The sequence below is a fragment of the Streptomyces sp. NPDC033131 genome (assembly GCF_055578365.1).
Map to the genome: position 1 here is coordinate 307,037 of NZ_JBVIPA010000001.1, position 115,343 is coordinate 422,379.

At 69.6% G+C, this 115,343-nt stretch carries 97 protein-coding genes and 5 pseudogenes (2 of these 102 running past the window's edge); 62 read left to right on the plus strand and 40 right to left on the minus strand.

Going from position 1 to position 115,343, the window contains the following annotated elements:
• Positions 1-20, minus strand: the 5' portion of a protein-coding gene (locus ACZ5XS_RS01340) for a sigma factor-like helix-turn-helix DNA-binding protein (RefSeq protein ID WP_468647159.1). The gene continues 484 nt to the left of window position 1, outside the view; 20 of the gene's 504 nt are visible here — the first part of the coding sequence; its start codon is at positions 18-20; the stop codon falls past the left edge of the window.
• Between the two features lie 195 nt (positions 21-215).
• Positions 216-722: a MarR family winged helix-turn-helix transcriptional regulator gene (locus ACZ5XS_RS01345; protein ID WP_468647506.1), complete on the minus strand. Its 507-nt coding sequence runs from the start codon at positions 720-722 to the stop codon at positions 216-218.
• A gap of 162 nt (positions 723-884) precedes the next feature.
• Here ACZ5XS_RS01345 and ilvA point away from each other — a divergent pair, with 162 nt between their 5' ends.
• The 3 genes from ilvA (at position 885) to ACZ5XS_RS01360 (ending at position 4,097) form a co-directional block, all read left to right on the plus strand.
• The gene (gene ilvA, locus ACZ5XS_RS01350) at positions 885-2,114 is read left to right on the plus strand and encodes a threonine ammonia-lyase (RefSeq protein ID WP_468647160.1); all 1,230 of its coding nucleotides are present in this window, start codon (positions 885-887) and stop codon (positions 2,112-2,114) included.
• A gap of 127 nt (positions 2,115-2,241) precedes the next feature.
• Positions 2,242-3,294 (plus strand): ATP-binding cassette domain-containing protein, encoded by a 1,053-nt coding sequence (locus ACZ5XS_RS01355; protein WP_468647161.1) that lies wholly within the window; start codon positions 2,242-2,244, stop codon positions 3,292-3,294.
• Positions 3,291-4,097, plus strand: a complete 807-nt coding sequence (locus ACZ5XS_RS01360) for an ABC transporter permease (protein WP_468647162.1) — start codon at positions 3,291-3,293, stop codon at positions 4,095-4,097. The genes ACZ5XS_RS01355 and ACZ5XS_RS01360 overlap by 4 nt, the downstream gene beginning before the upstream one ends.
• A 177-nt stretch (positions 4,098-4,274) precedes the next feature.
• Here ACZ5XS_RS01360 and ACZ5XS_RS01365 read toward each other — a convergent pair.
• Positions 4,275-5,230 (minus strand): annotated as a pseudogene (locus tag ACZ5XS_RS01365) (IS701 family transposase); the annotation flags it as partial.
• 138 nt (positions 5,231-5,368) lie between these two features.
• On the opposite strand from ACZ5XS_RS01365, the gene ACZ5XS_RS01370 reads away from it, so the two are divergent.
• The 3 genes from ACZ5XS_RS01370 to ACZ5XS_RS01380 are packed head-to-tail and all read left to right on the plus strand — an operon-like array spanning position 5,369 to position 7,310.
• Positions 5,369-6,343, plus strand: coding sequence for a recombinase zinc ribbon domain-containing protein (locus ACZ5XS_RS01370; protein WP_468647163.1), 975 nt, complete (start codon positions 5,369-5,371; stop codon positions 6,341-6,343).
• Positions 6,232-6,657, plus strand: coding sequence for a transposase (locus ACZ5XS_RS01375; RefSeq protein WP_468647164.1), 426 nt, complete (start codon positions 6,232-6,234; stop codon positions 6,655-6,657). The genes ACZ5XS_RS01370 and ACZ5XS_RS01375 overlap by 112 nt, the downstream gene beginning before the upstream one ends.
• Positions 6,594-7,310 (plus strand): ABC transporter permease, encoded by a 717-nt coding sequence (locus tag ACZ5XS_RS01380; protein WP_468647165.1) that lies wholly within the window; start codon positions 6,594-6,596, stop codon positions 7,308-7,310. Before ACZ5XS_RS01375 ends, ACZ5XS_RS01380 begins: the two co-directional genes overlap by 64 nt.
• A gap of 80 nt (positions 7,311-7,390) precedes the next feature.
• On the opposite strand, the gene greA is transcribed toward ACZ5XS_RS01380, so the two are convergent.
• On the minus strand, positions 7,391-7,891 hold the full coding sequence (gene greA / locus ACZ5XS_RS01385) for a transcription elongation factor GreA (RefSeq protein ID WP_468647166.1): 501 nt from the start codon (positions 7,889-7,891) through the stop codon (positions 7,391-7,393).
• A 167-nt stretch (positions 7,892-8,058) separates the two neighbouring features.
• Positions 8,059-8,457 carry a DUF4307 domain-containing protein gene (locus ACZ5XS_RS01390; protein ID WP_468647167.1) on the minus strand — a complete coding sequence of 133 codons (399 nt, stop codon included), beginning with the start codon at positions 8,455-8,457 and terminating at the stop codon, positions 8,059-8,061.
• 123 nt (positions 8,458-8,580) lie between these two features.
• Between ACZ5XS_RS01390 and mca the strand changes: the two genes are divergently transcribed.
• A complete protein-coding gene (mca, locus tag ACZ5XS_RS01395; RefSeq protein ID WP_468647168.1) occupies positions 8,581-9,462 on the plus strand; it encodes a mycothiol conjugate amidase Mca in 882 nt (293 codons plus the stop codon).
• The gene (locus ACZ5XS_RS01400) at positions 9,455-9,733 is read left to right on the plus strand and encodes a hypothetical protein (protein WP_468647169.1); all 279 of its coding nucleotides are present in this window, start codon (positions 9,455-9,457) and stop codon (positions 9,731-9,733) included. The genes mca and ACZ5XS_RS01400 overlap by 8 nt, the downstream gene beginning before the upstream one ends.
• A 23-nt stretch (positions 9,734-9,756) precedes the next feature.
• On the opposite strand, the gene ACZ5XS_RS01405 is transcribed toward ACZ5XS_RS01400, so the two are convergent.
• From ACZ5XS_RS01405 to ACZ5XS_RS01420, 4 genes are read right to left on the minus strand one after another with little or no spacing between them, the layout of a single operon-like run.
• Positions 9,757-10,752 carry a hypothetical protein gene (locus ACZ5XS_RS01405; protein ID WP_468647170.1) on the minus strand — a complete coding sequence of 332 codons (996 nt, stop codon included), beginning with the start codon at positions 10,750-10,752 and terminating at the stop codon, positions 9,757-9,759.
• A complete protein-coding gene (locus ACZ5XS_RS01410; protein WP_468647171.1) occupies positions 10,749-12,047 on the minus strand; it encodes a CHAT domain-containing protein in 1,299 nt (432 codons plus the stop codon). Before ACZ5XS_RS01410 ends, ACZ5XS_RS01405 begins: the two co-directional genes overlap by 4 nt.
• Positions 12,048-12,049: 2 nt before the next feature.
• Positions 12,050-14,665 carry a hypothetical protein gene (locus tag ACZ5XS_RS01415; protein ID WP_468647172.1) on the minus strand — a complete coding sequence of 872 codons (2,616 nt, stop codon included), beginning with the start codon at positions 14,663-14,665 and terminating at the stop codon, positions 12,050-12,052.
• Between the two features lie 38 nt (positions 14,666-14,703).
• Positions 14,704-17,904 (minus strand): tetratricopeptide repeat protein, encoded by a 3,201-nt coding sequence (locus ACZ5XS_RS01420; RefSeq protein ID WP_468647173.1) that lies wholly within the window; start codon positions 17,902-17,904, stop codon positions 14,704-14,706.
• Positions 17,905-18,091: 187 nt separating this feature from the next.
• Between ACZ5XS_RS01420 and ACZ5XS_RS01425 the strand changes: the two genes are divergently transcribed.
• From ACZ5XS_RS01425 to ACZ5XS_RS01450, 6 genes are all read left to right on the plus strand, one after another.
• On the plus strand, positions 18,092-18,739 hold the full coding sequence (locus ACZ5XS_RS01425; RefSeq protein ID WP_468647174.1) for a hypothetical protein: 648 nt from the start codon (positions 18,092-18,094) through the stop codon (positions 18,737-18,739).
• A gap of 30 nt (positions 18,740-18,769) precedes the next feature.
• Positions 18,770-20,800: a thioredoxin domain-containing protein gene (locus ACZ5XS_RS01430; RefSeq protein ID WP_468647175.1), complete on the plus strand. Its 2,031-nt coding sequence runs from the start codon at positions 18,770-18,772 to the stop codon at positions 20,798-20,800.
• Between the two features lie 201 nt (positions 20,801-21,001).
• Positions 21,002-22,270: a glycosyltransferase gene (locus ACZ5XS_RS01435; RefSeq protein ID WP_468647176.1), complete on the plus strand. Its 1,269-nt coding sequence runs from the start codon at positions 21,002-21,004 to the stop codon at positions 22,268-22,270.
• Complete coding sequence (locus ACZ5XS_RS01440) at positions 22,267-23,925, plus strand: ArnT family glycosyltransferase (RefSeq protein WP_468647177.1); 1,659 nt, start codon at positions 22,267-22,269, stop codon at positions 23,923-23,925. The genes ACZ5XS_RS01435 and ACZ5XS_RS01440 overlap by 4 nt, the downstream gene beginning before the upstream one ends.
• Positions 23,922-25,124, plus strand: a complete 1,203-nt coding sequence (locus ACZ5XS_RS01445; RefSeq protein ID WP_468647178.1) for a glycosyltransferase — start codon at positions 23,922-23,924, stop codon at positions 25,122-25,124. Before ACZ5XS_RS01440 ends, ACZ5XS_RS01445 begins: the two co-directional genes overlap by 4 nt.
• Positions 25,121-27,529, plus strand: coding sequence for a galactose oxidase-like domain-containing protein (locus tag ACZ5XS_RS01450; RefSeq protein WP_468647179.1), 2,409 nt, complete (start codon positions 25,121-25,123; stop codon positions 27,527-27,529). Before ACZ5XS_RS01445 ends, ACZ5XS_RS01450 begins: the two co-directional genes overlap by 4 nt.
• Here ACZ5XS_RS01450 and ACZ5XS_RS01455 read toward each other — a convergent pair.
• The 4 genes from ACZ5XS_RS01455 to ACZ5XS_RS01470 are packed head-to-tail and all read right to left on the minus strand — an operon-like array spanning position 27,526 to position 29,533.
• On the minus strand, positions 27,526-28,260 hold the full coding sequence (locus ACZ5XS_RS01455; RefSeq protein ID WP_468647180.1) for a Mut7-C RNAse domain-containing protein: 735 nt from the start codon (positions 28,258-28,260) through the stop codon (positions 27,526-27,528). The genes ACZ5XS_RS01450 and ACZ5XS_RS01455 overlap by 4 nt on opposite strands.
• A 44-nt stretch (positions 28,261-28,304) precedes the next feature.
• Positions 28,305-28,583: a type II toxin-antitoxin system RelE family toxin gene (locus tag ACZ5XS_RS01460; protein WP_468647181.1), complete on the minus strand. Its 279-nt coding sequence runs from the start codon at positions 28,581-28,583 to the stop codon at positions 28,305-28,307.
• A 5-nt stretch (positions 28,584-28,588) separates the two neighbouring features.
• On the minus strand, positions 28,589-28,870 hold the full coding sequence (locus tag ACZ5XS_RS01465; RefSeq protein WP_468647182.1) for a type II toxin-antitoxin system Phd/YefM family antitoxin: 282 nt from the start codon (positions 28,868-28,870) through the stop codon (positions 28,589-28,591).
• Positions 28,871-28,909: 39 nt separating this feature from the next.
• The gene (locus ACZ5XS_RS01470; RefSeq protein ID WP_468647183.1) at positions 28,910-29,533 is read right to left on the minus strand and encodes a TetR/AcrR family transcriptional regulator; all 624 of its coding nucleotides are present in this window, start codon (positions 29,531-29,533) and stop codon (positions 28,910-28,912) included.
• A 184-nt stretch (positions 29,534-29,717) separates the two neighbouring features.
• On the opposite strand from ACZ5XS_RS01470, the gene ACZ5XS_RS01475 reads away from it, so the two are divergent.
• Positions 29,718-30,293 (plus strand): IS607 family transposase, encoded by a 576-nt coding sequence (locus tag ACZ5XS_RS01475; protein WP_468647184.1) that lies wholly within the window; start codon positions 29,718-29,720, stop codon positions 30,291-30,293.
• Complete coding sequence (gene tnpB, locus ACZ5XS_RS01480; RefSeq protein WP_468647185.1) at positions 30,290-31,744, plus strand: IS607 family element RNA-guided endonuclease TnpB; 1,455 nt, start codon at positions 30,290-30,292, stop codon at positions 31,742-31,744. The genes ACZ5XS_RS01475 and tnpB overlap by 4 nt, the downstream gene beginning before the upstream one ends.
• Positions 31,745-31,808: 64 nt before the next feature.
• Here tnpB and trhA read toward each other — a convergent pair whose 3' ends face one another.
• Entirely contained in the window at positions 31,809-32,522 is a 714-nt protein-coding gene (trhA, locus tag ACZ5XS_RS01485) for a PAQR family membrane homeostasis protein TrhA (RefSeq protein ID WP_468647186.1), read from the minus strand.
• Between the two features lie 355 nt (positions 32,523-32,877).
• Here trhA and ACZ5XS_RS01490 point away from each other — a divergent pair, with 355 nt between their 5' ends.
• A complete protein-coding gene (locus ACZ5XS_RS01490; RefSeq protein WP_468647187.1) occupies positions 32,878-34,701 on the plus strand; it encodes a phosphoenolpyruvate carboxykinase (GTP) in 1,824 nt (607 codons plus the stop codon).
• 193 nt (positions 34,702-34,894) lie between these two features.
• Here the strand turns inward: ACZ5XS_RS01490 and ACZ5XS_RS01495 are convergent, their stop codons facing one another.
• From ACZ5XS_RS01495 to ACZ5XS_RS01520, 6 genes are all read right to left on the minus strand, one after another.
• On the minus strand, positions 34,895-35,497 hold the full coding sequence (locus tag ACZ5XS_RS01495; protein ID WP_468647188.1) for a hypothetical protein: 603 nt from the start codon (positions 35,495-35,497) through the stop codon (positions 34,895-34,897).
• Positions 35,484-37,016 (minus strand): substrate-binding and vWA domain-containing protein, encoded by a 1,533-nt coding sequence (locus ACZ5XS_RS01500; protein WP_468647189.1) that lies wholly within the window; start codon positions 37,014-37,016, stop codon positions 35,484-35,486. Before ACZ5XS_RS01500 ends, ACZ5XS_RS01495 begins: the two co-directional genes overlap by 14 nt.
• Positions 37,013-38,182 carry a toxic anion resistance protein gene (locus ACZ5XS_RS01505; protein ID WP_468647190.1) on the minus strand — a complete coding sequence of 390 codons (1,170 nt, stop codon included), beginning with the start codon at positions 38,180-38,182 and terminating at the stop codon, positions 37,013-37,015. The genes ACZ5XS_RS01500 and ACZ5XS_RS01505 overlap by 4 nt, the downstream gene beginning before the upstream one ends.
• The gene (locus ACZ5XS_RS01510) at positions 38,179-39,267 is read right to left on the minus strand and encodes a substrate-binding domain-containing protein (protein ID WP_468647191.1); all 1,089 of its coding nucleotides are present in this window, start codon (positions 39,265-39,267) and stop codon (positions 38,179-38,181) included. The genes ACZ5XS_RS01505 and ACZ5XS_RS01510 overlap by 4 nt, the downstream gene beginning before the upstream one ends.
• Before the next feature lie 505 nt (positions 39,268-39,772).
• On the minus strand, positions 39,773-40,195 hold the full coding sequence (locus ACZ5XS_RS01515; protein ID WP_468647192.1) for an SCO4983 family protein: 423 nt from the start codon (positions 40,193-40,195) through the stop codon (positions 39,773-39,775).
• A 77-nt stretch (positions 40,196-40,272) separates the two neighbouring features.
• A complete protein-coding gene (locus tag ACZ5XS_RS01520) occupies positions 40,273-41,484 on the minus strand; it encodes a pyridoxal phosphate-dependent aminotransferase (protein ID WP_468647193.1) in 1,212 nt (403 codons plus the stop codon).
• A 126-nt stretch (positions 41,485-41,610) separates the two neighbouring features.
• Here ACZ5XS_RS01520 and ACZ5XS_RS01525 point away from each other — a divergent pair, with 126 nt between their 5' ends.
• Together ACZ5XS_RS01525 and ACZ5XS_RS01530 are read left to right on the plus strand one after the other, a co-directional pair.
• Positions 41,611-42,351: a hypothetical protein gene (locus tag ACZ5XS_RS01525; RefSeq protein ID WP_468647194.1), complete on the plus strand. Its 741-nt coding sequence runs from the start codon at positions 41,611-41,613 to the stop codon at positions 42,349-42,351.
• A gap of 150 nt (positions 42,352-42,501) precedes the next feature.
• Positions 42,502-43,371, plus strand: coding sequence for a trypsin-like serine peptidase (locus ACZ5XS_RS01530; protein WP_468647195.1), 870 nt, complete (start codon positions 42,502-42,504; stop codon positions 43,369-43,371).
• 6 nt (positions 43,372-43,377) lie between these two features.
• On the opposite strand, the gene ACZ5XS_RS01535 is transcribed toward ACZ5XS_RS01530, so the two are convergent.
• Together ACZ5XS_RS01535 and ACZ5XS_RS01540 are read right to left on the minus strand one after the other, a co-directional pair.
• A complete protein-coding gene (locus ACZ5XS_RS01535) occupies positions 43,378-45,000 on the minus strand; it encodes an N-acyl-D-amino-acid deacylase family protein (RefSeq protein WP_468647196.1) in 1,623 nt (540 codons plus the stop codon).
• Positions 45,001-45,010: 10 nt separating this feature from the next.
• Complete coding sequence (locus ACZ5XS_RS01540; RefSeq protein WP_468647197.1) at positions 45,011-46,276, minus strand: amino acid deaminase; 1,266 nt, start codon at positions 46,274-46,276, stop codon at positions 45,011-45,013.
• 146 nt (positions 46,277-46,422) lie between these two features.
• Between ACZ5XS_RS01540 and ACZ5XS_RS01545 the strand changes: the two genes are divergently transcribed.
• From ACZ5XS_RS01545 to ACZ5XS_RS01565, 5 genes are all read left to right on the plus strand, one after another.
• On the plus strand, positions 46,423-47,577 hold the full coding sequence (locus tag ACZ5XS_RS01545) for a sugar kinase (RefSeq protein ID WP_468647198.1): 1,155 nt from the start codon (positions 46,423-46,425) through the stop codon (positions 47,575-47,577).
• Entirely contained in the window at positions 47,574-48,338 is a 765-nt protein-coding gene (locus ACZ5XS_RS01550) for an IclR family transcriptional regulator (protein ID WP_468647199.1), read from the plus strand. Before ACZ5XS_RS01545 ends, ACZ5XS_RS01550 begins: the two co-directional genes overlap by 4 nt.
• On the plus strand, positions 48,335-48,745 hold the full coding sequence (locus ACZ5XS_RS01555) for a RidA family protein (protein ID WP_217241283.1): 411 nt from the start codon (positions 48,335-48,337) through the stop codon (positions 48,743-48,745). The genes ACZ5XS_RS01550 and ACZ5XS_RS01555 overlap by 4 nt, the downstream gene beginning before the upstream one ends.
• Before the next feature lie 123 nt (positions 48,746-48,868).
• Positions 48,869-50,347: a GntP family permease gene (locus ACZ5XS_RS01560; RefSeq protein ID WP_468647200.1), complete on the plus strand. Its 1,479-nt coding sequence runs from the start codon at positions 48,869-48,871 to the stop codon at positions 50,345-50,347.
• A gap of 65 nt (positions 50,348-50,412) precedes the next feature.
• Complete coding sequence (locus tag ACZ5XS_RS01565) at positions 50,413-50,982, plus strand: hypothetical protein (RefSeq protein ID WP_468647201.1); 570 nt, start codon at positions 50,413-50,415, stop codon at positions 50,980-50,982.
• A gap of 19 nt (positions 50,983-51,001) precedes the next feature.
• On the opposite strand, the gene ACZ5XS_RS01570 is transcribed toward ACZ5XS_RS01565, so the two are convergent.
• Positions 51,002-52,351 carry a M14 family metallopeptidase gene (locus ACZ5XS_RS01570; protein WP_468647202.1) on the minus strand — a complete coding sequence of 450 codons (1,350 nt, stop codon included), beginning with the start codon at positions 52,349-52,351 and terminating at the stop codon, positions 51,002-51,004.
• A gap of 334 nt (positions 52,352-52,685) precedes the next feature.
• On the opposite strand from ACZ5XS_RS01570, the gene ACZ5XS_RS01575 reads away from it, so the two are divergent.
• From ACZ5XS_RS01575 to ACZ5XS_RS01590, 4 genes are all read left to right on the plus strand, one after another.
• The gene (locus ACZ5XS_RS01575; RefSeq protein ID WP_468647203.1) at positions 52,686-55,019 is read left to right on the plus strand and encodes an ATP-binding protein; all 2,334 of its coding nucleotides are present in this window, start codon (positions 52,686-52,688) and stop codon (positions 55,017-55,019) included.
• 505 nt (positions 55,020-55,524) lie between these two features.
• Positions 55,525-56,433, plus strand: a complete 909-nt coding sequence (locus ACZ5XS_RS01580) for an anti-sigma factor RsbA family regulatory protein (protein ID WP_468647204.1) — start codon at positions 55,525-55,527, stop codon at positions 56,431-56,433.
• Positions 56,434-56,535: 102 nt separating this feature from the next.
• Entirely contained in the window at positions 56,536-57,018 is a 483-nt protein-coding gene (locus ACZ5XS_RS01585) for an ATP-binding protein (protein ID WP_468647205.1), read from the plus strand.
• Positions 57,019-57,128: 110 nt separating this feature from the next.
• Positions 57,129-58,442: an Nramp family divalent metal transporter gene (locus ACZ5XS_RS01590; protein ID WP_468647206.1), complete on the plus strand. Its 1,314-nt coding sequence runs from the start codon at positions 57,129-57,131 to the stop codon at positions 58,440-58,442.
• A 13-nt stretch (positions 58,443-58,455) separates the two neighbouring features.
• On the opposite strand, the gene ACZ5XS_RS01595 is transcribed toward ACZ5XS_RS01590, so the two are convergent.
• Complete coding sequence (locus ACZ5XS_RS01595; protein ID WP_468647207.1) at positions 58,456-59,724, minus strand: hypothetical protein; 1,269 nt, start codon at positions 59,722-59,724, stop codon at positions 58,456-58,458.
• Between the two features lie 60 nt (positions 59,725-59,784).
• Complete coding sequence (locus ACZ5XS_RS01600; protein ID WP_468647208.1) at positions 59,785-60,294, minus strand: SigE family RNA polymerase sigma factor; 510 nt, start codon at positions 60,292-60,294, stop codon at positions 59,785-59,787.
• 167 nt (positions 60,295-60,461) lie between these two features.
• Here ACZ5XS_RS01600 and ACZ5XS_RS01605 point away from each other — a divergent pair, with 167 nt between their 5' ends.
• The gene (locus tag ACZ5XS_RS01605; RefSeq protein WP_468647209.1) at positions 60,462-60,869 is read left to right on the plus strand and encodes a hypothetical protein; all 408 of its coding nucleotides are present in this window, start codon (positions 60,462-60,464) and stop codon (positions 60,867-60,869) included.
• Between the two features lie 140 nt (positions 60,870-61,009).
• On the opposite strand, the gene ACZ5XS_RS01610 is transcribed toward ACZ5XS_RS01605, so the two are convergent.
• From ACZ5XS_RS01610 to ACZ5XS_RS01630, 5 genes are all read right to left on the minus strand, one after another.
• A complete protein-coding gene (locus tag ACZ5XS_RS01610; RefSeq protein ID WP_468647210.1) occupies positions 61,010-61,531 on the minus strand; it encodes a hypothetical protein in 522 nt (173 codons plus the stop codon).
• Position 61,532: 1 nt separating this feature from the next.
• Positions 61,533-61,886, minus strand: a complete 354-nt coding sequence (locus tag ACZ5XS_RS01615) for a hypothetical protein (protein ID WP_468647211.1) — start codon at positions 61,884-61,886, stop codon at positions 61,533-61,535.
• 31 nt (positions 61,887-61,917) lie between these two features.
• Positions 61,918-68,547: a polymorphic toxin-type HINT domain-containing protein gene (locus ACZ5XS_RS01620; RefSeq protein ID WP_468647212.1), complete on the minus strand. Its 6,630-nt coding sequence runs from the start codon at positions 68,545-68,547 to the stop codon at positions 61,918-61,920.
• 518 nt (positions 68,548-69,065) lie between these two features.
• A complete protein-coding gene (locus tag ACZ5XS_RS01625) occupies positions 69,066-70,319 on the minus strand; it encodes a DUF1266 domain-containing protein (protein WP_468647213.1) in 1,254 nt (417 codons plus the stop codon).
• Between the two features lie 9 nt (positions 70,320-70,328).
• On the minus strand, positions 70,329-70,820 hold the full coding sequence (locus tag ACZ5XS_RS01630; protein ID WP_468647214.1) for an LppU/SCO3897 family protein: 492 nt from the start codon (positions 70,818-70,820) through the stop codon (positions 70,329-70,331).
• A 431-nt stretch (positions 70,821-71,251) separates the two neighbouring features.
• Between ACZ5XS_RS01630 and ACZ5XS_RS01635 the strand changes: the two genes are divergently transcribed.
• The 5 genes from ACZ5XS_RS01635 (at position 71,252) to ACZ5XS_RS01655 (ending at position 78,066) form a co-directional block, all read left to right on the plus strand.
• Positions 71,252-71,776, plus strand: a complete 525-nt coding sequence (locus tag ACZ5XS_RS01635) for a hypothetical protein (RefSeq protein WP_468647507.1) — start codon at positions 71,252-71,254, stop codon at positions 71,774-71,776.
• Positions 71,773-72,387: a hypothetical protein gene (locus ACZ5XS_RS01640; RefSeq protein WP_468647215.1), complete on the plus strand. Its 615-nt coding sequence runs from the start codon at positions 71,773-71,775 to the stop codon at positions 72,385-72,387. Before ACZ5XS_RS01635 ends, ACZ5XS_RS01640 begins: the two co-directional genes overlap by 4 nt.
• Positions 72,387-76,937, plus strand: coding sequence for a putative T7SS-secreted protein (locus tag ACZ5XS_RS01645; RefSeq protein ID WP_468647216.1), 4,551 nt, complete (start codon positions 72,387-72,389; stop codon positions 76,935-76,937). Before ACZ5XS_RS01640 ends, ACZ5XS_RS01645 begins: the two co-directional genes overlap by 1 nt.
• Before the next feature lie 303 nt (positions 76,938-77,240).
• Positions 77,241-77,552, plus strand: coding sequence for a hypothetical protein (locus tag ACZ5XS_RS01650; RefSeq protein ID WP_468647217.1), 312 nt, complete (start codon positions 77,241-77,243; stop codon positions 77,550-77,552).
• A gap of 148 nt (positions 77,553-77,700) precedes the next feature.
• The gene (locus tag ACZ5XS_RS01655) at positions 77,701-78,066 is read left to right on the plus strand and encodes a hypothetical protein (protein ID WP_468647218.1); all 366 of its coding nucleotides are present in this window, start codon (positions 77,701-77,703) and stop codon (positions 78,064-78,066) included.
• 222 nt (positions 78,067-78,288) lie between these two features.
• Here ACZ5XS_RS01655 and ACZ5XS_RS01660 read toward each other — a convergent pair.
• Positions 78,289-78,735 (minus strand): annotated as a pseudogene (locus ACZ5XS_RS01660) (chitinase); the annotation flags it as partial.
• Here ACZ5XS_RS01660 and ACZ5XS_RS01665 point away from each other — a divergent pair.
• Together ACZ5XS_RS01665 and ACZ5XS_RS01670 are read left to right on the plus strand one after the other, a co-directional pair.
• A pseudogene (locus ACZ5XS_RS01665) lies at positions 78,713-79,039 on the plus strand (DUF4037 domain-containing protein); the annotation flags it as partial. The pseudogenes ACZ5XS_RS01660 and ACZ5XS_RS01665 sit on opposite strands and share 23 nt — an antisense overlap.
• A gap of 55 nt (positions 79,040-79,094) precedes the next feature.
• On the plus strand, positions 79,095-79,742 hold the full coding sequence (locus tag ACZ5XS_RS01670; RefSeq protein WP_468647219.1) for a cytochrome P450: 648 nt from the start codon (positions 79,095-79,097) through the stop codon (positions 79,740-79,742).
• A gap of 96 nt (positions 79,743-79,838) precedes the next feature.
• Here ACZ5XS_RS01670 and ACZ5XS_RS01675 read toward each other — a convergent pair whose 3' ends face one another.
• From ACZ5XS_RS01675 to ACZ5XS_RS01685, 3 genes are all read right to left on the minus strand, one after another.
• Positions 79,839-80,846, minus strand: coding sequence for a LacI family DNA-binding transcriptional regulator (locus ACZ5XS_RS01675; RefSeq protein WP_468647220.1), 1,008 nt, complete (start codon positions 80,844-80,846; stop codon positions 79,839-79,841).
• A 327-nt stretch (positions 80,847-81,173) separates the two neighbouring features.
• Positions 81,174-83,612, minus strand: coding sequence for an alpha-L-arabinofuranosidase C-terminal domain-containing protein (locus ACZ5XS_RS01680; protein ID WP_468647221.1), 2,439 nt, complete (start codon positions 83,610-83,612; stop codon positions 81,174-81,176).
• A 48-nt stretch (positions 83,613-83,660) separates the two neighbouring features.
• Entirely contained in the window at positions 83,661-85,178 is a 1,518-nt protein-coding gene (locus tag ACZ5XS_RS01685; RefSeq protein ID WP_468647222.1) for an alpha-N-arabinofuranosidase, read from the minus strand.
• A 572-nt stretch (positions 85,179-85,750) separates the two neighbouring features.
• On the opposite strand from ACZ5XS_RS01685, the gene ACZ5XS_RS01690 reads away from it, so the two are divergent.
• The 4 genes from ACZ5XS_RS01690 (at position 85,751) to ACZ5XS_RS01705 (ending at position 91,004) form a co-directional block, all read left to right on the plus strand.
• Positions 85,751-87,103 carry an extracellular solute-binding protein gene (locus ACZ5XS_RS01690; protein ID WP_468647223.1) on the plus strand — a complete coding sequence of 451 codons (1,353 nt, stop codon included), beginning with the start codon at positions 85,751-85,753 and terminating at the stop codon, positions 87,101-87,103.
• Positions 87,100-88,128, plus strand: a complete 1,029-nt coding sequence (locus ACZ5XS_RS01695) for a carbohydrate ABC transporter permease (RefSeq protein ID WP_468647224.1) — start codon at positions 87,100-87,102, stop codon at positions 88,126-88,128. Before ACZ5XS_RS01690 ends, ACZ5XS_RS01695 begins: the two co-directional genes overlap by 4 nt.
• Positions 88,128-88,949: a carbohydrate ABC transporter permease gene (locus ACZ5XS_RS01700; RefSeq protein WP_468647225.1), complete on the plus strand. Its 822-nt coding sequence runs from the start codon at positions 88,128-88,130 to the stop codon at positions 88,947-88,949. Before ACZ5XS_RS01695 ends, ACZ5XS_RS01700 begins: the two co-directional genes overlap by 1 nt.
• Positions 88,950-89,432: 483 nt before the next feature.
• Positions 89,433-91,004, plus strand: a complete 1,572-nt coding sequence (locus ACZ5XS_RS01705) for an RICIN domain-containing protein (RefSeq protein ID WP_468647226.1) — start codon at positions 89,433-89,435, stop codon at positions 91,002-91,004.
• Positions 91,005-91,403: 399 nt separating this feature from the next.
• Here ACZ5XS_RS01705 and ACZ5XS_RS01710 read toward each other — a convergent pair.
• A pseudogene (locus ACZ5XS_RS01710) lies at positions 91,404-92,666 on the minus strand (carbohydrate binding domain-containing protein); the annotation flags it as partial.
• A gap of 329 nt (positions 92,667-92,995) precedes the next feature.
• Here ACZ5XS_RS01710 and ACZ5XS_RS01715 point away from each other — a divergent pair.
• The 16 genes and pseudogenes from ACZ5XS_RS01715 to ACZ5XS_RS01790 all read left to right on the plus strand — a co-directional run bounded on the left by ACZ5XS_RS01715 (position 92,996) and on the right by ACZ5XS_RS01790 (position 105,325).
• On the plus strand, positions 92,996-93,868 hold the full coding sequence (locus ACZ5XS_RS01715) for a hypothetical protein (protein ID WP_468647227.1): 873 nt from the start codon (positions 92,996-92,998) through the stop codon (positions 93,866-93,868).
• Between the two features lie 67 nt (positions 93,869-93,935).
• Positions 93,936-94,643 carry a Flp pilus assembly protein CpaB gene (gene cpaB, locus ACZ5XS_RS01720; RefSeq protein WP_468647228.1) on the plus strand — a complete coding sequence of 236 codons (708 nt, stop codon included), beginning with the start codon at positions 93,936-93,938 and terminating at the stop codon, positions 94,641-94,643.
• Between the two features lie 9 nt (positions 94,644-94,652).
• A complete protein-coding gene (locus ACZ5XS_RS01725; protein WP_468647229.1) occupies positions 94,653-95,912 on the plus strand; it encodes an AAA family ATPase in 1,260 nt (419 codons plus the stop codon).
• Positions 95,913-95,914: 2 nt separating this feature from the next.
• Positions 95,915-96,322 (plus strand): TadE/TadG family type IV pilus assembly protein, encoded by a 408-nt coding sequence (locus ACZ5XS_RS01730; RefSeq protein ID WP_468647230.1) that lies wholly within the window; start codon positions 95,915-95,917, stop codon positions 96,320-96,322.
• A gap of 301 nt (positions 96,323-96,623) precedes the next feature.
• A pseudogene (locus tag ACZ5XS_RS01735) lies at positions 96,624-96,968 on the plus strand (TadE/TadG family type IV pilus assembly protein); the annotation flags it as partial.
• A gap of 10 nt (positions 96,969-96,978) precedes the next feature.
• The gene (locus tag ACZ5XS_RS01740; RefSeq protein WP_468647231.1) at positions 96,979-98,316 is read left to right on the plus strand and encodes a CpaF family protein; all 1,338 of its coding nucleotides are present in this window, start codon (positions 96,979-96,981) and stop codon (positions 98,314-98,316) included.
• 11 nt (positions 98,317-98,327) lie between these two features.
• On the plus strand, positions 98,328-99,272 hold the full coding sequence (locus tag ACZ5XS_RS01745) for a type II secretion system F family protein (RefSeq protein ID WP_468647232.1): 945 nt from the start codon (positions 98,328-98,330) through the stop codon (positions 99,270-99,272).
• Positions 99,273-99,289: 17 nt separating this feature from the next.
• Positions 99,290-100,177, plus strand: coding sequence for a DUF5936 domain-containing protein (locus ACZ5XS_RS01750; RefSeq protein ID WP_468647233.1), 888 nt, complete (start codon positions 99,290-99,292; stop codon positions 100,175-100,177).
• Between the two features lie 5 nt (positions 100,178-100,182).
• On the plus strand, positions 100,183-101,580 hold the full coding sequence (locus tag ACZ5XS_RS01755) for a sensor histidine kinase (protein ID WP_468647234.1): 1,398 nt from the start codon (positions 100,183-100,185) through the stop codon (positions 101,578-101,580).
• A 14-nt stretch (positions 101,581-101,594) separates the two neighbouring features.
• Complete coding sequence (locus ACZ5XS_RS01760; protein ID WP_468647235.1) at positions 101,595-102,368, plus strand: response regulator; 774 nt, start codon at positions 101,595-101,597, stop codon at positions 102,366-102,368.
• 100 nt (positions 102,369-102,468) lie between these two features.
• On the plus strand, positions 102,469-102,675 hold the full coding sequence (locus ACZ5XS_RS01765) for a hypothetical protein (protein ID WP_468647236.1): 207 nt from the start codon (positions 102,469-102,471) through the stop codon (positions 102,673-102,675).
• Positions 102,672-103,262, plus strand: coding sequence for a pilus assembly protein TadG-related protein (locus tag ACZ5XS_RS01770; RefSeq protein ID WP_468647237.1), 591 nt, complete (start codon positions 102,672-102,674; stop codon positions 103,260-103,262). The genes ACZ5XS_RS01765 and ACZ5XS_RS01770 overlap by 4 nt, the downstream gene beginning before the upstream one ends.
• A 34-nt stretch (positions 103,263-103,296) precedes the next feature.
• Complete coding sequence (locus tag ACZ5XS_RS01775) at positions 103,297-103,872, plus strand: hypothetical protein (RefSeq protein WP_468647238.1); 576 nt, start codon at positions 103,297-103,299, stop codon at positions 103,870-103,872.
• Between the two features lie 7 nt (positions 103,873-103,879).
• Positions 103,880-104,512, plus strand: a complete 633-nt coding sequence (locus ACZ5XS_RS01780) for an OmpA family protein (RefSeq protein ID WP_468647239.1) — start codon at positions 103,880-103,882, stop codon at positions 104,510-104,512.
• Positions 104,513-104,560: 48 nt separating this feature from the next.
• Positions 104,561-104,677: an Arc family DNA-binding protein gene (locus tag ACZ5XS_RS01785; RefSeq protein WP_468647240.1), complete on the plus strand. Its 117-nt coding sequence runs from the start codon at positions 104,561-104,563 to the stop codon at positions 104,675-104,677.
• Between the two features lie 378 nt (positions 104,678-105,055).
• Positions 105,056-105,325 carry a helix-turn-helix domain-containing protein gene (locus ACZ5XS_RS01790; RefSeq protein ID WP_468647241.1) on the plus strand — a complete coding sequence of 90 codons (270 nt, stop codon included), beginning with the start codon at positions 105,056-105,058 and terminating at the stop codon, positions 105,323-105,325.
• A gap of 99 nt (positions 105,326-105,424) precedes the next feature.
• Here the strand turns inward: ACZ5XS_RS01790 and ACZ5XS_RS01795 are convergent, their stop codons facing one another.
• Positions 105,425-105,613 (minus strand): hypothetical protein, encoded by a 189-nt coding sequence (locus ACZ5XS_RS01795; RefSeq protein ID WP_468647242.1) that lies wholly within the window; start codon positions 105,611-105,613, stop codon positions 105,425-105,427.
• A gap of 12 nt (positions 105,614-105,625) precedes the next feature.
• Positions 105,626-106,480, minus strand: coding sequence for a helix-turn-helix domain-containing protein (locus ACZ5XS_RS01800; RefSeq protein ID WP_468647243.1), 855 nt, complete (start codon positions 106,478-106,480; stop codon positions 105,626-105,628).
• A gap of 276 nt (positions 106,481-106,756) precedes the next feature.
• Here ACZ5XS_RS01800 and ACZ5XS_RS01805 point away from each other — a divergent pair, with 276 nt between their 5' ends.
• The 4 genes from ACZ5XS_RS01805 (at position 106,757) to ACZ5XS_RS01820 (ending at position 110,974) form a co-directional block, all read left to right on the plus strand.
• Positions 106,757-107,251 carry an ATP-binding protein gene (locus ACZ5XS_RS01805; protein WP_468647244.1) on the plus strand — a complete coding sequence of 165 codons (495 nt, stop codon included), beginning with the start codon at positions 106,757-106,759 and terminating at the stop codon, positions 107,249-107,251.
• Positions 107,252-107,364: 113 nt separating this feature from the next.
• Positions 107,365-109,458: a CdiA C-terminal domain-containing protein gene (locus ACZ5XS_RS01810; RefSeq protein WP_468647245.1), complete on the plus strand. Its 2,094-nt coding sequence runs from the start codon at positions 107,365-107,367 to the stop codon at positions 109,456-109,458.
• Positions 109,459-109,467: 9 nt separating this feature from the next.
• On the plus strand, positions 109,468-109,833 hold the full coding sequence (locus tag ACZ5XS_RS01815; protein ID WP_468647246.1) for a hypothetical protein: 366 nt from the start codon (positions 109,468-109,470) through the stop codon (positions 109,831-109,833).
• Between the two features lie 142 nt (positions 109,834-109,975).
• Positions 109,976-110,974 (plus strand): alpha/beta fold hydrolase, encoded by a 999-nt coding sequence (locus ACZ5XS_RS01820; RefSeq protein ID WP_468647247.1) that lies wholly within the window; start codon positions 109,976-109,978, stop codon positions 110,972-110,974.
• A gap of 50 nt (positions 110,975-111,024) precedes the next feature.
• Here ACZ5XS_RS01820 and ACZ5XS_RS01825 read toward each other — a convergent pair whose 3' ends face one another.
• Together ACZ5XS_RS01825 and ACZ5XS_RS01830 are read right to left on the minus strand one after the other, a co-directional pair.
• A complete protein-coding gene (locus tag ACZ5XS_RS01825) occupies positions 111,025-111,390 on the minus strand; it encodes a DUF192 domain-containing protein (protein ID WP_468647248.1) in 366 nt (121 codons plus the stop codon).
• A 78-nt stretch (positions 111,391-111,468) separates the two neighbouring features.
• Positions 111,469-112,002 carry a DinB family protein gene (locus ACZ5XS_RS01830; RefSeq protein WP_468647249.1) on the minus strand — a complete coding sequence of 178 codons (534 nt, stop codon included), beginning with the start codon at positions 112,000-112,002 and terminating at the stop codon, positions 111,469-111,471.
• 50 nt (positions 112,003-112,052) lie between these two features.
• On the opposite strand from ACZ5XS_RS01830, the gene ACZ5XS_RS01835 reads away from it, so the two are divergent.
• Entirely contained in the window at positions 112,053-112,877 is an 825-nt protein-coding gene (locus ACZ5XS_RS01835; RefSeq protein ID WP_468647250.1) for a class I SAM-dependent methyltransferase, read from the plus strand.
• 27 nt (positions 112,878-112,904) lie between these two features.
• Here ACZ5XS_RS01835 and ACZ5XS_RS01840 read toward each other — a convergent pair whose 3' ends face one another.
• Positions 112,905-114,056 (minus strand): winged helix DNA-binding domain-containing protein, encoded by a 1,152-nt coding sequence (locus ACZ5XS_RS01840; protein WP_468647251.1) that lies wholly within the window; start codon positions 114,054-114,056, stop codon positions 112,905-112,907.
• 683 nt (positions 114,057-114,739) lie between these two features.
• Between ACZ5XS_RS01840 and ACZ5XS_RS01845 the strand changes: the two genes are divergently transcribed.
• Positions 114,740-115,343, plus strand: partial view of an isoprenyl transferase gene (locus ACZ5XS_RS01845; protein WP_468647252.1) — the 5' portion only. The gene runs 170 nt beyond the window's last position; only the first 604 of its 774 coding nucleotides appear in the window; it begins with the start codon at positions 114,740-114,742; its stop codon lies off the right edge, out of view.

Below are 115,343 nucleotides of genomic sequence, written 5' to 3' on the forward strand. Positions count from 1 at the left end.
GCCGCCTGCCGTTGCCGCACCGCACCTCCCGCCTGAGGGCGATCCTGAGAGAACGGGTCCGGCCCCGTACGGCATGCGCATCGGTGTACGACGGGGACCCGGTCTCATATGAGGCCAGACGCGGCCCGTTGGTCAAGAGCCGCGCAGAGCCGAGAACTCCGCGGTCAAGAGCCGCGCAGCCGCGAACTCCGCGCCGGTGCGCGGGGAGCCGGCCGTCAGGAGGCGGACGGCGCGTCGGCCCCCGGTACGTCGTGTGCCGCCATCCGGGCGGAGAGGGCGGTGTTGAAGCGCGTGAGGAGCGTGCAGAACGCCTCGCGCTCCTCCGGCGCCCAGTCGTGCGTCAGCTCGGCCATCAACTGACGCCGCGACGAGCGCACTTCCTCGAGGCGGGACAGCCCGCGCGGGGACAGCTGGAGCACCACCGCCCGCCCGTCCTCGGGGTGCGAGGTCCGCTTGACGAGCCCGGTGTCGACGAGCGGAGCGACCTGACGGGTGACCGTCGACGAGTCGATCCCCATGCTCGCGGCGAGCGCCTTGACGCCCATCGGGCCTTCCTTGTCGAGCCGGTTCAGCAGCAGGTACGCGGCGCGGTCCATGGAGTTGCGCACCTGCCCCACCCCGCCGAGCCGGGTCTGTTCGGCACGTCGGGCGAACACCGCCACCTCGTGCTGCAGCGTGTCGAGGAGACCGCTGTCACCGACGGTCGTCATGTCCATCGACATTTCAGGTGTTGTGGGCATGGCCGGAGGCTCACTTCGTGAAGGGGTGCTGGATTGGGGGACAGGGTACGCGGCCCGGAGGCGGGCCGTACCAGGGCTGTGCAAACCGGTCTCGGAGGTTGGTCACGCAGGGGGCCCGCGCGCGTGAACTGGGAGACTTGAGTCATGAACTACCGCGAGGTCCCTTCCGTGCCGCCGGTGACGCTCGACGACGTGCGTGGTGCCCAGAAGATGCTCTCGGGCGTGGCGAGGACGACCGCGATGGAGGGCAGCCGGCATCTGACCCGGCTGGTCGGCGCGCCGGTCCACTTCAAGTGCGAGAACCTCCAGCGGACGGGCTCCTTCAAGCTGCGCGGCGCGTACGTCCGTATCGCCGGGCTGCTGCCCGAGGAGCGGGCCGCGGGGGTCGTCGCGGCCAGCGCGGGCAACCACGCGCAGGGCGTGGCCCTGGCGTCGTCGCTGCTCGGCGTGCGCTCCACGGTGTACATGCCGAAGGGCGCCCCGCTGCCGAAGATCAGCGCCACCCGGCACTACGGCGCCGAGGTGCGCCTGCACGGGCAGGTGGTCGACGAGACGCTGGCCGCCGCGCAGGAGTACGCGGAGGCGACCGGCGCGGTGTTCATCCACCCGTTCGACCACCCTGACATCATCGCAGGCCAGGGCACGGTCGGCCTGGAGATCCTGGAGCAGTGCCCCGAGGTGCGCACGATCGTCGTCGGCATCGGCGGCGGCGGGCTGGCGGCCGGCATCGCGGTCGCGGTGAAGGCGCTCAGGCCGGACGTGAGGATCGTAGGCGTCCAGGCGGCGGGCGCGGCCGCGTACCCGCCCTCGCTGGCGGCCGGGCGACCCGTGGTGATCGAGAACCCGGCGACCATGGCCGACGGCATCAAGGTCGGACGGCCCGGCGACGTGCCGTTCGGGATCATCGGCGAGCTGGTCGACGAGGTGCGCACGGTGACGGAGGACGAGCTGTCCACCGGGTTGCTGCTGTGCCTGGAGCGGGCCAAGCTGGTCGTCGAGCCGGCCGGGGCGAGCCCGGTCGCCGCCCTGCTGAGCGACCCCGGCTCCTTCGAGGGGCCGGTCGTGGCGGTGCTGTCCGGCGGGAACGTCGATCCGCTGCTGATGCAGCGCGTGCTGACCCACGGACTGGCCGCACAGGGCCGCTACCTGGCCGTGCGCCTCCGGCTGACGGACCGGCCCGGCGCTCTCGCGACGCTTCTCGGGGTGTTGTCAGTGGTGGACGCTAACGTCCTCGACGTGGGCCACGTACGGACCGATCCACGGCTCGGGCTCACGGAGGCGGAGGTGGAGCTGCACCTGGAGACGAAGGGACCGGCGCACTGCGCCGAGGTCGGCCAGGCCCTGCGCGACGCGGGCTACACGGTCATCGGCTGAGGTCAGGCGCCTCTTTGTCACCCGATCGGGTAAGTCCATTGAGAGACGCGATACATCGCGTTACGGTGTGTCGTGTGCCACCCGTAACCAGACTCTCAGAAGATCCCCCAACGACGTGGAGACTTTTATGCCAGGCGCCATCTATGCCGAAGGCCTGGTCAAGACCTTCGGTGACGTAAGGGCTCTGGACGGCGTCGATCTCGATGTCCCCGAGGGCACCGTGCTGGGCCTGCTCGGGCCGAACGGCGCGGGCAAGACGACCACCGTCCGCTGCCTGACGACGCTGCTGCGCCCCGACAGCGGCAGGGCGGTCGTCGCCGGCCTCGACGTGCTGAAGCAGCCCAACGAGGTGCGGCGCTCGATCGGCCTGTCCGGCCAGTTCGCCGCGGTCGACGAATACCTGACCGGCCGCGAGAACATCGAGATGGTCGGCCAGCTCTACCAGATGAAGGCCAAGGCCGCGAAGGCCCGGGCCGCGGAGCTGCTGGAGCAGTTCAACCTGGCGGACGCGGCCGACCGCCCCGCGAAGACCTACTCCGGCGGCATGCGCCGCCGCCTCGACCTGGCCGCGGCGCTCGTCGTGTCCCCGCCCGTGATGTTCATGGACGAGCCGACGACCGGCCTCGACCCGCGCAACCGCCAGCAGCTGTGGGAGGTCATCAAACAACTGGTCTCCGGCGGCACGACCCTGCTGCTGACCACCCAGTACCTGGAAGAGGCCGACCACCTCGCCCACGACATCGCCGTGGTCGACCACGGCCGTGTCATCGCCCGCGGCACCTCCGACCAGCTCAAGGCCCGCACCGGCGGCGAGCGCGTCGAGGTCGTGGTGCACGAGCGGGAGCACATCCCGACCGCCCGCGAGGTGCTGGGCGGCTTCGGCAAGGGCGACACCACCCTGGAGGAGCACACCCGCAAGCTCACCGTGCCCGTCACCGGCGGCGCGAAGCTCCTCGCCGAGGTCATCCGTGAACTGGACGCCCGCGGCATCGAGATAGACGACATCGGCCTGCGCCGCCCGACCCTGGACGACGTCTTCCTCTCCCTGACCGGCCACGTGGCCGAGACCAAGGACGAGGAGAACGGCACGGGCACCAAGACCGCCGCAGATGCCGAAGACGCCAAGGACGCCAAAGACCGTCGGCACAAGAAGAGCGCAGGGAAGGAGCAGGCGAAGTGAGTGCAGTGAGCGACTCCATCGTCATCGCCCGCCGGAATCTGATTCGCATGAGCCGAATTCCCGAAATGATTATTTTTGGGCTCATTCAGCCGGTGATGTTCGTCGTCCTGTTCACGTACGTCTTCGGCGGCTCGATGAGCATCGGCGGCTCCACCGACCCGGACGTCTACAAGAACTTCCTGATGGCGGGGATCTTCGCGCAGACCGTCACCTTCGCCACGGCCGGAGCCGGCGCGGGCATTGCCGATGATATGCACAAGGGTCTCATCGACCGCTTTCGTTCCCTGCCCATGGCCCGCGGGGCGGTCCTCACTGGCCGCACCATTGCCGACCTGGTGCAGACGTCGCTGACCCTGGTCGTCCTGGCCGGCGTGGCTCTCCTGGTGGGATGGCGTCCCGGCTACGCGGAGCCCACCAACTTCGGCAAGATCATGGGCGCCTTCGGCCTGCTGCTGCTCCTTGGCTACGCGTTCACCTGGATCGGCGCCCTGATCGGCCTGAGTGTGCGCACCCCGGAGGCGGCCACCTCTGGCGGCCTGATCTGGCTCTTCCCGGTGACCTTCATTTCCAACGCGTTCGTGGACTCTTCACAGATGGCGTCCTGGCTGCAACCGATCGCCGAGTGGAACCCGTTCAGCGCCACCGTCCAGGCGTGCCGCACGCTCTTCGGTGACCCGGGCGTCTCGCCGTCCGACGCGTGGCCGATGGCCCACCCCGTCTGGGCCTCGCTCATCTACTCGATCCTGATCGTCGCGATCTTCCGCACGCTCGCGGTCCGGAAGTACCGTCGGGCAGCCGGTTGATGGCTCATTTCCCCAAGTCTTGTGACTCAGTCTCGACAATGGGAAGCGACGTTTGATGAACGGTGCTGAGGTCGCTCGTGCTAGTACTGCAGTCGTGCTTCTCCATTTGGCCTGGTCAAGAGGCTCTTGAGGAGTCTATCGAGCTGACTTGCCGTCAGGGTGGCGGTGGTTCGTGACTCACCCGTTCGGGGTTGGTGCGTCGTTGGTAATGGCAGTGGCGGGCGACGGCCTGGTGGCGGCGGCGCCAGTAGGACCAGCGGAGCCGACGGGTGGGCGGCTGGTGCCGGACTGCGGGAGGATGGGCAAGGTCCAAGAGCCGTCGGATTTCTGCCACGGTGAGGGGAACGACGCTGCTCGAACCGTTTCTGCGCCCCCCTTTCGAGTGCGTGGGCGGTCATCACCGAGAGAAAGGCGTGCGCGAGCATGGCCAGGGTGATGTGGCGGTACCAGCCGACGTAACGGCGGACTTCGTACTGGTCCAGGCCGCACTCGTTCTTCGCGGCCTGGAAGCACTCCTCGATGGCCCACCGGGTGCCGGCCACCCTCGCCAGCTCGGTGACGGTGGCCTGCGTCGGGGCGAAGGCGAGGTAGTAGGCGATCTCCTCGGGACGCGCCAGGCTGCGGCGGGCCAGCACCCAGCGGTAGTGGGTGGGAGCCGTGCCGTCGATGGTGGGCAGCTTGGCGGCTGCCCAGTCGTAGACCCTCGGCCCCTTCGCGCCGTCCCCGCAGGAGATCCGCTCCCAGGCATCGACCGGAGCGCCGGTCAGGACGTGGTCGATGCGCCAGCTCCCCACGGGGGATTTGACCTGCTGCGACTTGGGCACCGCCAGGACGTAACCGACACCGGCCTCCTCCAGCATCCGCCGGAAGTGCCACTCCTGCCCGTAGGCCGCATCGGCGGTGACCCAGGCGATCGGCAGCACGGAGTCCAGCGCCCGCCGGACCATGGCGCGTGCAAGCTCCGGCTTGGTCGCGAAGGACCTGTCCTCCGGGATTCGGGCGGCACGACAGCGTTCCGGATCTTCGGTCCAGGACCTGGGCAGATACAGTTCGCGGCCCACCAGAGCCCGGCCCTTGGCGGAGGCGTAGGCAGCGAAGACCCCGATCTGGCAATTCTCCGTCCGTCCGCGAGTCTGCTCGTGGACCTCGGCTACTCGCGGGATGAGGCTGCCGATCACCTGAACAATGTTGGTTCCCGCACTCGCAAAGGTCTGCTTTGGACCGGTACGAACCTTGCTAAGCGCCTCAACTCCACAGCCCTTGACGGATACGTGGAGTTCCGCATCGAGCGCACGACTGAGGAAGATGACGAGGAGACCTTTGAGGTCTTCCGGATCGAGGTTCCCCGACCGATCAGCGATCCGAAGCGCGTGGAAGCCCTTCGGAAGGCCCTCAATCGGCGGTCCTTCCAGAAGAAGAACCTCAATCACTACCTGTTCACCGGCCGTCTGTACGCGTTGTGCGGTGGTCACTACACAGGAGGAAAGTCCGCAGAAGCTCCCATCGGCTACTACCGGTGCATGGGGAAGCGGCTGGAGTTGACGTGCGAGTGTGTGGATCTCCCTGCGCCCGACGTTGAAAGGGCTGTCTGGGATGAGATCGAGGCTCTGCTCTCGGACGTGGGAAAGTTCAGAGCACTTGCCGCCAATTGGTTAGGTGCGATTCCGGCGCGCGCCGAGACGTATCGGAACCGCCTGGCGGAGCTGGACGCGCAGATTGAGAAGAAGAGGGCCCACAAGGGGCTGCTCCTCGCAAAGCTCACTCAGCTCATTGAGGACGAGTTGGGCGACGGTGCCGGAGACGGCATCGACGAGGAGACCATCCTGGAAGTGAAGCAAGCCCTCCAGGCGAAGGAAGACGGACTGACCGCCGAGCGTGACCGCATGGCTCGATGGCTCGGGGAAGCCGAAGGGCAGCTAAAACGGGCGGACGAGATCCTTGCCTTGGTGGAAGAGCACGTGACCGAGATGGACTCCTTCACTCCTGCCCAACGTCGGGACCTGCTTGACCTGCTGGACGTCCGCGTACAGGTGATCGGCAAGGGGCAACCGCACCGCAAGGGGATCGCCGAGCCGCTCACCGAATGGCACCGGGAGACGGGCACTCTGGTTCCTCTGAAGATCAGCGATGAGAAGTGGGCGACGGTGGGCTCCTTCCCGACCCGCGCCAGAACCGGACACCCAAGCGCGAGATTTTCGACGCGATCACGTGGAAGCTGCGGACTGCTGCCCGCTGGAGCGATGTGAAGGTCTCCGGGAACTCCTGGAGCGCGGTAAGGCGGCGCGCCGAGGCCTGGCGTGTCTCGGGTGCCCAGGCTGCCATGGAGGCTCTGAACGGCTCCGGCGGGGTGCCCGTGCCGCCGCTCATGGTCCTGCCGCCCATGGAGGTTACCGGCAGCATCGATCCGAAGTTCGCGGCGCTGATGCTGGAGGATGGACGCGGACAGTGCGATCACGAGCACCGTGCGGAGTCAGGTGACTGCCAGCACGGAAGCAATTGCAACCAGAACCGCACCGACGCACAGTCTTCCTGTTCAGCTATGTCTTCGGCGGCTCGATGAACATCGGCGGCACCACCGACCCCGGTGTCTACCGCGAGTTCCTGATGGCGGGCATCTTCGCGCAGACGGTGACCTTCGCCACCGCGGGCGCCGGAGCGGGCATCGCCGACGACATGCACAAGGGGCTCATCGACCGTTTCCGCTCGCTGCCCATGGCGCGCGGCGCGGTGCTGACCGGACGGACGCTCGCCGACCTGGTGCAGACCGCGCTCACCCTGTTCGTGCTGGCCGTCGTCGCCCTGCTGGTCGGATGGCGGACCCACACCAGCGTGGGTGAGGTGCTCGGCGCCTTCGGGCTGCTGCTCCTGACGGGATACGCGTTCACCTGGATCGGCGCGGTGATCGGTCTGTCCGTGCGGACACCGGAAGCGGCCACCTCGGGCGGGCTGATCTGGCTCTTCCCCGTGACGTTCGTCTCCAACGCGTTCGTGGACTCCAGCCAGATGACGCCCTGGCTGCGCCACGTCGCCGACTGGAACCCGTTCAGCGCCACCGTCCAGGCCTGCCGCGAGCTGTTCGGCAACCCGGGGGTCTCGACCTCGGACGCCTGGCCGATGCAGCACTCTGTGTGGGCCTCGATGATCTACTCGGTCCTGATCATCGCCCTGTTCAGAACCCTCGCGGTGCGGAAGTACCGCTCGGCGACGGCCTGAGGCGCCCGACGGCGGCATGACGAGGCCCCCGGCGTCAGCGGGCGCCGGGGGCTCGGCAAGGGCATGCTGGGGGGGCCGGGTCAGCCGCTGTAGGGCTCGGCCTTGAGGATCGTCACCGAGGCCTTCTTGCCGTTCGGCAGCTCGTACTGCGCGTTCTCGCCGACCTTGTGGCCGATCACGCCGGAGCCCAGCGGGGACTGCGGGGAGTACGTCTCGACGTCGGCACTCGCGTACTCGCGCGACGCCAGCAGGAAGGTCATCGTGTCGTCCTCGTCACCGTCGAAGGCGATCGTCACGACCATGCCGGGCGCCACCGCACCGTCGGCGGAGGCCGGGGCCTCACCGACCTTGGCGTTGTCCAGGAGCTGGGTCAGCTGGCGCACCCGGAGCTCCTGCTTGCCCTGCTCCTCCTTGGCCGCGTGGTACCCGCCGTTCTCGCGCAGGTCGCCCTCCTCGCGCGCGGCCGCGATCTTGGCGGCGATATCCGTGCGCGCAGGACCAGACAGGTACTCCAGCTCGGCCTTGAGCTGGTTGTACGCCTCCTGGGTCAGCCAGGTGACGTTCTCGCTGGTCTGGGTCACAGGTGCTCCTCGTAGGTACTGGGAATACAAAGCATCGCCCTACCCAGAAGAATGTTCCTTCACGGATGGGCGAAACCACGAGCCTAACAATTCAGCGGCGCAAGGGGGAGGACATAAGCCTCAGAATCCCGTCGCCGCAGGTCAGGGCTTACCCCTCGCGGAGTACCTCAGTCGGCGTGACAGCCGAGCAGCTCGGCCGTGGTGCCCGGTGCCGTGGTGCGCAGCGTGAGGACCTTGTCGATGCGGGTGGCGTCCCCGTCGAAGCGGAAGTCGGCCCGGCCCACCTCGGCGCCGCTCTCCGCCTGGGAGCGCAGGGTGCAGTAGCCGTTCGCACCGGAGTCCTTGCGGACCTCCAGGTGGATCCGCACCGCGTCCTTCCCCGGCTCGAAGGTGATCACCTCGGCGCTGATCTTGTTCTGGCCGACGTAGTGGTACGCGAAGTACCCCATGAGGGCGAGAAGAAGAGCGGCGAGGACGGCGCCGGCGATCTTGAGTCTGTGGTCGGCACGCTCGTCCGAGGCGCGGCCGTAGCGGCCCTCGGGCAGTCGCGTGCTCGCCGTGCTCATGATCGTCCCTCCCGGCAGGGCCTCCGAAGCGTGGGACCCGGAATTATTGGCCCCTCGATTCGGTCACTATAGAAGCGCCGATCGCACCCGTTCACATCGGGCGCCGACTACGAGGATTGAGTCTTGACTGACCAGCTGCGACTGATGGCCGTGCACGCCCACCCCGACGACGAGTCGAGCAAGGGCGCGGCCACCATGGCGAAGTACGTGTCCGAGGGGGTGGACGTGCTGGTCGTGACCTGCACGGGCGGGGAGCGCGGTTCCATCCTCAATCCCAAGCTGCAGGGCGACAAGTACATCGAGGAGCACATCCACGAGGTACGCAAGAAGGAGATGGACGAGGCCCGCGAGATCCTCGGCGTCGGGCAGGAGTGGCTCGGTTTCGTCGACTCCGGCCTGCCCGAGGGCGACCCGCTGCCGCCGCTGCCCGAGGGCTGCTTCGCCCTGGAGGACGTCGACAAGGCGGCCGGCGAGCTGGTGAAGAAGATCCGTTCGTTCCGCCCGCAGGTCATCACGACGTACGACGAGAACGGCGGCTACCCGCACCCCGACCACATCATGACCCACAAGATCTCGATGGTGGCGTTCGAGGGCGCGGCGGACACCGCGAAGTACCCGGAGGAGGAGTTCGGCCCGGCGTACCAGCCGCTGAAGCTGTACTACAACCAGGGCTTCAACCGCCCGCGCACCGAGGCGCTGCACCAGGCGATGCTGGACCGGGGCCTGGAGTCGCCGTACGGGGACTGGCTCAAGCGCTGGGACGAGATCCAGCGTGAGGAGCGGACCCTGACCACGCACGTTCCGTGCGCCGACTTCTACGAGATCCGCGACAAGGCCCTGATCGCGCACGCCACGCAGATCGACCCCGACGGCGGCTGGTTCCGGGTGCCGATGGACGTCCAGAAGGAGGTCTGGCCGACGGAGGAGTACGAGCTGGCGAAGTCCCTCGTCGATACCTCCCTCCCCGAGGACGACCTCTTTGCGGGCATCCGCGACAATGCCTGACATGAGCGCAAGCGCAAGCCTGGCAATGACGCACCTCGCGACCCTCGCAAAGGAGGTCGACGAGGACAAGGTCACTCCCGGCGTCCTCGGCTTCATCGTCTTCGCGGCGATGGCCCTGGCCGTGTGGGCCCTGATGAAGTCGATGAGCAAGCACATGGGCAAGGTCGACTTCAAGGAGACCTCGGACCCCGCGAAGGCGGACCCCGCGAAGGCGGACCCCGCGGACACCTCCGCCTCCGCCTCGGCCGAACCCGGGGCGAAGCAGGGCTGACGGCCGCCCACCGGTTGTGTCCCTCACCGGCTGTGGTCGGCCAGGGACAGCAGCAGGTGGGCGGACTCCGGCCGCAGATGGTCCGAGTGGGCGCCCGCGGGACCGCGCCCGCGCACGAAGACGTCGCTCGCGTCGACACTGACGAAGCGGTGATCGAGCGCGGCGATCGGGTACGGCTCACCGGGCGGCAGCATCCGGATCGCGGACACCGGGGCCGGTGCGGTGCCGATACCGGCGTACCCGATGCCCGCCCGTTTCTCGGCCCGCAGATGCCAGAAGCCGGTGGCCCGGTCGTGCTGCGAGTACGTCGCGACGACCGGCCCGCGCAGGGGGGCTTCGCCGAGTGCGGTGAAGGTCGCGGCGAAGGCGTCGCGGGGCGCGGCCATCTGGAACAGCAGCAGGGAGTCGACGGTGAAGGGCCGGCCCGGCGCGGACGGCATGCTCCAGCCGAGCGTCGGGGCCGTACCGCCGGCCGCCCACTGCACCGCCTCGCACAGCAGTCGGCAGCCGAAGGAGTGGCCCGCCAGGTGCAGGTACTGACCGGTCCGGGTGCGCAGGAGCGGCGCCGGGTCGCCGCGGTGGGCGTCCAGGCTGCCGAGCAGTTGACCGATGACGCGGGCCGCGTGGCCTCGCGTGGACATGGTGTGCGCCCGCTCGCGGATCCTCCGGTAGCCCGCGAGCGAGGGGAGCGACCGCGAGGGCCAGCGCACCAGCACCGGCCACGGGGCGAACCGTCGTCCGTCCGCCGACAGCCCGGGATACAACGTCTGCCGCTCGGCCAGTTGCCGCTCGACGAGAGCGAGCAGATCCCGCAGCGCGGTGAGAGAGGATTCCGGCGAGGTCTGCCACCCGTGCACGTAGACGACGATGTCGGTGGCCCAGGAGGGGGGCGTCAGATGCTCCGCGAAATGGGAGTCCAGTCGGGCGGCCGGGACCGGCACGGGGCCGTGCGCGCCGGCCCGCGTCAGCCAGCCGTTCTCGTCCAGGTCCACGGTCCGCACGGTGTCGGGCCCCGTCACGTGGTCCGCTCCAGCCTGCGGTCCATACCGCAGTGCAGGGCGTAGGTGAAGCCCAGCGGGTTGCGGTACGTGTCCGCGAAATGCCGCGCCAGGCCGTGCGCGATCTCGCCCGCCGTCGGAGTGCCGGAAAGATAGCGGGTGACGAAGGCGTACGCGTACTCGGCGGCGAACATCTGCGGGATCTCGATCTGCGGCCCGAGCACTCCACCCGCGCCGGCCCGGATCAGGGCCCCGCCGAGGTGGGTCAGATCGGCGGAACCGGGCAGTCCCGCGTAGCAGGCGTTGAGCAGCACCACGGGCCGGTACGGGAACAGAGGGCCCGACGCCGTCGCCCGCCGGGCCAGCAGGGTGTGTGCGTCGATGTCCCGGTGGTCGCTCAGCTGGACGACGAACAGGGGCGGCCCGGACTCCTCGGTGGAGCGGAAGTGGCCGTGGCACCAGAAGTACACCAACTGCTCGTCCAGCCGCTCCGATCTGAGGGCTGTGAGGAGTTCGGGGCGCCGGGTGCGCTCGATGCGGACGGTGCCGTCGGCGAGTGCCGCGGCGACCTCGGCCGCCCGGGTCCGGCCCTCGGGGTCGATGCCCTGGTCGTGGTTGAGGCTCACCACCGGCATCGGGGGCAGCGGCGCCGCATCGTCCTCGTCGGGGAAGGCCGGATGGTGGCCGCCGGTCTGCTCGATCTGGTGGCGATAGCCGAGGAAGCGGGCCAGGAGCCCTTCGGGGCCCTCCTTGCCCCGGGGGTCGAGCTCGGCGGGCAGGCAGAGCATCGGCCAGGGCAGAAACACGTTGGAGTCCACCCGGATCCGTAAGGGGCCGGGTCCGGCCAACGCGCCGAGTACCACCTTGCGCAGCCGCTCGGCCCCCTGTCCGCCCGCTCCGAGGAGTTCCTCGCACAGCAGGTAGCTGCCCTGTTCGACGAGTTCGTCGAGGATGTCGTGCAGCTCGTCCTCGGGCTCGGCGGTGAGGTCCGGGCGGGCCGCGTACGGCAGGCGCGGACGGCCGGGCAGGGGGATGCCCCTGTCGTCGACGGGTTCGTACGCCACCAGTTCGCGCTTCCACAGTGCGCGCAGTCGGGCCGCCGAGGCGCGCAGGGCGGCGGGCGCGACCTCCAGCTTCGCCGTGTACTCGGCGAACGCGGCGGGCACCGCGCCGCCGTACACCCGGGCCCGGACGTGGTCGTCCGCGTAGGCGTCCAGGACCAGCACCAGGTCCGGGTGGCGGACGGTGTGGTCCGGTCGGCGGGTGAAGCCCCGGCCGGGGTCCTGCGTGATGTGGACGGGCAGGTCTCGGGACACGGTCACCTCCCGCGCGGCGGTGCGGTCAGCGGCGCGGCGGCCGAGGGCGCCCGGACCCGGGTGTCGGCGACGTCGATCTCCGTCTCGACCTCCTGCAACACGGTGCCGGTGTCGTGGTGCTCCACCACGAAGCGGATGCGGTGGCGCCCCGGTCTCCTCGGCGTGAACCGGAACTCGGCCCCCGCATCCGGATCGTCGGCGGCGGAGGGCCGGATGGTGACGGCGTGCTCGGGCTGGACGTCGGCGGAGGTGAGGGGGATCGCCCGGGTCGACAGCCACGGCAGGCCGGGCCCGGTGGCGGAGGCCCAGGGATGGTGCACGCCCGGGACCAGATGAAGGGCGATACGTGCCGCGTCGTCCACGCCGGGAGCGTCGTCGAGCAGGGTGAGGCGGATGCGCGACTCGGTGGTCGGGAAGCGGACGACGCCGTCGTAGCGCGGCTCGGGGATGGTGTGGCGGGCGGCGCGGGGGATGCGGAACCGGCCGTGTTCCTCCGGCCATTCGATGGTGGAGAGCAGATGCGGCGAGTAGCGGCGCGAAAGCTCCCACAGCGCTCCGCGCGGAGGGTTCTCGCCGTCGAGGACCGCCTGAGCGAGGTCGGTCCAGGCTTTGCCCGCCTCGTCGCCGATGGAGTCGAACAGGGCCCGCGCGCGGGCCAGGGAGTGGCGGCCCGGGCCGCGCCGGGGCTGCCGGATGCCGAGTTCCAGGGCGGTCCAGGCCTGGCCGTGCGGGCAGCCCGAGTCGGCGAAGACGGTCGCGGCCACCGCCAGATATCTCGTACCGTCCTCCTCCCGGATCCCCAGGTGGTGTGTGGCCCAGGCCTCACCGAGGGCGTCCGTAGCGTGGTCGAGCCGCCAGAAGGCGTCGAAGGCGCTGTCGGGCGCCGCGGGGGACTCTGCCGTGAGCAGCGCGGTGTACAGCGCGCGCCAGGCCTCGGTCCGAGTGCGGGCCAGAGGCCGAGAGCGGCCGGGCGGCCGTCGCACGTCGTCGATCGGCCGACCGTTCTCGAGCGACACGGCGGAGAGCCGGAGGAGTTCGATGTCGGCCCAGTTCTCCCCATGGGTGTCCTTGATGTCGAGGAACATCACGCGCGCGGCACTGAGCCGCTTGACGGCGTCCTCGAAGTCCCCGCGCAGCAGGCACCAGCGCCCGTACTCCAGTACGGCCCAGGCCTCGCCCCGGAGGTCTCCCGCGACCTGGTGCGCCTCGATCGCGCGCCGCAGCAGTGGCCCCACCCCGCGCAGGTCCCCGCGGTCGCAGGCGACGGCGGCCTTGGTGTGCAGCACCCAGCCGTCGGCGCCGCGGCCGACCGAAAGACCGGCGAGGTGCCGCTCGGCGTCGTGCAGGCGGCCCAGGTCACGCTCCAGAAGAGCGAGTTGCAGCAGCCCGGCCGGTTCCAGGCTGCCGCGTGAGAGCACGTCCCGTGCCACATCCGGTTCCTCGCGCCGCCGCAGGGCCAGGGCCAGCGGCGCCGCGAAGCCGTCGTCCTCCCCGGGCGTGCTCCGTACGCACTGACGCAGTGCGAGAACCTCGAACGGTTTCCCCTGGTGGGCCAGTTCCTCCGCCAGGCAGGCGCCGAAGCTCCGCATCTCGGTGTTCTCGGTGTGCAGTACCCGGGTGAGCAGCAGCAGGTAGGTCGGGGAGTGGTCGGCGACGAGAGCGGGGGAACGGCGGGCCTCCCGCAGCAGCGGCAGGGTCGCGGCGACCGTCCCGTCGAGGATCCGCTCCGGTGACCACTGTGCGGTGATCTGCTCGGCGACCGCCTGGTGCAGCCGTACGCCCGCCCGGTCGCGCTCCAACAACTCCAGTTCGCGGAGCGGGGCCAAGGCGCTGCGTGCGCGGCGGTCGTCCGAGGAGCCGGCGCCCGGCAGAAGGTGCGCGACCAGTTCATCGGGCAACCACAGACCGCCCTCGGCGGTCAACGCCGCCAGGGCGTCGCACAGGTGTGCCGCGTCCCCGTGCAGCCGCTGCCGAGCTCGGGCGACCAGTTCGGGCAGGGTGTCCGGGAGTGCGTCGGCTCGGTGGCCGGCACCGACCAGCGCCGCGCCGATGCGCAGCGCGAGCGGAGTCGGTGTGGCCTCGGGTCGCGCCGTCCGGGGCCCGGCCGCGTGATCGCCGAGCTGCTGGGCCGCCGCCGGTGAAAGGTCACCCAGCTCGCAGGTGTACGCGGCGGGCGGGATGTCACCCCGCTCGGCGATGGCGAGTACCTGACAGTTGGAGCCGCCGACCAGCGCTTGCAGCGCGTCGAGGAGCGGCCCGCGCGCGCCGTCCACGACGAGTACGGGCCAGATCCGGTCGGCCAGTTCCTGCCGACAGATCTCGAGCACCGGTTCGAGCATGCCGTCGGCCGGTGCGCCGATCGCGGCCGTCAGCCGTCCGGGCCGCGCCCCCAGGGTCTCCAGCAGCCGCAGCAGCGTCACCTCCGGCCGTTCCCGGGCGCCGATGTCCTCGACCCGGAACACCCGAGGCGAAGTCGATCCCCTCGGCGCGACCCGTCGCGCCAGCGCGGACTTCCCGCTGCCGGGCGGCCCCGTGAGCACGACCATCCGGCGGGGCGCGAGTGCCTCGCGCAGCTCCCGCAGCTCTTCCTCGCGCCCCACGAACGGCACACTGCTCAACCCGGACACCCCCTTGTACGCGAAGCCCTACGACGCCGCTACGCCTGCGAGGCCACCGCCACCCCCATGACCTCCCGAGCATGCCTCCCCGGCACCATCCCCAACCGCCAAGCCTGCCAGCCGGCTTCGAGGTTCACTCCGCGTTCCAGCAGCAGCTGGTACGCCTCCACGTAGTCGTCCAGCTTCTCGTCCCGGGCCGGATGGCCCGCCCGCCCCAGCTGGGCCAGCTCCTCCTGTGCCACGGCGGTACCGATCTCCACGCCGCCCGGGGCGGCGTACGGCAGCAGCGTGCAGCGCAGGAAGCGGGCCCAGTCCTCGCCCCGTCGGTCTCCGTACGAGGTGAACAGGCCCACCGCCTCGTCGCACAGGGCGAGGGCCTGCGGGGTGCGGGCGTTGCCCGCGTCCACGACCGCGAGTTCCAGGCACGTCCACGCCTCGCCGTGGGCGACGCCGATGCGCTGGAAGTCGGCGCGGGCGTCGACCAGGAGCTGGCGGGCGAAGCCCGAGTTCCGCAACGAACCCGTCTGCGCGGCGCGTTGGTCGCGGGTCGCCCGGGCCGAGTGGTGCCGGGCGCAGGCCAGGCCGTAGACGTCCCGCATCCGCGAGAACATCGTGCGCGAGCGTTCCAGCTCGCGGACGGCGAGGGTGAGGTTGCCGGTCTCCTCCAGGGCCTGGCCCAGGTAGTACACCGTCCACGCCTCGCCGCGGGCGTCCTCGTTGTCGCGGTGCCGGGACGCCGCCTGGCGCAGGCCGTCGACCGCCGCCGACGCGTCGCCGGCGACCAGGCGGGCGCGGGCGAGCTGGGTCAGGGCCCACGCCTCGCCGCGGGCGTCGCGGGTGCGGCCGTACAGGTCGAGGGCGGTGCGCAGCTCCTGTTCCGCGCGCGGTACGTCGCCCATGCGCAGGCCGAGCTGGCCGAGCTGGAAGTGGGCCCAGGCCTCGCCGTGCACCGACTCGCCGGCGCGGTGCAGGAGCAGCGACTGGGTCAGCAGCTCCATCGCCTCCGCCAGCCGGGCCCGGTCACGTTCCACCGCGGCCAGCGCGTGCATCGTCCACGCCCGGTCCGTGGCCAGGTCGGGCGGCGCCTGGAGGTCCAGCGCCTCCCGGAGCTTGGACGCCGCCTCGGTCAGGTTGCCCTGGTGGTGGAGGGTGATGCCGAGCGAGCACAGGGCCCGGGCCGCGCCCGCGTCGTGATGGGCCTCCATATAGAGGTCCACCACCGACGTCAGCGTCGTGCGCGCCTTGTCCAGCTCGCCCAGCTGCCGTGCCGCGATGCCCGTACGCCACTGCACCGAGCGGACCAGCAGTCCCTGGTCGACGGCCTGCGCCAACTCGCTGATCTCGCCCAGCCGGTAGAGGTCGCCGCGCAGCAGGCAGTAGTCGCACAGGGCGCCCAGCAGGTTGAGTACGGCCGCCTGGTTCACGCCCTCCGCGTGTCTCAGCGCCGCCGTGATGAAGCTCGACTCGTCGTCGAGCCAGCGCAGGGCCTCGTCGAGGGAGTGGAAGCCGTGCGGGCTGAAGCGGTCCGAGCGGGTCGACATGTTGCCGTCGACCAGGCGCAGCACCGAGTCCGCGAGGTCGGCGTAGTTCACGATCAGGCGTTCTTGTGCCGCCGTCCGTTCCGCGGGCTCCTCCTCGTCGAGGAGGCGGGCGTGGGCGAAGGCGCGGACCACGTCGTGGACGCGGTAGCGGCTGCCGCGGACGTGGTCGATGAGGCCGGCCCGGGCCAGCGCGACCAGGTGGCGGCTCGCCTCCGTCTCGTCCGTGGCCAGCAGGGCGGCGGCCGCGGCGGCGCCGAGGGAGGCGCGGCCGGCCAGGGCGAGGCGGCGCAGCAGCCGGCGGGCCGTGTCCGTCTGGTCGGTGTAGCGCAGCCACAGGACTCTCTCGGCGGGTTCGACCGGGCCGTACGCGTCGAGATCGGTGGCGAGCCGGCGTGGTGAGCGCGGGCCGAGCGAGGAGCCGGCGATGCGCAGGGCGAGCGGCAGGCCGCCGCACAGCCGGCTGATGCGCTCGGAGGACTCGGCGTCGTAGGGGCCGGTGCTGTCCTGCGCGGCCGCCGTCAGCAGTTCCTCCGCGCCGGGCCCGTCCAGGGTCTCGACGGGCAGGTGGTGCACCCGGGCGGCGAGGCCGGCGGGCAGGTCGAGGGGCTGCCGGGCGGTGACCAGGACGAGGCTGTCGGAGCGCTCGGGGATGAGCGTGCGGACCTGCTCGGGGTCCGAGGCGTCGTCCAGGACGATGGTGACGGGCAGGCCGGTCAGATGCTGGTGGTACAGCTCGCTCAGCCGCTTGACCTGCTGGTCCGCGGAGGAACGCTCACGGAACAGCAGCTGTTCGCGGGGGGCGCCGAGTCGGTTCAGCAGGTGCAGCAGCGCGTCCCGGGTCGACAGTGGCGCCTCCTCCGGGCTGTCGCCGCGCAGGTCGACCACGCAGGCGCCGCGGAAGTAGTCCTTCAGGTCGTGGGCGGCGCGCACCGCGAGTGTCGTACGACCGCTGCCCTGCGCCCCGTGCAGCACGACGACCGTGGGCCGGGTCTCGGTGCTCGCGCGGGCCGCCTGCACCCACTGCCGGATCCGGCCCGTCTCCTGCCGTCGGCCCGCGAAGGTGCCCACCGGCTCGGGGAGCTGACCGAACGACTGCTCCAGCACGTTCCGTGCGCGGGCCGCCGCGCTCTTGTCGGCGCCCTTCAGCCGCGGCCCCGTCTGCTTCGGGCCGGTGGAGGCGTTGCGTACCCGCTGCTGGTCGAGGTAGGGGCGGATGCCGCGTACCTCGAGAGCCGTCAGCCACTGCAACCGCAGCTGCTCGGGGCCGCCGGGCTGGCCGAGCGCGCCCGCGCGGTGGTGTGCGGCGGGCAGATGCGAACCGGCCACCTTCACGACCGTCGCCGCCGCGCCCACCACGCCCACGGTCACCCCGGCGCCGAGCGCGGTGCTCGCGCCGGTGCCGAACGCCAGGTCGGCGACGGTGGCCGCGACCGCCGCGACGCCCGCCACCAGCAGGGGAGTGCCGCCGCCCTCGCGCGCGTACCGCTGCCCGAAGGTGAGCTGACCGGCCTCCGACTCCTCCAGGGCGTGTGTGTACGCCTCGTACTCCTCGGCGGCCGTCTGCGCCATCGTGTCCAGCGCGGCGCGGGCCCGGGACAGCAGCACGGTCCCGTCGGTGCGCCCGCCGGACCGCCGCACCTCCTCCTCCACGGCCCGTGCCAGCAACCGCTCGGCCTCCGCGCGATGACTGTCCCGCATGTCACGTCCCCCTCCGGCGGCAACGGCTCTTCCTGGTGGTCCTTCGGTGGTTCCTTGGTCAAGTGTGCTGCCGACGGCGCATCGGGGCGAGGGTGCGACGGTCTCCGATCACCGTGCGGGACAAGCGCGTTGATGCGTGGGGGCAGCAGCGTGGCTATCGTGATCACAGGTGTTGAAGGGGGACGACATGAGCAGCGATCACCATGCGCCGACGGGTGCGCCGACCGGTCCGCCGCACGGAAACCAGCAGCCACGCTGGGCCTGGTGGGTCGTCGGGATCGTCGTCCCGCTGGTGGGCGTGCTCATCACGATCCTTCTGACCCGGTCGGACTCGTCCGAGGACGACGGGAAGGCGGACGCGTCCGCCGTGACGGAGCAGCCGGCGTCGTCCCAGCCCGGCGCCCCGGAGCAGCCCGCCGCGTCCCCCACGAAGAGTGCCGCGGCGGATCGGGTGCTGTGGGGGCCCGATGTCGTCGAGGCCGAAACGACCGACAACGGGTCGTACATCGAGCTGGACACGTCCGGACCGATCGTGCAGAGCACCTCCAAGGGCGCGGACGTCATTTTCTGGGCGCCCATCGGTGACCCGGGGCTGTTCGTGCCGGATTCCCCCTCCCACCTGGCCCTCCTGCCCGCCTCCGGTCCCGCCCCGACGGCCGAGGACTGTGTCGGGAGCGTGGAACGCAACGGCTCCTACTCGGCGGACGTGAAGCGGGGTGACCGCTTCTGCCTGATGACCGATGAGGGCCGGGTCGCCTACCTGAAGGTCCTCAGCGCGCCGGACCGGGGCACGGGAGAACTCGAGGTCACCGTCTGGGAGACGCCTGCCGCGTGACGGGACGGGTACTGCGGCAGGATGGACACCATGCCGAACCGACTGGCCCATGAGACGTCCCCCTACCTCCTCCAGCACGCCGAGAACCCCGTCGACTGGTGGCCGTGGTCGGCCGGGGCCTTCGAGGAGGCCCGGAAACGGAACGTGCCGGTCCTGCTCAGCGTCGGATACAGCAGCTGTCACTGGTGCCACGTCATGGCGCACGAGTCCTTCGAGGACCAGGAGACCGCCGACTACCTCAACGCCCACTTCGTCAGCGTCAAGGTCGACCGCGAGGAACGCCCCGACGTGGACGCCGTCTACATGGAGGCCGTCCAGGCGGCCACCGGGCAGGGCGGCTGGCCCATGACGGTGTTCCTGACACCGGACGCCGAGCCCTTCTACTTCGGCACCTACTTCCCGCCCGCCCCGCGCCAGGGCATGCCCGCGTTCCGGCAGGTCCTGCAGGGCGTGCACAGCGCCTGGGCGGACCGGCGGGACGAGGTCGCCGAGGTGGCCGGGAAGATCGTGCGGGACCTGGCGGGGCGGGAGATCTCCTACGGCGACAGCCAGGCGCCCGGTGAGGAGCAGCTGGCCGCGGCCCTCCTCGGGCTCACCCGGGAGTACGACGCGCAGCGCGGCGGGTTCGGCGGGGCGCCCAAGTTCCCGCCGTCCATGGCCGTCGAGTTCCTGCTGCGGCACCACGCGCGGACCGGGGCCGAGGGCGCCCTGCAGATGGCCCGGGACACCTGTGAGCGGATGGCCCGCGGCGGTATCTACGACCAGCTCGGCGGCGGGTTCGCCCGCTACTCCGTCGACCGGGACTGGGTCGTGCCGCACTTCGAGAAGATGCTGTACGACAACGCCCTGCTGTGCCGCGTCTACGCCCACCTGTGGCGGTCCACCGGCTCCGAGCTCGCCCGCCGGGTCGCGCTGGAGACCGCCGACTTCATGGTGCGGGAACTGCGCACGAACGAAGGCGGGTTCTCCTCCGCGCTCGACGCCGACAGCGACGACGGGACCGGGAAGCACGTCGAGGGTGCCTACTACGTGTGGACGCCCGCGCAGCTGCGCGAGGTGCTCGGGGACGAGGACGCCGAGCTCGCCGTCCGGTACTTCGGCGTCACCGAGGAGGGGACCTTCGAGCACGGCTCGTCCGTCCTCCAACTCCCGCAGCAGGACGAGTTCTTCGACGCCGACCGGATCGCGTCCGTCAAGGAACGCCTCCTGCGCAAGCGGAGCGACCGCCCCGCACCCGGCCGTGACGACAAGGTCGTCGCCGCCTGGAACGGGCTCGCGATCGCCGCGCTCGCCGAGACCGGTGCCTACTTCGACCGTCCCGACCTGATCGAGGCCGCGCTCGGCGCCGCCGACCTCCTCGTGCGGCTGCACCTGGACGAGCAGGCCCGCCTCTCGCGGACCAGCAAGGACGGGCATCTCGGCGCGAACGCCGGGGTGCTGGAGGACTATGCCGACGTGGCGGAGGGCTTCCTCGCGCTGGCCTCCGTGACCGGCGAGGGTGTGTGGCTGGAGTTCGCCGGGTTCCTCCTCGACCACGTCCTCACGCGGTTCGCCGACGACTCCGGCAGCCTCTACGACACGGCCGCCGACGCCGAGAAGCTGATCCGCCGCCCGCAGGACCCCACCGACAACGCCACCCCTTCCGGCTGGACCGCCGCCGCCGGAGCCCTGGTCGGCTACGCCGCGCAGACCGGCGCCGAGCCGCACCGCGCCGCCGCCGAGAAGGCACTCGGCGTCGTCAAGGCGCTCGGCCCGCGCGTCCCCCGCTTCATCGGCTGGGGGCTCGCCGTCGCCGAGGCGCTGCTCGACGGGCCGCGCGAGGTGGCGATCGTCGGCCCGGCGCTCGACGACCCGGGCACAAAGGCCCTGCACCGCACGGCACTTCTGGGCACCGCCCCCGGTGCCGTGGTCGCCGTGGGGACCCCGGGCAGCGACGAGTTCCCGCTGCTCGCCGACCGTCCGCTGAGCAACGGTGAACCGACCGCGTTTGTCTGTCGTAACTTCACATGTGACGCCCCGACGACCGATCCGGACCGGCTTCGCTCGCAACTGAGCGGCTGAACCGGAAGCGGAGGTGTCTCTTTCGCGTGCCAAAATTGCGCATGTGTTCGGATACATCCCGCTACCAGCGTCACCGTTCCGAAACACGCTATTTATCGGAACAGCTCCCACGCTTCACAGTTCCCCCCTAATCTCTGCACAGTGACGCGACGGATGTGGTCATCCGTCGCGACTGGGGGTTTTGGGATCTGGGGGGATCTGTTGCTGACGTCTGTCTTCATCGCTGCCGTCTCGCTTGCCTTGTTCTGGATGGCGGCGTTCACCTTGTGGTGGCAGATGCACGCGTGGCGTACGCCCGAAGTGCTCGCCTCCACCCGCTTTCACAGACCCGACGGCGGGGAGAGCCTGTCGTTCTCGCTGCTGCTTCCGGCGCGGCACGAACAGGCCGTGCTCGACCACACCATCCAGCGGCTGCTGGAGTCGAGCCACACCGACTTCGAGATCATCGTGATCGTGGGGCACGACGACCCGGAGACCACGGCGGTCGCCTGCGACGCCGCGGATCGTGACCCGCGGGTGCGGGTCGTGGTCGACACCCACGAGAAGAAGAACAAGCCCAAGGCCATGAACACGGCGCTGCCGCACTGCCGCGGCGACGTCGTCGGGGTCTTCGACGCCGAGGACCAGGTCCACCCGGAGCTGCTCGCCCACGTCGACCACGCGTTCCGCACGACCGGCGCCGACGTCGTCCAGGGCGGTGTCCAGCTGATCAACTTCCACTCCAGCTGGTACAGCCTGCGCAACTGCCTGGAGTACTTCTTCTGGTTCCGCTCCCGGCTGCACCTGCACGCGCAGAAAGGGTTCATCCCGCTCGGCGGCAACACCGTCTTCGTGAAGACGGACGTGCTGCGGGAGGCCGACGGCTGGGACCCCGACTGCCTCGCCGAGGACTGCGACCTGGGCGTGCGCCTGTCCAGCGTCGGCAAGAAGGTCGTCGTCGCCTACGACTCCGACATGGTGACCAAGGAGGAGACCCCCGGTTCGCTGATGTCGCTGCTGAAGCAGCGCACCCGCTGGAACCAGGGGTTCCTCCAGGTGTACCGCAAGAAGGACTGGAAGCAACTGCCGGGATTCGGGCAGCGGTTGCTGGCCCGCTACACCCTCATGACGCCGTTCATGCAGGCCTTCACCGGCGTCATCATCCCGCTCAACGTGGCCATCGCGCTCTTCCTCGACGTGCCCGTGAGCATCGCGTTCATCACCTTCCTGCCGGCCGTGACCGCCCTGGTCACCTTCGTCTTCGAGCTCGTCGGGCTGCACGACTTCGGCAAGCAGTACGGACTTCGCGTCCGCTTCGGCCACTACGTCAAGCTCGTCGTGGGCGGCCCTTTCTACCAGGTGCTCCTCGCCGGGGCCGCCGTCCGCGCCGTCTGGCGTGAGCAGCGCGGCCGCAACGACTGGGAGTTGACCACTCATGTCGGCGCGCACCTCACCCCGTCCGAAGTGACCCGAGAGGACGTCCCTGCGTGACCTCCACCCTTCCCGCGGTGACCACTCCCAAGGTCCCCGCGCAGCGGCAGCCTGCGCCCGAACCCGGTCCGGCCGGCCGGGCGGCTCCACCGAGCCGCCTGCGTTCGTCCCGCTCCGACCTTCTGCTGTGCGGTCTGCTCCTCGTGGCGATCCTGGTCGTGCAGGGCTGGAACATCGCCGACTACCCGACGCTCAGCGACGACGAGGGCACCTACCTGGCCCAGGCCTGGGCCGTCCAGGAGGGCAGGGGCCTCGCGCACTACACCTACTGGTACGACCACCCGCCGCTCGGCTGGATCCAGTTGGCCCTGCTGACCTGGATACCCGCGATGATCAGCCCCGAGTCGATGACCGTCGGCTCGATGCGCGCGGTGATGCTGGTGATCAGCGGTATCAGCGCGGTGCTGGTCTACGTCCTGGGCCGCCGGCTCTCCCTGCCCCGCTGGGCCGCCGGGCTCGGCATGGTCCTCTTCGGGCTCTCGCCGCTGTCCGTCGTCCTCCAGCGCGAGATCTTCCTCGACAACCTCGCGGTGATGTGGACGCTCGTGGCGTTCACCCTCGCCGCCTCCCCGAGCCGTCACCTCTGGCACCACTTCGGGGCGGGGATCGCGGCCGCCACGGCCGTCCTCACCAAGGAGACGATGCTCGTCATCCTGCCCGCGCTCCTGGTCACCATGTGGCGGCACAGCCACCGCGACACCCGGAAGTTCGCGGTCACCGGCGCCATCACGGCCTGCACGCTGATCGGCTTCTCGTACCCCCTGTTCGCCCTCCTCAAGGGCGAGTTGCTGCCCGGCGGCGGGCACGTCTCCCTCTGGGACGGCGTCAAGTACCAGATGACCAGGCCGGGTTCGGGCTTCATACTCGACCAGGGCTCCGGTTCCCACGGCGTCTTCGAGTCCTGGCTCTACTACGACCGTGTCCTGCCCCTGGGCGGCCTCGCCGGCGCCCTCCTGCTGCTGGCCACCTGGCGCTGGTCGGTCACCGCCCGCGCCCTGGCCGGACCGGCCCTGACGGTGGCGATCCTCGCCGCGCTGGCCCTGCGTCCCAACGGCTACCTGCCCGCGATGTACGTCATCCAGGCGCTGCCCTTCCTCGCTCTCGTCCTCGCCGGAGGCACCGCCTCCGTCGCCCACGCCGTGCTGCGCAGATGGCGCACCGAGGGGGAGAAACGATTGCTCACCGGTGGGCGGTACGCCCTCGCGGCGGTCCTCGCCGTCGCCGCCGGCGCCTACGTCGTACCGAAGTGGTACGACGGCGCCCGCACCGCCGTCACCGTCGACGCCAACGCCCCCTACCAGGCCGCCTCGAAGTGGCTCGCCACCGAGGTGGAGGACCCCGGGGACACCCGGGTGCTCGTCGACGACGCGATGTGGCTGGACCTGGTGCACGCCGGGTACCGGCCCGGGCTCGGCGTCATCTGGTTCTACAAGGCCGACCTCGACCCGGCGGTGACCAAGACGATGCCGCGCGGCTGGAAGGACATCGACTACGTCGTGGCCTCCCCGACGGTACGGCGTGACGCGGTCGACCTGCCCAACGTCAAGGCGGCCATCCAGCACTCGAAACCGGTCGCCGTCTTCGGCACCGGTGCGGACCGGATCGAGATCCGGCAGATCCAGACCACCGGCACCGCCGCGGGAGGCGTCCGATGACCCAGGAATCCATCGTCCCCGGAGAACTGGGCGATCCGGCCGTACGGGCCGTCGAGGTGCCCGAACCGGGCGCCGTCACCATCGTCGTCCCCACGTTCAACGAGTCCGCGAACGTACGGCAGCTGCTGCGCCAGATCAGCGAGTCGGTGCCGTCCAGGCTGCCCTGCGAGGTCGTCTTCGTGGACGACTCCACCGACGACACCCCCCAGGTCATCCACGAGGCCGCGAAGGACTGCCCCTTCCCGGTGACCGTCCTGCACCGGGACAAGCCGGTCGGCGGGCTCGGCGGCGCGGTCGTCGAGGGCATGAAGGCGGCCGGGTCGGACTGGATCGTCGTGATGGACGGCGACTGCCAGCATCCGCCGTCGCTGGTACCGGAGTTGGTCGCCACCGGCGAGCGGGCCAACGCCGGTCTCGTCGTCGCCTCCCGCTACATCAAGGGCGGCAGCCGCGCCGGACTCGCGGGCAACTACCGGGTCGCCGTCTCACGCGCGGCGACCTGGCTGACCAAGTCCCTCTTCCCGCGCAAGCTGCACGGCATCAGCGACCCGATGAGCGGCTTCTTCGCCATCCGGCGCAGCGCCGTCACCGCCGACGTGCTCCAGCCCCTCGGCTACAAGATCCTCCTCGAACTCGCCGTGCGCAGCCGTCCGCGCGGGGTGACCGAGGTCCCGTTCGTGTTCCAGGACCGGTTCGCGGGCGAGTCCAAGTCCAGTGCCCAGGAGGGCTTCCGCTTCCTGCGTCACCTGGCCGGTCTGCGCACCGCCTCGCCGGTCGCCCGCATGGTCGGCTTCGGCCTGATCGGCGCGACGGGGTTCGTGCCCAACCTGCTCGGCCTGTGGGTGCTGACCCTGCTCGGCATGCACTACCTGCCGGCGGAGATCCTCGCCAACCAGCTCGGCGTCGCCTGGAACTTCCTGCTCATCGAGCACCTGCTGTTCCGCGACCGCCGCCGGCACCGGCAGGTCTGGGACCGCGTCGGCCGGTTCGCGCTGCTCGCCAACGCGGACCTGGTGCTGCGCATCCCGCTGATCGCCCTGTTCGTCCACCGGTTTGACATGAGCGCGCTGTCCGCGACCGCTCTCGCCCTGGTGACGACCTTCGTCCTGCGCTTCGTGGGGACAGAAGCGCTGGTCTATCTGCCGCGAAGGGGCCGCGGGGGCCTCGACAGCGGCCGTACCGCAAGGAGAGCCGAGTGAACAGACACCGTAGGAGATCCGCCCTCCTGGCCGTGGCAGGCCTGACGGGGGGCCTTCTTCTCACCTCACCCCAGCCAGCCTCCGCCGCCAACCTCGTCAAGAACCCCGGCTTCGAGACCGCCGGCACCGACGGGATGCCCTACTGCTGGGAGAAGTCCGGCTGGGGCGACAACGACTTCAGCTTCACCACCACCTCCGACGCCCACTCCGGCTCCAAGGCCATGAAGGTCGAACTGACCCGCCGGGCCGAGGGCGACCGCAAGGCGCTGATCACCGAGTCGGCTGAGTGCGCGCCGGTCGTGACCGCGGGCAAGCAGTACGACCTGGGGCTCTGGTACAAGTCGACCACCCCGGACACCTCCGTCACCCTCTTCCGGCACGACGCGACGGCGGGCTGGCAGTACTGGACCGACCTCAAGACGCTGGCCATGGCGGGCAGCTGGACCGAGGCGTCGGTCCGCACCCCGGAGGTACCGGCCGGTACCGACCGCATCACGTTCGGCGTCTCCGTCTACGGCACCGGCTCGGTCACCACCGACGACTACACGATGGACCAGGTCGCCGACCCGGTCCCGGACCCGGTGTGCACGGGCACGCCCGCGGAGTGCGCCAACGGCAGGTGGGACGTGCTGCCCACCCAGAACCCGGTCCGCTCCATGCACTCCGTCGTCCTCCACAACGGCAAGGTGCTGCTGATCGCGGGCTCCGGCAACAGCGAGGAGCAGTTCAACGCGGGCACCTTCACCTCCGCGGTGTACAACCCGGCCACCGGCACCTACAAGGTCGTCCCCACGCCGAAGGACATGTTCTGCTCCGGGCACGTCCAGCTCCAGGACGGGCGCGTGCTGGTGATGAGCGGCAACAAGGGCTATCCGTCCGCCGACGGCACGATCGGCTACCAGGGCTACAAGGACTCGTACATCTTCGACCCGGTCACCGAGACGTACAGCAAGACCAACAACATGAACGACGGCCACTGGTACCCGTCGGCGACCGCCCTCGGCAACGGTGACGTCATCTCCTTCGGCGGGCTGAAAGAGGACTCGACCGGCTCGGTGACCGCCGAGCTGTGGTCCGACGCCGAGCAGCAGTGGCTGCCGACCTGGAAGGTCAACCAGACCTGGTCGTACTGGGGTCTGTACCCGTCGATGATCCTGATGCAGGACGGCCGCCTCTTCTACTCGGGCAGCCACACCTTCGGCAACAACATCCCCGGCACCGGATCGGCGATCTACGACTACGACGCCAACACGATCACACAGGTCCCGGGCCTGCAGAACAAGGACGAGCGCGACCAGTCGGCGAGCGTGCTGCTGCCCCCGGCGCAGGACCAGAAGGTCCTCACCCTCGGCGGCGGCAACATCGACTCCAACCCGGACGGCAACCGGCTCACCGACGTCATCGACCTCAAGGACGCCAACCCGGCGTACGTCGCCGGGCCGCCGATCCCGCAGGGCACGGTCGACATGGGCAACGGTCCGGTCCCGCAGACCGGCAACCAGGGCAAGATGTACGTCTCCGCCGTGCTCCTGCCCGACGGCAAGGTCCTGGAGACGGGCGGCGCCCTGCACAACCGGGCCGACCCCGTCTACGAGACGTCGATCTACGACCCGGCGACCAACACCTTCGACCCGGTGGCCGCCGACCCCGAGGCCCGCGGCTACCACTCGTCCGCGTTCCTGCTGCCCGACGGCCGGGTGATGACCACCGGCGACAACCCGGGCAACGGCACCTGGAACCACAACGTGTCGATCTACACCCCGCCCTATCTCCTCAAGGGCGCGCGTCCGACGATCACTTCGGTGATCGACACCGAGTGGAACTACGGCGACACCCAGCGGATCACCGTCGACCGGCCCATCGCCAAGGCCGAGCTGATCCGCCCGGCCGCGGTCACCCACTCCTCGGACCCGAACCAGCGGTTCGTGGACCTGCCGCTGTCGGTGGACGGCAACAACATCGACCTGAACGTGACCAGCAACCCCGACATGGCCCCGCCCGGCTGGTACATGCTCTTCGCCGTCGACGCGAACGGCGTGCCGTCGGTCGCCAAGTGGGTGCACCTGCAAGGACCGTCGGCCCTGAGCGCCACCGACGCCTCCGCGCACGTCCACTCCTTCGCCGACTCCCTGGAGGGCACGGTCCAGACACCCGGCAAGAAGAAGACCTCGCAGAAGGTCAGCCCCACCGTCTCCGGCTGCGACCGGCACTACGGCTCCATCAACGTCTGCGTGCCGACCGCCTTCCCCGACGAGGTGAAGAACACGACGGCCGCCCGCTGTGCCTGGCTGAAGACGAACGACTACGGCCGTCTGAAGGTCAACGGCAAGGACGACCCGCTCAGGCTCGACCGGAACAGGGACGGGATCGCCTGCGGAAAGGGTGACGTGAAGAAGAAGAGCTAGCGGTCGCCCGCGAACTCCTCCAGGGCGCGCTCCACGATGGCCTCCAGCTGCTCGTGGTGCGCGCCCTTCCAGTACGCCCGCCCGCACGACACGCACTGCGCGAACACGTCGTACGACCGCTGCGTCCCGCCCTCCAGCTGGCCCGCCACCTCGTCCTTGGTGGCCTCGCGCAGCAGCCCGTTGCAGGCGATGCACCGGGTCCACGGCCGCAGCTCGGGGCGGAAGCGGTCCAGGACGTCCTGGAGTTGGTCCTCGGGGCGGGTGCTGTAGACGAACGCCCCCGCCCACAGCTCGCGGCGGCGCAGCAGGCCCCGGTCCCGGCTGAGCATGACCCGGTGTTCGGCCGCCGAGCGGGCGGCGAGGGCCGGATCGCCGATGTCCAGCGACTCGTACGCCGTGTCCACGCCGAGCAGGCGCAGGCGGCGGGCGAGGGTGCCGAGGTGGACGTCGAGGAGGAAGCGAAGGGGAGCGCCGGGGACCTGCTGGGGCCGCTCGACGGCCCCGACCCGGACGGATTCGCCCGCCGCCGGGAGGTGCGAGACGGGCGCCTGGCGGCCGTCCACGACGAGGGAGCCGACCTCGGTCAGCGGGACGCCGAGGGACTCCACGACATGGCCGAGGGTGGAGACGCCGTCGATGACGACCGGGGTGGCGCCGGCCCGCCGACCGTGCCGGACGAACAGGGCCAGCTCGGGGGCGAATTCCACCTGGATCTCCGCTACTGCGCTCACCGGGTCAGGATGTCACGGCCGCGCGAGCGCACGTGGAGCGATGTTCACAGCTCGCGGTACACCTCGCGTCGATGGGCGGCCGCGAGCACCCATACGAGGAGGCGGCCGTCCTCGACGGTGTAGACGACTCGGTAGTCCCCGACCCGCAGGCGCCAGCGGGCGTTGTGCCCTTGGAGCGCCTTGATGTCGAAGGCGGCCGTGTCCTTGGCGTCCAGCGCCCTCTGGAGCTCGGTGAGCCGGTAGAGGATGCGCACGGCGTCGGGGCGGGGGATCTTGAGCATGTCCCGCTGGGCGTGCGGTGTGAACCGCGTGACGTATCCCATCGGGATCAGGGACGGTCACCGCGGAGCGCGGCGGCCATCTCCTCGAGGGAGACCGATCCCTCGAGCCCCTCGGACTCCGCCTCGTCGGCCAACCGGTTCAGCCACGCGTCCTCGGCCTGTTCCGCGAGCTCACGCAGACGGCGGTACTCGTCGATGTCGAGGACGACGGCCTCCTGCCTGCCCCGCCGCGTGATGATCGTGGGGGTCTCGTCCCTGTGGGCGCGGTCTATGACATCCGCCAGGTGCCTGCGGACGTCGGCCATGGGTGCGATCACCGGCTCGGTCATGTCATCAATGTATCAGGTGTACATCTGTGGCTCTTCGGGCTACTCCCGGGTGAGGCCGTATTCGATGACGTCCAGGGCGCGGTCGACGAGCTCGCGCAGGTCGTCCCGGAAGTCGTTCTCGGCCCAGTACAGGGAGATCTCCGCGAGGCCGCCGATCAGGGACATCGTGTAGACCCGCACCTCCAGGCTGTCCTCCGCGAGGCCGGTGCGGGCGGCGACGGCCGAGGCGAGCAGCCTGCCGGTGACCGCCATGCTCTCCACCATCCGGGAGCGCACCGCGGGCACCTGGACCATCAGGTGCGACCGCAGCCGGGTGATCTCGGGCTCCTCGGCCGCTCCGACACCGATGGCCTTGCGCATGACGTACCGCAGGGAGTCCGTCCACGGCTCGTCCGCCGGCCGGGCCCGCAGTTCCTCCAGGAGGACCGCGTCGTACTCGTCCGTGAGGACGATGTCCTCCTTCGTGGGGAAGTAGCGGAAGACCGTGGACGGCGACACCTCGGCGCGCTCGGCGATCTGCTCGATCGTCGTGGCGTCGTACCCCTGCTCCTCGATCAGCGCGTACGTCGCGTCGCGGATCGCCGTCCGGGTCTTGATCTTCTTCCGCTCGCGAAGGCCCAGTTGGGGACCGTCGGTGGGGGAAGAGGTGCGTGCGGGCGTCATGAGGGTCATTGTCGGGCATCGGCCTGCGCGGCAGCCTCCGATGCCGTGGAGGTACGCGCTGCAAAAAGCGGCCACGGCTGACGAGCCGTGGCCGCTGTCTGCGGTGGGAGGGGGTGAAAGCTGCTACGGATTTTCTAGTCATTCATAGTCATCCTTAGTCGTGTGTCTCACGTAACTTGGTCTCGTGAAGCTTTCGGAGTGGGCCCGTCAGCAGGGCGTGAGCTATCAGACCGCCTGGCGGTGGGTGAAGGACGGGAAGATGCCCGTCCCCGTTCGCCAGGCGCCGTCCGGGACGTGGTTGGTCGACGAGGTCGCTGTCCAGCCGTCCGGGCGTGTGGTGGCGTACTGCCGCGTGTCGTCCGTTGACCAGAAAGCCGATCTTGAGCGGCAGGCCGCCCGGGTCGTGTCCGGCGCGAACGGGCTGGGCCTGGCCGTCGCTGAGGTCGTCACCGAGGTGGGATCCGGGTTGAACGGGCGGCGCCGCAAGCTGCACCGGCTGCTGTCCGACCCGCAGACGGCGGTGATCGTGGTCGAGCACCGCGACCGGCTGGCCCGGTTCGGCGTCGAGCACCTGGAGGCCGCGCTGTCGGCGTCCGGGCGGCGCCTGGTCGTCCTCGACCCCACCGAGACCGCCGATGGCCTGGTACGTGACATCACCGAGGTGCTCACCTCCATGTGCGCCCGCCTGTATGGGCGGCAGGCAGCGAAGAACCGGGCCGCCCGGGCGGTGGCCGTAGCGACCGGCGAGGCCGCCGAGTGAGGAAGTTCCAGCCGCAGCCCGGGTTCGTGGTGCAGGCGTACCGCTTCGCACTGGACCCGAACGCCACCCAGGAGCATGCCCTGCGCTCGCACTGCGGCGCGGCGCGTGCCGCCTACAACTGGGCCGTCCGCTGGGTGACCGCCTCCTGGTGGCAGCGCCGCGCGGAGGAGTCCTACGGCATCGGCGAGGCCGGGCTGACCAAGTGGCGGCCGTGGTCGCTGCCCGCGCTGCGGAAGGCGTTCAACGAGGCCAAGCACACCGATCCGAGGTTCGCCGCCTGGTGGGAGGAGAACTCCAAGGAGGCGTACTCCACCGGCCTGGCGAACGCGTCAGCCGCGTTCGACAACTACGCGAAGTCCAAGAACGGCAAGCGGCGCGGCAAGCGGATGGGTGCGCCGCGGTTCAAGTCGAAGCGCAAGGCGCGCCTTGCCTGCCGGTTCACCACCGGCGTGATCCGCGTGGACGCTGACGGCCGTCACGTCACCCTGCCCCGGCTGGGCACGATCCGCACCAACGAGCCCACGGTGAAGCTCCTCGCCCGCGTCCGGGCCGGGACGGCCCGGATCCTGTCCGCGACCGTGCGGCACGAACGCGGACGCTGGTTCGTCTCGCTCCAGGCCGAGGTCAAGCGGGACCTCGAACGCGTGGCGCGGCCGGACGTGGCGGTCGGGATCGACCTGGGGGTGAAGACCCTCGCGGTCATGGCCGACAGCACCGGCGAGATCCGCACCATCGCTAATCCCGGGCACTACGACCGGGCACGCAAGCAGCTGCGCCGCGCCTCCCGCGTCGTCTCCCGACGGCAGGGCCCCGACCGGCGGACCGGGCAGAAGCCGTCGAAGCGGTGGGAGAAGGCCAATGCCGCCCGCAACAAGGTGCATCACCGGGTGGCCAACCTCCGCGCGGACGTGCTGCACAAGCTCACCACCGCCGTGGCGGCCGAGTACGGCACGGTCGTGGTCGAAGACTTCAACGTCGCCGGGATGCTCCGCAACCGGCGTCTCGCGCGAAGAATCGCCGACGCCGGGTTCGGGGAGATCCGCCGCCAGCTCACCTACAAGACCCGCCAGCGCCACGCCACCCGCACCATCGCGGCGGACCGCTGGTACCCCTCCTCGAAGACCTGTTCCGGGTGCGGCGCGGTGAGAGCCAAACTGCCGCTGCACGTGAGGACCTACCAGTGCGACGCCTGCGGTCTGGTCATCGACCGGGACGACAACGCCGCACTCAACCTCGCCGCGCTCGCGGCAGCCGCAACAACTGGTACCGGAGTGGCCGGAGACCAGGACGCCCAAGCGGTGTCGAAGCCTCGTGGAGCCGACCAGAAGACCCGCACCACCCGCCCCCGCCGCAAGGCGGAGGCGGGGCGGGCAGGTGGCGCAAACCTGCCGCACCAACGGCAGACGGAAGCGAGAGACCGTACTCAAGCCGAAGCCCTCACGCTCTGGTGACGAGACGGACCTTCCGGGCGGAAACATCCGGAATGCTGAGACCTGACTACGATCTCGGCAACGGCTACGCGTGCTGGTACGCCACCATCGAGATCCCGACGTAGTGCGCGATGAAGGCCGCCAGGGTCAGGGAGTGGAACACCTCGTGGAAGCCGAACCAGCGCGGTGAGGGGTTCGGCTTCTGGATGCCGTAGATCACGCCGCCCGCGCTGTAGAGCAGGCCGCCCACGATCACCAGCACGAGGACGGTGACGCCGCCACTGTGCATGAAGTCCGGCAGGAAGAAGACGGCCGCCCAGCCCATCGCGATGTAGCAGGGCGTGTAGAGCCAGCGCGGGGCGCCGACCCAGAAGACACGGAAGGCGATGCCCGCCACGGCCGCCGCCCAGATGCTCCACAGGAGCCACTGGCCCTTGGCGCCGGGCAGGAGCAGCATCGTCAGCGGGGTGTAGGTGCCGGCGATGATCAGGAAGATGTTGGCGTGATCCAGCCGTCGCAGGATCCCGTCCATGCGAGGGCTCCAGTCGCCCCGGTGGTACAGCGCGCTCACGCCGAACAGGAGGCAGGCGGTCAGGGCGAAGATTCCGCAGGCGAGGCGGCCTCTGGGGGAGTCGGCGAGGGCGGTGAGCACCAGGCCCGCGATGAGTACGGCCGGAAACATACCCAGGTGCAGCCAACCGCGGAGTTTGGGCTTGACCGGGTGCGGCAGGGAAGTCGCGACGGGACCGCGGCCTGCGGCCGGGATGTCCGAGGTCGCGTCGGGGACGGACGCAGTCATACGAGGCATCGTACCTACGGAACCGTAAGTTGCGGGTTCGGGTGACCCGTTGGTCGACGAAGAGTGGTCATCGTCTCACGGAGGCCCCGCGTGAGTCGCGCCGATGTGCTTTGGCGGGGGACCGTCAAGAGACCTTCAGCTGAATCCCAAGTGGACGCAAAACGCGAATTTTACACGTGGCGATCCTCACTCCGCTCATCTGTACGTCCCTCTGGACAGATGGGCGAACTCGTCGGATGATCAAATGAGTGCGGTCGACACCGGATGAGCGCCAGAGGGAATCGACGCTGCGAAGCATCCGGGTCGCGGCCCCCACGGGGCAACTAAGGACAAAATCCCTCATTTAGGAGCAATCGTGGCGCGCGACATCGCGGCTCCCCCCGTCATCCCCACCACCCACAAGGAACTCGTCGCGTGGGTGAACGAGATCGCAGAACTGACCCAGCCGGACAACGTGGTCTGGTGTGACGGATCCGAGGCCGAGTACGAGCGCCTGTGCGAGGAGCTCGTCGCGAAGGGCACCTTCAAGAAACTCGACCCGATCAAGCGCCCCAACTCGTACTACGCCGCCTCCGACCCGACCGACGTCGCCCGCGTCGAGGACCGGACCTTCATCTGCTCCGAGCAGGAGAAGGACGCCGGCCCCACGAACCACTGGAAGGCCCCCGCCGAGATGCGGGAGATCTTCGCGGGCGAGAAGGGCGTCTTCCACGGCTCCATGAAGGGCCGGACGATGTACGTCGTCCCGTTCTGCATGGGCCCCCTGGGCTCCGACCTCTCCGCGATCGGCGTGGAGATCACCGACTCCGCCTACGTCGCCGTGTCCATGCGCACCATGACCCGCATGGGGCAGCCGGTCCTGGACGAGCTCGGCACCGACGGCTTCTTCGTGCGTGCTGTGCACACGCTCGGAGCGCCGCTGGCCGAGGGCGAGGCGGACGTGCCGTGGCCGTGCAACTCCACGAAGTACATCTCCCACTTCCCCGAGTCCCGCGAGATCTGGTCCTACGGATCCGGCTACGGCGGCAACGCCCTGCTCGGCAAGAAGTGCTACGCCCTGCGCATCGCCTCCGTCATGGCCCGTGACGAGGGCTGGCTCGCCGAGCACATGCTGATCCTCAAGCTGACCCCGCCGCAGGGCGAGTCGAAGTACGTCGCCGCAGCCTTCCCGAGCGCCTGCGGCAAGACCAACCTCGCCATGCTGGAGCCCACGGTCTCCGGATGGACCGTGGAGACCATCGGCGACGACATCGCCTGGATGCGCTTCGGCGAGGACGGCCGCCTGTACGCCATCAACCCCGAGGCCGGCTTCTTCGGCGTCGCGCCCGGCACCGGTGAGCACACCAACGCCAACGCGATGAAGACCCTGTGGGGCAACTCGGTCTTCACCAACGTCGCCCTCACCGACGACAACGACATCTGGTGGGAGGGCATGACGGAGGAGACTCCGGCCCACCTCACCGACTGGAAGGGCAACGACTGGACGCCGGAGTCCGGGACCCCGGCCGCCCACCCCAACGCCCGCTTCACCACCCCCGCCGCACAGTGCCCGATCATCGCGCCCGAGTGGGAGGACCCCAAGGGCGTGCCGATCTCGGCGATCCTCTTCGGCGGCCGCCGTGCCACCGCCGTACCGCTGGTGACGGAGTCCTTCGACTGGAACCACGGCGTCTTCCTCGGCGCCAACGTGGCCTCCGAGAAGACCGCCGCCGCCGAGGGCAAGGTCGGCGAGCTGCGCCGCGACCCCTTCGCCATGCTGCCGTTCTGCGGCTACAACATGGGCGACTACATGGGCCACTGGGTCGACGTCGCCAAGGGCAAGGACCAGTCGAAGCTCCCGAAGATCTACTACGTGAACTGGTTCCGGAAGAACGACGAGGGCAAGTTCGTCTGGCCCGGCTTCGGCGAGAACTCCCGCGTCCTGAAGTGGATCGTGGAACGCCTGGAGGGCAAGGCCGAGGGCGTCGAGACCCCGATCGGCGTCCTGCCGGCCAAGGGAGCGCTGGACACGAACGGTCTCGACCTGTCCGAGTCCGACCTCGACTTCCTCCTCACCGTCGACAAGGAGGTCTGGCGCGAGGAGGCCGCCCTGGTCCCCGACCACCTCAACACCTTCGGCGAGCACACGCCCAAGGAACTGTGGGACGAGTACCGCGCACTGGTGCAGCGCCTGGGCTGAGCCGGCCCTCCCAAGCCACCGCGGCCGGCTCGATCGTGCCCTGACCAGCAACATCGTCACGGCCGGCCGCGGTGACAGCACCTTCGCGCGACCCCGTACCGGCGAGGTTCCGCACAACGGCGTGTGGGGCCCCGGGCCTGTCGTCGCTCTCCCGTCCGCACCGACGGAAAGAGCGACGGCAGGCCCTCGCCCGTTACCGCGACCGGTCCTCCAGATACCGCGTGTGCGACTCCTGCCGCCGGGCCTCCGTCTCCCGCAGGCCCGCGGCCAGCCGCTCGGCCTCCTCGTGCAGCAGCGTCAACTGCCGCTCCAGATGGCGTTCCGGCGACTCCTGGCCCGGCGCCAGCCGCGTCCACCACCGGGTCCGTACGAACGTGTCGACGGCCTCGGGAACGTCCTGCCGCACGGCCCGCGACAGCGTGTGCACGCCCTCCGGGTCCCGGGCGAGCACCTCGGCGACCCAGCCGGGCTCCAGCAGCGCGGCCAGCAGCTCCGTCAGTTCGGTGAGCCGGCCCGCGGCGGCGGGCGGCAGCTCGACGTCCGCGAGATAGGCCACCAGCCGGTCGTAGTCGGCCCGCACCTCGTCGAGCTGGGCCGACGGGTCGGGGAAGTCCGGCAGCGGCGGCCGCTCCGGCGGCGCGACCAGGGCCCCGGCGCCGTACAGACCCGCCACGACCACGGGCCAGTACGGGCCCGCGACCCCCGCGAAGGTCAGCGCCAGCCCCGCGAGACCGCAGGCGCTCCCGGTGAGGTTCTTGCGGGACTCGAGATAGCCGAGCAGGTCATTGGTAGCCACGGATCTCCTCGAAGGCGCCGTCCAGCGAGCCCTTTTGGGCGTCGAAGAGGCGGCCGCCGGTCAGCTCGGCGATGTGTTCCAGTTCGGAGCGGTCGGAGTCGCCGAACAGGATGGGGAAGACGGGCGTCTCCCGCTGCGCGGCGCCGAGCCCGGCGTAGAAGTCGTCGAACTCCGCCGCCTGCGCGCCCGCCGTGTTCTCGCCGTCCGTCATCAGCACGACGGACGTGAAGGTGTCCCGTCCGGCGTCGAGATGTTCGTACGCCTTCTCCAGCGACGTGTAGATCGCGGTGTCGCCCTCGGCGGTGAGCGCCTCGGTGTCCTCGCGGATGGCGTCGAGGCCGGCCTGCGGGTCCGCCGGGTCCACCACATGCGTCCGTACGCTCTTCACGCCCGACCCGAACGGCATCAGCGTGACCTCCTCGCGGTCCCGGAAGTCGCCGGTGAGGTCGGCGAGCGCGTCCTTGAGCCCCGCCAGCCGGTCGCCCTCCATCGAGCCCGAGGTGTCGAGGACGTAGACGGTCCTGGACGGGCGGCGCAGCTCGTTCTGGTACGAGTCGAGGAGGCCGTCGGCGACGGAACGACTGCCGGGGAAGGGCAGTTCGCGCCGGCGGGTCGTGTCGAGGCCGGACGCGGGCCGCACGGAGGCGACGACCGGGCGGCGGTGGGTGCGCCCGGTGATCTCGCGCTGGATCTCCGGTGTGCGCAGCGCCTCGGTCAGCCGGCGGACGTCCTCCCGGGTGGCGGCGTCGGTGGCCGCGAGGGAGGAGAGCGGGTAGTCGGCGGTGACCACGCCGTCGCGGGGGCGGATCACGGTGAGGCCCGGGATGCCCTTGAGGACGGACTCGTAGTTGAGGAGCGCGTCGACGTCCTCGCGCCGCTCGTACGCCTCCGCAAGCCAGCCCGACGACCCCGAGGTCAGCTGCTGCCCCTGGAAGAACTCCTTCAGCCGGGGCGTGGCCTTGGTGACGTCGGCGTCCGTGAGCGCGGACTGCGCGCCGGAGAGGGCGGAGGCCACGGAGACCAGCGTGGCGAAGCCGGAGTTGGAGCGGGCCGGGTCGGTCATGCCGTACGTCAGCTCGCCGTCCCGGACGGCCTGCTCGACCTGGGCCCAGGTGACGTCCTCCGGGTTCCAGCCGAGCGTCAGGACGGTCGCCGCCTTCACGCCCACGGCGACCGGGCTCGACATGACCGGCGTCTCGGACACGACCTTCTTCGCCGCGTCGGGACGCAGGCGCAGGTAGTCGTTGGACGACAGCCACAGGGCGTCGTACCTCCCGTCCGCCTTGCCCGCCGCCAGCAGCTCCACGGCGTCCAGGGTGCCCATGTAGGTGGGCCGGACCCTGATGCCGGTGTCCTTCTCGACCCGGTCGAGGACCGGGGCCATGTCGGCGATCTCGCTGGAGGCGAGGATGCGCAGGGTGCCGGGCTCGGGGGCGCCCGTGTCGCCGTCCTGATCCTGTGCCGCGGTGCAGCCCGTCAGGAGGGCGAGGGCGAGGAGGGCGGTGAGCCGTCGTCTCATGCGAGCCCTCCTTCCAGCGCGCCCTGCGACCGGCTGCGCTCCAGGTAGGTGCTCGCGTTCTGCAGTTCGGAGGTCAGGGACTCCACGGTCGCCGCCATCACCTCGGTCGCCTGGACCTTGTAGGTGTCGATGGCGTCGAGGGTCCGGTAGATCTGCTGGAAGGCGGTGCGCAGGGTCTCGGCCCCCACGGCCGGGTCCGCGGCGATCCGCTGGATCTCGCCACTCTGCGTCGCGAGCATCTCCGCGTTGCCCCGGATCAGGTCCTCGGTCGTCCCGCGCAGGGCGTTGACCTGGTCGACGACCTTCTTCTGGTTGTCGAGGGCGGAGGCCAGCATCACGGAGATGCGCAGGGCCGACACCGTGGTCGTGGCCGCCCGGTCGACGCCCTTGATCAGTTCCTCGTTGTTGCGTCGTACGACGTCCATGGCGAGGTAGCCCTGCGCGCACACCGCGAGCTGGGTGAGCAGGTCCTGGTGCTTCTGCCGCACCGGGAAGAGCACGTCGGCACGGAGACTGTCGGCCTGCTGCGGATCCGTCGCCTCCACACCGGCGACATGCTGCTCGACGGCCGCGTCCAGGGCCTCGGTCAGCACCACGTACTCCTGGAGCTTGCCCATGCTCTCCCACAGCCGGACCCGCTCGGTCTGCAGCGCGGCGTTGTCACGCCTCAGTTCGTCCTGGCCGCCGCGCAGCGAGCCCACGATCCTGTTCAGGGTGCCCTGCGCGGAGGCGTACTTGGCGACGTGGTCGCGCAGCTTGTTGCCGCCGGGCAGCCGGGACAGGAACTTCCGCCCCTTGGCGGCGGGCAGGTCCCGCGGGTCCAGGTCCTCGACCACGCGCCGGAGTTCGACGAGTGAGCCCGACACCTGCGACTGCGCGTCCCCGCCCTTGGCGGGCAGACTCCGTACGGTCCGCTCCAGCATGCGGTTGGACTGCGCGGCGGCGCCGCGCATCTCGCCGGCGCCGAGCGCGGTGATCTCGCCGACCTTGCCGGCGAACTCGGGGGAGCGGGCGTCGAGGGAGGCGAGACCCTCGACGTACGCGGCGGCCTTCTTGGCCATGTCGGTCCGCACGGTCTCGTCGACGGGGACGAGCCCGCCTGCCTTCTCCCGGGGCACGGGCGTGACGGCCTCGGGCGGGGTGAGGGTGAAGGTGTCGTCGGTCATGTGCTGTCCCCCTGTCCGCTCGCCCGGCGCGCCATCGTGTGCAGCACCTCGGAGGTGGGCACGGGCGCCTGCCGGATCCCGGTCAGCGTCTGGTTGAGGTACGCGGAGTGGGCGGCCGTGGCCTTGGTGAACTCGGCGGTCGTGCCCTGCGGCCGGAACCCGTGCCGGACGGCCAGCTCGCGCAACGCCGGGTCGTCGGCGAGGAGTTCGCCGAGTGCGCGGCCGTCCTCCGTGAGCGGTACGACGGTGTGGTCGCTGTTGGCGGTGGTGTCCGGGTAGAGCACGGTCAGGTCGTCGACGCCCCGCCCCTCGCTCAGCAGCGCGGCGACCTGCGACTCGTACACCAGCACCAGCGGGTTGCCGGCGCCGCTCACGAAGTCCCGGAAGGCCGCGTCCGTGCTGGACTGCTGGGCGCCCTGCACGCTGACCAGCTTGCGCATCAGGGGCGCGGTCCGGTCGACGTCGGCGTCACTCGCGGCCACCTTGCCGCCGGCGGCGGCGTAGGAGGCGGCGGCGAGGTACAGGGCGCCGGAGTTGGAGGTCTCGGGGCTGGTGGTGGCGACGTAGAGCGTGCCGGTCAGCTCCCCGTACTTGTCGGCGCCCTTGAGCTGCTGCCAGGTCCGGTCGCGCTCGGCGGCGTCGAGATAGGCGGCCATCTTCAGGGTGCCGCGGTTCTTGTCGAGGGCGGCGAGTCCATTGGCGGCCAGCACCTCGGCGGCGCCGCGATGGGCCACGACGACGAGCGGCGAGTAGAAGGGCCGGGGCAGCGGCTGCCTGATCCGGTACTTCGCGGCGAGCTCGGCGGCGGGTGCCTGGCTGGACGGGAAGGCGAGGTCGTAATCCTTGAGGTTCAGTCCCTCCATGGCCCAGGACCCGGAGGTCTCGGCCTTGACGGTGTAGCCCTTGGCGGCGAGGGCCTTCACCACGTCGGGATCGGCGAAGAACTCCGCCTTCTCCGATCCGATCACTGCGCGCACGGTCTTCGTTGCCGTGCTCCTGTCCCCGGTGTCCCGGCCCGCTACGACGGCTGCCACCACGCCGCCGACCAGCAGGACCGCGAGGACGATTCCTGCGATTCGTCTCACAGGGGGAGAGTGCTCGCGGAACCCAACATTCCCCGGCGGGAAGCGTGAACGGGGGATGACGTACCGGTCCCGGTACTGCAGCGCCCCGAAAGGGGCGCGGGGAACTGCGCGCCAAGCCACGGACGACCCGCGGCCGCCGACGGCAACGCGCCCCACGGCGATGCCCCTCAGGGGCGCGGGGAACTGCGCGACAGCCCACGGACGACCCGCGGCCGCCGACGGCAACGCGCCCCACGGCGATGCCCGTCAGGGACGCGGGGATCGACAGGCCACGGACAACGCGCGTCCGGCGTCAGGGGGCGCGGGGAACTGCGCGACAAGCCACGGACGACCCGCGGTCGCCCAGCGACAGATCTCCCGCGGCGAGAGGCACCGCACCAGGTCGGCACTGCGCAGCCGGCGCCGACAACAACCGCCGCTCAAGCCAACGCAGTGTCATGGCACCCGGTCCGCGCGCCGCTGTGGGTGCACGCGGACCGGGGCCGTTCCCGGGGAGCCGTACGGCTCAGTGGGGGGCGAGCTCGCGCGACTCCAGGGCCGCCGCGTGGGCGTCCATCCGCTCGGCGGACAGGATCGCCGCCGCCGTGTCCGCGCGGGACGCGGCCACCACGAGCGCGCGGCCCGCGAGGGCGTGTGCCCGCCGGTGCACGGGTGCGAGGCTGGTGCGGGCACCGGACGCGGTGAGCGGGGCGCGGGCCGGCGGGCGGCCTCCCCGCAGCCGGGTCACCTGCTCGGCGAGCCGGTCGGCCGCGGTGTCCAGGCCGGCGGACGGCGCGAGCGCACGCAGCTCGTCCGTGACGGCGAGCAGCGCGGCGAGATGGCCCGCGAGCTGGATGTCCAGCTCTTCCTCACGGGTGCGGTGGGGGAAGTCCGAGGTCGTGCCGGCCATCGTGCTGTGGACCGACTTGGTGCGGATCGGCTCGTACATGGGATGGCCTCCTGTGTTCTCAGGAAACCATCCTAGCTTGGATTTCGTCTAAAGTTGAGCGGACCCCAGAATCGCCGTCACGGCTGGCCGTATCCGTCCAGGAAGGTGCCGATGCGGGTGATCGCCGACCGCAGGTCCGCCACCGTCGGCAGGGTCACCACCCGGAAGTGGTCCGGCTCGGTCCAGTTGAAGCCGGTGCCCTGGACGACCATGATCTTCTCCTGCCGGAGCAGGTCCAGGACCATCTGCCGGTCGTCCTTGATCTTGAAGACCTTGGGGTCGAGGCGCGGGAAGAGATACAGCGCCCCCTTCGGCTTCACGCAGCTCACGCCCGGGATCTGGGTCAGCAGCTCGTACGCCAGGTCCCGCTGCTCCCGCAGCCGCCCGCCCGGCAGTACCAGGTCGTTGATGGTCTGCCGCCCGCTGAGCGCGGCGACGACTCCGTGCTGGCCCGGCATGTTCGCGCACAGGCGCATGTTCGCCAGGATCGTCAGACCCTCGATGTAGGAGTCGGCGTGGGCGCGCGGCCCGGAGATCGACATCCAGCCGACCCGGTACCCGGCCACCCGGTACGCCTTCGACATCCCGTTGAAGGTGAGGGTGAGGAGGTCGGGGGCGACCTTGGCGGTCGGGATGTGCGTGGCGTCGTCGTACAGGATCTTGTCGTAGATCTCGTCCGAGCAGACCAGCAGGTTGTGGCGGCGCGCGATGTCGGTGAGCCCCCGCAGCATCGCCTCGTCGTACACGGCCCCCGTCGGGTTGTTCGGGTTGATGATGACGATCGCCTTGGTGCGGTCGGTGACCTTCCGCTCCACGTCCGCGAGGTCGGGCATCCAGTCGGCCTGCTCGTCGCACCGGTAGTGCACGGCGGTGCCGCCGGACAGGGAGACGGCCGCGGTCCACAGCGGGTAGTCCGGGGACGGCACGAGGACTTCGTCCCCGTCGTCCAGCAGCCCCTGCATCGCCATCACGATCAGCTCGGAGACGCCGTTGCCGATGAAGACGTGCTCGACGTCGGTCTCGATGCCGAGGGTCTGGTTGTGCATGACGACGGCCCGGCGCGCGGCCAGCAGGCCCTTCGCGTCGCCGTAGCCGTGCGCCGAGGAGACGTTGCGGAGGATGTCCTCCAGGATCTCGGGCGGGCACTCGAAGCCGAACGCGGCCGGGTTTCCGGTGTTCAGCTTGAGGATGCGGTGGCCTGCCGCTTCCAGGCGCATCGCCTCCTCGAGAACCGGGCCCCGGATCTCGTAACAGACGTTGGCGAGCTTGGTCGACTGGATCACCTGCATGTCTGGGAGCTTACGGCCCGGTAACGCTCTTTGGGTCGTGTTTTCCGCCACGCGAGACGCGTCGGTTTGGGCGGATATCGCCGACGGCTGTCCCGCGGGCCCCTTCCGTCTCTACAATGCGCGCCCATGTCCAGGCCACCTCAATACGACGACGGGGCGTACGGCGCCGACGGCGCGCCCGGCGCCCACGGCGCGGGCGCGGTCGGCGAGCCGCCGGAGGTGCCGATGGTGTACCACCCGCAGGCCGAGTCGACGCTCCCGTACGAGGAGTACGTCGACCCGGCCGCCGCGCACGGCTGGCAGAACGCCTACGACCAGACGGCCGAACTGCCCCCGGTGGCCGACCCCGGGCCGGTGGCGGTCGGCGCGCCGGCGCCCGGAGCCGAGGCGGTGCCGGTCCGCGGTGCCGGTCCGGGGCGGCGGGGGTCGCGGCGGAAGCCGAGCCGGTGGCGGTCGCGCCGGGTGGTGGTCGCCGCCGGTGCGGCGGGCGCGGTGTCCGCGGCGGCGCTGATCGCCGGGTTCGCGTTCTCGGGATCCTCCTCGGACGGACCGCAGGGCAAGGAGGACGCCACGAGGTCGGCGCCGGGCGATGCCGCGAGGCCGGAGGGCTCGTCCTCCTCGGCCGGCCCGGAGTCCTCCGGTTCCCCGGACCCGTCGGGGCCGGACGGCCGGGCGTCCGACGGGGTGGGCGCTTCGCCTGGCGCCTCGCCGGACGGGACGCGGTCCGGCGAGCCCTCGGCCGCCCCGTCCACGGACCCGGCCGCCCCCTCGACCCCCACGGCCGGTGCCTCGGGGGGCGGTGACGTCGCTCCGGGCAACTCCGAACGCAAGGGCCGTGGGCCGGGAGGCACGAAACCGCCCAAGTAGGGGGGAAGCCGGGGAGGTGTTTTCGGCCCCGTCCCCAGGCCGAAAACACCTCCTTGTCTCCCTGCGCCCCTCCATTGAAAATGCGCATGACAAAACAGCGGGTGGCCGGAAGATCTCCGGTCACCCTCGTCATGTAGAGGGGACCCCCACATGAGAAAGCCTCTCGTCGCCGCACTCTTCGCCCTGGTGATCGCCGGGGCGGGCGCGGCACCCGCGGTCGCGGCACCCGCACCCGCCGCTCCCGCGGCCAAGGCGGACACGAAGACGGCCGCGTCGCCCACGCTCCAGGCCGTGACCCTCGCCGGGACCGTCGCGCTGAGCAACTGTTCCGGCTCCGTCGTCCGCTTCCCGAACTCCCTGGACACCGCCCCCGCGCTGGTGCTCACCAACGGCCACTGCCTGGAGAGCGGCTTCCCGGAGCCCGGCGAGGTGATCGTCAACCGGGCGTCCAGCCGCACCTTCGGCCTGCTCAACTCCGCCGGCACCCGCGTCGCCACACTGCGCGCGAACAGGATCGCCTACTCGACGATGACCGACACGGACGCCACGATCTACCAGCTCACCACCACCTACGCGGCGATCAGGAACGCGTACGGCATCAGCGCCCTGACGGTCCAGGACACGCACCCCACCGCCGGCACCGCGATCACCGTCGCCTCCGGCTACTGGAAGCGGCTCTACAGCTGCAGCATCGACGGGTTCGTGCACACCATGAGGGAGGGCGACTGGACCTGGAAGGACTCCGTCCGCTACACCTCCGCCTGCAACACCATCGGCGGCACCTCGGGCTCGCCGGTCGTCGACCAGGCCACCGGCAAGGTCGTCGCCGTCAACAACACCGGCAACGAGGACGGCGAGAGCTGCACGGTGAACAACCCCTGCGAGGTCGACGCGAGCGGCAACGTCACCGTCCGCCAGGGCATCAACTACGCCCAGGAGACGTACCGGTTCCCGGCCTGCTTCACGACCGGCAACCAGCTCAGCCTGAGCGCGAGCGGCTGTGTCCTGCCCAAGCCCTGACAGGGCTCAGGGAGTCCTCCGTACCGCCCGTCCCGCCAGTACGTCCGTGCGCCGGCCGTCCTCGATGACGAAACGGCCGTCGACCAGGACGTACGGGATGCCCGTCGGCAGCACCCGGGGATTCTCGAAGGTCGAGCCCGCCGCGACCGTCGCCGGGTCGAACAGCACGAGGTCCGCCCGGTAACCCTCGCGGACCAGCCCGCGGTCCGGCAGTCGCAGCCGGGCCGCCGGGCGTGCGGTGAGGTGGGCGACGCACTCCTCCAGGGACAGCACTCCCAACTCCCGGACGTACCGGCCCAGATAGCGGGGGAACGTGCCGTACGCGCGCGGGTGCGGCTTGGTGCCCTGGAGGATGCCGTCCGAGCCGCCGGTGTGCACCGGGTGCCGCATGATCGCCCGCACGTTCTCCTCGTGACCGACGTGCTGGAGGATCGTCGAGCCGAGCCGGTCGTCGAGGAGGAGCCGGCGGGCGGTGACCCAGGGGGCCTCGCCGCGCCGATCGGCCGACTCCTGGACGGTACGGCCGACGTGGTCGGTCAGGCCGGGATCCGTCACTCCGGAGATCTCGATCGTGTCCCACTCCACGGGCACGCCGTGACAGCCGTCCGCGCCGACGACCTCCAGGTCGTGCCGGATGCGCCCGGCGGTCTCCTCGTCCGTCAGCCGCTTGAGGATCTCCCCCGGGCCGCCCTCGCCCGCCCAGCTCGGCAGCAGCGCGGCCAGCGTGGTGGAGCCCGGCGTGTAGGGGTACGTGTCGAGGCTGATGTCGGCCCCGGCGGCGAGCGCCTCGTCCAGGAGGGACAGCAGCTCGGGCGCGCGGCCCTTGTTCACGCCGAAGTTCATGGTGGCGTGGGCGAGATGGAGCGGGCAGCCGGCCTCCCGGGTGAGGGCCACCATCTCCTCGTACGCCCGCAGGGCCCCGGCCCCGTACGAGCGGTGGTGCGGGCAGTAGTAGCCGCCGTACGACGCCACCACCCGGCACAGCTCCGTCAGCTCGGCGTCCTTGGCGTACATGCCGGGGGTGTACGTGAGGCCCGACGACATGCCGACCGCCCCCTGCTCCATCCCCTCCGCCACCAACCGCCGCATGTGGTCCAGCTCCCGGGGCGTCGCCTCGCGGTCCTCCCAGCCGACGGCGAGCGCGCGGACCGTGCCCTGAGGCACGAGGTACGCCGCGTTCACGGCGATGCCCCGCCCCTCGAAGCCGACGTCGAGCCGGTCGAGGTACTCGCCGACCGACCGCCAGGAGAAGTCGATGTCGTCGCCGTCGCCGTTCCAGCCGGTGATCGCGCGGCGCACCTCGGCGAGCGTGCGGTCGTCGACCGGCGCGTACGACAGCCCGTCCTGGCCCAGGACCTCGAGGGTGACGCCCTGCGCGGCCTTGGCGCTGTGATCGGGGTCGCGCAGCAGGGCCAGGTCGCTGTGGGCGTGCATGTCGATGAAGCCGGGGGAGAGGGCGAGGCCCTCGGCGTCCAGCTCGCGGCGCGCCTCGGGGCGTTGACAGCCCGCCGCCGCGGCCTCCTGCACGATCGACACGATCCGGCCCTTGTCGACCACCACGTCGGCACGGTACGAGGGACCGCCGGAGCCGTCCACGACGTCCGCGTCCCGGATGACGAGCTCTTCCACGCCGGACCTCCTAGAAGAACGTACGGATGTAGTCGACGACCGTGCCGTCCGCCTCCGCGACCGGGATCAGCGGCCACTTGTCGAAGGACGTGCACGGGTGCGACAGCCCGAGCCCCAGCCAGTCGCCGACCTCCAGGTCCGCGTCCGGGGCCGTCCGCAGCCAGGCGTGCTGGTCGGACAGGGCCGTCACCTCGATGCCGGTGGCGGGACGCTCGACGCCGTCCCGGCGGACCACCTGGGCGAAGGGCAGATCGAGGTCGTACGCCGCGTCCCGCTTGCCCGCGTTCACGAAGGCCTGCTCGGCACAGGGCCGCGACACCACCTGCGTCCAGAGCCGGAAGGCGGGCTCCAGGGCGCCCTCCTCGGGGACCCGGTTGAAGGGGGTGATCTTGCGGTAGTGGCCGTCGTCGTGCGAGACGTAGGCGCCCGAGCGCAGCAACTTCAGTACGGGGGCGGAGAGTTCGGGAATCTCCGCGAAGACGTCGGCGACCGCGTCGAACCAGGCGCTGCCGCCCGCGCTCACCACGATGTCCTCCGCGTCCGCGAACCGCCCCGCCTTGTCGAAGTCGACGGCGAGCGCCACCAGCCGCCGCAGCCAGGCGTGCACCCGCTCCGGGGTCGCCTGCGGGACCTCGCCCTCGTAGCCCGCGACGCCGACGAGGCGCAGGGTCCGCGTCGCCGCCACGGCGTCCGCGACCGCCACGCACTCCGCCTCCGTCCGGACCCCGGTGCGGGCGTCCTCGCCGGCGGCGAGTTCGACGACCACGTCCAGGGGGCGTGAGGCCCCCCGCAGCGCCGCGTCCATCAGGCGCACCCCGCGTACGGAGTCGACGTAACAGACGAAACGGAAGCCGTCGTCGGCGTCGAGCCGTGCCGAGATCCAGCGCAGGGCGGCCGGGTCGACCAGCTCGTTGGCGAGGAACACCCGCTGGACGCCGAACGCCCGGGCCACCCGCACCTGGTGCGGCACCGCGAGCGTGATGCCCCACGCCCCGTGCTCGATCTGGCGCTGGAAGAGCTGAGGGGCCATCGAGGTCTTGCCGTGCGGGGCGAAGGCGAGGCCGTGGCGGGTCGCGTACGTCTCCATGAGTCCGAGGTTGTGCGCCAGGCGCTCGGCGGAGAGAGCCAGCACGGGAGTCGCGAAGCCGTCGGTGAAGAGGTTGCGGCGCTGGGCGGCCAGCTCGCCCACGGTGAGGCCGTCTGCGTCCGGGGGGAGGCCCTTGAAACGGTGGTCGACGCGTTCCGCTGGCAGGCGGGCGAGCGCTTCGCTGGCCATGGAGCCTCCCTGATCAGGTACGTTGCCAAGTCGTTGCACACAACGCAACGCTCATTGCGTATATCGCTTACCGCTGTCTAACATCTCCGCCAACGTCGGTCAACGGAGCCGCCGCCCGCGAACAAGGTTCAGGAGCTACGACGATCGTGACCATCAGCGGACCCTGCAATGCCCCCGACGTCGTGGACGTCGTCGCGCTCGGCGAGTCCATGGTCACCTTCCTGCCCTCCCAGCCGGGCCGCCTCGCCGACGTCCCCTCCTTCGACCGGGCCATCGGCGGCGCCGAGTCCAACCTCGCCTGCGCGCTGGCCGCCGCGGGACACTCCGTGCGATGGATCAGCCGGGTCGGCGCGGACGCCTTCGGCGACCACCTCACCGACACGATCGGGGAGTACGGCGTCGACGTCTCCGCCGTGCACCGGGACCCGGCCCGGCCGACCGGCATCTACTTCCGCACAGCGGGGGACCGGTCCACCGACGCCCACGAGGTGGCGTACTACCGGGCGGGATCGGCGGCCTCCGCGATGACCGTGGACAACGTGGACCCGGTCGCGGTCCGGGCGGGCCGGATCCTGCACCTGTCGGGGATCACGGCGGCCCTGTCCGAAGGCTGCCTGGCACTGCTGCGCGAGCTGACCACCCGACGGCCCGGCCGCCCGACCGTCTCCTTCGACGTGAACCACCGCGCCGGCCTGTGGCAGGACACCGACGGGCCGCAGGTCCTGCTGGAACTGGCCCGCGGCGCCGACATCGTGTTCGTCGGAGAGGACGAGGCGGAGGAGGCGTGGGGGGTCACGGGCGGACCGGAGGCGATCCGGGAGGCGCTGCCGGAGCCGGGGATGCTGGTGGTCAAACAGGGGGCTCGGGGAGCGACGCTTGTCCGTCGTCCCGCGGGCAGTCGTGCCGCTGGGGCGGCTCCCGACCCCTACAGGCCCGGCACCCCGCAAGCGCCGGGCTGCGCACCCCACCCCCCAACGGCGACCCCGAGTGCCGAACAGCCCTTCACCTGCGTCCCCGCCCTCAACGTCGACGTGGTCGCACCCACCGGCGCCGGTGACGCCTTCGCCGCCGGGTTCCTCTCCGCCACCCTGCGCGGACTGCCCCTGGGCGTCCGCCTGAGGCACGGCCACCTCTGGGCCGCCGCCACCCTCACCGCCCCCGGCGACCTCGCCCCGCCCCCCACCCGCGACCACGCCGACCGCCTGGCGGCCCTCGACGACGACGCGTGGGGGAGACTTCGACTCGGCCCCGGCTGGACACAGGCCGCACAGCGGGCCGAGGAGGAGGTACGTACGCCATGAGCCAGACCGTCGACCGCGCGCTGAACATCCTGCCGCTGCTCGCCGAGGGCCCCGCCGACCTGGGGCAGGTCGCCGACCGCCTCGGGGTGCACAAGTCCACCGCCCTGCGCCTCCTCCGCACCCTGCACGAGCACGGCATGGTCTACCGCCAGTCCGACCAGCGCTACCGCCTCGGAGCCCGCCTCATCGCGCTCGCCCAGGAAGCGATGGAGAACCTGGACATCCGCGAGATCGCCCACCCCCACCTGGTACGCCTCAACGAACAGTGCGGACACACCGTCCACCTCGCCGTCCACGAGGACGACGAGGTCCTCTACATCGACAAGGTGGAGAGCCGGTACCCGGTGCGGATGTACTCGCGGATCGGCAAGCCCGTCGCCATCACCGTCGCCGCCGTGGCGAAGCTCCTCCTCGCCGACCGGCCCGAACCCGAGCGCCGGGCCCTCGCCGACAAGCTCGACTACCCCATGTACACAGCCCGTTCGACCCCCAACGCCCCCGCCTTCCTGAGGGAGTTGGACAAGGTCCGCGAACAGGGCTGGGCCACCGACCTCGGTGGCCACGAGGAGTCCATCAACTGCGTCGCCGCGCCGATCCGCGGCGCCGACGGCCGGGTCGTCGCCGCGATGTCGGTCTCCGCGCCGAACGTCGTCGTCACCGCCGACGAACTCCTCACCCTGCTGCCGCTGGTCCGCCGCACCGCGGACGCGATCAGCGGCGAGTACTCCGGCAGAGCCCCCGTCAAGGAAGCCACCTCATGACCGAGAAGACCGCGCTCACCCCGAAGACCCACACCACCCCGCCCGCGAAGTTCTCCCACGGCGTGCGCAAGGGCAACATCCTCCAAGTCGCAGGCCAGGTCGGCTTCCTGCCCGCCGAGGAGGGCAAGCCGCCCACGCCCGCCGGTCCGACCCTGCGCGAGCAGACCCTCCAGACCCTCGCCAACGTCAAGGCGATCCTGGAGGAGGGCGGCGCGAGCTGGGACGACGTGATGATGATCCGCGTCTATCTGACGGACGTGGACCACTTCGCCGAGATGAACGCCATCTACAACACCTACTTCGAGGAGCAGGCCCTCACCGCTCCGCCCGCGGCCCGCACGACGGTCTACGTCGGCCTTCCCGCCGGGCTCCTCGTCGAGATCGACGCACTCGCCGTCCTGGGCTGAGCCCGGCTGACGCTCCCTCAACTCCCGCACTCCGTACACGGCATGGCGCCCGACGACTCGACGGGCGCCGTGCCGCGATCACACCTGCCCGAAAGCTGTATGTACTTACCCAGAGGACCCCCCATGTCCCATCCGCTCGCCGCGGCCCCCACCCCCGAAGCCCCACCCCACACCGGAGGCCTGCTCCTCCTCATGGACGGCACGGCGGGTCTGCTGACCGTCGCCGCCCTCGGCATCGGCCTCCTGCTGTTCCTGATCATCAAGGTCCGCCTCCAGCCCTTCGTCGCCCTCCTGGCCGTCTCCATAGCCGTCGGCCTGCTCGCGGGGCTGTCCGTCACCGAACTCTTCGGCACGGTCCAACGGTCGGACGCCGTCTCGACCATCGAGTCCGGCATGGGCGGCATCCTCGGCCATGTCGCGATCATCATCGGCCTCGGCACCATGCTCGGCGCGATCCTCGAAGTCAGCGGCGGCGCGGAGGTGTTGGCGTCCCGTCTCCTGAACCTCTTCGGCGAGCGGCGCGCGCCGCTCGCCATGGGCCTGACCGGCCTGATCTTCGGCATCCCGGTCTTCTTCGACGTCGGCATCTTCGTCCTCGCGCCGATCGTGTACGCGGCGGCGAAACGCTCCGGCAAGTCGATCCTGCTCTACTGCCTGCCGTTGCTCGCGGGCCTGTCGATGACCCACGCCTTCCTGCCGCCCCACCCCGGCCCGGTCGCGGCCGCCGGGCTCCTCCACGTCGACCTCGGCTGGGTCATCCTGATGGGCATCGTCTGCGGCATCCCGGCCGTGCTGGCCGCCTGGGCGTACTCGGCGTGGATCGGCCGCCGCATCTTCGTCGCCGTACCGCAGGACATGGTGGAGGCGGCGGCGGAAGCCAAGCTCGCCGTCGTCAACGAGCAGCGCGCGTCGGGCGTGGAGCCGCAGGAGACGCCGGTACCGCTCGGCACGGTCCTCGGCATCATCGGTACGCCGCTGGTATTGATCCTCGCGGCCACCTTCTCGTCGATCGCGCTGGACCCCTCCACCGGCCGCTCGGTGATCGAGTTCTTCGGCAGCCCGTTCGTGGCCCTGACGATCGCCCTGCTCCTCGCGTACTACCTGCTCGGCATCCGCCGCGGCTGGTCCCGCAGGTCTCTGGAGACGGTGTCCACGGCGTCGTTGAAGCCCGTCGGCAACATCCTGCTGGTCGTCGGCGCGGGCGGCATCTTCGGCGCCGTCCTCAAGGCCAGCGGCGTCGCCCAGGCACTCTCCGACACCTTCAACGACGTCGGCCTCCCGGTGATCGCCCTCTCCTACCTGATCTCCGTGGTCCTGCGCGTCGCCCAGGGCTCGGCGACGGTCGCCATCGTCACCACGGCCGGCATCGTGGCCCCCCTGCTCGCCGAGGGCGACCACTCCCAGGCCTTCGTCGCCCTGGTCATCATGGCCATCTCGGCCGGCTCGATCTTCGCCTCGCACGTCAACGACGGCGGCTTCTGGATGGTGGCGAAGTACTTCGGCATCAGCGAGCGGGACACCCTCAGGACGTGGACCGTACTGGAGACGGTTCTGTCGGTCGCGGGGTTCCTGGTGGCGGCGGTGCTGAGCGTGTTCGTGTAGGCGTCTGATAACGAAATCAGGGGCTGGCTGTGTCCGACACAGGATCTTCGACCATACTGCCCGCTGTGGAGCAGCGCATAGGTTCGAGCAGCCAGCCCCTGGAAGGCGCCGGATTCGACCCGGCATTCATCCCCGGGCTCACCTCACCCGCGTCCGGCGACCCGGCGGATGCCGATCCGGCGGACGCCAGGTCGGCGGACGCCGAGGAGGCCGTGGAGACGGAGGAAGCCGCCCCCGAGGGGACCGCGGACGTCGACGAGCCGGATGGGCCCGAGGCGTCCGAAACGTCAGTGGAGTCCGGGACGTCAGAGGAGTCCGAAGAGGCCGGGGAGGTCCCCGACGGCCCCGTCTTCGAGGCCTCCGACCGCCGCGCGAAGATCGTCGCGGACCACCGGGGCGTCCGCCTGACCCTCGACGACCAGAGTTGCGAGTTCCGCTGGGACGAGATCGGCGCGGTCGAGACGGAGTCCCCCCGCTTCGGCAAGCGGTTCACCATCACGGTCCACACCCCTGACCGCCGCTGGTACCCGATCGAGATCGAGGCGACGGCCAGGAGCCGGTTCACCGAGTGGGAGTCACAGTTGGACGCGGTGCTGGACGCCTACTTCGACGAAGACGCGTCCGAAATGGCGTAGGTGCGCGGGGACCGCGTACCTAGCCGCAGTACTGCGGCTCCTTGCCGATGGACCGGTACATGCAGTCCGAGTTCTCCAGCAACTGCAGGACCGCGTCCCGGTTCCGCGCGGTCTCCCGCTCGATCACCTCGTCGGGCGGGTAGAACCCGCCTCCCGAACTGGACCCGGGATACATCTCGAACGTGTACCCGAAGATCTTCTGGTTGCCCCACAGCCAGTCGTCGATCGACCCGTCGGTGATGTACAGGTCGCTGGACTGCTCGGGCGTGTAGCCGTTGCTCGCGGCCATCTTCTGCCCGACGGCCGCGAAGGCGTTCCGGTCGTCGGCCGTCATCCCGGTGGTCGTGTTGGCGGTGGTGTACCCGAAGGGCCACAACACCAGTTCGCTGTACGTGTGGAAGTCGATGCCCGCCTTGATCTGCTGGACCCCGCCGACCACCCGGCTGCGCACGAAGTCGGCGACGACCTTGACCTCCGGTGCCGATTCGGCGGCGGTGCCCCGGTACGTGTCGGAGGACGGCGACCCCGAGGACCCGCCGCAGCAGCCCCAACGGTAGTTCCAGTTCCGGTTCATGTCCGTACCGATGTACGAGGAACCGCTGTTGGGCTGCCGGTTCTTGCGCCACGAGCGGTAGGACCCGCTCGCGATGTCGTACTCGCCGCCGTCCGGGTTGAGGTCGGGCACGATCCAGATCTCGCGGTTGTTCACCACGTTGGTGATCCGGGAGTCCGAGCCGTAGCCCGCCCCGAGCTCGCGGATCAGGTAGAGCGCCATCTCCACGGTCAGGTGCTCGCGCGCGTGCTGGTGGTGGGTGAACAGCACCTCGGGCTCGGACTCGTCCGTCGCCACGTTGTCGCTGATCTTGATGGCGACGATGTCCCGGCCCTGGTACGACTTCCCGATCACGCGCCTGCTCATGATGTTCGGGTAGGCCGAGAGGCGCGTGGTGATCTCCGCGTTCATCTCGGTGTAGTTGTGGTAGCGCGAGTCGGCCGAGGGGAAGTCGAGGAGCCGTACGTCGTCCTCGCCGTTCGACCGGTCCGGCACCGCGCCCATCGGCGTGACGTCGTAGCCGAGTCGCTTCAGCTTCTTGACCTGGTCCGCGCGGCCCGAGATGAAGACCGAGTGGTCGTCGGCGTCGTCCACGGTCACGCCGGAGCGCTGAAGGTCCGTACGGGACTTGGCGTCGGAGTGCAGGTGCACCTCGTACTGGCGGATGTCGTCGGCGGACGGGGCCGCCTTCCGGGCGCTGTCGGCGTTCGCGGAGAGCGGGGCCGCGAGGGCGAGAGCCATCAGGGAGGCGACGGCGGCGACGGCGGCGCGCCGTCTGCCGGGGCGGGCGCCCGAGCCTCGTATGCGAAGTCGCATGAAGTCTCCTAGTTTCTCCAGGACTCCGGGATCTCCGGAGGTGGGGAGTGGAGCGGGGGGTGGTTCAGCGACGAGCTGGTGCGGGTGTGCCGCTCATCGTCCGCGCATGGCATGAGCAGGTCAAGACTGGAGGAAGACGCGATGGCGGGAACTGTTCGACCCGAGGGCGCGGAGTCGTCGCGGAGACGCGAAAGGCCATGCAGTGTACGCGGGTTGCAGCCTCGTGGGGCGGTCCCCCGTGAAGTGCACCCGGGGGTGTGACCGCCGCGTGCATATATGCCGGACTTCGGGACAAGGTGAGGCGTCACCGAAACCCCCAGAGGACTGGCTGATCATGGGCGGATCAGCGCCACGACGGGACTGCCACCTGCCGGTCGAGACGACCAGCTTCGTCGACCGGCGCCGTGAACAGGCCGACGGCCGCGAGCTGTTGGCCCGAGCACGCCTGGTCACGCTGACCGGGCCCGGCGGTGTCGGCAAGACCCGCCTCGCCACCCGCATCGCGGCCCGCGTCGAGCGCGCCTTCCCGGACGGTGTGCGCTTCGTGCACCTGGCCGGCCTCGACGACCCCGCGCTCGTCCCGCTCGCCGCCGCCGACGCCCTCGGCCTGCACGACCACTCCGCCCGGCCACCGCTGAACGCGCTCGTCGAACACGTACGGGACCGGCGCCTCCTCCTCGTCGTCGACAACTGCGAGCACCTCCTGCCCGCCTGCGCCGAGCTCGCCGCCGCCCTCCTGCGCGGCACCACCGGCGTCCGCGTCCTCGCCACCAGCCGGCACCGCCTCGGCCTCACCGAGGAACACCTGCTGGACGTACGGCCGTTGCCCGTTCCCGACCCCGACGGCGACCTCTCCGCCGCCGACGGCTACCCGGCCCTCGCCCTCTTCGCCGACCGCGCCGCCGCCGTCGCCCCCGGCTTCCGGCTCACCGCCGCCAACCGGGCCGCCGTGGCCCGCCTGTGCCGCCGCCTCGACGGCCTCCCGCTCGCCATCGAACTCGCCGCCGTCCGCATGCGCGTCCTCAGCGTCGAACAGCTCCTGGAACGCCTCGACGACCGCTATCGCCTGCTGTCCGCCGGCAGCCCCGCCGCCCTGCCCCGTCACCGGACCCTGCGCGCGGCGATCGACTGGAGCCACGAACTGTGCACCGAGCGCGAGCAGTTGGTGTGGGCCCGGCTGTCCGTCTGCGCCGGAAGCTTCGACCTGGAGACGGCCGAGGCGGTCTGCGCCGACGGCGAACGGATCCGGTCGTACGACGTCCTCGAAGCGGTCGCGGGCCTCGTCGACAAGTCCGTCCTGTGCCGCGAGCCCGGCCCGGACGGCGTGCGCTACCGCCTCCTGGACACCCTGCGCCACTACGGCCTGGACCACCTACGGCAGTCGGCCGGTGAGGAGGAGCCCGCCACCCGCCGCCGTCACCGGGACCGCATGCAGGCCATCGCCGCCGCCTGCGAACGGGCCTGGTTCGGCCCCGGCCAACGAGAGACCGTCGCCCGCCTCCGCGCCGACCAGGACAATCTGCGGGCGGCGCTGGACCACAGCCTCACGGCGCCGGGGGAGGAGCTCGCCGGACTCCGCCTCGCCGGCACCCTCTGGTTCTACTGGCACGCCTGCGGTGCCCCCCGCGAGGGCCGCTACTGGCTCGACCGGGCCCTCGACGCCAACCCCGAGCCCACCCGGGAACGGGCCCGTGGCCTGTGGGTCGCCGGACTGCTCGCCGGATGCCCCGAAGACCTCACCCGGGGCCTGCGCAGAGCCGAGGAGGCCCATGCCCTGGCGCGCGGGCTGGACGACGCCGCCGAGGCCGCCCACGCCGACTACGTCATCGGCGTCATCCGGCTCTTCAGCGACGACCTCCCCGCCGCCCTGGCCCACTTCGAGGCCGGTGTCGCCCGCGGCCGCGTCGCCGGTCAGCACCTCAGCCTCGTCGGCCTGGACCAGGTCGAACTCGCCTGCGCCCTCGGCTTCCTGGGCCAGGCCGACCGGGCGGTCGAGATCTGTCACCGGGCCCTTCGCCTCTGCGAGGAACACGGCGAGGAATGGGTGCGCTCCTACGTCCTGCGGATGCTCGCCCTCGCCCACACCGTCAAGCAGGACTGGCCACGCGCCGAACGGCACGCCCGGGAGGCCCTTCGCCTCAAACTCGCCGTCCACGACGTCATCGGCATCGCCCTCACCCTCGACCTGGCCGCGCTCATCGCCACGCGGGGCGGCACCCACGAACGCGCGGCCGTCCTCCTCGGCGGCGCCGACCGCGTCTGGATCGCCGTCGACCGCGACCGCTGGGGTGCCCAGACCCTGATCACCACCCGCCTCGACAGCGAACGCCGTGCCCTCGAAGCGGTCGGCCGGTCCTCCTTCCGGCAGGCCTATGACCGCGGCGCCGGCCTCGACCTCGCCGAGATCGTCGCCTACGCCCTCCAGGAACCCGGCCTCCCCGGACACCCACCCGCGGCACTCGCGTCGACCGGCGGCCCCGAAATCCGCCTCACCCGCCGCGAGGCCCAGGTCGCCGAACTCGTCGCCGAAGGACTCGCCAACCAGCAGATCGCCGACCGCCTGGTGATCGCCCGCCGCACCGCCGAAGGCCATGTGGAACGCATCCTCAGCAAACTCGGCTTCAACAACCGCAGCCAGATCGCCACCTGGGTCACAGCCCAACGCTGACACCCCATGCCGTCACCGAGCCCACGGGCACCCACCACCGCCGAACGGCGCCCCCACGTCCCCGCACCCACAGGCAGCCGCGCCGCGCCACCCACCCCCGTCCCCGCACCCACAGGCAGCCGCGCCGCGCCACCCACCCCCGTCCCCGCACCCACAGGCAGCCGCGCCGCGCCACCCACCGCCGTCCCCGCACCCACAGGCAGCCGTGCCGCGCCACCCACCCCCGTCACCGCACCCACGGGCAGCCGTGCCGCGCCACCCACCCCCGTCACCACAGCCCCATGCCGCCGTGCCGCGTCACCCACCCACGTCACCACAGCCCCATGCCGCCGTGCCGCCGTGCCGCGCCACCCCCCCGCCGCCGCAGCCGCGGGCAGTCGTGCCGCTGGGGCGGCACGGGTGGGCGCGGCGGCACCCCGTCGGCGCCGGGCTGCGCCACCCACCCACCCCCCAGCCCCCACCCAGCGCACCGTCCACACCAACCGCACGAAAGGAATGACCCCCGGTGACCCACCAACCCGCCCCCACCCCGAGCCACTTCGACCACCGCATGACAGCCTTCGGTGCCGACGACGAATTCCTCGCCACCGCCCTCCCCTTCCTGGCAGAAGGCCTCGCCGCGACCGGCGAACCCCCGCCCGTCGCCATCGTCGCCCCCGACAAGCTGAGCCTCCTGCACGACGCCCTCGGCAGTGACGCCGAGAACGTCGGCCTCATCCCGCACACCGACTGGTACACGGGATCGGCCGCCAACGCCGTCGCGCAGGGCGCCGGTTACCTCGCCGCACACGCCGGCCCCGGCGGCCGCGTCCACCTCCTCATGGAACCCGTGTGGAACGGCCGCGCCGGCCGCTCCCCGCGCGAGACCGCCGAGTGGATCCGGTACGAGGCCCTCGCCAACCTCCTCTTCGCCCCGTACGCGACCACCGCCATGTGCGCCTACGACACCCGCACCGCGGGCCACGCCGTCGTCGACGCGGTCCGCCGCGCCCACCCCGACACCGGCGCCTACGAGGACCCGGCACGCATCGCCGCCGAGCTGGACGCCGTACCACTGCCACCGCCCCCGGCCGACGCGGAACCGCTCGTGTGGCCGGGCGCCGAAGCCGTACGGCAGCGGGCGAGGGCGCGTGGACTGGCCGTCGCGGACGCGGAGCTGTTCGCCGAGTCGGTCACCGCCGCGGCGGCCACCGTCGGCCCGGTCACCGCCACCCTCCTGTGGGGTGAGGCCCCGTCCTGCGTCTGCGAACTGCGCATCGCGCGCCGCGTCGACGACCCGCTCGCCGGCTTCGTCCCGCCGCCCACCGGAGACCTGGAACCCGCACAGGGACTGTGGTTCGCCCGCCAGGTGTGCGCGTACGTAGACGTCCGCGACGAGGGCGCCGGGGCGACGGTCCGCCTCCAGTACGCGTAGCCGCCGGCCTATCAGCCCGCAGCCGGCCGCAGCAGCCGTACAGGTACGGAATCGGGTAGTCCTCCCCGTGTACCGGCCGGCCGGGGAGGACACCCTGAAAGCATGCTGCAACTCTCCGGGGGAGCCCTCCCGGACCCCGACCCCAGATACGGCGCCTACCCCCAACCCCCCCTGGGAGCAGGTCATCTGAGCGTCGAGTACGACCCCCGCCCCACCGCCGTCCGCGAGGCCCGCGCCGAGGTCCGCAGGCAGCTGGAGGGATGGGGCCTGGCAGAGCGCGAGGAGGTGCTGGAAGCGGCGGAGCTCCTGGTCAGCGAACTGGCCACCAACGCCCTGCTGCACTCCGCGAGCCGCTTCCGGCTCACCCTGACCGCCGCGCACGGCGTCCTGCGCTGCGAGGTCGCGGACTTCGGCCGCCGTACTCCGCAGGTGCTCGCCGCGGGCGCCTCGGAGAGCGGCCGGGGGATGTTCCTGGTGAACGCGCTCGCCCTGCGCTGGGGCTGCCACCAGGACGGGCCGGGCAAGACCGTCTGGTTCGAGCTCGGCACGTGCGGGTCCGACGGCTGCGGTCGGCGACAGCCGTAGGCTCCGGGCCCCGGCGGCCCGCCCAGCCCCCGGGGCCTCCCCCGGACCGTCGTCTTCCTTCAACGCACGCCCTCTTGTGCCCTCGCCCGCTTTGCGCTTTCTTGATCGGCATGGCGGACACCACGGACAACACAGCGACAGGGACGGCAGCCACCCCAGCACCCAGAAAGTCCAGTTGGAAGTACATCGGCCCGGGAATCGTCGTCGCCGCGACCGGCGTCGGCGCCGGCGACCTCGTCGCCACACTCATCGCGGGCAGCAACTTCGGCTACACCCTCCTGTGGGCCGCCGTCATCGGCTGCCTGGTCAAGATCTCCCTCGCCGAGGCGGCGGGCCGCTGGCACCTGTCCACCGGCCGCACCCTCTTCGAGGGCTGGGCGAGCCTGGGCCGCTGGACCACCTGGTTCTTCGTCGTCTACGTCGTGATCTGGGGCTTCGTCTACGGCGCGGCGGCGATGTCGTCCAGCGCGCTTCCGCTGCAGGCGCTGTTCCCCGACGTGATGGACCTCAAGTGGTGGGGCATCGCGTGCGGCCTGGTCGGCCTGGTCTTCGTCTGGTTCAACAAGTACGCGGTCTTCGAGAAGGTCATGACGGTCCTGGTGGGCGTCATGTTCGTGGTGACGGTCTACCTGGCGATCCGCGTCACCCCGAACCTGGGCCACGCCTTCGCAGGCCTCCTGCCCGTCCTCCCCGACGAGAAGGACTCCGTCCTCAACACCCTCGGCCTGATCGGCGGCGTCGGCGGCACCATCACGCTGGCCGCGTACGGCTACTGGGTCAACGCGAAGGGCTGGACCGACACGGGCTGGATGAAGGTGATGCGCCTGGACAACCGCGTCGCCTACGCCACCACCGGCATCTTCGTCGTCTCGATGCTCTTCGTGGGAGCGGAGCTCCTCCACTCGGCCAACGTCGCCATCGCGAGCGGCGACAAGGGCCTGATCCAGCTCAGCGACATCCTGGAGGACAAGTACGGCACGGCGACCGCAAAGTTCTTCCTGATCGGCTTCTTCGCCACCTCCTTCACCTCCCTGATCGGCGTCTGGCACGGCGTGAGCCTGATGTTCGCGGACTTCGTGGCCCGCTATCAGAAGCGCGGCGAGGTGAAGGGCGAGGAGGTCGCGTCCGGGGCCCGCGAGAAGTCGTGGCCCTTCCGGGCGTACCTGCTCTGGCTGACGTTCCCGCCGATCGTGCTGCTCTTCCAGGGCCAGCCGTTCCGCCTGATCGTCCTCTACGGCGTGCTCGGCGCCGCCTTCCTCCCCTTCCTGGCCGGCACGCTGATCTGGCTGCTGAACTCGGCCCGCACCCCGCGGGAGTGGCGCAACGGCCCCCTGAGCAACGGCATGCTGGCGATCGCCGGCCTGCTGTTCCTGGTCCTGTGCGTGAAGCAGGTCTGGGACCAGCCGTGGTCGGAGTTCTTCTAGGTTCTTCCCGCCATCAGCGGAGCGCGTCCCACTTCGGGCTGAGGGCGATGGACCTCAGCTGCTCGATCGTGAGGGCGGGCGTGGCACGGGTCGCGTCGCTGTTCTGGTCGGCGGCGTTGAAGGCGCTGATCACGACTCGCATCCCGTCCGCCCTCATGGTGTCGGCGGTCCACATGACGACCCCCGACCCCGGCTTCTCGCCGGGCCCCTGCCGGGTGGTCACGCGGGTGCCGTTCGGCAGCGTCTCGGATCCGGAGCCGTAGAGCTCGTCGGCGACGTCCCGCATGTCGGGCTGGACGTTGACCTGGACGAAGGTCTTGCCCTTGCCGTCGTCGACGACGAGGTAGGCGTACTCGGTCTCCTGACCGCCCTCGGCGACCACCTCGACGCCCTCGGGAAGCAGACCGGCGAGGGTCTGCCCGATGCCGCCGCCTTCGACTCCCGGCAGGGCGGTGTCCGACACCGAGGGGTCGGGCTTGTCGGCCTCGCCGCCCGCGGGCATGGCGTCGACGGCCTGCCGCCAGACCCCGGCCGACACCAGCTCCTTCAACTGCTCCTTGGACAGCGGCGGGTTCGGCCTGCTGACCGGCGCGTCCTTCTCGGCCGCGGCGTTCCACTCGCTCACCGTGACGTACTGCCCGTCAGGCGTGACCAGGTCGGCGGTCCACATCTTGGTGTCGACACGCCGGTCGGGATACTCGTAACCCTGGAAGATCTTGAGCAGCGACCCGTCCGCCAGCCTGCTGGAACTGCAACTGTCGTACGGGGTCAGCACCTTGTCCGGGCACTCGGCGATCTGACGGGCCTGATCGCTCCCCGGCTCGATCCGGTCGAGGCCGAGTGACACGCTCGCCGGGCCCTTGCCGTCGTCGAACACGACACGTGCGTACGGCGGCAACTCCTCGTTCGTGCCGCGCGCGTCCGACTCGCCGAACTCACCCTTGGGAAGCAGCTCCTGGAGCGTACGGATCATGTCGGCCCGGGACATGGACAGGGGCGTGGCGGTCGCACTGGAGGTCGCGCTCGGCCCGGTGGCGACGGTGCGCTGTTCCCGGTCCGCCGAACCTTCACCGGGCAGGACCAGCATCCCGCCCACGCCGAGGAGCGTCAGACTCGCCGCCCCGCCCACGACCGCGGCCCGGCGGCGCAGCCGCAGCCGCCTGCCGCGCGCATGCCCGGCGGCGGCGAGTGCGGCACCGTCGGAGGGGAAGGTGTGTCCGACCTGACGCAGCGCGGCGCCGAGCCGGTCCTCGAAGGGGTCGCTGTGCTGTTCGACGGGCATGACAAACCACCGTTTCGGCATGGTCGGAAGTATCGGAGGTGTTTGAGGGTGGGCCGGGTGTCAGGGTCTGGCGTACTCGGAGAGGTCCTCGCCAAGGAGCTCGCGCAGTCTCCCCAGAGCCCGGGTGCAACGGGTCCGGACGGCGGCCGAGCTGGCGTTCATCACGTCGGCGGTCTCCTCTATCGACCGGTCCTCCCAGTACCGCAGGACGACCACCGCCCGGTCCTTGGCGGGCAGCCGCGCCAGCGCCTCCAGCAGCGTCAGCCGCAGCGAGACGTCCCCGGGGGCACCGTCGGGCCGGTCGGGCAGCACGTCGGTGGCCCGCTCGCTACTGCTTCGGCGCCGCTGGTGGGTGAGGAAGGCCCGGGTGAGCACGGTCTGCGCGTACCCGGCGGGGTTGCCGACGCGGGTCACCCGGTGCCAGCTGATGTAGAGCCGGCCCAGGGTCTCCTGCACCAGGTCCTCGGCGAGATACGTGTCCCCCGCGGTGAGCAGACACGCGGACCGGTACAGATGCGCCGCGCGCGCCGCGGCGAACTCCGCGTACTGATCCGCCAGGACCTTCCTCATGTGCTCCCCCTGCTCGGTGCCCCGCCCCTGCCCTCACCTCATTGACGCGGTGGACCCCGGGAAATGTTTCATGCCGTTTCTCCGGACTGCTCGGCGACAGGGTGCGCGGGGACACAGGCGGGTAGGTTGCGTGCGAACCCCGGTGAGGCGCGAGGAGCACACCAACCATGAACGACGCGGCGTACGGCCCGCAGCCGCCCTACGGCCATGAGCCCCCGCAGCCGTCCGCGCCCCCGGGCTTCGGCCCACCGCCACCGCAGTACGGATACGCGCCGCCGCCCCAACCCGCCCCCGCTGACCCGGAGTTCCTCGCGGTCCATCGCCACAGCTCGATCGCGGTCGACGCGACGGGCGTCTTTCTTGAGATCAACGGGCACGAGGCCGAATTCCCCTGGCCCGAGGTCCGCAGCGTCCACTACAGGGCGAGCCCTTCCGGGAAGTCCCTCATGATGGCCGTCGTCCACGTCGACGGCACGGTGTACGAGTGCGTCGTGGACGCGAAGCCGAGGGAGCTGCTGAGGGAGTGGTTCGCGCAGTTGGCGGCGGTGCTGGGGTACTACCGGCCGATGGGGTAGGGCGTCGGCACGGGCGGGCGCAGGCCTGCCGAACGGCAAAGCCCGGCCGAGCAACTCGGCCGGGCTTTGGGCAACATTCCTTGCTGACGAGAGATCGGGTCGGTTGGAGGCAGACCGACCGACCCGACTTCGCCTCCCGGTCAAGGCCCCGGTTCATCCTGCTCTTCGCCCAGCGGGTCCAGGCTGTCTCCCACCGACCATTCGCTTCCCGCGCTCTCCAGCCCATGCTCGCGGAGCCAGGCCCATGGCTCTCCGAACTCCAGCAGTGCTGCGGCCGCCTCCGCTGGATCCCCCGACAGCCCCACCCCGGGTTCCGACTCGACGTTGTCGAGCCGCTGGGACACATACCGGCTCCAGGAGTCTCTGTCGACCACCCGGAAGTCCCAGGTACCAGAAACCCTGAGTATGTCGTCGGGACCGGCACCGTCGAGTTCATCGGCTTCGTGATCCGCCGCGGAATCCGTAGACGCGAGCTCAAGGTCATAGAACGGGCCTTCGTGACCCGAAACCTCAGATACCGTCTCGGAGTATCTACGGGCCGCCGAGCGGACAGCTTCGAATTCCGCTTCCAGAGCCTCCTCCGTGGCACCGGACGTCGACACTGTTTCGGCATGCCTGCGCAGGGCAGAGAGAAACTCCTGAATCGCTGCGTCAAGTTTCACATCACTCCCCCTCTCTTTCTGCCGTGTTCATCGCTTGCCATTCTTCGCCGGCCGCCCACTTCCGCCGATATACGACTCCGGGTGTCTGCAGGGCGAGAGCGACGGCGTCGTTGTCCGGTTTCATCCGTGCGGGCTGCTTCGGTACATGCCGGTAGCCCCGTTCGCGCATCAACCGCGCAGCGCCTGCCCAGTTCGGGGCGGCGACAAGCACCTCGTCGTTCGGGTCACAGGCCCCGCTGCCGTCGTCGAGGATCGCGAAGGCGACAACGAAGGATCCCGAGCGGACGAATCCTGTCATATCACTCATGGCGGTGTCCTGGTTCGGTGGTTCGGTTCCCTGGGGGCAGAAGTACATCTGCCCCCAGGGAATGCGTGCATCAGATCAGTCAGCCTCGGCGGCCAAGCCCACGGCCGTGCCACCGGTAGTGAATCGTGCCGGACCTGTTGCCGCGCGACCAGTCCAGGTGAGCGTGTCCGCCGTTACGGCACGGACCACGAAGCTGACATGTATAGCCCCTCTGCCGCATCCTGTTGTAGTCGTTCCTCCGGGCCTTGTAGGCGCCCCGACGACTGCCGAACCATTTACTGCTCATGATCCGGCAGTTGTGAACCAGCGCCGGAGCTCCGTCGGTCTGAACGTAATAGGTGTGCGTCCCACCGACCGTGAGGTTCCGCACCTGACGCACATCCTGATGCCGCACTGCTCCGGTGACGACCGGGGTTCTCCCGTCGGGCGCCACAAGCCGGTCCGAGGACCGCACCTTCCCGGCATCGACCCAGCCCCGCCCCTGCACATACAGGGGGTGCTCCGTGGTGGCGGTGAGCGGCTCGGTCCGTCCGTCACCGTCCGAGTCGACGGACAGGGTCACCAGGTCCTTCACGCCGTCACCGATGATGACGTCGGTGACCGGGGAGACCTTGATCTCGCCCGTGACCTCGTCGGCGGCCCGGACCATGTCGCCCTTGACCACCTCGCCGATCGGCTTGGTGCTGCCGTTCGCCATCACCACCGGCGTGTCGGGCAGGAAGGAGTTCCTGCGGCACGCCCGTCCGACCGTACGTGCTGCGCGGATGGCCCGGTAGCCGCGATAGGCACGGTAGCCCCAGGCGGCGGCGCCGAGGCCGGGAATGAACCCGGCCGCGGTGAGGGCGATGTCCCACTTGTTGCGCCAGGCCCAGCGCTTGGCCTTCTTGAAGAACTTCTTGAAGCCCCACTTTCCGTCGAGGTCGACACAGTTGATCGGATCGGCCATGCAGTACTCGTAGGCGTTGGCATTGCCGCCCTGTTCCGGATCGACGGACAGAAAGCGTCCGGTGGCCGGGTTGTACTGGCGCACGCCCATGAGGGTGTAGCCGGCGACGGTCTCGCTGGAGCGCTGTTTGCCGCCGAGCCATCCGTAGCGCACGGCCTTCTGCTCACCGCGGGGGTTGCCGTACTCGTCCGTGTCGAGGACGACGGGCGCTTCGCCCGCGTTGAGCGGGAGTTGCAGGGCGACATCGCCGTGGACGTCGGTGAACTGGAGCACGGTGTCGCCGGTGGCACTGGTGACCGCGCCGAGGTCCCCGGAAAGGGCGTCCACATTGCGGGTCAGGGCGCCGGTGGCGGTGTTCTCGATGATCCAACGGGGGTTGTCGGTGTCGCCGTCGTAGTGGTTGAGCTTGTTGTCCGTCGGTGACCAGGTCCCGCCGTTCTCGGTCTCCACCGTCCAGGAGCGGAAGCGCAGGTTGGCGTCCAGCTGCCAGGTCTGGCGCTTGCCGTTCGCGGTCTGCTGGCGGACGAGGTCGTTGGCGTAGTAGCCGACGGTAGCCCCGCCGGGCAGCGCGGTGGTCCGTCCGAAGGCGTCGTAGGCGTAGCCGCTGTCGGTGATGCGGTCGGCGCTGTCGAAAGTGGAACTCCTGGTCGTGCCTCCGGTGGTCGGGCAGTCCAGACCGGGCGCTGCGGCGGCGCTGATCAGGGACGTGCGGTTGCTGTGCTTGTCGAGTCCGTAGGTGCGACGGGTGCAGACCGTCTCGACGGTGTCCTCGACGGTGGTGAGACGGCCCACGGCGTCGTAGCGGTAGGTCTGGTCGGACCATCCGGAGTGGCTGGTGGTCTGGCCGTGAACTGATTCGGTCACCGCGTCCGACATCACGACGGTGCCGTCACTGTCGCGGGTGTAGGTGCGGTCGACAGGCGCGCCGGTGGTGTCCTCCGTGACGGTGAGCGTGTAGCCGCCGGGCAGCTTCTCCGTGGTGACGGAGCCGTCCGCGTCATAGGTGGCGGAGAAGGCACCGGCGATGGAGTCGGTGGTCCTCGTGGCCAGACCGCGCGGCTCGGCGGTGTGGTCGTAGGTGTAGGTGACGGTGGACGGAACGGTGTCGGTGACCTTGACCGGGCGGTCGAGCAGGTCGAACTCGGTGGTGGTCTTTCCGCCGTCGGCGTCGCTGTAGGAGATCTGGCGGCCGAGTTTGTCGTAGGCCCGGGTGATGGTGCCGCCCGTGGGCGAAGTGGTCTTCGTCTCCTTCCCGGTGGCCGGGTCGTACTCGGTGGTGGTCTCGGGAACCGCCTGGCCGCTGCCGCCGCTGACCTTCACCGTGGTCGGGCGCCCTGCCGCGTCGTACGACGTGGTCGTGGTGCGGGTGACGCCGTTGGCCGTCTCCGTTCCCTTGGCCGCGTTGCCCCACCAGTCGTACTCGGTGGTGGTGGCCGGCAGCTGGCTGGGGTTGGAGCCGCCTCCTGTGACAGCTCCGCCGGGTCCGACGGAGCAGACCAGGTCCGCCCACTCGGGGCGGCCGGCGCAGGTGCCCGTGCCGGTGGCGGACCAGTAGGCGGTCACGACCGTGCCGGCGTCCGTGCCGGTGCTGCCGGTGTTCATGGTCTTGGCGACCCGGCCCAGGGCGTCGTACTCGGTCGTGGTGGTGATGGCCAGTCCGGCGGGGTCCTGAACGGACTTCACCGGCATTCCTCTGGCCCAGTCGTACTCCGTCTGGACGACCCGGGTCTCCGCGTGGACGGTCGGGTGCTCCCTAACCTGCGCACCCGTGGTCACCTTGGTGACCTGGTCCTTGATAGTGGCTGAGCCGTCCGTGGGGCGGCCCGTGTCGTACTCGTTGACCGTCCGGGAGCGTGCGGTGACCGGGTTCCCCGCGGCTACGAGCGTCGTGGTGCCGGACTTGAGATCGGCGGTCAGATCGGCGCGCCGCAGCGGGCCGAACTCCTCCAGCTCTCGAGTGCCGGTCTCGCTGTAGAGGGAGCGCGTGGTCAGCAGCTCGGCACGCTCGGCCGTGGGCAGGGAGGCGATGCCGAGCTCCGCCTGTGCCGCGCGGTCCGCGGCGGAGATGCCCAGGGCGAGCGCCCGGTTGGCCGCCGTCAGTTCACGGACGGTGTTCCCGAACCGGTCGTACTCGGTGGTGCTGATGTGCCCGCCCGGGGTGGCGGAGTTGACCGAGCGTCCGGAGACTCCCAGATAACTGACCTCCGCACGGGCGTAGGAAGACGCGCTCAGCGCGTCACCCGAGTGGGACGCGGGGACGGAGTCGGCGGGGAAGACCGCCGTCGCGTCGGTCGGGGCATCGGTCTGCCCCCACGCCTTCACCTCGCTCGCGCCCAGCTTGTAGGGGGCACTGGCACCCGTCAGCGGCACGTCGTAGACGATGCTCGTGACGGCCTCACCGGAGACGGTGTCGGCGCTGCCCTGTTGCAGACCGGGCCGGGACGCCTTGAGCAGCATGCCCTCTCCGGCGGCGCTGCTGGATCCCGCCTTGCCGTAGGTGAAGGTCCAGGGCAGCTCTCCGGGCGGGGTGACCTTGGTGACACGGCCCGCGCTGTCGTAGGCGTACTCGGTCTTCAGCGAGGGCGAGATTTGCGGGTGCCACGTCTGACGAAGCCGGCCGGTGCCGTCGTAGAGATACATCTGTACGGACTTGGAGGTGGCCGCCGACGCACCAGGCTCGGTGGACCAGAGGCGGATCTCCTTGACCTGGTCGCTGTAGTCGCCGTAGCCGGTGTCGGTGGCGGTGGTGGTCGTCGCGTAGACGAACTCCAGTGCCCGGCAGCCCTTGGTGGTCGGGGTCGCGGTGCACGTCGCGGCGGTCGCCGCGGACGTGGGGGCGAGGATTCGCTTTGGCCGGGCCAGTTTCTTGCCGTCGACGGTGACCGTCTCGGAGATCACGGTCGTGGTCGAGCCCGACAGCCCGTCCAGCAGGGTGCTGGAGACCTGCCACGTGTCCGCCGCGGAATCGGGCTTGGTGAACTCGGTGACCGTGCCCTCGGTGTCGGACAGGGTGAAGGTGCCGCTGACGCTGCCCTTGAGGGTCTGGTCCTCCGCGCCCGGCTCGGGGACCCAGCCGGTCTTCGCGGTGTTCGCGGTGAAGTGCGTCTCCTCGTTGTCGGAGTCCACCACGACGACCGCTGTGTCAGAGATCCGGCGGATGTGGGAGTAGTCGGACTCGGTCGCTTCGGCGACCGTGCCGGACACCCACTGCTTGCCGAAGATCGACGCCTGCCCGGTCTGGGCGGTGGCGGCGTCCGGGGTCCGGGAGGAAGCGGTCCTGCTGACCGACAGCTCGAAGAAGGAGGCGTCCGTCTCGGAGAGCGTGTAGTCGCCGGTGAGCAGGTTCACCGAGCCGGGGCCGACCTCGTCGGCAGCGGCTCCGTCCGCGGTGCGGTCGACGACCACGGTGAGTGGCTCGGTGCTGCCGGAAGCGGAGTTGGCGCCGGTGAAGTCCGCCTTGATCTGAACACTGCCGTCAGGATCGACGGTGCTCGTCGCGTTCCAGGTCAAGGGCGCGTTCTTGCCGCCGGTGAGCGGTACGGGCCAACTGGTCAGGGCCGTGCCGCCGGCGGTGACGTCCGCGACGGGGATCTTCACCCAGGGGTCGGCCTCGGAGCGGCGCCAGGAGAAGGACACGGCGTCGTACTTGGCCGCGTCGGCCTCGGCGACCAGGGGCAGCCTGCGCGCGGTGCGCTCGGCCTCGCCCGGCTGGATGAAACCACCCGGACCGGCGTGGAAGACGTACTCGACCGCCTCGGACTTGTTGTCGGCCTTGTCCACGGCCCGTACCTGGAGGGTGTGGGTGCCGTTCTTCGGCGGGGCGATGACGATGCCCTTGTCCGCCGTCGAACCACCCGTGGAGACCTTCGTCCAGGTCAGGCCGTCCAGTGACCATTCCAGCCAGTTGTGGTCGGCAGCGGGCGGCGTGACGGTGAACGTCCCGGTCTGTCCCGCGCCCTTGACCCACTGGCCGCTCGGATAAGCCGTGGAGACGATCTTCGACGGTGCAGAGGGGGCGGAGGTGTCGACCGTGAAGGTCTTCCACGCCGACCAGCCGCTGTTGTAGTGCGTCCCGTCATAAGGGCTGGTGCGGAACTTGTACGTCTTGCCGTTGCTCAGCACACCGGCCGGAACGGTCACCGGGGCAACCTGCCCGGAGGGCACGTACTTCGACACGATGACATCGCCGACCTGCGTGTTGGTGGCGTTGTCGTAGATCTGGAAGGTGCCGTTGACCTTGTCGCCGTCGGCGTCGACGAAGGTGTCACGAAGCGTCGGCGTGGTCGTGTTCACCGTGTACGCGCCGCTGTAGGAGAAGTACGGAGGTCCGGCCTCCTGCTTCGTTCCCGTGCGCGGCCGGTAGTTGTAGTTCACGACCAGCTTCGGCGGGTTCGACGCGGCGTTGGCGGAGTTGACCCGCTTCCACTGCGCGACAACGGATTCGCTGGTGGCCCGCAGGCCCATGTGTCCGCGTGTGGCGTTCGCCGATGCCCACTCCTGGGTCAGGGTGGTCACGTCAGCGTTGATCCACCCATCGGGCTGCGTGGTGCAGGAGGAGTTGCCCCGAGTCTCGGTGGAGGTGGCCTTCTTCGTCGTCATGGTGGGGCGGTTGGTCCACCGGCTGGAGGTGGAGGCCGCGCCCGACGCCCAGACTTCCCACGGGTACGCCTTGCAGTCCACGTTGTTGCCGGAGTGGAAGTTCCACAGGGACAGCTTGGCGTCCAGCACCAGTGCGTCCTGGATCGGCGTGGTGTTCCAGGAGATGAAGGACTGCGCGGTGCGCGGTGTGCCGTCGGAGTTGGTCGTACCCGGGTTGCCCAGGTCCAGTTCGGTGTCGGACGACCAGTCGACCGTCTCGCCCTGCTGCACGTACGTGTCGAAGACGTTGGACAGCGAGGAGGTGGACGGGTCGACCGTCACCGGGTACTTGGTGTCCGGGTCAGCGAGGAACTTCGCGTCCGGGGTCACCACGAGATCGACGGAGGAACCTTTCCGCACCACCTTCATCGCCACCGGCACGCGGCGTGTGTGTTCGCCGGACCGCTTGTCGACGGTGGAGTCCCACATCACTGGCGCGGGCATGACAGCCCGTTTCTTGCCCTTCTTGTCGGTGAACATCACGCTGCCGTCAGGCAGTTGCTTCACCTTGAGGCCCTTGGCGGTCAACGGCAGGGTGTACGCGTAGCCGTCAGCAGCGGGCTTCTTCTTGATCTCGACGTACTGCTCGAAGCCCGTACGGGTGGCCTCGACCACGACGTCCGCGCCGGGCACGGCGTTGACGTACTCCGCTCGCGTGCCATCCAGCTTCGGCTCCGGCAGGCCGCCCTTCCACTGGAGGGTGATCTGCTCACTCCCCTCCCCAAGGGTCACCAGGTCGACAGCCTTCTGCCGCTGCCCCGCCCGCAGGGACTTCGCGACCGTGCCGGTCTTCCCCGCCAGGCGCAGCCCGTTGGGGTGCGCCACCGGCTCCACGCCCTGGCCGGTCTCCCGCAGTTTCACGTCCACGGCGACCCACTTGCCGTCCCGCTCGAAGCGGACCGGCCCGGCCGACAGCTCCGTCGTCAGGCTGCCGTCCTTGTTCGCCCAGGTCTTCGACGTCTCAGTACGCTCCGAGAGCGCCTCGACCCGCTTGCCCGAGAGCCGGGCCGCCACCCTCGCCGAGGGGATGTCTGCCGCGTCGGCCGCGGTCTGCGGCTTGGGGGCCTTCGTCTGCTCCTGGGCGGGAGCGGCCAGTGCCGTGCTCTGCAGTGCGGCCGTCACCATCAGCACAGCGAGCCCGCCTGCTGTCCAGCGCAGGCTTCCGCTCTTCTCGTGCCATATCCGCCCTCTCTCCGCAGGAGAGGGTAAATCTTGCATGGGTCTCACGAATCCCCCTAGTAAACACACGTCGCAGTGGCAAACGAAGAGAGTCTAAGGAGATGTAAGGGCCATGTAAAGAAATGTCAGAGGCTGTGAAGGTGAACCCGGTCACTAGGCACTCCGTCCCGCAGATGCGCCTCCGGTGAGGCGTTGATGACGGCAGGGGTCCAACTGGAGGGCCACTCCTGCGGATTGTGGTCGAGGCGAAGCCGCGAGAGCTGCGGCGCGGTGGTTTGCACCAACGGGCGGTGGTGGCGGCTGCTACGGGTCATGGGTCCCGCGTCGCGGGTCGGTGGTCGGTGGTCGGTGGTCGGCGGGATTCAGGAGGGGCGGTACCCGAACTCAGCACGTTCGCGGCCCGGTTCATGGATGGCCAGCGCCGGGCGGGCCAGACGGGCGCGGCGTCGTACGGACCGGAGGGCCTACCGGAAGGGGATGTTGAGCCAGGGGCTACCGGGGTCGGACATCAGGATCCGATGGGCCTCGACCATGTCGGTGTACCACTGCCCGAACTCCTCGTCGTCGAAGTGCAGGCACCGCCCGAGGATGTAGCCGGCGGAGAAGTCCTGCCACGACTTGTACGACAGGGCCGCCGTCCGGCCGGCCTCGACGACGGCGGCCTCGGCCTCCTGCACACTCCCGAACCGGGCCCCCAGCCCCCACCGGGCCATCTTCGAGGCCCGTCCGAGATCCCAGGCCTCGACGGAGCCGATGTACCGGTTCTCGTCGAGCACTCCGTCGGCGCGCATCCGAGCCTCGTAGCGAGTGATCCGTCCGATGAGCCGCTGCACCCCCGCTATCCGGGCCTCGGTCTCGGATTCGGGCCGTGGCTCGATCTTGGTGACACCGTCGGCGGTGACCACGGTCGAGCCCTCGTCCCGGGCGCGAATGACCTTGGCGGCGGCCTGACGCCAGTAACCGACGTCGACGTGTCCCCCGAAATCACGCGCGATGGTCCGGCGCAGGCCGAGCGCGAACTCCCAGACGGAGCTGTGCGATTCGCAGGCGACCAGGCCCCGAAGAGCGGAAAGCCATTCCTCCCGAGTGGTGATGCCCCACCACTCGCGGAGACGCCTGCGCTCGTTGGGATAGCCGGTGCCGTGCCAGGCCATGGCGTTCCACCAGGAACCGTTGTTGACGCAGAGGAGGGCGCCGCAGGCAAGGCCGTGGGCGACAGGTCCGCGCAGCGGGCCACCGACGCTGAGCGTGCGCAGACGCAAGGAGGGTTCTGGATCGCCTTCACTTCGCGAGTACTGCGCCCAGGCCGCGGAGTGCGGCGGCGCGGCGGGGAGGAACGCCTCGCACGGGCTGCCCGGATTGACCACGATCACCGGCGGATCGGTCGGCACCCACACCCGGGCGAACCACTTGAGGGTGTTCCAGTTGAAAACCCGGTACGGCTCCGGAGCGGGAAGCATTCCGGCGGTGTACACGGCCCAGATCGGACCGCCGGTTCGCGGATCGTGCCCGAACACCGGGCACGTCCCCCTTTCTCCGGCGTCCACCTTGTCCCGCCGTACCTCGAAGAACAGCCGGTTCTCCGCGAGGGTGGCGAAGTACGCCGCCCAGTCCCCACGCGACTTGGCACCGAGCAGCGACTGCTCGACATCGCTCGGGGCGGTCCAGGCGGGCGATACGGGGGACCCGAATCCGGCGGGGGGAGGGCCGAAAGACATAAAACATCCTCAGAAATCCGTGCCGAACTCTTGATCCAGCCGTTCGGGCCAATCGTCGTGCTCAAGACCGGAACCCATCAAGACGTCCCGAAAGTCGATGAGAGCACGTTGTGCTGAGCTCAGAAGTCGGTCTACGTCCCCCCTTGCGTTCAGGAGGCTCGCCGCAATAACCCTCTCCGGCTTGCTGTGACCCTCTCCTTCCAAGTCGGATGCGAGACTCGACAGCAGCTCCTCGACAGCCTGCCGATCCTCCGGCACGTAGTCACCGGCGATACGCCGCTTGATACGTGGCGTCAATGTCATCCCCCGCTCACCGCCCCACGGGACCCACAGCGACGTCACACCATCCGCGCTGTACTCCAGCGCGGCGAGATAGTCCCCGGCCGCGCACCCTTCCGCCCCGGGCTCCGGCACCTCGATCTCCGCGTCGGACGAACCGCAAGCCACCAGCCTCAGATCCTGGGCACTCCAGGAACCGTTGTTCCGGGCGCACGACCCCACCGTGAGCGTCTGGGGTGGTTACCGCGGCGGCGGGCGCGTGTCCACGCACCTCACATACGCGGCCGGGCCCGGACACGGCTCCCATGAGTGCCAGTCCGGCGTACAGGTAGTGCTGCGTCGGCATCGGAGGCGCGTACGCCGGGTGCTGCTGCTGGTGAGGGGGCATGGGCAGCGGTGTGTCCACAAACTCTCCGTGGGTGATCAATGGCCGATGAAGCACCTTATCGACACCCGCAACTGCTCTGCCTGATAGTCGAGTCCAGCATTCCACCACTTCTGCCGTCGCCTACCGGCCATTCTGATCCCTCGTTCGTGTGTCCGCGTTGCGACCTGCAAGATACGGGTGTGATGATCCCGACGTGGCGGATCCAGGGGGAAGCGACGCGGCAGCCGGGCACGTACCCAGGTCCCGCTTGTCCGACTACGTCGAGATGACGGCACCGGGCACAGAAGGCGAGAGTCGACCAGAGGCAGACGTTCCGCCAGTGGATCAATCGTTGCCGCCAACCACCTTCGACGGGCTTTCCGGGACGCCCACCAGCGGGGACGCCACCTCGTCAGAACCGGATGGAGCTGCGCGTAGACGCCGTGAGTTCGCCGCGCTGCTCGGCGAGTTCCGTCGTACCGCCGTACTTGTGCCGGTCGCCGAGGACGGGTCACCGCTGACCGGGGACCAGGGCGGGATCCGTTGGATCTACGCCTTCTCGGACGAGTCGGCGCTGGCTCGGTTCGCCATCGCAAGGGGCGAGGGCGCGCGGGAGTGGGCGTATCGCCGGGTTCTGGGCGCGCGGTTGCTCGATGTGGCTGTCCCGGCGGTGGGTGTCCCGTGCGGGGTGGCGCTGGATGTGGGGAGTGAGGACGAGGGCGTGCTGTTCCCGCCGGTCGTGGGGATCGTGCCGGACGCGGCGGCTGTGGATGCGGAGACGACGGCGATGTACGAGAAGGGGTCGCGGTGAGCGGGGGCGCAGGCGGGACGGGGGACGGCGGTAAGGATCTGCAGGCCGTCGGGCTCGGTGAGATCGCCAAGGGCATCACGCTGACTTTGGAAGAGCTCAGGGAACTCGGCATCGACAGTCTCGCCGGGGTCGGCCGTGGCTTCTCGGAACTGCGGCTCTCGGGGTTGAAGTTGGGGCATGGCGAGGTGGCGTCGGCTTTCGAGTCGTTCTGCGAGCGCTGGGAGTGGGGTGTGCGGGCGCTGGTCGCGGAGGGGAACAACTTCGCGGAGGGTGTGGGTCTTTCGGCGGGGACGTACTACGAGACGGATCAGTACGTCGAGGGTGCGATGAAGATCGTCGCCAACTCGACGACGGGCAATCCGTACGCCTCCGAGGACGACGTCACGCGGATGAGCTGGCAGGAAGTGAACCAGGCCACCGCATTCGCGAATCCCGACTACAGCGCGGGCTCCTTCGACCAGGCGTGGGAGAACAGTGAGCAGGGCTGGAAGGACACCGGTCGGGACGTCATGACCTCGCCCGTGGTCGCTCCGCCGGGGCTGGGCCCGGAGAACCCCGAGGATCAGGCCAGGACAGGGGAGCAGAACCGGCAGGGCGGGGACGCCGGCTGATGGGGATCGGGGACTTCGCCAACTCCGCTGTGGGCAAGCTGGAGGACGGCTTCGACGCAGGCAAAAAGATGGTGGGCGAGGGCGTCGACAAGGGTGCGACCGCTGTCAGCGACCGTCTGGACGACATGGGCGTCCACGGCTGGGCCGACAAGGTCGATGCCGCCGGTGACAGCATCGCATCCGACCTCGGGGCCACCCCGGACGAGCAGCAGCTCGGCCGGACGGATCAGCCCACGCAGCTGATTCACGGTGATCCGGCCGACATCAGGAAGACGGCCGGCCATCTGAAGGACTTCCGTACCGCCTTCGACGCCGTGGGCCAGGGCATGCGCAAGCTGGACTCCTCGGCCTGGAGGGGCGAGGCCGCCGAGACCTTCCGAGAGAAGTTCGCCATGCATCCGGTCAAGTGGCTGCACGCGGCGGACGCCTGCGACAAGGCGGCCAGGGCCCTGACGGCGTATGCGGACACCGTCGAGTGGGCACAGGGTCAGGCCCGGGACGCCATCAACCTCTACAACGCGGGCAGGGAAGCCGACGACAAGGCCGCCGTCGCACGCGCCAAGGAGATCCTCGGTGAGGCCCGCCGCCAGCGCAACGACGCCGCCGGCACCGCCGCGTCGTCGGTCCGTGCCGCCCTCGCCCATGCACCCGCCGAACCGCCGCCCCTCGACCGTCTGAAGTCCGGCTGGGACGACGGCCTCGGCGCCGTCCGGACCGAGCTCACCCATTTCGTGGGTGGTGTGGCCAAGGGCACCGCGGGCCTGATCAACTTCGGCCGCGGTCTGAATCCGATGGACCCGTACAACCTCACCCACCCGGCCGCCTTCGCCCAGAACGTCAGCATGACGCTGTCGGGCCTCATCTCCACAGCCGCGCATCCGGAACGTGCGGTGAAGACGGCCTGGGAGGACTTCAAGAAGGACCCGCTGGAGTTCGGCGGCAGGCTCGTGCCCGAAGCGATCGGCACCAAGGGGACGGGGCTGGGGCGGGGCGGACTGCGGACCACTGTCAGGGAGGGACTGGACGAGGCAGCGGAACGGGCAGCGCGCAATGACGCGAAAGGGGTCCCCGACAACTCCGCGACGGACACCGCGAGAACCCGCCCCGAAGAGCACGACACCGCCAATCCCCGCGAACAGGTCCGGAAAGACCCCACGGACCCGGTGGACCTCACCACCGGGAAGATGTACCTGCCGCAGACAGACGTGACGCTGCCGGGTGCTCTCCCCCTGGTCTTCACACGCCGCGTGGAATCGGGTTGCCACCACGGCCGCTGGTTCGGCCCGTCCTGGATCTCGACGCTCGACCAGCGCCTCGAAATCGACTCCGAGGGCGTCGTCCTCGTCACCGAGGACGGGCTGCTCCTCGCCTACCCGCACCCGGCGCCCGGCCTGCCCACGCTCCCCAGTCACGGCCCGCGCCTGCCGCTGGACCGCGAAGACGGCGGCTACACGGTCACCGATCCGCGGACGCGCCGCGTCTGGCACTTCGCGGACCGTGGCGACGACCTCGCGGTCCTGGAACAGATCGACGACCGCAACGGCAACTGGATCACCTTCGAGTACGACGCCGAGGGCACCCCACTCGGGATCGTCTCAAGCGCCGGCTACGACGTCCGCGTCTCCACAGATGCGGGCAGGGTCACGGCCCTCCGCCTCCCGGCGGCCGACCAGGACCTGATGCGCTACGGCTACACCGACGGCAACCTGACCGACGTCGTCAACTCCTCGGGCCTGCCGCTGCGTTTCACGTACGACGAGTCCGGCCGCGTCACCTCCTGGACGGACACCAACAACCGCACCTACACGTACGAGTACGACGACCAGGACCGCTGCATCGCCGAGGGCGGCACACACGGGCACATGGCCCTGCGCCTCTCCTACGGCGAGAGGGACCCGGACACCGGCCTGCGCGTCACCACCGCGACCACTGGCGAAGGCCACACTCGCCGCTACTTCGTCAACGACGCCTGCCAAGTAGTCGCAGAGACCGACCCGCTGGGCGGGGTGACCCGCTTCGACCGCGACCGCTACAACCGCCTGCTGTCCCGAACCGACCCTCTCGGCCACACCACGACGTTCCGGTACGACGAGACAGGCAACCTCCTCGCGCTGACTCGCCCCGACGGACGCCAGGCGAAGGCCGAGTACAACGAGCTCGGCCTGCCGGTGAAGGTGGTGAACCCGGACGGGACGGCTCTCCGCCAGACGTACGACGAACGTGGCAACCGCACGTCGATGACCACCCCCTCCGGCCAGACCACCCGGTTCACCTACAACGAGGCCGGCCATCTGACGTCGCTGACCGACCCACTGGGCCACACGACAACCGTCGTATGCGACCGCGCAGGCCTCCCCCTCCAGATCACGAATCCACTCGGCGCTCTCACGAGCTACGAACGCGACGCCTTCGGCCGCCCCGTCGCGATCACGGACCCGACGGGCGCGGTGACCCGACTGGAATGGACGACCGAAGGCCACCTGTCCCGCCGTACCGCACCCGACGGCACGACCGAGACCTGGACCTACGACGGCGAGGGCAACTGCACCAGCCACACGGACGCGATGGGCGGAGCCTCGACCTTCGAGTACACCCACTTCGACCTCCTCACGGCCCGAACCGGCCCGGACGGCGTGCGCTACGAGTTCGACCACGACCTGGAACTGCGGCTGACGAAGGTCACCAACCCGCAGGGCCTGACCTGGACGTACGACTACGACGCGGCCGGACGCCTGGTCACGGAAACGGACTTCGACGACCGCACACTCACCTACACGTACGACGCGGCAGACCGCCTGGCCTCCCGACTGAACACACTCGGCGAGGTGACGGCCTTCGAGCGCGACGAGCTGGGCCGGGTGTTACGAAAGGACGCGGCCGGTCAGGTCACGACGTACGCGTACGACATGACCGACCGACTCGCCCAGGCGACGGGCCCGGACGGCACCACGCTGACACTGCTGCGGGACCGCTACGGGCGGGTTCGTTCCGAGACGGTCGACGCTCGCCGGCTGACGTACACATACGACGAGCTGGGCCGCCGAACGGGCCGTACGACACCGGCCGGCGCGACCACGACATGGTCGTACGACGCGGCGGGCCGCCGCACCGGCATGGTGGCCTCCGGCCGGCCCATCGACTTCCAGTACGACGTGGCCGGCCGCGAACTGGCCCGCCACATCGGTGAGACAGTCACCCTGGAGCACGAATTCGACGAACTCGGCCGTCTGACGACCCAGTCGGTGACCGGCGCGGTGGGTGGCACAGTGCAGTCCCGCACGTACACCTACCGCGCCGACGGCAACCTGACCGGCATCGACGACCAGCTCTCCGGCTCACGCCGCTTCGACCTGGACGCGGCGGGCCGGGTGACGGCAGTGCATGCGGCGAACTGGACGGAGACGTACGCCTACGACGCAGCGGGCAACCAGACCTCAGGCTCCTGGCCTGCGACCCATCCCGGCGGGGAGGCGACAGGCGCGCGTGAGTACGTGGGCACCCGCATCACCCGCGCGGGCAACGTCCGCTACGAACACGACGCCCTCGGCCGCATCACCCTGCGCCGGAAGACCCGCCTGTCCCGCAAGCCGGACACCTGGCGGTACGAGTGGGATGCCGAGGACCGCCTGACCTCGGTGACGACCCCGGACGGCACCCGCTGGCGCTACACCTACGACCCCATGGGCCGCCGCACGGCCAAACTCCGCCTGGCCGCCGACGGCGAAACCATCGCCGAACGCGTGGACTTCACCTGGGACGGCACGACCCTGTGCGAACAGACGGCGACGTCTCGGCAACTACCGAACCCGGTCACCCTCACCTGGGACCACCAGGGCCTGCGCCCCATCGCCCAGACCGAACGCATCACGGCCGCGGACGCCCCCCAGGACGAAATCGACTCCCGCTTCTTCGCCATCGTCACCGACCTGGTCGGCACGCCGAGCGAACTCATCGATGAGCAGGGTGAGATCGCCTGGCGGACACGGAGCACCCTGTGGGGCACAACCGCCTGGGCCGCGAACAGCAGCGCCTACACACCCCTGCGCTTCCCGGGCCAGTACTACGATCCCGAAACCGGCCTGCACTACAACTACTTCCGCTACTACGAGCCCGGAACCGCCCGTTACCTCACCCCGGACCCCCTAGGACTCGCGCCGGCACCCAACGCAACGACTTACGTCCACAATCCACATACAGCATCAGATCACCTCGGACTTGCTCCAAGCGCCTGCCCCGACGAACCACCGAGACGAGAGCCTTCGACCCAGAACGGTCCTTTCGCTGTAATTGGCGACCGAGACGATACCCTCGCCGCTCTCGACTGGGAGGGGCACGAAGTTCTCAACGTGCAACCCTGGAACCTCGACGTCAATGAAGCATGGGTGCAAAAAATTATCGACGAGCGGAGAGATGTCTACTTGGCAACCGAGCAAATTGATGACTATCTGCAAGGAGAGTACGGTAGAACGGTATTCGACCGCGAACTTGAGCAGCTATACAATGCCGGATACGTGCAATTTGGAAACTACTTGCTCGCGCCCGATGTTTAAGTTCGATGACAGCCGGACCAGGAGGGCTCGTGATGCTAACTACACGCATCAGAAACCGAATCACGCAAGATTATGAAGAGCGGGACCGGCAGTCTGTCGAGCAACTTCTCCTAGAACTTGTAGAGGATCTAGAGCCAGGACTGGACGAGGAGAGAGTAGCCGCTGCTGTGCTTCTGTGCGCACAGGGGAGGGTGGACAAATTCCTCACTGCCGTACAGGAAGCTCGTAGAGATTGGCGGAACATCTTGGTGGCTGCCGACTTGGCGCGCAAGGATTGGCCCGAGCGTTTGAACGCTACGTTCGATGCGTAATGACGAAGAAGTGTCAATTGTGGAACTGACCCCTCGCATAAAACGGCGAATCGCCAAGGATTACACCGGTGAAGATCGGCAAGCTGTCGAGGAAATTCTCCTCGATCTCGTAAGCGAGCTGAAGGGAGGTGCTGAGGAAAGGATCGTAGCAGCCACGCTCATTCACAGTCAGGGAAAAGTGGACAGGTTTCTTCTTGCAGTGGAGATCGCACGTGATGACTCGCGAGGTATCCTGATGGATTCTGGGCTGGAGGATGAAGACTGGCGCGAACGTTTGGATTCGGAGTTTGGGAAGGATTCCTGACCTTCAATTCTCTATTGTTTGCCATTTGGAGCCCGAGTCGCGCAGCCCGCAAGGCCAAACCCGCAGCGCCCAAGGCTGACCACCCTCGACGGTCGTTCACACGTCGTAAGCTCCCCCCTTGCAGGCCGACGCAGCTCTTGGGGGGAACGTGGAACGACCGGACGACCGTGCCGCGTCCGCCCTGCGCTTCGCCTCGGAGCTTGTCGCCTGGGTGGCCACGCCGTGGGCCTTGGCCGCGTACTCGTGGGTGCTTGCCGTGTTGGCGGTGGTGGTGCTGATCGGGCTTCCGACCGTGTTCTCCACGCCGGGAGACAAGGCGCAGGTGATCGTCCCGGTCCCCGGTCCGGTCACGATCCTGCTCGTGGTGCTCCAGTTCGCCGCGGCCGTGATCTCCGCGTGGGTGGTGTGGCCGGTCGTCGCTGCGGTCCTCGTGTCCCTCCTCGTCGTCGCGAGCCTCGTCACGGAGCGCCGGCGTTGGCAGTGGCTGGTCTCCAGGGATCGACGCACGGCCTGAATCCCGACGAGCCCCAGTCCGAGCCTGGTCCGAGTCCGAGTCCGAGTCCGGGTCCGGGGCCGGGTTCAAGTCCGGGTCCGAGCCGACGTCGACCCGGCCCTGGGGCCGGCCGGCAGCACACGGCACCGGCCGGCAGCACACGGCACCGGCCGGCAGCACACGGCACCGGCCGGCAGCACACGGCACCGCCCGGCCCCAGGGTTCCCGCCCGGAAGCGGTCGGTCACGGCAGTGCGTGCACGTGTGGCCCCACCGCGTTGGACCACGCGTTCCCCGCGGCCGCGTCCCAGTTGGTCGACCAGGTCATCGCGCCCCGAAGCTCCGGGTAGGTCCGAGCCGGCTTGAAGGAACCGCAGCCCGCCCCCTTCGTCAGGCAGTCCAGCGCGCTGTTCACCACGGAGGGCGCCACATATCCACTCCCCGCGCCGCTCGGTGAGGCCGGCACTCCCAGGCCCACCTGTGACGGAGCCAGTCCGCCCTCCAGCTGGATGCAGGCCAGGGCCGTCAGGAAGTCCACCGAGCCCTGGCTGTACACCTTGCCGTCGCAGCCCAGCATGGAACCGCTGTTGTAGTACTGCATGTTGACGACTGTGAGGATGTCCTTCACGTTCAGGGCGGTCTGGAAGTACGCGTTGGACGTGGACTGCATGTCGATGGTCTGCGGCGCCATCGCCGTACGGCCTCTGTTGGACGAGGCCGCCCCCGGGATTACGCACTCCGCCGCCCGCCTCGGCAGCGGCTCGGAAGTCCAGGGATTCGACACCGCCCGCTCCGCCGACCACGAATGGGGGCCCCGCCTGCAGATCTTCCTACACCCGCAGGACGTCCCCCACCACGGAGCGCGGATCACGGCGCTGCTCTCCGAACGCCTGCCGAAGACCTTCAGCGGCTACCCGACGCATTTCGCCCCCACCGGCGAATCGGGCATCCGGGTCATGCAGACGACCGACGGACCGGTCCATCACCGAGTCGAACACCTTCGGCCCGTTCAACGCCCGCGCCCAGGCATCCCTGCCCTTTGTCGGCCAAATGTTCGAATATCCGAACACGGTGATGGTGCCGGAGAACCTCCGCCCGGACGGCTGGGCCGCCGCCGTCTACGAGGCTGCGGACCGGGGAGAGCTCGAGCCGGCCTCAGTGGTGCCCCTGCTGTCCGCGTACGTGGTCGCGAGCATGGACACCACCATCAACGGCATCGGCGACACGATCCTCCTCTTCGCCCAGCATCCCGAGGCATACCAGGAGGTGCGCGCGGAACCGGCACTCCTCGGACCGGCGTTCGAGGAGTCACTGCGGCTGGAGTCCCCCGCACAGGGATTCTTCCGGCGCACCACCCAGCCGGTGGACATCGAGGGCATCATCATCCCCGCCGACGCCAAAGTCCTGCTGTCCTGGGCCTCGGCCAACCGGGACGAACGCAAGTGGGAGCGCCCCGACGAGTTCCTCGTCCGCCGCAACCCGGTCGACCACGTCGGCTTCGGCTATGGCGTCCACGGCTGCGCAGGCCAGGGGCTGGCCCGTCTGGAGGCGCAGGCCGTACTCGGCGCGCTGGTGCGGCACACGTCGTCGATCGAGCTCGCGGGCGAGCCGCCCGTGATCAAACTAAAGCGGCTCGGCGCGGGAGTGCCCGCCGCTCGCACGACCCGGCATCGCCCCGTTTTCGGACACACCTCCTGATTCGTCTGCCTCATGACCGAGAACGTCCCGAGACCGAGCAGCGACAGCCCGCTTACTCCGGCCACCCGACGAGGCGCCGGAGTGAGCCGGCCGGGCTCAGCCGCCCGTCGACTCCCGGATCACCACGGAGAAGTGGCTGATGAACTCCTCGTGGTCCGCCCCGGGCTCGGTCTGCTCGATCCGCCCGGCCAGCAGGTCGACCGCCCGTCGCGCCATCGTGTCGTGGTCCGGATCGATGGTGGACAGCGAGGGGACGAGGAACTCGCTCTCCTCGACGTTGTCGAAGCCGATCACCTTTACATGCTCCGGCACCCGTACCCCGGCGTCGGCCAGGCCGCGCAGCACGCCCATGGCCACGGTGTCGGTCACGCAGAACACGCCGTCGAAGTCGAGCCCGCCGTGCACCATCTCCCTGGCGCATCGCGCACCCGCGCGCATGGTGAGCGTCTCCATGCTCTGCACGAGGTCGGGGCCCAGAGGCAGGCCGGCGCTCCGCAGCGCCTTCTGGTAGCCCGTGAAGCGGAGGCTGGACACGTCGACTTCCTCCCCCACCGGCCCGCGCACCATCGCGATACGGCGGCAGCCCCGCTCGATCAGGTGCTGGGTGGCCGCCTGTGCCCCGTCGACGTTGGGCATGGCCACGTGGTCGACGGGGCCGCCGAAGATCCGCTCGCCCAGGATGACCACCGGGTAGGCCACCTTGAGCAGTTCGACGTCGGCCGGCCCCATACCCACGGTGCTGAGGATGAGCCCGTCGTAGAGCCGGTTGCGCGACAGGGACAGCGCGTCCAGTTCGTTCTCCCTCGACGCACCGGTCTGCTCGATGCACACCCGCAGGCTGTACCGCTCGGCAGCGGCGATGATGGCAGCGGCCAACTGTCCGTAGTAGGGGCTGTCCACCTCGGGGACAGCGAGACCGATGGTGCCGGTGCGGCCCTTGCGCAGATTTCTGGCCGCCACGTTGACGCGGTAGTCGAGCCGGGCCATCGCGTCGAGGACCTTCTCCCGCGTCGCCTTGCGTACATTGGGATGGTCATTGATGACGTTCGAGACGGTCATGGCCGAGACTCCGGCCGCTATCGCCACGTCCTGGATCGTTGCCACGTTCGCCCCTCGGTATGCGGTCTCAGGACACCCCTCCCCATTACACCTCAGCCCTGCGACAGCGGGTGGGGGTCGGGCGGTGCGAGGCGGTAGAGGGCCGCGCCGTATGCGGGGAGGTCGGTCGGCAGGCATTGGCCGTCGTGAGTCGTGCCGGTGCGGGTCCACAGTTCCGGACGTGATCGTCGCTGCGGCCACCGATGGAGCCGAGCGCCACGGTGACCTGCCTGGGGCTGTCGGCGAGGGCGAATACGGCGGCGTAGCGGGTACGTCATCGGCGGACGCAGGCGTCGTTCGGGGATCGCTCGCGCGGATAGGGTCATGGCTGAACTATTCCTGATCTTCTTCTGGACGGGTGCGGAGAACGGTGAAGGAGTGCGGCGGGATGTCGCAGACCGGCCCGGGCAGCCGGTCCTCGACGGGGGTGGCCGGGGCGGTCCCGAACATGCTGGTGGCGTGTGGAGGTGCGGCGAGCGCGGTCCGCTCGAAACCGGTGACGACCTCTGCGCCGGTCAGACGGAGATGAACGATGACGGGCTCGGACGTCGAGTTGGCGATCTTGACGATCACGTCACCGGCCGAGCTGTCGCGGACGGCTGAGACGGCGAAGACCTCCGGGGGCGCCGGGTCGTCCTCCAAGTCGTGGATCAGCTCACCGTCGCGGTAGCAGCGGATGCGCCGGCCGTCCACTTCGACCCGCAGGTCGTACCAGCGACCGGTCTCGACGGGGCCGTCCACCGAGTCGTTGAGGTCGTGCAGCACACCGTCGTCCACGCGCTGGAGTCGCATGCCACGATTGAGCCAGTCGCCGACCGACCACTGGTACCAGTTGCCGGGGGAAGTCCTGGCGAAGCCGATGGTGAACCCCTGGCCGCCGCTGTTCTTCCTGGCCCGCACGGAGAAGGCGTACGACGGTCCGTCCACGGCGTCCGTCAGGACCAGCCTGGCGTCTGTTCCGTGCGCCGTCTGCCGGATGCGGCCGTCGTCCCCCGGCTTCCAATGGCCCAACTCGGCGTGCCAGTCGGCGAAATCCGGGGCAGGTGCCGCGTCGGCGCCCAGCGGGCCGACGCGCGCATCGGTGAACTCGGCGCGGGTGCCGTGACTCGTACCGATGTGGACACTGTGCCGGGCCGGCTCCGGGACGGGCCGCGCCTGGGGTGCTCCGACGACGGTGACGGGCAGGGCGGTGTCGCCCGAGTTCACCGAGTGCATGCGCTGGACGTGGTAGTTGAGGGTGGGCCAGACTTTCGTGTTGTCGAAGTAGATCAGGTCCGGAAGCCACTGGGTGTGGCCGCGCTTGGCGAGCAGCGGCGCGTAGGAGGCCAGCCGGACGACGTCGCCGTTGCGCTCCATGGCGATCATGTAGGTCGCTTCGGCGACGGCGCTGCGCATGTCGTTGTCCCGGGCCGCGTACTCGCCGATGTACAGGTGCGGGCCCCCGCGGTCCATCGCGTCGAAGCGGCCGGTGCTCTCCAGGAACCAGCGCGGGGATTTGTACGAGTGTTCGTCGACGACCGGGACGCTCCTCTCCCGGGCGAACGCCAAGCCTTTCTCCCAGTCCTCGCCGGTGGGCGAGGGGCCGACGGTGCCGACGACCGTGATCTCGGGGTGGTGCTCGCGCAGCGCGTCGTGGATGCGGGAGAAGCGGTCGCGGAACGTGTCGGTGATGGTGTCCTCGTTGCCGACCCCCAGGTATTCGAGACCGAAGGGCTCGGGGTGCCCGGAGGCCACGCGCAGGGCGCCCCAGCGGGAGTCGGCGGGGCCGTTGGCCCATTCCACCAGGGCCAATACCTCGTCGATGTAGTCGGGCATCTCCTCCTCGGGGATGCCGACCTGGCCGGTCGGCTCGGTGTTCTGGCAGCAGACGCCGGCCGGTACGACGGGCAGCGGCTTGGCGCCGATGTCCTCGCAGAACTGGAAGTACTCGTAGTAGCCCAGGCCCATCGACTGGTGGTAGCCCCACAGGTTGCGCTGCTGCCGGCGCGACTGCAGTGGCCCGACGGTCTCGGGCCAGCGGTACATGTTGCCGAGCCCCACTCCGTGCGCGAGGCAGCCGCCCGGGAAACGTACGAACTTCGGCTTCAGGTCCGCGATGGCCTGAGCCAGGTCGGCGCGCAGGCCGCCCGGCCGGTCGCGGAAGGTGCTCTGCGGAAAGAGCGAGACCAGGTCCAGATGTACGGTGCCGATCCCGCCCGCCACCACGGTGAACCTGGCCTCCGGGTCCGTCACCTCACACGTGATCACCGCTGAGTGCCGCTCCCAGGACCCGTGCACCGGACCCAGCTCCGCCCGGCCGTACACCCGGCTGCCGTCCCGGCTCTCGATCTGCGTCACCAGACGGTCCGCGGTGCCGTCTGCCAGGCGGGCAAAGAGGCTGACGTCGTAGCGTTCGCCCTCCCGTACGGCCACGCCGTCGAAGCCCTCGTTGCGTAGCCCTGCCCCGCGTCCGGCCGTACTGGCCGTGGTGGTGCGCAGCACCGCGTAATGCGGATTGGCCGGGTGCGGCGGCGCTTCGACGGCAACCGAGACCGACCCGGCGGCGCCGTCTCGCTCCAATAGGTCCCAGGCGGTCAGAGCGTGCCATTCCGGCCGGTGGGCGGGCGTGTACTCGAACGACCGGTTCTGCACCAGCTCGGCGTAGAGACCGCCGTCCGCCGCGTGGTTGAGGTCCTCGAAAAACACCCCGAACAGATCGGGCGAGATGGCGGTGCCCCGTGCCGCCGCGTCCACCTCGACAACCGTCTCGACGGGTCTCGCGGATTCACTCATCGCCCTCGTAACTCCTCGGTTGTTTGTCGTCATGGATGGTGGTGCTGGTCAGGCCAGCGAGGCCTGGACGGTGAGGAACGAGTGAGGCGGCAGCGTCAGGGCCAGGCCCCGGTCGGTGACCTTCAGGTCGTCGAAGGGGCGCGGGGAGACCGCTCCCGGTGCCTGGGCGCTGTTGTGGGCCTGGAGCCGATCGGCCGTCAGGAGACGCGCGGTCGGCTCACCGATGGAAGCGCCGCGCAGGTCGAGCGTCACCTCGGCGGGCTCCTCGGCGTCGAGGTTGGACAGCGAGATGAGGACGGTTCCGTCCTTGACGCTGGCCGAGGCGGACAGGGTGTTCAGTTCGGCGTCCCCCACCGGGCGGCTGGCGTCGTCGGTACGCAGATGCACGGCGAGCGAGGCGGCGTCCTGGTGGCCCTTGTTCATCTCGAACACGTGGTAGGTCGGGGTCAGGACCAGCGCGTCGCCGTCAGTGAGGACCATCGCCTGCAGGACGTTGACGGTCTGGGCGATGTTGGCCATGTACAGGCGGTCGGCATGCTTGTGGAAGATGTCGAAGTGCGTGCTCGCCACGAGTGCGTCGCGCAGGGTGTTCTGCTGGTACAGGAAACCGGGGTTGGTGCCCGGTTCGACGTCCCACCAGGTGCCCCACTCGTCCAGGACCAGGCCGACCTTCCGGCCCGGGTCGTAGCAGTCCATGACCGTGGAGTGGCCGGTGAGGATACGGTCGATCTTCTGGGCGGAGACCATCGTCCGGTAGTAGTCGTCCGTGTCGAAGACGGTGGCGCTGCCCTTCGCCTCCCAGGGGCCGGCGATCGTGTAGTAGTGCACGGACAGGCCCTGGAAGAAGTTACGCGGGGTGGCCTCGCAGCCGAAGCAGCTGATCTGCTGCATCAGCGTCTCGGTCCACTTGTAGTCGTCGTCGGACGCGCCCGAGGCGATGCGGTAGAGCTTGTTGTCGCCGTGGTCGCGGCAGTACGTGGCGTACTGGCGGGCCAGGTCGGCGGAGTACTCGGCGCGCATGTTGCCGCCGCAGCCCCAGGTCTCGTTTCCGATGCCCCAGAACTTCACCCGCCAGGGCTCCTCGCGGCCGTTGGCCTTGCGCAGCCGCACCATGGGGCTGTCGCCGTCACGGGTGAGGTACTCGACCCACTCGCTCATCTCCTGCACGGTGCCGGAGCCGACGTTGCCGCTGATGTACGGCTCAGTGCCGAGCAGTTCGCACAGGGCCATGAACTCATGGGTGCCGAAGTGGTTGTTCTCCTCGACGTTGCCCCAGTGCGTGTTGACCATCTTGGGGCGCTGGTCGCGGGGGCCGATGCCGTCCTTCCAGTGGTACTCGTCGGCGAAACACCCGCCGGGCCAGCGCAGGTTGGGGATGCTCAGGGCCCGCAGGGCCTGCACGACGTCGAGGCGGATGCCGCCCTCGTTGGGGATCGGCGAGTCCTCCCCGACCCAGAAGCCGTCGTAGATGCAGCGGCCGAGGTGCTCGGCGAAGTGTCCGTAGACGTGGCGGCTGATCTTCGGACCCTCGATGTCGAGGCTGATGATCGCGGTGGCGGTGGCCACAGGTGTACTCCAGGGGCGGTGTGAGCAGAGGGTTTGTATCGATAAAAATTGACATCGCGTTACGAGCGTGTCAAGAGAGGTGCAGAAACTATTGGCCGCCGGGAGCCACCCTCCCTTCCCCGGCCCCTCCTCGTATCTGGAGGCCGCTCGGGGGCACCGCGCCAGACCCCCTTGACGTCTTCCGACGCCACCACCTACTGTCCGCCGAAGTCTCAGCAGCCGGTTTCCCGGATGGCACAATCCAGGCCTCGTGGCGTCGCGGCACTGCGACCAAACAGTTTCCCGCACGTGTCTTGACGCAGCCGTAACCCGGTGCCAGCTTTTATCGATACAAACCATTGTCCTGGACGTTCCGTCCCATGCCCAACCGCCAGGCGGAACGTCCGCCCGTGGTCGGCTGCCGCGATGGCGAGTGCGCCCCGTGGGCTGAGCGGGCCCTGTGCTTCAACCCTCAACGCCCTTCGGCGCGCCTTCGACACCCAGTCAACCCTATTTGTCCCCCTTTCCGCCGTGGGTCAGCCCGGCGTTCCACCCCACCCCTTTTCAACCACCCGCACGAAAGGCTCATCACCGTGTCCCTTCCCGCTACAGGTGCCCTCGGACGGCGCCACTTCCTCGCAGCCTCCGCTGGCGCCGCGCTCACCGCGGCAGCCCTGCCCGGCTGCGCCGCCTCGGTCGACGGAGGCGATGACTCCGGCGGCTCCGGCGGCAAGGGCAAGACGACGCTCACCGTCATGGCCGTGGAAAACGAATTCGACGTCAAGGCAGCCGAAAAGGCGCTGGGGATGAAGGTCAGACTCATCGTCCAGGACAACTCCAAGCTCAACGCCATGCTGGCCGCGAAGACCCCGCCTGACGTGGTGGTGGGCTGGGGCGCGTCGGAGACCTCGTACTTCGCCGCACGAGGGCTGATGACCGACCTGGACCCGTACTTCGCCAAGAGCACGGCGCTCAAGCTGTCCGACCTCGACCCGGTCAACGACGTCTGGCGCTTCGACGGCACCAAGCAGGGCGCGGGCCCCCGCTACGGCATGACCAAGGACTACTCGCAGGACCAGATGTTCTGGTACCGCACCGACATGTTCGACGCCGCGAAGCTGGACCATCCCAGCGAGACCGAGCCGCTCTCCTACGACGAGTGGCTGGACATGGGCAAGCGGCTGGTCAAGCGCAGGCTGGGCAAGGTCAAGGTGTACGGGCTGAACGCCACCGGACTGGGCGTCTTCTCCCAGGTCATGGGTATGGCCGCATCGGCCGGCGGCAGTCTGTTCGCCGAGGACCTGGCCTCGGTCGACTTCTCCTCGCCCGAAGCGCTTCAGGCGCTGAAATGGCACCTGGAGTACGCGCGGGCCGACATCGGCCCGAACGTCGCCAACCCCAACCCGGACGGCTGGGACTGGCCCACCTACCAGGCCGGGCGGATGGCGATGGCCTGCGACGGCTACTGGCTCGGCGGGTCGATCGGCGGTGACCCCAAGGTCGCCAAGGTGTCGCGCTTCGCTCCCGCGCCCCAGATGGGCAGCCACCGCATCAGCCCCTGTTTCGGCGCCACCGGTTGCTGGATCCCCAAGGAGGCCAAGAACAAGGAGGCGGCCTGGACGTTCTTCGAGTGGTACTTCGGCGGCAAGCCCGCCCAGGACCGGGCGAGCAGTGGCTGGGGCATCCCGGCCCTGAAGTCACTGCGTTCGCTGATGCCACAGGGCCAGCCGTTCCAGAAGCAGGCGTTCGAGGTGCAGCAGCAGGAGCTCGCGCACTTCTCGACGCTGACCTTCACCCCGTACGTACAGAGGGCCGCCCTGGACGGTGTCATCAACAAGGTGCTGCCGGGCGCGGTCAAGTCCGGCACCTCGGCGGGGAAGGTCGCCGATGAACTGAACTCGCGTATGAACGAGCAGCTCACCAAGGCCAAGGAACTCGTAAGGTGAGCACCGGTCAGCTCACCGGTCGGGCCGCCGGGCCGCGCGTGCCGTCCCCGTCCTCGGGGCCGGCCCCACGGCCGGCGCGCGGGCGGCGCTCGCTCAGGGCGCGCCGGGCCCGGGATTTCTACCTGTTCGCCGGCCCCTGGATGCTGGGCTTCCTGGCCCTGACGGTCTACCCGCTCGGGTACGCCCTGTGGCTGAGCTTCACCAACTCCGACGGGCTCTCCGACAACTCCCGCTTCGTCGGCCTGGACAACTACCGGGAGGTTTTCACCAACCCTGAGACGATCTCCTCCCTGGCCCGTACTGGGATGTTCACCATGATCACGGTGCCGCTGACGATCCTGGCGGGGCTGATCATGGCGGTGCTGGTGAACCGGCCGATCAAGGCCCGCGGCCTGTTTCGCACCCTGCTGTACCTGCCCGCCGTCGTCCCGCCGGTCGGTGCGGCCCTCACCTTCAAGCTGATCTTCGACCGTGACTCGGGGGCGGCCAACGGCGCCCTGGACTCCCTCGGCGTCAACGGGGTGACCTGGCTGGTGGATCCGTACGCCCGCTACGTGTTGATCATGCTGACGATGTGGGGCGCGGGCAACGTCATGATCATCTCGCTTGCGGGACTCCAGGACATACCCAAAGAGGTGCACGAGGCGGCCCGAGTGGACGGGGCCAGCCCCTGGCAGTCGTTCACCCGCATCACCCTGCCGCTGCTCTCGCCGGTGCTGTTCTTCCAGGTCATCACCGGGGTCATCGCGGCGCTGCAGAGCTTCGCGCCGCTGCTGATCGCGCTTGATCCCACACCCGCAGGGGTGGGCAACGTTCCGGAGAGCAACTATTTCTTCATGATCAACGTCTTCGCCGAGTACTTCGCCAACGGACGCTACGGCTACGCCTCCGCCATGCTGTGGGTGCTCTTCGTGATCATCATGGCCGTCACTTTCCTCCTCTTCAAGCTGAGCAAGGGCGCTGTCTTCTACTCCGTGGAACCGGAGCAGGCGAAGAACAAGCCCCGCACGATCGGAGGCAAGTAATGGTGTTGGCCCGACGCAGTGCCGTCTACATGGTCCTGGTGGCGATCCTCGTCCTCTTTCTCAGTCCCTTCGGCTGGCTCGTCATCACCGCGCTGAAGGAATCTTCCGAGCTGCGCGTCATGCCCATCCACTGGTGGCCGCACGACCCGAGCCTGGAAAACTTCAAGGACGCGCTAACCCACTTCGAGTACTTCGCGTACGCCCGCAACTCCCTGACGATCGCCGGCATCTACTCGGTGCTGATCACGCTCGCCTCGGCCTGGGCCGGATACGGCTTCGCCCGGCTGGACGCGCCGGGAAAGCGAGTGATCTTCGGGGTGCTGATCTCGACGATGATGCTGCCGCAGATCATCACCCTGATCCCCACCTATCTGCTGTTCGCCAGGATGAACCTGCTGAACACCTACATGCCGTGGGTGCTGTGGGGCCTGGCAGGCGCCCCCTTCCTCATCTTCCTGTTCCGGCAGTTCTTCTCCAACATGCCCAAGGAACTGGAGGAGGCCGCGATCGTCGACGGCTGCGGAAGCGTGCGCATCTTCTGGCGCATCTTCCTGCCGCAGTCCTGGCCGGTCATCGCCGCCAGCCTGATCATCTCCTTCAGCTGGAGCTGGGGCGATTACGTCGCCCCCGCCCTGCTGCTGGACTCCGACCGCACCACACTCACCGTCAAGCTCGCCACCGGCTACGTCAACGAACACGGTGCCCAGATGTCCAACCTCGTCGCGGCCGGCGCCGTGATGTACGTCGTGCCCGTGCTCGCGCTCTTCCTCATCATGCAGCGCGGCTTCGTCTCGGGCATCTCCACCTCCGGACTCAAGTAGCCAACTCACCTCTCAGAAGCCGTATCTCAACGGACCGTGATCGCTTGATTTCTGCTGGGCAATCAGATGCGTTACGACCGTTAACACACTTCTGCCAGTAAATCTACCTTGAGCCACCAGCGTAAACATTCTGTGAACTCATCCACCCTTTGGATTGCGTAGCGATTAGAGGTACAGATGCCCTTGCATCGCGGAGGCAGGCTCGCCGCTCTCATCTCGTGTCTGATGACGGCGATGTTCATGTCACTCATGTTCGCGGTCCCGGCTCACGCCGCCACGACGTTGACGACCTACCCGGCGCCCGCGGGTAACCCCCTGAGCACCGACTACACGGTCAAGGTGCGCACTCCGGGCGGAACCTGGATCGACCTGGACGAGTATCAGACTCGGATCGGAGGGCCCTCGAGGGCGTCGTGGGCCTCGTTCGTCTACTTCGACACCAACGGTCCCGTCGAACTGTCCGTCACCCACAACCTGGGTGCCGTGTCGACGGTGAAGGTCAAGCCCTCGGCCAGAGGCATCGCACCGGCGATCAGCGGCAATACCGCGACCTTCACGATCTCGGGGCCGATGAAGCTCGTCGTGGATGTGAACGACAACGTCGATCAGGACTTGATGATCTTCGCCAACCCGCTGGAGACCAACGTGCCCAGCGCGTCGGATCCGGACGTCATCTACTACGGCCCCGGGTTCTACGACACCGGCAACATCACCGTCCCGAGCGGCAAGACGCTGTACATCGCCGGCGGAGCCGTGATCAGGGGCGGCGTCATCGCGGACAACGTCTCCGACGTGACGATCAGGGGGCGCGGCATCCTCTACCGCCCCGACGGCACGGGGGTCTCGGCCGATCACTCGACGAACGTGACCGTCGACGGCATCATCGTCAACGGTTACGGCAACCTGAACAACGGTGGTTACGGGGTCCACATCGGAACCTCGAACAACGTGTCCGTCAACAACGTCAAGCTCCTGGCGTACAGGAAGTGGAGCGATGGAGTGGACGCGATGTCGTCGAACAACATCAACGTCAACGACTCCTACATCCGCACCGGTGACGACAGCATCGCGATCTACGGCTCGCGTGACCCGTTTTTCGGAAGCACGAACGTCTTCAACGTGACCAACTCGATCCTCATGCCGGGCAAAGCGCATCCGGTCAACGTGGGCACACACGGCAATCCGGACGACCCCGACACGATCAGCGGGATCACGATTTCGAACGTGGACATCCTGACGCACAACCCGCTGTCTGGCGTCTTGCCGATTTCTCTCACCGCGAGCGATTCGAACCTCGTGACGGACGTCCTGCTCACGGACATCCGGTGGGAGGACGTACTCGTCGGCAAGTTCCTGGATGTGATCACCTTCAAGAATCCGGGATACGGCTTGTCGGTCGGTCGTGGAATCAACGGCGTCACCGTCAAGAACTTCTCGTACAACGGCACGCTGCAGTACGACAACAACATCTATGGCTACGACGCGACCCGGATGACCCAGAACGTGGCCTTCGAGAACCTGACGGTCAATGGAGCCGTGGTGACGAATGCCGCCGCCGGACGATTCGCGATCGGGAACTACACCAGCAACATCACCTTCTCCGCGGGCGGCGGAACCCCGATCCAGAGCGGACACGTCTACAAGATCCAGAACGCCAAGAGCAGCAAGGTACTCGGCATCACCAACATGTTGAAAACCGACGGCGCGCAAGCCCTGCAGTGGTCGGACAACGGAACAGCCGACCACGAGTGGACATTCACCCAGCTGAGCAATGGCAACTACGAGCTCACGAACGTGAACTCCGGCAAGGTGCTCGGCATCAGCGGCATGTCGACCGCTGACGGCGCGCAAGCCCTGCAGTGGTCGGACAACGGAACAGCCGACCACGAGTGGCAACTGGTGACGTCGGCGAACGGCACCTACAAGCTGGTCAACCGATACAGCTCCAAGGTGCTCGCCATCAAGGACGGATCAACATCCGAAGGCGCGCTCGCGGTGCAACAACTGGCCAACGGTAACCTCGACCAAAGCTGGAACCTCGTGTTCGTCAGGTGACGAAGAAGGGCCGAATCGAGCCCATGCCGTGCCCACCGGATGCTTTCCGCTCCGGTGGGCGCACGTCATCGCGGCGGAACTCTGCGTCACGCCCTCGGACGACTGGACGATCGGCACTTCACCGGGCACCCGTCGACTCGCGATCCATGACGGCGAATGGACCGGCGAACTAGTGTCATGCGCCAGAAATCCTGGAGGTTAGTAAGTACCCTGTCGTCATGTCGCATTCGGGGCCTTCTGCTGTGGCGATCACGTTGTCCGAGGCCGAGCGCGCCGAGTTGGTGCGCCGGACGGAAATGCCGCACCGGCGCTCGGCCGAGAAGGCCCGCATCATCCTGGCGTGTGCTGACGGCATGTCAAACGCGGGTGTCGCACGGCTCATCGGTGTCCAGGCCAAGACGGTCGGCAAGTCAGGATCATCGACGGCCCCGCCTTCGCGGACAGCGCCCGCAGCGCCTGCGTCATGTACGTCGCGTTGAGGCCGTTCTCCAGGTCGATGTCGACGCCGTCGAAGCCGTACGTCTGCATGAGCGCGTACACCGAGTTCGCGAAGTTGGTCGCGGAGGCCGAGTCGTTCACCGACACCGCTCCCCGCTCACCGCCCACCGAGATGATGACCTTCTTCCCGGCGGCCTGCTTCGCCTTCACGTCCGCCTTGAACCGGTCGACCGTGTAGCCGCCCAGCCCGGCGGAGTCGAGGGTGAAGGTGACCGCGCCCGGTGTCGCCGTGGCGTCCGCGAAGGCCACCGCGATGATGTCGTAGTGGGACTGGACGTCCGAGAGCTTCTGGACCGTCGCGCCGTTGTTGAAGTTCTGCCAGTACCCGGTCACCGCGTGCTTCGGCAGCGAGACGTCACCGCCGCCCGGAGACGCCGTGGTCGTGCCCGTCACCGCCGCCGACTTCCCGGACTCTCCCGCCGCGTTGGTCGCCGTGACCTGGAAGGAGTACGACGTCGAGGCAGCCAGCCCCGTCACGGTCGCGGACGTTCCCGTCACCGCCGTCACCTTCGTGCCGTTCCGGTAGACGTGGTAACCGGTGGCGCCCGGGACCGTGCTCCACGACAGGGAGACCGACGAGGACGACGCCCCCGCCACCGACAGACCACTCGGCGCCGCCGGGATCGTGGGCGCCGGATCCCCGCCGCCCCCGTCCGGCCCGAACACCGACACGTCGTCCGCGAAGTACGCCGCCTGCCCGTACCAGCCGTGGGTGTACACCGTCACCGCGGTCGTCGACCCGCCCGTCGTGAACGACGTCGACAGCTGCTTCCACGACGACGAATCCGGCGTCCACGTCGACACGTCCGTCGTGCCCGTGCCCGTCGCGCCCAGGTACGCGTACCCGCCCTGCACCCAGGCCCGCAGCGTGTATGTCGAGTTCGGCTTCACCGCCACGGTCTGGGTGCACCGGGCGTTGTCCTGCCCGGCCGGCGTCGCCTTCAGCGCGGCCGAGCCGCCGTGCGCGGGTGCGGAGACCGTCGTACCGCTGCCCGCGGAGCAGGTCCAGCCGGTCAGTCCCGACTCGAAGCCGGCGTTCCTCGCGTTGTTGACGTCCGCGGCGGACGCCGGGCCCGCGCCGGCCACCGCGAGGGCGAGGGCTGCGGCGACGGCTCCGGAGAGGAGCAGGCGGACGCGTCTGGGTATGCCTGATACGGGGTCCACTGGGGCCTCCGGTGGGGGAGAGGGACGGAGAGGACGACGGTGGCCACCGCTGGCGTACAAGTTGGTCCAGACCAATTCGCCTGTCAAGGGGGCGGGGGCGGGAGGGGGCCGGAGGGTGTTGTCGCCGGGTCAACTCGCCCTCGTAGTAAATGATCTCGTGGCACATGCACCCCATCTGGACTGAAATAGCCCCCTTTTGCACTCCCAACAGGACCAGGAAGTCACAGAAACGCTGTTCTCCGGTCACAGGGGCGTGGATACAGTGCTCAGGTAGTCACGCAGTGAAGTCGACTGGGTGCGCCGGGGTAGGGCCGGGCGGGCCGACAGGCATGGGATTCGGGGAGCTGCGCGTGCCAACTGCCATCGCCGTGACCAGTGCCGACATGGCGCTGCCGCCGCAGGACGATCGGACCATGCCCGCCGTGGTCCTGTCGGGCCTGGACACCGAGCCGCTCGACCGGTCGCTCGCCGTCCTGCAGTCGCTGATCGACCAGCACGGGCATGTGATCGTCGTGTGCTCGCACGCGGTCCCGCAGCAGACGCAACGGCGGCTGCACACCGTACGGTCGCTGCTGGAGAGTGACCGCATCGCCCTGTTCCGTCCCGAACTGCCGCCACTCGGAATCGCCGTCCTGGCACGCCAGTTGAGGCAGCTCGCCTCCTGCGACCTGAGCCCGGGCGTGCTCGCCTCGGCGGGCCGGCTGCTCACCCACTACCTCCACGCCGGGGCGCTCCTCGGCTCCGTGGCCAAACTCGACCGGGTCCCGGTGGGGCTGAAGTCGCACGCCAAGTCCTGGGTACCGGGAAGCCAGTTCGCCGTGCTCGCCCATCCGCAGCCGCAGCTCGAGCGGATGGGGCCCGGGGTCACCCTCGCGGGCCCGGAGTTCGCCACCTCGATGCTGGTGGCCAGGGGGCAGCTCCAGTCCGACTGGGTCAACGACTCGCTGGCCAAGGCGTGGAACGTCCAGGGGCTCCGCGAGAGTCCGCTGCCGGCCGAGTCCGCGCAGTGGTGGGGGACCGGCAGGCTGATCGAGTTCTGCACCTTCCTGCCCGATCTGTCGGTGCTTTACCAACTGGTCACCTCGGTACGGCAGAACACCTGTCACTGGTGCGGCATCGACGTCATCGGCGACCGCTGCGTCTTCTGCTCCGCCACCGCGCCCGTGTCACCTGTTCGCGAGAACCAACTGCCCGCCGGGTAACGCCTCGGAGGCCGACCCCGCACCCCCGACTCCGCTCGACCGAACCCCCAATGAGGTTGCACGGTTCATGAACTCCCGTCAGCGCCGCGGCGTGATACTCCTGCTCCTGTCGGTCCTGTGCGCCCTCGGCGCCTTCGCCGGCGTGCTGTCCGTCATCAACGACGTGAAGTCCAAGGTCGGGCCCGAGGTCACGGCGTACCGGCTGAAGTCCGAGGTCAAGCCCTACACCAGCCTCTCCACCGGCCAGTTCGAGAAGACCGAGATGCCCGAGCGCTGGCTGCCGTCCACCGCGGTCACCGACCTCGCCGAGATCCGCGGCAAGATCGCCGTCACCACGTTGAAGGCCGGGTCCCTGCTGCAGAGCGACATGATCGTCGACCAGCCCGCTCTGCAGCCCGGGCAGCAGGAGGTCGCCATCATGATCGACGCGGCGACCGGGGTCGCGGGCAAGATCACGCCGGGTGCGACGGTCAACGTGTACGCCACGTTCGAGGGACAGCGGGAGGGTGACCCCGCCCAGTCCAAGATCATCGTGACCAACGCCAAGGTCCTCGACGTCGGCAGGCTGACGGCCCTCAAGCCCGACGAGAGCGACCGCACGCGGCAGGAGACCGACGCCGTCCCGATCACCTTCGCGCTGACCACCGTCGACGCCCAGCGCATCACGTACGCCGAGTCGTTCGCCGAGGAGGTCCGGCTCGCGCTCGTCGCACCCGGCACCGACACCACCGTCCCGGAGAAGGACCGCACCTACGAACTCGCCAAGGACAAGTGAGAGGCCGCCATGCCCACGAGGATTCTCCCGGCTGTCGGCGACGCGGACGCGGCCCGGTCCATCACGACCCTCCTCAGCCAGCTCCCCGACGCCGAGCCGGTGTCCCCGGTGGTCGACTCCACGCAGCTCATCGACACCCTGGCGCGCCTCGCCGCCGAGTCGATCGACGAACTGCCCGAGGTGGTCGTCGTCCACGAGCGCATCGGGCCGGTGCCCGCCCTGGAGCTCATCCGTGAAGTCGCCCTCCGCTTCCCGGCCGTCGGCGTCATCCTCGTCACCTCCGACGCCAGCCCCGGCCTGTTCCAGGCGGCGATGGACTACGGCGCCCGCGGCCTGATCGCCCTGCCCCTGGGCTACGAGGAGCTGGCCATCCGGGTGCAGGCGGTCGCCCAGTGGTCGGTCGGCGTACGGCGCCACCTGGGCGCGGGCGGTGACGTGTTCACCGGCGTCGGCGGGACCGTCGTCACGGTCAGCGGCGCCAAGGGAGGCGTGGGCGCGACCCTCACCGCCATCCAACTCGCCCTCGCCGCCCAGGCGTCCGGCCGCAGTACGGCCCTGGTCGACATGGACCTCCAGGCCGGCGACATCGCCTCGTTCCTGGACGTCCAGTTCCGCCGCTCGGTCGTCGACCTGGCCGCCATCACCGACATCTCCCCGCGCGTCCTCGCCGACGCCGTCTTCCGTCACGACACCGGCCTCGCGCTGCTCCTCGCCCCCGGCGAGGGCGAACGCGGCGAGGAGGTCACCGACCGCGCCGCCCGTCAGATCGTCAGCGCGCTGCGCTCCCGCTACGACATCGTCATCGTCGACTGCGGCTCGCAGCTCGGCGGCGCGGGCGCGGCCGCCGTGGAGATGGCCGACACGGCGTTGCTGGTCACCACGCCGGACGTGGTGGCGGTCCGCGGCGCCAAGCGCACGGTGCGCATGTGGGACCGGCTGCAGATCCGCAAGGCCGAGGAGACGACCGTCGTCGTCAACCGCCACACCCGCGGTACGGAGATCCAGCCCCCGCTGATCCAGAAGATCACCGGCACCCCCGTCGCCGGCACCGCGATCCCGGCCAACTTCAAGGAGCTGCAGGGCGCGGTGGACGCCGGGCGCCTCCACGAACTGGACAACAGGAGCACGGTGAAGCAGGCCCTCTGGAGCCTCGCGGGCGAACTGGGGCTGGTCAAGGGGTCCGAGGCGCCCGGCCACCGCGCCGGCCGGCTTCGCGGCGGCGACCGGACGGCGATCGGCTTCCGGCGGCGCAGAGAGCTGGGGAGGTAGCGATGCGCCACGGCATGCGCCCTCCCGGACGGAGACGTCCCGCCTGGCGGAGGGACGACGGCCAGGTCACCGTCGAATTCCTCGGCATGACCCCGCTGATCATCGTCACGCTGGTGCTGATGTGGCAGTTCGTGCTGCTGGGATACACGTACACGCTCGCGGGGAATGCTGCGGACGAGGCGGTGCGGGCGGCGACGGCGGTGCCGGAGGGGGAGCGGCAGGGCGCGTGCGTGCAGGCGGGCATGGACAAGCTCCCGGACGCGTGGAGCGGCACGGTGGAGTGCGGCACGGCCGGCGGTTATGTCACAGCCGACGTCACGCTCCAGGTCCCCGTCCTCTTCCCGGGCTCGATCGGCTTCCCGTTCGAGGTCAAGGGCCACGCGGGGGCCGTGGAGGAGGTGAAGGACTGAGATGCCGTACGACGGGACAGAGCAGGTCGGCGACGGTCTCCTGGGCGACGGAGGGGACCGGGAAGGCCAAGGGGTCTGCGAAGGCCACCTCCGCGATGGGCAGGTCTGCGAAGGCCACCTCCGCGATGGGCAGGTCCGCGAAGGTCGCCTCCGCGATGGGCAGGTCCGCGAAGGCCACCTCCGCGATGGGCAGGTCCGCGAAGGTCGCCTCCGCGACGGACAGGTCCGCAACGGCCGCCCCCGCGATGGGCAGGTCCGCGAAGGCCGCCTCCGCGACGCACAGGCCCGCAACGGCCGCCCCCGCGCAGCCCGCGACCGCGGTCAGGTCGCCCTCGAATACCTCGGGTTCATCCCGATCCTGATCCTCGTGGCGATGGCCGGCGTCCAGATCGGGCTCATCGCCTACACCGCCCAGCAGGCCGGCACGGCGGCCCGGGCCGGAGCGCGCGCCGCCTCGCTCGACCTGGGCGCCCAGGAGGGCTGCCAGAACGCGGTGAGCGACTGGCTGGCGGACCAGACCGACTGCTCCGCCGCGCTCGGCGCCGACGAGGTCACGGTCACCGCCACCGTCCAGATCCCGTCCATCGTCCCCGGCTGGGACTTCGACCCCGCCCAGAAGACCGCCACCATGCCGGTCGACCACTGAGGAAACACCCATGAGCCTGCGGTCACGCATCAACACCCCCGAGGAGAACGGCAGCCGGGGCGAGGACGGCCACCTGGTCGCCTCCTACCGGGCCAAACTGCTGGAGGAGATCGACCTCGCGGAGATGAGCTCGCTGGCGGCGGCCGAGCGCCGGGCCCGTCTCGAGCGGGTGCTCGGGCACATCATCAGCCGTGAGGGCCCGGTCCTGTCGACGGTGGAGCGCTCCCAGCTGATCCGCAGGGTGGTCGACGAGGCGCTGGGCCTCGGCATCCTGGAGCCGCTCCTCGAAGACGCGTCGATCACCGAGATCATGGTGAACGGCCCGGACTCGATCTTCGTCGAACGCGGCGGCCGGGTCGAGCAGTTGCCGCTGCGCTTCCCCTCCCACGACCAGCTGATGCAGACGATCGAGCGCATCGTCTCGACGGTCAACCGGCGGGTCGACGAGTCCAACCCGATGGTCGACGCCCGCCTGCCCTCCGGCGAGCGCGTGAACGTGATCATTCCGCCGCTGTCCCTCACCGGTGCCATCCTCACCATCCGCCGCTTCCCCCGCTCCTTCACGCTCCAGGAACTGGCGGGCTTCGGCTCGCTCGACGACCACATGCTGTACCTGCTCGCGGGCCTGGTGCAGGCGAGGTTCAACATCATCGTCTCGGGCGCGACCGGCACCGGGAAGACCACGCTCCTGAACGCCCTGTCCGGACTCATCCCCGACACCGACCGCATCATCACCATCGAGGACTCGGCCGAACTCCAGCTCCAGCAGCGCCACGTGGTCCGGCTGGAGTCGCGCCCGCCGAACGTGGAGGGCCAGGGCCGGGTCACCATCCGTGACCTGGTCCGCAACTCGCTGCGGATGCGCCCCGACCGGATCGTCGTCGGTGAGGTCCGCGGCGGCGAGTCCCTGGACATGCTCCAGGCGATGTCGACGGGCCACGACGGCTCGCTGGCCACCGTGCACGCCAACAGCGCCGAGGACGCGCTGATGCGGCTCAAGACCCTGGCGTCGATGTCCGAGGTCGAGATCCCCTTCGAGGCGCTGCACGACCAGATCAACAGCGCCATCGACGTGATCATCCAGCTGACCCGGTTCGCCGACGGCGTGCGCCGCATCACGGAGATCGCACTGCTCGACAGCTCCGGCAGCGAGCCGTACCGCATCGCCACCGTCGCCCGCTTCACCGCCCAGCCGATGGCGGCCGACGGCCGGATCTACGGCCGGTTCGAGTACTTCCCGATCCCGCGCCGCACCGCCGACCGCCTCTACATGGCGAGCCAGCCCACGCCCCAGGCCTTCGGCGTGGCCCAGTCCGCAGATCAGCTAGCCACCCGAGTAGCCAGGTAGGAACGACCCCCATGGATCTCCAGAACCTCGTCACCCTCACCACCGGCATCGCGCTGCTGACCTGCGTACTCGCCGTCATCGGCGTCCACACCTACGCCAAGGGCAGGGCACAGCGGGCGGCGCTCGTGGAACGCCTCGCGGCGGCCGGCCAGATACCGCTCACCGGCCGCCGGCGCCACTTCCGCAACCTGGACCGCCGGCTGCGCCGGATGAAACTCGGCCGGAAGCTGGAACTCCGCCTCGCCGCGACCGGCCTGGACATCACCCCCGGTGAGTTCTTCGCCGGCATGCTCGCCGCGGTCGCCGGCCTCTGGCTGATCGGCCAGGCCATGCTGGCCCCCTTCTTCGGGCCGATCGCCGGACTGCTGGGGATCTGGGCGGCGGTCCAGTTCCTCAACTGGCAGCGGCAGCAGCGCATCGAGAAGTTCATCAACCAACTCCCCGAGATGGCCCGCATCCTCGCCAACGCGACCCAGGCCGGACTGGCCCTGCGTACGGCGATCGGAATGGCCGCGGACGAGCTGGAGGCCCCCGCCGGCGAGGAACTCGCCAAGGTGGCCAACCAGCTGGCGGTGGGCGCGACGCTGGACGACGCGCTGGGCGAGATGGCCGAACGACTGCCGTCCCGCGAACTGGTCGTCCTGGTCACGACCCTGGTCCTGTCCAACCGGGCGGGCGGCCAGGTGGTGAGCGCGCTGCGCAACCTCACGGAGACGCTGGAGGAGCGCAAGGAGACCAGGCGCGAGGTCCGCACCCAGCTGTCCCAGGTGAACATGACCTCGTACGCCGTCCCCGTCCTCGGCGTGGGCTCGCTCTTCCTCATGAACGGCGTGAAGGACGGCGCCCTGGACCGCATGACGGGCTCGCCGGTCGGCCAGGGGGCGGTCATCGTCGCTTTCGCCCTGTACGCGGTGGGCTTCATCCTCATCCGCCGCCTGTCCCGCATCGACGTCTGAGCGGCGGAGGATCACCCATGGCACTCCTGCTCGCCCTGCTGATGGGCCTCAGCGTCTGGGGCGTCTTCGCCGGCATCCGCATGTACCGGGCCGACGCCAAGCTGCCCAGCGACCTCGCGCTGGCCCTGGAGGTCGGCGCCACCCGCACCGGCGCGGTCGACTCACTGATCGACCGCATGGGCATGCGCTACGCACCCGCGGTCCTACGGCTGATGGGCCCCAAGCAGGTCGCGAAGTACCGCCGCAAGATCGACCTCGCGGGCAACCCCGGCGGCCTGACGATCGACCGCTACGCGGCCCGCCGGGCGGTCTACGGCTTCCTGGGCGGCGTCGGCTTCCTGGTCTTCCTGCTCCGGGGCGACCTCCTGGTGGCCCTGTTGCTGCTGGCCTTCGGCGCGTTCTGGACGGAGGTCGGCATCTGGTCGGCGATCCGGATCCGCAAGGACGTCATCGAGCGGACCCTGCCGGACTTCCTGGACGTGCTCGCGGTGGTGGTGAGCGCGGGACTGGGCTTCCGGCAGGCACTCGACCGGGTGTCGTCGAAGTACGAGGGCCCCTGGGCCGACGAACTGCGCATCACCCTCCGTCAGATGGACCTCGGCATGAGCCGCCGCCAGGCCTTCGCGGAACTGCGCCGGCGCAACGACTCCGAGCAGGTGGCGATGTTCGTCACGGCCCTGCAGCAGGGGGAGGAGCTGGGCGCGCCGATCGTCGACACCCTCGTCTCCCTGGCCAAGGACATGCGCCGCACGGACGCCCAGAACGCCCGCCGCAAGGCCGCCCGCGCGGTCCCCAAGGCCACGATGATGATCACGACGTTCATGGTCCCGGCCACGATGATCCTGCTGGGGGCGGGCCTGCTGCTCGGGTCGGGAACGGACTTCGGATCCATCACGGGGGAGTAGGGGGCATGGTGACGCTGAGGAGGCCGGGGCGGGGGACGAATCCCTCCGCGGCGGCGATCGGACGCCGCGCGAGCGCCGACGGAGACCAGGCCCCACCGGGGGCCCACCTCGACGCACCCGCACTCTCCGTCCAGGTGAACGCCCTCCAGGCCCTGTGCCGCCAGGTCTTCGGCTTCCGCCTCGCCATGATCGCCCTCGCCGCCCCGGCCGCCCTCCTCAACGCCAACCCCGGCCTGGGCGTCCGCCTGGTCGGCGCGGCCGTGGTGGTCACCTTCATGACCTCCTACGCCCTGTTCAGGGACTGGGAACGCTTCGGGCCCCTCCTCCTGCGCCACCCCACCCTCCTCGCGGCCGACACCCTCCTCGGCTCCCTGCTCCTGGTCTCCGCGGGCCCGGACACCACCCTCGCCTACGTCAGCGTCTGCACGCCCCTCCTCGCCGGCCTCCTCTACGGCTGGCGAGGCGCAGCCGTCTTCGCGTCGGCCCAGTCGCTGCTCCTCCTGCTGGTCTACGCGACCCTCAAGGACGGCCCCCACCTGGGCCCGGCGGAGCGGCTGCTCCTGCCCGGACTCTGCGTCATCACCGGCGCCGTGGGCTCCACCCTGCGCAACCTCATGCTCCGCTTCGGCACGGCGACACAGGCGCTGGCCACCGTCAGGGCCCGCCTCGCCGTCACCGAGGCGGTCGGCGCCGAACGGGCCCGTCTGGCCCGCGAGATGCACGACTCCGTCGCCAAGACCCTGCACGGCGTGGCCCTCGCGGCGGACGGCCTGGCCCACTCGGCGGGCTCGGCGGACATGGACCCGGCCCAGGTGAAGCAGCAGGCCGAACTGGTCGCCCGCGCCGCCCGCCGCGCCGCCGCCGAATCCCGCGAACTCCTCACCGACCTGCGCCGCGAGTCGGACCCGGCCCACTCCATGGACGTGCTGTCCGAACTGGCCGCCCGCACCGAGGACTTCGGCACCCGTACGGGCCTCCGGGCCACCTACCACCCCACGGGCGAGGGCGGCACCGAGCCGCCCCTCGTCCCACCCGCCGTGGCCCGGCACCTCCTCGCCATCGCCACGGAGGCCATGGAGAACGCCCACCGCCACGCCCGTGCGACACGCGTGGAGGTGCACGCCGGCGTCCACGGCGACCTGCTCCGCATCAGCGTGTACGACGACGGACGCGGCCTCCCCCCGGACACCACGCTCGAACACCTCCGCAGGTCCGGCCACTTCGGCCTGGTCGGCATGGTCGAACGAGCGGCGTCGGTGGGCGCCCGCATCGACATCGGCCGGGGCGCCCACGCGAGGGGCACGGAGATCCTGGTGGAACTCCCCCTGGAAGCCGTGACCCGGAACCAGCCCGTACCCCCCAGCCACCCCGCAGCCAATCCCCAGCCAACCCCCACCCTTTGAGAGGAGGCCGAAAGATGCCGGACCAAGACACGTCACCCCGCACCCCCCTGCACGTCGTCGTGGCGGACGACAACCCGGTGGTACGAGCTGGCCTCACCGCCCTGCTCTCCGGCCGCGCGGACATCACGGTCGTCGCGGAGGCCGCCGACGGCCACGAGGCCTGCACGGCGGCCCGCGACCATCGCCCCGACGTGGTCCTCCTGGACGTCCGCATGCCCGGCATGGACGGCATCTCGGCACTCCCGTACCTGGTGCGGATCGCACCCGTACTGATGCTGACCTACAGCGCCGAGCCGGAGACCGTCCAGGAGGCCCTGCGCCGGGGTGCCGCCGGGTACCTGGTCCACGGCGAGTTCACGGTGAACGAACTCGTCACGGCCGTATGGACTGCCGCCGCACAGGAAGGTGCGACTGCATACGAAAATACGGAAGCAATCATTCCGTCGGCGGGCACTGAACTGCGCTCCCCACCAGCCTATTTCGCCCTACGTGGCCTCCCGTCCCCAGGTGATACAAGTAATTTCCGCAAAGGGCTTTCGCAACTGCAACCAACTGTGGGACAGTCGTCGAGGTTGCGGTTCCGGCTGAGTACGAGGGAGGCGGAGATCATGGACCTCATCGCATCGGGGATGAACAACCAGCAGATCGCCGCCACCTGCTTCATCAGCGAGAAGACGGTCAAGAACCACATCAACCGCATCTTCGCCAAGCTCCACAGCACCAGCCGCTCCCAGGCCGCCGCGAAGTGGCTGGGCACGGCACCGAGTTCGTACCGGGGACTGGGGTGACCTGTGACGACCGGGAATTGGGCCCAGGGGCCCTCGGCAGGGCGGGGTGTTCCGGCTTACGGTTCGCGTGTCGAAGGCGACGACAGCGGAGGGGAACACCATGAGCAACTGGATCAACACGACCATCACGTACCTTCAGGCCCGCGCTGCCCGCGCTGCCCGCGACGACAGGGGGCAGACCGCGGTGGAGTACCTGGGGATCATCGCGGTGGTGGTGGCGATCGTGTTGGCGATCACGGGGACGGACATCGGGCAGACGATTTACGACGCGATCGTGGAGAGGGTCGACGAAGTCGTCGGTGCTTGAGGCGCCCCTCTGAGGGCAGCGACGCAGGGCAGGCTTTCCCCATCTACATCATGGTGGTGGCGGGTCTGCTCTTTCTCGCGTTCGCGTACCTCGCGGTCGGCCAGGCAGCGGCGAACCGGAACGGCGCCCAGACGGCCGCCGACGCGGCGGCGCTGGCGGCGGCCCTGGACACCCGGGACCAACTCGCGGACAGGTGGGTGGAGGACGTACTCGATCCCACCAAGTGGCAGGACATCTTCGACGGCATCGCGGAAGGGCTGGCCCCTTCGTGCTGGCGCGCGGACCAGCTCGCCGCGGAGAACGACGCCGACGCGCAGTGCGGACCGGACGGGCCATTGGCCTACACGGTCGACGTGAAGACCAACAAGTCGGTCGGAGAGTCCATCGTCCCTGGCACGGAGGACCGATACTCCGAGGCGTCAGCGACCGCGGTGATCGAACCGCTGTGTGAGGTTCCCGGAGAGGATGCCGGGGACGACGTACTGCCACAGCTCACCTGCAAGGACAGGAACTGGGACCTGGACCCGGACGACCTCACCGTTTTGCCGGAACCCAAGGACCTCTTCGATGTCCATCTGGCCGACTGACGAGCGAACGACGAGTGATGAAGGAAGCGGAGAGATGAGCAATCGGTTCACTGCGAGGGCCCGCAGGGGGATGGTCGCGTTGACCGTGGCGGCCGGTCTGGCCGTCGGTGTGGCCGGCTGCGGGGGTGGAGGTGACGACGAGAAGCCGGAGGCATCGGCGTCCGCCACCAAGGACGGCGGGTCCGGTCCGAGTACTCAGGAGGGGACCGACGAACTTCTGGCCGAGCTCAAGGGGGAAGACGGTCTGATCCTCCGGATCGCTTCCGCGCAGAGGGACTCCGGGGGGTTCGTCACCGTGAGCGGTGAGCTGAAGAACGACAGTGACGAGGCGGCGCGGATTTCGGTACGGACAGCGGGCGACGAGACCGAGATCATCAGGCATGGCTCATCCCTCGGCGGGGCGACCCTCGTGGACTCTGCGACCAAGAAGCGCTACTACGTGCTGCGCGACACGGACGGCCGTCCGCTGACGACCACGGGCATGCCGAGGATCGACGCAGGCGGGTCCATCCCGGTGTTCATGCAGTTTCCCGCGCCACCGACCAGCACATCCGAAGTGACCTTCCAGCTGCCGACCTTCGCCAGCGGCACCATCACGATCTCCGGGTGAGGCCCCCATGACCCCCAACCCACCCCGCCTCGCCCTGACCCTCACCGCCGCCTCCGTCCTGATCGCCGCGAACCTCTTCACGGCGTCCACGGCCCACGCGGACGACACCCCGAGCGTCCCCCCGGGCACCGAGCCCTCGGCCTCCGCCCCCGTCAACGTCGACGCCAACGACCCCGACCTCAAGCTCCCCGAGGGCGCCACCCTCGCCGAGGCCAAGGTGCTCGACATCAAGCAGGTCGTCGAAGACCAGAGCGGTGACGAACGCCGTGAGGACACGAACGCGGACGTGAAGTTCGCGCTCCAGGCAGAGGTGCTGTTCGGCAAGGACAGCGCGAAGCTCAGCGCCGAGGCCAAGGCCCGCATCTTCGCGATCGCCGAGGAGATCAAGACCCAGGACGCGACGAAGATCCGCGTGTTCGGCTTCACGGACAACCTCGGTTCCTCCGCCCACGGCGACGTCCTGTCCAAGCGGCGGGCCAACGCGGTGCAGGACGTCCTGGACCAGGAACTCAACGACCCGAACCTGGTCTTCGAGGTCCGCGGCTACGGCGAGCAGTACCCGATCTCCTCGAACGCGACGGAGTCCGGCCGCAAGAAGAACCGACGGGTGGAGGTGTCCTTCCCGCGAACGGAGAGCTGAGCCGAGCAACCCCCGTGCGCCCAATGTCCACGTCGCGAAAGCAGTGACATGCCGGATGCCGTGATCCGCGTGCCCGCCGAAGTCCGTGAGCAGCTCGCCGCGGCGGCGGAGGCGCGTGGAATCAGTCTTCGTGCCTTGATGCAGCAGCTTGCCGCGAGGCTCTGACCCCCGAGCAGTCTAGGAACAGCGGACCGACCGCACCCGTGCCCTCCTCTTCGAGTTGTTCGGACACCAGGTGACGGACGAGGAATTTGCAGTGATGCGACGCAGGATGCGGGAAGCCGCCGCCGCTCACCGGGCCGCTCTCGTGGAGGCGAAGTCGCCCCGTTGAACCAGCCCGAACCGATCCACCCGGCTGCGGATCTCCTCGTTCGAGTGACCATGCTCCAGAGACGAGGGGCGTGCTTCGAGGGACTGCTTACGGTCGATGGGACCAGCGCATGATGAGTTCAGTCGTGATTTCCGATAGGTGCTCTGAACCACACCCGCTGGAAGCTGTCGCGGGACCGTAGAGCCACTGCTGACTGCGTCGAGCCCTCAGAGGTGGTTGCAGAGCGTGAGCAGATTCGTCTGGCGCTCGCACTGGGGCAGCTGGTGTACGACCGTCGTGTGGCCCTTGGGCTGACGCAGTCGGCCTTGGCTGAGCGCCTTGGGATGACCGCCGACGAAGTGGCAGCCGTTGAACTGGGTGGCTTGCTCCCGATCACCGCGGATCTGCTGGTCAGGCCGGCGGCAGCACTCGACGTCACGGTCGACCTGCATGTGGTCTCCGATGGGAGTAACACCGTGGCGTTCGAAGATCACGCGGCCTGAGTGTGGGTCGGCGCCCCGGCCTCCCGTCACCAGTACGTGCAGCGAGCGCAACGGTGTCATTCCCCAATGGTCCGTCCGAACTGACGTCGCCATGACGTGTCAGAGCAGGTGGTCCACCTTGCCGGCCTTGATGTCCCGGATGAGCGTACGGAGGGCGTCGCGGCTGTCGGTCAGGTGGTGCTCCTCCTGTCCGGCGACGGCGATGTAGGCGTTGTGGTCGTCGGTGCCTATGCGGAAGCAGTTGTTGCCCTCGGCGCAGAAGGGCTCTTCCCAGGTGATGTCGGCCATGGTGGTGACTCCTCAGAGTTGGCGGGCGATGGCGTGGATGAAGTCCCGTGAGGCCTGCGGGTCCTGCGAGTTGGCGTGCCACCAGTCCATGTGTGCACGGTACTTGGAGAGCTGTGCTTCGGCATGAGTGAACTCTCCGCCATGTGCTGAGTCCAGCTGCACGGTGTCGAGTTGGGGGACGGCACCGCGGGCGTACAGCACCGCATGGCCGGCTCCCGGGAAGGCTCCCACTTCGACTGGCAGGACGCGCACGTCGATGTTCTCCCGTTCGGACATCTCGCACAGGTGCTGAAGCTGCTCCCGGGTTGTACGTCGCCCGCCGAACTGCATGCGCAGCGCCCACTCGTGGACGTACGCGACGTACGAGACGGGGTCGTCGTTCCGTTCCAGGACCTGCTGCCGTTGCACACGCTGTGCCACCCGTAGTTCGACCTCCGACTGGGGCAACGGCGGCAACGCGGAGTCGAAGATGGCGCGGGCGTACCCGCTCAACTGCAACAGTCCGGGCACGTGCACGGTCTGCAAGGTCCGCAGCTGCGTGGCGAACCACTCCAACTCGGCGACATCCAGAAGCCCCTGGGGCAGGTTCCCTCGGTACTGCTCCCACCAGCCCCTCTTGCGTGAGTCGGCCATGGCGACCAGAGCGTTGACGTAGGCCTGGTCCGGGCAGTCGTAATTGCTGGCGAGAATCCGGATGCGGTCGGGCGAGATGGCGCGAATGCCCGACTCCATGTTGGAGACCTTCGTACGGTCCAGCCCGAGGAGCCCCGCGGCGTACTCCGTGGTCTTGCCCGCCGCGAGCCGCATCCCGCGCAACTCCGCGCCCAGACGCCGCTGTCGCTCGGTCGGTGTGGGCCGTGTCGGCATTCTGCACCTTCCTCCCCGCTTGGTCGGAGGTCAGTCTGCCCTGGCGTCCTCCACCGGTCCAAGCTGATGGAGGCAATGTTCCGAGGTGGGTGGCACACGTGCCACACAATCATCTACAGTCGGTGACAGATCGACTACGATCCGCCGCCAAGCCGGAAGCGCATCACGCGAGCCTGCCCGCAACCTCCTCCCCTGGGAGACGTGGGCCCGCGTCAGGGAGACAGGCCACCGGCCGCCGCAGTCCCAATCCACTGCCATGCCATAGGAGTTGCTGCCATGCCGCCCACCACGTTCACGTCCTGCCCGCCCCCGACTGTGACGGAGGGCCTACCCCTCACCCCACCCACCCCCGAAACCCTCGCCTACAGCCTCACGCTCCCCGCCTCGGTGCAGAGTCCGGCGATCGCCCGCGCGGCTACCCGCACGATCCTGCGGGCGCACGGCCTCGACGACGTGACGGATGCGGCCGTACAGGTGGTGAGTGAACTGGCGGCCTGCGCCTGCCGTTTCACGCCGACCGCCGAGGTCTACGTATCCCTCCGCTATCGGGACGGGGCCCTCCGAGTGATCCTCTACGACGGCCATGCCCGCCACACCCATCCCCGCCTCGCCTCCGCCTGCGAGTCCCGCCGTCGCGCGGCCCTGCGTGTACTCGCGTGCGTGGTCAAGGCGTGCGGCGGCGACTGGGGTTTCGGAGACGCGCGTGAACCGGGCGGCGGCACGCGGATGTGGGCGGTCCTGCCGAGGGAGGGGGCACGGGTGTACGTCTGATGGTTCGAGTAAGCGAACTCAAGAGGCAGAAATCGTTGAGGGTGAAGCCGTGAAGGCCTAATATTGCATTCGCGTTAGCGAACGCATCCTTGCATGGGGGAACGGGGGCCCGCGTGACCGTACTGATGGCGGCTGCCGCGCTGTACGGGGTCGTCCAGCTCTGGGCGCTTTCCTGGCCGACACGTTCCGTACGTCTCTATACGGTGCTGCTGGCCTTCCTCGTCGGCATGTACGCCTGCGGAACGGCCACGGCGCTCCTGGAACTCGCCTACACGCGAACGATCGCCGCCCAAACCGGCCGCTCAGTGACCGAGGTCGTGAACACCACCGCCTACACCACAGCTCCATGGGTGGAAGAGTTGCTGAAGGTGTCACCTCTCCTGCTGGCGGGCCTGTACGGAAAGGTCCGTCGTCAGTGGGGCCTGACGGACTTCACGGTTCTGGGGGCCGCGCTCGGCGCCGGCTTCGGCCTACTGGAAGCACTCCTGCGCTACTCCCTGGACGCGGACCGCGCCCTGTCCCGCCACGGTGGTTGGCTGGTCCCCGACAGCCTGTCACCCCCGTACATCCCGGGCCCCGGCGAGGTGTTCACCTCCTGGCTCCCGTCCCCTGCGGCCACACTGAACCTCGACCGGACGGGTGAGGTCACAGTGGCAACTTTCACGCACCTGACGTGGAGTACCGTGGCGGGACTGGCAGTTGGCGTCCTGTGGCGAGCCCGGAACCGGTGGAAAGCAGTGGCGGCCATTCCCTTCGCCGCAGCGGTGGCCCACCACATGCTGAACAACTACGTCGCCGCGCACGCGGTCGGCGACGCCGGCGAGTGGCTGGAAACGCTCAGCGGCCACTCTTGGACGGCATCCCTGCTGGCACTGCTCGTCGCGATGACGGCAGACCTGATCTGCCTGCACCGCGGAAAGCGAAGACTCCCTGGCGCACTATTGGCGCGGGAGCGGACGGACGGCGACACCGCAGCCACCTTGATTCGCTACGCGGCCTGGCGCCTGCCCTGGACCCCGCTGATAGCCCTGCGCTTCATACGCCTACGCCGAGCCCTCTGCTATGCGGCACCCGCGACTCCACCTGCCGCCCTCGAACCCCTGCACCACGCAGTGGCCGACATAGCCACCCGGATCGACGCCACCGACCGCCCACAGCCTTGGCATGCGGCCGACATACGAGCACACATCAGAGCCGCCCGAGCCGGGACGGTCCGCCGCAGAAGGCGACTCCTGAACCTGATCCCCTTCCTCCTACTAGTGCCGTCCGTCCTCTTCCTGGGCGTCGGTTCGTTCAAATCCACGGCCGAACTCCAGGAGTACTTCACGACGGGCGCCGGCCCGAAGATCCTCCAGTCCTGCGCGGCAGCCGCCTTGGCCTGGACGGCCTGGCTGCTGACGATGTTGCTCCGCACCTGGCGCCAAGCAGCCGCCCAACCCTTGGCCGAATCCCTCGCCGCCCATCGCTTCCGCTTCTCCTCCGCGGTGGCCTCTGCGACAACCGGAACGCTCCTGCTCTGGCGAAGCGCAGGCACCACCGGCCCCGACGGCCGGGTCATCCCCACCACCCACCTCCTCGAAGCCCTCGACCACTTCCTCGCCTACCTCGGCTTCGCCCTGCTCCTCCTCTCCCTCCTGGCGCTCTTTCCACCAGGAGCCGGCCTCGCCCTGGCCGGAAGCGGCGTCGTGGGCGGCCTCACGGCGGGAGGCGTTCTCATGGCTGCACGGCTGGGCATCGCGGGGATCGCCCTCATGGCGGCAGGAGCCGCAGGCGGAGGTGTACCTGGTGAAAACGGCGGATCGGAGGAGGGGGAACACCGGAAGTCCCGGGATGATTCCATAGACGAGACCGAGAAGGTTTTCAGTCCCAAGGAGCGCAGAATCGCTGAGACGCTGCAAACGGAAGGTAGGAGTGTAAAGGCGCTCAGGGAATCCCAAGTGGAAGGTCGCAAGACTCCCGACGCCATCGTCAACGGGGTTCCGACGGAGTTCAAGAGCTTGGACCCCGGGGCTGCTCCCAACTCCGTGAAGAACACGCTGAACACCGCCAAGAAGCAGGCGCGTGATGCCGTCGTCGACGCACGAGGGAGCGGACTCGACGAGAGCGGGGCGCGTGAGGGGCTGGACAAGTTCCTGCGAAACAATCCGCCGGGGCGAATGGACTCGATTCGAATAATTGGTGACGGTTACAATATCGTGTGGCCTTAGGGGTACCGTATGAGTGAATACCACTACGTTTTTGTGCGCCCCGGTTTCCCGCGGGAGCAGCTCGTCCACGACATTGCAGCGGCCTGTGGCGCCGAACTGAAGCCGGTGGATGCCGAGTTCGTCGACTATGCGGCAAACCTCGGGCACGCGGCGGTCGAGGTGGAACTCACCCATGAATACGAAGAAGACCACGGCATGCCCTTTGAGCGGTACGACTCGCTAGTCACCGTCCGTGATCTCGACTCGAACCCGGAACGCCAGGAGGCGGCAGCGAGACAGATCTTCGAGCGGCTGGCAGCCCTCGGCCGCTACGACCTGATCCTCGTGCGGGACCTGCAAGAACTGCTCGCCTCGTCCCGGCCGTCGCCCGGGTGAGGGCCTGCCATCCGGCCGGGCCTCGACCCCGGGTGCGAGGGCTCTTGAGCGAAGGTCGGGGGAGGAGGTGTCGGCAAGTACACCGTCGCCCGGGTGGGCAGAGCCATGGTGAGGCGACCGGGGCGTTCATAGCCTCGTCGGCATGGATGACAACGTGACTCACAACGACAGGCCCTCGCGGCGCCATGCGCTGCGGCTCGCCGCTTCGGCAGGCGGTGCCGCCCTCGCGGTCGGCGTCGGCGCCGGTACGGCGCGGGCGACCAACTCAGGCCGCGCGACGGAACGGAGGGACACCGGCGTCCGTACGTACGTCCTGGTCCACGGCACCCACAGCGCAGGCGCGTTCTGGACGGCGATCGGCAGGGAACTGGCGCTGCGCGGGCACCGTGTCGTCGCGGTGGACCAACCGCTGCACGGCACCGAGAAGTTCATACCGAGGGCCTACCAGGCGCAGGACCTGCGGGCGCTCGCGACCGAACCCTCTCCGGTCGCCGCGCTCACCCTGGACGACTTCGAGCTGCGGGTGACGGGCGCCGTACGGCGGGCCGCGCGGCTCGGGGATCCCGTCGTGCTGGTCGGGCACAGCATGGGCGGAGTGTCGGTCAGCAGGGTCGCGGACGCCGTGCCCGGACTCCTCGCGCACATCTGCTATCTGGCCGCCTTCTGCCCGAGCCGCAGCATGCCGTCGCTCGACGCGTGTGCGGCCTCGCCCGAGGGGCAGCGCTCCATCACGCCGCTGGAGCAGATCGTAGGGGACCCGGAGAAGCTGGGTGTGCTGCGCCTCAACTGGCGTACCTCCAGCCGCCGTGACCTCGCCGTGTTCAAGGAGATGATCTGCGCGGAGTACACGGACGGCGAGTTCCTGAGGGTTCTGGAGGGCATGCAGACGGACGAGTCGGTGACGGCGTACGCGGGCCGGGCGGTGGGCCGCGCGCACACGTGGGGCCGGATTCCCCGCACGTACATACGCTGCGGCAAGGACAGGACCGTGTCCCCCGAGCTCCAGGACCGCATGATCGCGGAAGCCGACGAACTCACCCCGGACAACCGCTTCACGGTTCACAACCTCCCGAACGCCGGCCACCTCGGCCCTTCGGACCCGACCCGCGTCACGGACCTTCTGCAGGGTCTCCCGCTGTAGCCCGGCCGCCGAATGACGAACCCGACCGGCACGGCCACCCGCCCTGCTCCCTACTCCCCTTCAACCGCTACCCGCACCCCGGCCCGCACCCCCCACCCCGCCATCCCCCCGGCCTCCGCCTCCAGCACGTGACGCGCCCGCACCCGCGGCAGCCCCAACCGGCCCGGCTTCATGGTGCGTACGGCGATGACCTTGAGTTTCCTGTCCAGGTACGCGACGTCGATGGGTATGCGCATCCGGAAGGTGTGGACGCTGTTGGCGGGGGAGAGGAGCATCGCCCCGTCGACGGAGTCCCGGCCGAGCAGGCCTTTCGTGCGGGCCCGGTACGAGGCGGCGATCTCCAGGGGAACCCTCACGACCGCCCCGCCCTCGCCGGGTACGACCAGCTTGCCCCGCCCGTCACGCCACCGCCCCATGCCCGTACCGCCACCTTCCCTCTGTGTCTTCGTCCCTCATCCTCCCCGGCGGTGATCACGCACAACACCCCTGACGGGTCAGCCCGGCCGGTGGTCACCCGTCTTCCCGTCGATGAGCTCTCGCAGGATGTCCATGTGGCCCGCGTGTCTCGCGGTCTCCTCGATCATGTGGACCAGGACCCAGCGCAGGGACACGGCGTCGTCCCGGCGCCATGCCGGGCGGCCCGGGGCGTCCAGGGGCAGGGTGGAGATCATGTGGTCGGCGGCGGTGCGGGCGCGGCCGTAGAACTCGACGATCCGGGTCTTCGGCTCGTCCTCGCCCACCCACATGTCCTCGGCGCTGTAGGGGTCGAACCACAGCGGCTCCACCTCGCCGCCGAAGGCCTGCACGAACCAGCCGTACTCCACCGATCCGAGGTGCTTCAGCAGGCCGAGCAGGTTCGTGCCGGACGGGGTCATCGGCCGGCGCAGCTGCTCGTCGTCAAGTCCCTCCAGTTTCCACAGCACCGCGTCCCGGTGGCGGTCCAGGCTCGCGCGCAGCGTCTCCTTCTCCCCGCCCGCATACGGCATGCCCGAAGTGCCTGTTACGCCCTGAACGTCCTGGCTCGTCATGTCGTAAAAATTAGCAGCGCCCACTGACAACACCCTGCGACGATCACCCCATGGCAGAGCAGCGTGGCACGACGGGACACGGCACGGGGGAGCAGGAGCGACGCGGCTTCGAGGAGCTCGTCGCCGAGGGCGCCGCCGTTCCCACCGAGGGGTGGGACTTCTCTTGGTTCGAGGGGCGGGCCACCGAGGCGCGGCCCTCCTGGGGCTACGCGCGCTCGATGGCGGACCGGCTGGGCGCCGCGACGGCCGTGCTGGACCTCCAGACCGGCGGAGGAGAGGTCCTGGACTTCGCCCTCGGCGCCGCCGCCCCGAAGGCGCCCGCGCTCACCGTCGCGACCGAGGGCTGGCCGCCGAACGTGGCCATTGCCACCGCCCTGCTCCGCCCGCGGGGTGTGGCCGTCGTCGCCTCTCCGGAGGACGCGCCGCTGCCCTTCGCGGACGCGGCCTTCGACCTCGTGGTGAGCCGACACCCCGTCAGCGCCGACTGGCCGGAGATCGCCCGTGTTCTGGAGCCCGGAGGCACCTACTTCGCCCAACACGTCGGGCCCGGCAGTGTGTACGAACTCGTCGAGTACTTCCTCGGTCCCCTGTCGCAGGAACAGCGCAGCGGCCGTCATCCCGACCGCGAACGCGCCGACGCTCAGGCCGCGGGCCTGGAGATCGTCGACCTGCGTGCGGAGCGCCTCCGCATGGAGTTCCGTGACATCGCCGCCGTCGTCCACTTCCTGCGCAAGGTCGTGTGGATGGTCCCCGGCTTCACCGTCGAGGCCTATGAGCCCCAACTGCGGGCCCTGCACGAGCAGATCGAGTCCGAGGGCCCCTTCGTCGCCCACAGCGCCCGGCACCTCTTCGAGGCCCGCAAGCCGAAGCCGTAAGGCTCACGCACGCCCACACGCGCGTGCTCACGCGTGTGGCCCCACCGTCACCTCCCCGATCACCAGCTCCGCCCGCGCCTCCAGCACGTCGCCCACCCGCTCGGCCTGCTCCCCCAACTCCCGTTCCTGGCGTGCCGTCAGGCGTCGCAGCGGCTCCACGGTGACGGTCGTACGGCGTCCCCGGCGCCGCTGGTGCCACACCCCCGCCACCACACCGTCGACGAGCAGCACAGGATGGTTCCCGGCCTGCCCGCCCGCCAGTGCCCGCCGGTACGCGGCCCCGGGGAACAGCAGCTCACGGGGCTGTGCGGCGATGCCGTAGGCGTCGAAGTGGGGCAGCAGCCGCACGCCCCGGGCCGGCCCGTCGGGGAAGGCGGTGTCGCCGGCCGCCACCCACGCCGGCGCGCCCTCGAAGACGACGTCCTCGATCGCGCCCGCCTCCGCAAGCCCCCCGAAAAGGCGGCCGGCCCAGCCGACCGGCGCGGCGAGCCACTTGGCGAAGTACGCCGGTGTCGAGGGGCCGTAGGCGCGCAGGTATCGCCGTACGAGTGCACGCACCGCGTCCCCGGGCGGCAGCGGGTCGAAGTGCGGCGGGCGGGTGTACGTCACCTTGCGGCCCCGGTTCGGGCCGAAGCACAGGGCGCCTGACTGCCCGGCCCGGTGCAGTACCTGCCGCCAGCGCGGCCACAGGTCCTGGAAGGCGGGCATCACCGGGTCGCCGGCCCAGGAGCCGGTACGGGCGACGATCTCCTCGGTCAGTTCGTCGACGGTCAGGCACACGCCGTCCAGGGCGTCGCCGATCGCCGACACGATCTGCCCGGCCTGCTCCTCGGTGAGCCGGACGTCCGGCGCGAAGGGGCTCGCGCCGGACGGCACGGCCGGCAGCGCGGAACTCCACAGCGGCAGCTCACGCAGGGTGAGCAGATGGAGGGTCCCGCGCGGACCGTGCGTCTTCACCAGGGAACGGTCCTCCCACAGTGCCGCCCGTACGTCCGCCCGGGTCGTCCCCGTGCCCCGGACCCCCACCGACACCTCCGCCGCGGACAACACCTGCGCGTGCGCGGCGAGCATCGCGCCGACGATGTCGGCGGCCGGAGTGCCCCTCTCGGCGGGAGTGGTCAGGAACTGTCGTTCGAGCCGCCGGGCACTGGCCTGGTCCCACGTGATCGTCACGGTCATGGTTCGACGGTAGGGCGTAAAAGGGTCAGATCCTGTCCTAGTTGCCGAGCCCTGGTTCTCCGGAAACGGGTGATCGGGTGGTGTCGCCGCCGCGTATCCATGGCTCCACACGGTTCCCACATTGTTATCGCAGGCGACTCGCATCGGACCCCGAGTCTCCAGTAAGTTCAGACCAAGGTTAATTCGCGTGAGCAAAGCTGCGCGGGCGGTACCGCGCAGTGGAGGGGGCTGCGCGGTACCACGTCAAAGGCGCGCACATCCGGGCGTCACCCGGAAGAGGGATGTACACGGAACCTCCCGGATCTCCCCGGATCCCGCCCGATTCCCCCGGGAATCCGCTGTGTTCCGGCCATGAACCCGCCCCGGAGAGGCCCTCGGACGGCCATCTGGCCGTCGCCGCCCGACTCCGGAGAGTAGTGGTGGCACGCCGATGTACGCAGCAGCACTTACGAAGGGTTATGGTGGAAACCCCCCCTCGGGCCGGTCCGTCTCCCCCCCACGGACCGGCCCGTTTTTTCTGCCCGGACGGGGCACCCGTACCGAGGTGACGGACCACCGCGCGTCCCTCAGGGGCGCAAGCGCTCCCCCTGGTGGCGCCCGAACCCGCCCGCAACCCGGACCACGCGCCCGCGATACCCTTCGCTCCGCGGGGACCGCCACCGTACGGAGGGGCTGACAAACACGTGAACCTGCGCGACAAGCTGCGCAGCCTGCTCGTCAGGCTGTACGCACGCCGGGTGGAAGGTCACCTGGACCACGCCCAGGTGCCCAAGCACATCGGCGTCGTCATGGACGGCAACCGGCGCTGGGCGAAGGCCGCGGGTTCCACCACAGCCCAGGGTCACCGAGCGGGTGCCGACAAGATCGAGGAGTTCCTCGGCTGGTGCACCGAGACGGATGTCGAGGTCGTCACCCTCTGGCTGTTCTCCACGGACAACTTCGACCGGCCGCAGGAAGAGCTCGTCCCGCTCTTCGGGATCATCGAGGACGTCGTCCGCTCGCTCGCCGCCGACGGCCGCTGGCGTGTCCACCACGTCGGCACGCTCGACCTGCTGCCGGAGGGGATGCAGCGCACCATCAAGGAGGCCGAGGAGGTCACCGAGAAGGTCGACGGAATACTGGTCAACGTCGCCATCGGCTACGGCGGCCGCCAGGAGATCGCCGACGCGGTCCGCTCGATGATCCTCGACGCCGCCGACAAGGGCGCCTCGATGGCGGACCTCGCCGAGTCCGTCGACGTCGACATGATCGGCCGCCACCTCTACACCGGTGACCAGCCCGACCCCG

What these genes read in the sequence shown, in the direction of transcription:
- ACZ5XS_RS01470 (WP_468647183.1), bottom strand. Translation starts at nt 29,533, where the DNA reads ATGACGCCCGCACGCACCTCTTCCCCCACCGACGGTCCCCAACTGGGC.
- ACZ5XS_RS01540 (WP_468647197.1), bottom strand. Translation starts at nt 46,276, where the DNA reads ATGGCCAGCGAAGCGCTCGCCCGCCTGCCAGCGGAACGCGTCGACCAC.
- ACZ5XS_RS01575 (WP_468647203.1), top strand. Translation starts at nt 52,686, where the DNA reads ATGGGCGGATCAGCGCCACGACGGGACTGCCACCTGCCGGTCGAGACG.
- ACZ5XS_RS01390 (WP_468647167.1), bottom strand. Translation starts at nt 8,457, where the DNA reads ATGAGCACGGCGAGCACGCGACTGCCCGAGGGCCGCTACGGCCGCGCC.
- ACZ5XS_RS01625 (WP_468647213.1), bottom strand. Translation starts at nt 70,319, where the DNA reads ATGTCTTTCGGCCCTCCCCCCGCCGGATTCGGGTCCCCCGTATCGCCC.
- ACZ5XS_RS01500 (WP_468647189.1), bottom strand. Translation starts at nt 37,016, where the DNA reads ATGAGACGACGGCTCACCGCCCTCCTCGCCCTCGCCCTCCTGACGGGC.
- ilvA (WP_468647160.1), top strand. Translation starts at nt 885, where the DNA reads ATGAACTACCGCGAGGTCCCTTCCGTGCCGCCGGTGACGCTCGACGAC.
- ACZ5XS_RS01615 (WP_468647211.1), bottom strand. Translation starts at nt 61,886, where the DNA reads ATGTACTTCTGCCCCCAGGGAACCGAACCACCGAACCAGGACACCGCC.
- ACZ5XS_RS01345 (WP_468647506.1), bottom strand. Translation starts at nt 722, where the DNA reads ATGTCGATGGACATGACGACCGTCGGTGACAGCGGTCTCCTCGACACG.
- ACZ5XS_RS01700 (WP_468647225.1), top strand. Translation starts at nt 88,128, where the DNA reads ATGGTGTTGGCCCGACGCAGTGCCGTCTACATGGTCCTGGTGGCGATC.
- ACZ5XS_RS01635 (WP_468647507.1), top strand. Translation starts at nt 71,252, where the DNA reads ATGACGGCACCGGGCACAGAAGGCGAGAGTCGACCAGAGGCAGACGTT.
- ACZ5XS_RS01555 (WP_217241283.1), top strand. Translation starts at nt 48,335, where the DNA reads ATGACCGAGAAGACCGCGCTCACCCCGAAGACCCACACCACCCCGCCC.
- ACZ5XS_RS01650 (WP_468647217.1), top strand. Translation starts at nt 77,241, where the DNA reads ATGCGTAATGACGAAGAAGTGTCAATTGTGGAACTGACCCCTCGCATA.
- ACZ5XS_RS01780 (WP_468647239.1), top strand. Translation starts at nt 103,880, where the DNA reads ATGACCCCCAACCCACCCCGCCTCGCCCTGACCCTCACCGCCGCCTCC.
- ACZ5XS_RS01755 (WP_468647234.1), top strand. Translation starts at nt 100,183, where the DNA reads ATGGTGACGCTGAGGAGGCCGGGGCGGGGGACGAATCCCTCCGCGGCG.
- ACZ5XS_RS01620 (WP_468647212.1), bottom strand. Translation starts at nt 68,547, where the DNA reads ATGGTGACGGCCGCACTGCAGAGCACGGCACTGGCCGCTCCCGCCCAG.
- ACZ5XS_RS01835 (WP_468647250.1), top strand. Translation starts at nt 112,053, where the DNA reads ATGGCAGAGCAGCGTGGCACGACGGGACACGGCACGGGGGAGCAGGAG.
- ACZ5XS_RS01550 (WP_468647199.1), top strand. Translation starts at nt 47,574, where the DNA reads ATGAGCCAGACCGTCGACCGCGCGCTGAACATCCTGCCGCTGCTCGCC.
- ACZ5XS_RS01505 (WP_468647190.1), bottom strand. Translation starts at nt 38,182, where the DNA reads ATGACCGACGACACCTTCACCCTCACCCCGCCCGAGGCCGTCACGCCC.
- ACZ5XS_RS01830 (WP_468647249.1), bottom strand. Translation starts at nt 112,002, where the DNA reads ATGACGAGCCAGGACGTTCAGGGCGTAACAGGCACTTCGGGCATGCCG.
- ACZ5XS_RS01525 (WP_468647194.1), top strand. Translation starts at nt 41,611, where the DNA reads ATGTCCAGGCCACCTCAATACGACGACGGGGCGTACGGCGCCGACGGC.
- cpaB (WP_468647228.1), top strand. Translation starts at nt 93,936, where the DNA reads ATGAACTCCCGTCAGCGCCGCGGCGTGATACTCCTGCTCCTGTCGGTC.
- ACZ5XS_RS01420 (WP_468647173.1), bottom strand. Translation starts at nt 17,904, where the DNA reads ATGCGGGACAGTCATCGCGCGGAGGCCGAGCGGTTGCTGGCACGGGCC.
- ACZ5XS_RS01645 (WP_468647216.1), top strand. Translation starts at nt 72,387, where the DNA reads ATGGGGATCGGGGACTTCGCCAACTCCGCTGTGGGCAAGCTGGAGGAC.
- ACZ5XS_RS01750 (WP_468647233.1), top strand. Translation starts at nt 99,290, where the DNA reads ATGGCACTCCTGCTCGCCCTGCTGATGGGCCTCAGCGTCTGGGGCGTC.
- ACZ5XS_RS01765 (WP_468647236.1), top strand. Translation starts at nt 102,469, where the DNA reads ATGAGCAACTGGATCAACACGACCATCACGTACCTTCAGGCCCGCGCT.
- ACZ5XS_RS01595 (WP_468647207.1), bottom strand. Translation starts at nt 59,724, where the DNA reads ATGCCCGTCGAACAGCACAGCGACCCCTTCGAGGACCGGCTCGGCGCC.
- ACZ5XS_RS01600 (WP_468647208.1), bottom strand. Translation starts at nt 60,294, where the DNA reads ATGAGGAAGGTCCTGGCGGATCAGTACGCGGAGTTCGCCGCGGCGCGC.
- ACZ5XS_RS01785 (WP_468647240.1), top strand. Translation starts at nt 104,561, where the DNA reads ATGCCGGATGCCGTGATCCGCGTGCCCGCCGAAGTCCGTGAGCAGCTC.
- ACZ5XS_RS01715 (WP_468647227.1), top strand. Translation starts at nt 92,996, where the DNA reads ATGGGATTCGGGGAGCTGCGCGTGCCAACTGCCATCGCCGTGACCAGT.
- ACZ5XS_RS01670 (WP_468647219.1), top strand. Translation starts at nt 79,095, where the DNA reads ATGTTCGAATATCCGAACACGGTGATGGTGCCGGAGAACCTCCGCCCG.
- ACZ5XS_RS01530 (WP_468647195.1), top strand. Translation starts at nt 42,502, where the DNA reads ATGAGAAAGCCTCTCGTCGCCGCACTCTTCGCCCTGGTGATCGCCGGG.
- ACZ5XS_RS01825 (WP_468647248.1), bottom strand. Translation starts at nt 111,390, where the DNA reads ATGGGGCGGTGGCGTGACGGGCGGGGCAAGCTGGTCGTACCCGGCGAG.
- ACZ5XS_RS01795 (WP_468647242.1), bottom strand. Translation starts at nt 105,613, where the DNA reads ATGGCCGACATCACCTGGGAAGAGCCCTTCTGCGCCGAGGGCAACAAC.
- ACZ5XS_RS01725 (WP_468647229.1), top strand. Translation starts at nt 94,653, where the DNA reads ATGCCCACGAGGATTCTCCCGGCTGTCGGCGACGCGGACGCGGCCCGG.
- ACZ5XS_RS01800 (WP_468647243.1), bottom strand. Translation starts at nt 106,480, where the DNA reads ATGCCGACACGGCCCACACCGACCGAGCGACAGCGGCGTCTGGGCGCG.
- ACZ5XS_RS01745 (WP_468647232.1), top strand. Translation starts at nt 98,328, where the DNA reads ATGGATCTCCAGAACCTCGTCACCCTCACCACCGGCATCGCGCTGCTG.
- ACZ5XS_RS01465 (WP_468647182.1), bottom strand. Translation starts at nt 28,870, where the DNA reads ATGACCGAGCCGGTGATCGCACCCATGGCCGACGTCCGCAGGCACCTG.
- ACZ5XS_RS01520 (WP_468647193.1), bottom strand. Translation starts at nt 41,484, where the DNA reads ATGCAGGTGATCCAGTCGACCAAGCTCGCCAACGTCTGTTACGAGATC.
- ACZ5XS_RS01585 (WP_468647205.1), top strand. Translation starts at nt 56,536, where the DNA reads ATGCTGCAACTCTCCGGGGGAGCCCTCCCGGACCCCGACCCCAGATAC.
- ACZ5XS_RS01730 (WP_468647230.1), top strand. Translation starts at nt 95,915, where the DNA reads ATGCGCCACGGCATGCGCCCTCCCGGACGGAGACGTCCCGCCTGGCGG.
- ACZ5XS_RS01760 (WP_468647235.1), top strand. Translation starts at nt 101,595, where the DNA reads ATGCCGGACCAAGACACGTCACCCCGCACCCCCCTGCACGTCGTCGTG.
- ACZ5XS_RS01355 (WP_468647161.1), top strand. Translation starts at nt 2,242, where the DNA reads ATGCCAGGCGCCATCTATGCCGAAGGCCTGGTCAAGACCTTCGGTGAC.
- ACZ5XS_RS01430 (WP_468647175.1), top strand. Translation starts at nt 18,770, where the DNA reads ATGCCGAACCGACTGGCCCATGAGACGTCCCCCTACCTCCTCCAGCAC.
- ACZ5XS_RS01805 (WP_468647244.1), top strand. Translation starts at nt 106,757, where the DNA reads ATGCCGCCCACCACGTTCACGTCCTGCCCGCCCCCGACTGTGACGGAG.
- ACZ5XS_RS01425 (WP_468647174.1), top strand. Translation starts at nt 18,092, where the DNA reads ATGAGCAGCGATCACCATGCGCCGACGGGTGCGCCGACCGGTCCGCCG.
- ACZ5XS_RS01815 (WP_468647246.1), top strand. Translation starts at nt 109,468, where the DNA reads ATGAGTGAATACCACTACGTTTTTGTGCGCCCCGGTTTCCCGCGGGAG.
- ACZ5XS_RS01740 (WP_468647231.1), top strand. Translation starts at nt 96,979, where the DNA reads ATGAGCCTGCGGTCACGCATCAACACCCCCGAGGAGAACGGCAGCCGG.
- ACZ5XS_RS01840 (WP_468647251.1), bottom strand. Translation starts at nt 114,056, where the DNA reads ATGACCGTGACGATCACGTGGGACCAGGCCAGTGCCCGGCGGCTCGAA.
- ACZ5XS_RS01605 (WP_468647209.1), top strand. Translation starts at nt 60,462, where the DNA reads ATGAACGACGCGGCGTACGGCCCGCAGCCGCCCTACGGCCATGAGCCC.
- ACZ5XS_RS01590 (WP_468647206.1), top strand. Translation starts at nt 57,129, where the DNA reads ATGGCGGACACCACGGACAACACAGCGACAGGGACGGCAGCCACCCCA.
- ACZ5XS_RS01445 (WP_468647178.1), top strand. Translation starts at nt 23,922, where the DNA reads ATGACCCAGGAATCCATCGTCCCCGGAGAACTGGGCGATCCGGCCGTA.
- ACZ5XS_RS01515 (WP_468647192.1), bottom strand. Translation starts at nt 40,195, where the DNA reads ATGTACGAGCCGATCCGCACCAAGTCGGTCCACAGCACGATGGCCGGC.
- ACZ5XS_RS01775 (WP_468647238.1), top strand. Translation starts at nt 103,297, where the DNA reads ATGAGCAATCGGTTCACTGCGAGGGCCCGCAGGGGGATGGTCGCGTTG.
- ACZ5XS_RS01400 (WP_468647169.1), top strand. Translation starts at nt 9,455, where the DNA reads ATGCCTGACATGAGCGCAAGCGCAAGCCTGGCAATGACGCACCTCGCG.
- trhA (WP_468647186.1), bottom strand. Translation starts at nt 32,522, where the DNA reads ATGACTGCGTCCGTCCCCGACGCGACCTCGGACATCCCGGCCGCAGGC.
- ACZ5XS_RS01680 (WP_468647221.1), bottom strand. Translation starts at nt 83,612, where the DNA reads ATGAGTGAATCCGCGAGACCCGTCGAGACGGTTGTCGAGGTGGACGCG.
- ACZ5XS_RS01560 (WP_468647200.1), top strand. Translation starts at nt 48,869, where the DNA reads ATGTCCCATCCGCTCGCCGCGGCCCCCACCCCCGAAGCCCCACCCCAC.
- ACZ5XS_RS01570 (WP_468647202.1), bottom strand. Translation starts at nt 52,351, where the DNA reads ATGCGACTTCGCATACGAGGCTCGGGCGCCCGCCCCGGCAGACGGCGC.
- ACZ5XS_RS01820 (WP_468647247.1), top strand. Translation starts at nt 109,976, where the DNA reads ATGGATGACAACGTGACTCACAACGACAGGCCCTCGCGGCGCCATGCG.
- ACZ5XS_RS01460 (WP_468647181.1), bottom strand. Translation starts at nt 28,583, where the DNA reads ATGGGATACGTCACGCGGTTCACACCGCACGCCCAGCGGGACATGCTC.